The 115,343-nt window shown below is 57.8% G+C and carries 104 protein-coding genes, 1 tRNA gene, 3 pseudogenes and 1 riboswitch (1 of these 109 running past the window's edge); of the genes and pseudogenes, 58 read left to right on the top strand and 50 right to left on the bottom strand.

Going from position 1 to position 115,343, the window contains the following annotated elements; genetic code table 11:
• A partial coding sequence (locus RTE01_RS18415) for a hypothetical protein (protein ID WP_174824631.1) occupies positions 1-337 on the bottom strand: 337 nt, incomplete at its 3' end.
• A gap of 165 nt (positions 338-502) precedes the next feature.
• Here RTE01_RS18415 and RTE01_RS18420 point away from each other — a divergent pair.
• Positions 503-1,228 (top strand): response regulator transcription factor, encoded by a 726-nt coding sequence (locus RTE01_RS18420; RefSeq protein WP_115191889.1) that lies wholly within the window; start codon positions 503-505, stop codon positions 1,226-1,228.
• Between the two features lie 168 nt (positions 1,229-1,396).
• Here the strand turns inward: RTE01_RS18420 and RTE01_RS18425 are convergent, their stop codons facing one another.
• From RTE01_RS18425 to RTE01_RS18435, 3 genes are all read right to left on the bottom strand, one after another.
• A complete protein-coding gene (locus tag RTE01_RS18425; RefSeq protein WP_134528653.1) occupies positions 1,397-1,696 on the bottom strand; it encodes a hypothetical protein in 300 nt (99 codons plus the stop codon).
• A 278-nt stretch (positions 1,697-1,974) separates the two neighbouring features.
• On the bottom strand, positions 1,975-2,466 hold the full coding sequence (locus tag RTE01_RS18430) for a hypothetical protein (protein WP_134527754.1): 492 nt from the start codon (positions 2,464-2,466) through the stop codon (positions 1,975-1,977).
• 1 nt (position 2,467) lies between these two features.
• Positions 2,468-3,265, bottom strand: coding sequence for a winged helix-turn-helix domain-containing protein (locus RTE01_RS18435; protein WP_134527757.1), 798 nt, complete (start codon positions 3,263-3,265; stop codon positions 2,468-2,470).
• Positions 3,266-3,993: 728 nt separating this feature from the next.
• Between RTE01_RS18435 and RTE01_RS18440 the strand changes: the two genes are divergently transcribed.
• The 6 genes from RTE01_RS18440 to RTE01_RS18465 are packed head-to-tail and all read left to right on the top strand — an operon-like array spanning position 3,994 to position 10,038.
• Positions 3,994-4,596 (top strand): helix-turn-helix transcriptional regulator, encoded by a 603-nt coding sequence (locus RTE01_RS18440; protein ID WP_041147749.1) that lies wholly within the window; start codon positions 3,994-3,996, stop codon positions 4,594-4,596.
• 53 nt (positions 4,597-4,649) lie between these two features.
• Positions 4,650-5,234, top strand: coding sequence for a fimbrial protein (locus RTE01_RS18445; RefSeq protein WP_041147227.1), 585 nt, complete (start codon positions 4,650-4,652; stop codon positions 5,232-5,234).
• Positions 5,235-5,289: 55 nt separating this feature from the next.
• Positions 5,290-5,970 (top strand): fimbrial biogenesis chaperone, encoded by a 681-nt coding sequence (locus tag RTE01_RS18450; RefSeq protein ID WP_123551944.1) that lies wholly within the window; start codon positions 5,290-5,292, stop codon positions 5,968-5,970.
• A gap of 20 nt (positions 5,971-5,990) precedes the next feature.
• A complete protein-coding gene (locus tag RTE01_RS18455; RefSeq protein WP_123551943.1) occupies positions 5,991-8,519 on the top strand; it encodes a fimbria/pilus outer membrane usher protein in 2,529 nt (842 codons plus the stop codon).
• The gene (locus tag RTE01_RS18460) at positions 8,510-9,028 is read left to right on the top strand and encodes a fimbrial protein (RefSeq protein ID WP_115191884.1); all 519 of its coding nucleotides are present in this window, start codon (positions 8,510-8,512) and stop codon (positions 9,026-9,028) included. Before RTE01_RS18455 ends, RTE01_RS18460 begins: the two co-directional genes overlap by 10 nt.
• Positions 9,028-10,038, top strand: a complete 1,011-nt coding sequence (locus tag RTE01_RS18465) for a fimbrial protein (RefSeq protein WP_041147231.1) — start codon at positions 9,028-9,030, stop codon at positions 10,036-10,038. Before RTE01_RS18460 ends, RTE01_RS18465 begins: the two co-directional genes overlap by 1 nt.
• 15 nt (positions 10,039-10,053) lie before the next feature.
• Here the strand turns inward: RTE01_RS18465 and RTE01_RS18470 are convergent, their stop codons facing one another.
• The 3 genes from RTE01_RS18470 to RTE01_RS18480 are packed head-to-tail and all read right to left on the bottom strand — an operon-like array spanning position 10,054 to position 12,265.
• Positions 10,054-10,827, bottom strand: coding sequence for an amino acid ABC transporter substrate-binding protein (locus RTE01_RS18470; protein ID WP_115191882.1), 774 nt, complete (start codon positions 10,825-10,827; stop codon positions 10,054-10,056).
• 36 nt (positions 10,828-10,863) lie between these two features.
• On the bottom strand, positions 10,864-11,631 hold the full coding sequence (locus RTE01_RS18475) for an amino acid ABC transporter ATP-binding protein (protein ID WP_041147233.1): 768 nt from the start codon (positions 11,629-11,631) through the stop codon (positions 10,864-10,866).
• Complete coding sequence (locus RTE01_RS18480; protein WP_052474600.1) at positions 11,609-12,265, bottom strand: amino acid ABC transporter permease; 657 nt, start codon at positions 12,263-12,265, stop codon at positions 11,609-11,611. The genes RTE01_RS18475 and RTE01_RS18480 overlap by 23 nt, the downstream gene beginning before the upstream one ends.
• Positions 12,266-12,754: 489 nt before the next feature.
• Between RTE01_RS18480 and RTE01_RS18485 the strand changes: the two genes are divergently transcribed.
• The gene (locus tag RTE01_RS18485) at positions 12,755-14,131 is read left to right on the top strand and encodes a pyridoxal-phosphate dependent enzyme (RefSeq protein WP_166793791.1); all 1,377 of its coding nucleotides are present in this window, start codon (positions 12,755-12,757) and stop codon (positions 14,129-14,131) included.
• 9 nt (positions 14,132-14,140) lie between these two features.
• Entirely contained in the window at positions 14,141-15,286 is a 1,146-nt protein-coding gene (locus RTE01_RS18490; protein ID WP_076946651.1) for a trans-sulfuration enzyme family protein, read from the top strand.
• A 59-nt stretch (positions 15,287-15,345) separates the two neighbouring features.
• Here the strand turns inward: RTE01_RS18490 and RTE01_RS18495 are convergent, their stop codons facing one another.
• The 3 genes from RTE01_RS18495 to RTE01_RS18505 form a co-directional block, all read right to left on the bottom strand.
• Entirely contained in the window at positions 15,346-15,741 is a 396-nt protein-coding gene (locus RTE01_RS18495) for a YidB family protein (protein ID WP_134527760.1), read from the bottom strand.
• Between the two features lie 47 nt (positions 15,742-15,788).
• Positions 15,789-16,238 carry a peptidoglycan-binding protein LysM gene (gene lysM / locus RTE01_RS18500; protein ID WP_041147238.1) on the bottom strand — a complete coding sequence of 150 codons (450 nt, stop codon included), beginning with the start codon at positions 16,236-16,238 and terminating at the stop codon, positions 15,789-15,791.
• A 67-nt stretch (positions 16,239-16,305) separates the two neighbouring features.
• Complete coding sequence (locus tag RTE01_RS18505) at positions 16,306-17,196, bottom strand: LysR substrate-binding domain-containing protein (RefSeq protein WP_141335260.1); 891 nt, start codon at positions 17,194-17,196, stop codon at positions 16,306-16,308.
• Between the two features lie 99 nt (positions 17,197-17,295).
• On the opposite strand from RTE01_RS18505, the gene RTE01_RS18510 reads away from it, so the two are divergent.
• On the top strand, positions 17,296-17,898 hold the full coding sequence (locus RTE01_RS18510) for a short chain dehydrogenase (RefSeq protein ID WP_041147240.1): 603 nt from the start codon (positions 17,296-17,298) through the stop codon (positions 17,896-17,898).
• Between the two features lie 737 nt (positions 17,899-18,635).
• Entirely contained in the window at positions 18,636-20,039 is a 1,404-nt protein-coding gene (locus tag RTE01_RS18515) for a purine-cytosine permease family protein (RefSeq protein ID WP_123551939.1), read from the top strand.
• Positions 20,040-20,288: 249 nt separating this feature from the next.
• Here RTE01_RS18515 and argE read toward each other — a convergent pair whose 3' ends face one another.
• The 5 genes from argE to RTE01_RS18540 all read right to left on the bottom strand — a co-directional run bounded on the left by argE (position 20,289) and on the right by RTE01_RS18540 (position 25,107).
• Positions 20,289-21,440, bottom strand: a complete 1,152-nt coding sequence (gene argE / locus RTE01_RS18520; protein WP_134527764.1) for an acetylornithine deacetylase — start codon at positions 21,438-21,440, stop codon at positions 20,289-20,291.
• Complete coding sequence (locus tag RTE01_RS18525; RefSeq protein WP_076946646.1) at positions 21,433-22,107, bottom strand: DUF1028 domain-containing protein; 675 nt, start codon at positions 22,105-22,107, stop codon at positions 21,433-21,435. The genes argE and RTE01_RS18525 overlap by 8 nt, the downstream gene beginning before the upstream one ends.
• Positions 22,108-22,116: 9 nt before the next feature.
• The gene (locus RTE01_RS18530) at positions 22,117-22,539 is read right to left on the bottom strand and encodes a RidA family protein (RefSeq protein WP_041147244.1); all 423 of its coding nucleotides are present in this window, start codon (positions 22,537-22,539) and stop codon (positions 22,117-22,119) included.
• Positions 22,540-22,567: 28 nt separating this feature from the next.
• On the bottom strand, positions 22,568-23,833 hold the full coding sequence (locus tag RTE01_RS18535) for a flavin-containing monooxygenase (RefSeq protein WP_134527767.1): 1,266 nt from the start codon (positions 23,831-23,833) through the stop codon (positions 22,568-22,570).
• 344 nt (positions 23,834-24,177) lie between these two features.
• Positions 24,178-25,107: a LysR family transcriptional regulator gene (locus tag RTE01_RS18540; protein WP_133600927.1), complete on the bottom strand. Its 930-nt coding sequence runs from the start codon at positions 25,105-25,107 to the stop codon at positions 24,178-24,180.
• A 530-nt stretch (positions 25,108-25,637) separates the two neighbouring features.
• On the opposite strand from RTE01_RS18540, the gene RTE01_RS18545 reads away from it, so the two are divergent.
• From RTE01_RS18545 to RTE01_RS18575, 7 genes are all read left to right on the top strand, one after another.
• On the top strand, positions 25,638-27,128 hold the full coding sequence (locus tag RTE01_RS18545) for an aldehyde dehydrogenase (RefSeq protein ID WP_134527770.1): 1,491 nt from the start codon (positions 25,638-25,640) through the stop codon (positions 27,126-27,128).
• A 48-nt stretch (positions 27,129-27,176) separates the two neighbouring features.
• Positions 27,177-28,559, top strand: coding sequence for an aspartate aminotransferase family protein (locus tag RTE01_RS18550; protein ID WP_041147248.1), 1,383 nt, complete (start codon positions 27,177-27,179; stop codon positions 28,557-28,559).
• Between the two features lie 365 nt (positions 28,560-28,924).
• Positions 28,925-29,941, top strand: a complete 1,017-nt coding sequence (locus RTE01_RS18555) for an HlyD family secretion protein (RefSeq protein ID WP_076946643.1) — start codon at positions 28,925-28,927, stop codon at positions 29,939-29,941.
• 10 nt (positions 29,942-29,951) lie between these two features.
• Positions 29,952-31,484 carry a DHA2 family efflux MFS transporter permease subunit gene (locus RTE01_RS18560; RefSeq protein WP_134527775.1) on the top strand — a complete coding sequence of 511 codons (1,533 nt, stop codon included), beginning with the start codon at positions 29,952-29,954 and terminating at the stop codon, positions 31,482-31,484.
• A 122-nt stretch (positions 31,485-31,606) separates the two neighbouring features.
• Positions 31,607-32,407, top strand: a complete 801-nt coding sequence (locus RTE01_RS18565; protein WP_052474604.1) for a hypothetical protein — start codon at positions 31,607-31,609, stop codon at positions 32,405-32,407.
• 96 nt (positions 32,408-32,503) lie between these two features.
• Positions 32,504-32,839 (top strand): hypothetical protein, encoded by a 336-nt coding sequence (locus tag RTE01_RS18570; RefSeq protein WP_076946641.1) that lies wholly within the window; start codon positions 32,504-32,506, stop codon positions 32,837-32,839.
• Positions 32,840-33,047: 208 nt separating this feature from the next.
• Positions 33,048-33,236, top strand: coding sequence for a hypothetical protein (locus RTE01_RS18575; RefSeq protein WP_045856893.1), 189 nt, complete (start codon positions 33,048-33,050; stop codon positions 33,234-33,236).
• A gap of 294 nt (positions 33,237-33,530) precedes the next feature.
• On the opposite strand, the gene RTE01_RS18580 is transcribed toward RTE01_RS18575, so the two are convergent.
• The gene (locus tag RTE01_RS18580) at positions 33,531-34,712 is read right to left on the bottom strand and encodes an aminotransferase-like domain-containing protein (RefSeq protein WP_134527778.1); all 1,182 of its coding nucleotides are present in this window, start codon (positions 34,710-34,712) and stop codon (positions 33,531-33,533) included.
• A gap of 131 nt (positions 34,713-34,843) precedes the next feature.
• The gene (gene gss, locus RTE01_RS18585) at positions 34,844-36,715 is read right to left on the bottom strand and encodes a bifunctional glutathionylspermidine amidase/synthase (protein WP_134527781.1); all 1,872 of its coding nucleotides are present in this window, start codon (positions 36,713-36,715) and stop codon (positions 34,844-34,846) included.
• A 221-nt stretch (positions 36,716-36,936) separates the two neighbouring features.
• On the opposite strand from gss, the gene RTE01_RS18590 reads away from it, so the two are divergent.
• Positions 36,937-37,497, top strand: coding sequence for a DsbA family protein (locus RTE01_RS18590; protein WP_041147254.1), 561 nt, complete (start codon positions 36,937-36,939; stop codon positions 37,495-37,497).
• A gap of 145 nt (positions 37,498-37,642) precedes the next feature.
• Positions 37,643-38,509, top strand: coding sequence for a glutathione-dependent disulfide-bond oxidoreductase (yghU, locus tag RTE01_RS18595; protein ID WP_041147752.1), 867 nt, complete (start codon positions 37,643-37,645; stop codon positions 38,507-38,509).
• 120 nt (positions 38,510-38,629) lie between these two features.
• Here yghU and yghX read toward each other — a convergent pair whose 3' ends face one another.
• The 4 genes from yghX to exbB all read right to left on the bottom strand — a co-directional run bounded on the left by yghX (position 38,630) and on the right by exbB (position 41,584).
• Complete coding sequence (yghX, locus tag RTE01_RS18600) at positions 38,630-39,517, bottom strand: YghX family hydrolase (RefSeq protein ID WP_134527784.1); 888 nt, start codon at positions 39,515-39,517, stop codon at positions 38,630-38,632.
• A 267-nt stretch (positions 39,518-39,784) separates the two neighbouring features.
• On the bottom strand, positions 39,785-40,279 hold the full coding sequence (locus tag RTE01_RS18605; protein WP_041147753.1) for a TIGR00645 family protein: 495 nt from the start codon (positions 40,277-40,279) through the stop codon (positions 39,785-39,787).
• Positions 40,280-40,420: 141 nt separating this feature from the next.
• The gene (gene exbD / locus RTE01_RS18610) at positions 40,421-40,846 is read right to left on the bottom strand and encodes a TonB system transport protein ExbD (RefSeq protein WP_041147256.1); all 426 of its coding nucleotides are present in this window, start codon (positions 40,844-40,846) and stop codon (positions 40,421-40,423) included.
• Positions 40,847-40,852: 6 nt separating this feature from the next.
• Positions 40,853-41,584, bottom strand: a complete 732-nt coding sequence (exbB, locus tag RTE01_RS18615) for a tol-pal system-associated acyl-CoA thioesterase (RefSeq protein WP_041147257.1) — start codon at positions 41,582-41,584, stop codon at positions 40,853-40,855.
• Between the two features lie 249 nt (positions 41,585-41,833).
• On the opposite strand from exbB, the gene metC reads away from it, so the two are divergent.
• Positions 41,834-43,021 carry a cystathionine beta-lyase gene (metC, locus tag RTE01_RS18620; protein WP_115191865.1) on the top strand — a complete coding sequence of 396 codons (1,188 nt, stop codon included), beginning with the start codon at positions 41,834-41,836 and terminating at the stop codon, positions 43,019-43,021.
• A 130-nt stretch (positions 43,022-43,151) separates the two neighbouring features.
• Positions 43,152-43,811: a DedA family general envelope maintenance protein YghB gene (gene yghB, locus RTE01_RS18625; protein WP_041147259.1), complete on the top strand. Its 660-nt coding sequence runs from the start codon at positions 43,152-43,154 to the stop codon at positions 43,809-43,811.
• Between the two features lie 52 nt (positions 43,812-43,863).
• Here the strand turns inward: yghB and RTE01_RS18630 are convergent, their stop codons facing one another.
• On the bottom strand, positions 43,864-44,763 hold the full coding sequence (locus tag RTE01_RS18630; protein WP_041147260.1) for an AraC family transcriptional regulator: 900 nt from the start codon (positions 44,761-44,763) through the stop codon (positions 43,864-43,866).
• A gap of 196 nt (positions 44,764-44,959) precedes the next feature.
• Here RTE01_RS18630 and yqhD point away from each other — a divergent pair, with 196 nt between their 5' ends.
• Together yqhD and dkgA are read left to right on the top strand one after the other, a co-directional pair.
• Positions 44,960-46,123, top strand: coding sequence for an alcohol dehydrogenase (yqhD, locus tag RTE01_RS18635; protein WP_141335262.1), 1,164 nt, complete (start codon positions 44,960-44,962; stop codon positions 46,121-46,123).
• A 145-nt stretch (positions 46,124-46,268) separates the two neighbouring features.
• Positions 46,269-47,096: a 2,5-didehydrogluconate reductase DkgA gene (gene dkgA / locus RTE01_RS18640; protein ID WP_041147262.1), complete on the top strand. Its 828-nt coding sequence runs from the start codon at positions 46,269-46,271 to the stop codon at positions 47,094-47,096.
• An 82-nt stretch (positions 47,097-47,178) separates the two neighbouring features.
• On the opposite strand, the pseudogene RTE01_RS18645 reads toward dkgA, so the two are convergent.
• The 5 genes and pseudogenes from RTE01_RS18645 to RTE01_RS18665 all read right to left on the bottom strand — a co-directional run bounded on the left by RTE01_RS18645 (position 47,179) and on the right by RTE01_RS18665 (position 54,842).
• A pseudogene (locus RTE01_RS18645) lies at positions 47,179-49,491 on the bottom strand (YgiQ family radical SAM protein).
• A 33-nt stretch (positions 49,492-49,524) separates the two neighbouring features.
• On the bottom strand, positions 49,525-50,937 hold the full coding sequence (ftsP, locus tag RTE01_RS18650) for a cell division protein FtsP (RefSeq protein ID WP_134527787.1): 1,413 nt from the start codon (positions 50,935-50,937) through the stop codon (positions 49,525-49,527).
• Positions 50,938-51,020: 83 nt separating this feature from the next.
• On the bottom strand, positions 51,021-51,758 hold the full coding sequence (gene plsC, locus RTE01_RS18655; RefSeq protein ID WP_041147265.1) for a 1-acylglycerol-3-phosphate O-acyltransferase: 738 nt from the start codon (positions 51,756-51,758) through the stop codon (positions 51,021-51,023).
• 270 nt (positions 51,759-52,028) lie between these two features.
• The gene (parC, locus tag RTE01_RS18660) at positions 52,029-54,287 is read right to left on the bottom strand and encodes a DNA topoisomerase IV subunit A (RefSeq protein WP_041147266.1); all 2,259 of its coding nucleotides are present in this window, start codon (positions 54,285-54,287) and stop codon (positions 52,029-52,031) included.
• A gap of 147 nt (positions 54,288-54,434) precedes the next feature.
• On the bottom strand, positions 54,435-54,842 hold the full coding sequence (locus RTE01_RS18665; protein ID WP_041147267.1) for a YgiW/YdeI family stress tolerance OB fold protein: 408 nt from the start codon (positions 54,840-54,842) through the stop codon (positions 54,435-54,437).
• Positions 54,843-54,993: 151 nt separating this feature from the next.
• Between RTE01_RS18665 and qseB the strand changes: the two genes are divergently transcribed.
• The 4 genes from qseB to RTE01_RS18685 all read left to right on the top strand — a co-directional run bounded on the left by qseB (position 54,994) and on the right by RTE01_RS18685 (position 58,037).
• The gene (qseB, locus tag RTE01_RS18670) at positions 54,994-55,653 is read left to right on the top strand and encodes a quorum sensing response regulator transcription factor QseB (RefSeq protein ID WP_115191863.1); all 660 of its coding nucleotides are present in this window, start codon (positions 54,994-54,996) and stop codon (positions 55,651-55,653) included.
• Entirely contained in the window at positions 55,650-56,999 is a 1,350-nt protein-coding gene (gene qseC / locus RTE01_RS18675; protein ID WP_134527790.1) for a quorum sensing histidine kinase QseC, read from the top strand. Before qseB ends, qseC begins: the two co-directional genes overlap by 4 nt.
• Positions 57,000-57,105: 106 nt before the next feature.
• On the top strand, positions 57,106-57,687 hold the full coding sequence (locus RTE01_RS18680; protein WP_041147270.1) for an NAD(P)H-dependent oxidoreductase: 582 nt from the start codon (positions 57,106-57,108) through the stop codon (positions 57,685-57,687).
• 35 nt (positions 57,688-57,722) lie between these two features.
• The gene (locus RTE01_RS18685; protein WP_041147271.1) at positions 57,723-58,037 is read left to right on the top strand and encodes a putative quinol monooxygenase; all 315 of its coding nucleotides are present in this window, start codon (positions 57,723-57,725) and stop codon (positions 58,035-58,037) included.
• 93 nt (positions 58,038-58,130) lie between these two features.
• Here the strand turns inward: RTE01_RS18685 and parE are convergent, their stop codons facing one another.
• Genes parE through nudF form a run of 5 tightly spaced genes read right to left on the bottom strand, consistent with a single transcriptional unit; the run spans position 58,131 to position 62,535 of the window.
• Complete coding sequence (gene parE, locus RTE01_RS18690) at positions 58,131-60,026, bottom strand: DNA topoisomerase IV subunit B (protein ID WP_041147272.1); 1,896 nt, start codon at positions 60,024-60,026, stop codon at positions 58,131-58,133.
• Between the two features lie 30 nt (positions 60,027-60,056).
• Positions 60,057-60,632, bottom strand: coding sequence for an esterase YqiA (gene yqiA, locus RTE01_RS18695; protein ID WP_134527793.1), 576 nt, complete (start codon positions 60,630-60,632; stop codon positions 60,057-60,059).
• Complete coding sequence (gene cpdA / locus RTE01_RS18700; RefSeq protein ID WP_123708859.1) at positions 60,632-61,459, bottom strand: 3',5'-cyclic-AMP phosphodiesterase; 828 nt, start codon at positions 61,457-61,459, stop codon at positions 60,632-60,634. Before cpdA ends, yqiA begins: the two co-directional genes overlap by 1 nt.
• A gap of 24 nt (positions 61,460-61,483) precedes the next feature.
• Positions 61,484-61,906, bottom strand: coding sequence for a DUF1249 family protein (locus RTE01_RS18705; RefSeq protein WP_041147275.1), 423 nt, complete (start codon positions 61,904-61,906; stop codon positions 61,484-61,486).
• Positions 61,903-62,535 (bottom strand): ADP-ribose diphosphatase, encoded by a 633-nt coding sequence (nudF, locus tag RTE01_RS18710; protein WP_041147276.1) that lies wholly within the window; start codon positions 62,533-62,535, stop codon positions 61,903-61,905. The genes RTE01_RS18705 and nudF overlap by 4 nt, the downstream gene beginning before the upstream one ends.
• 195 nt (positions 62,536-62,730) lie before the next feature.
• Here nudF and tolC point away from each other — a divergent pair, with 195 nt between their 5' ends.
• The 3 genes from tolC to RTE01_RS18725 all read left to right on the top strand — a co-directional run bounded on the left by tolC (position 62,731) and on the right by RTE01_RS18725 (position 66,196).
• Positions 62,731-64,191 (top strand): outer membrane channel protein TolC, encoded by a 1,461-nt coding sequence (gene tolC, locus RTE01_RS18715; protein WP_134527796.1) that lies wholly within the window; start codon positions 62,731-62,733, stop codon positions 64,189-64,191.
• Positions 64,192-64,358: 167 nt separating this feature from the next.
• The gene (locus RTE01_RS18720) at positions 64,359-65,030 is read left to right on the top strand and encodes a DUF1190 family protein (RefSeq protein WP_041147278.1); all 672 of its coding nucleotides are present in this window, start codon (positions 64,359-64,361) and stop codon (positions 65,028-65,030) included.
• A gap of 5 nt (positions 65,031-65,035) precedes the next feature.
• On the top strand, positions 65,036-66,196 hold the full coding sequence (locus tag RTE01_RS18725; protein WP_134527799.1) for a glutathionylspermidine synthase family protein: 1,161 nt from the start codon (positions 65,036-65,038) through the stop codon (positions 66,194-66,196).
• Between the two features lie 49 nt (positions 66,197-66,245).
• Here RTE01_RS18725 and ygiD read toward each other — a convergent pair whose 3' ends face one another.
• Positions 66,246-67,037: a 4,5-DOPA-extradiol-dioxygenase gene (gene ygiD / locus RTE01_RS18730; RefSeq protein WP_041147280.1), complete on the bottom strand. Its 792-nt coding sequence runs from the start codon at positions 67,035-67,037 to the stop codon at positions 66,246-66,248.
• A 193-nt stretch (positions 67,038-67,230) separates the two neighbouring features.
• Between ygiD and zupT the strand changes: the two genes are divergently transcribed.
• Positions 67,231-68,001 carry a zinc transporter ZupT gene (gene zupT, locus RTE01_RS18735; RefSeq protein ID WP_041147281.1) on the top strand — a complete coding sequence of 257 codons (771 nt, stop codon included), beginning with the start codon at positions 67,231-67,233 and terminating at the stop codon, positions 67,999-68,001.
• Between the two features lie 56 nt (positions 68,002-68,057).
• On the opposite strand, the gene ribB is transcribed toward zupT, so the two are convergent.
• A complete protein-coding gene (gene ribB, locus RTE01_RS18740) occupies positions 68,058-68,711 on the bottom strand; it encodes a 3,4-dihydroxy-2-butanone-4-phosphate synthase (RefSeq protein WP_045856843.1) in 654 nt (217 codons plus the stop codon).
• Positions 68,712-68,818: 107 nt separating this feature from the next.
• Positions 68,819-68,970: riboswitch (FMN riboswitch) on the bottom strand.
• 120 nt (positions 68,971-69,090) lie between these two features.
• Here ribB and ubiK point away from each other — a divergent pair.
• Complete coding sequence (gene ubiK / locus RTE01_RS18745; RefSeq protein ID WP_041147283.1) at positions 69,091-69,360, top strand: ubiquinone biosynthesis accessory factor UbiK; 270 nt, start codon at positions 69,091-69,093, stop codon at positions 69,358-69,360.
• Between the two features lie 29 nt (positions 69,361-69,389).
• On the opposite strand, the gene glgS is transcribed toward ubiK, so the two are convergent.
• The 4 genes from glgS to RTE01_RS18765 form a co-directional block, all read right to left on the bottom strand.
• Positions 69,390-69,599, bottom strand: coding sequence for a cell surface composition regulator GlgS (glgS, locus tag RTE01_RS18750; protein ID WP_115191857.1), 210 nt, complete (start codon positions 69,597-69,599; stop codon positions 69,390-69,392).
• A gap of 263 nt (positions 69,600-69,862) precedes the next feature.
• Positions 69,863-71,296 carry a bifunctional D-glycero-beta-D-manno-heptose-7-phosphate kinase/D-glycero-beta-D-manno-heptose 1-phosphate adenylyltransferase HldE gene (gene hldE, locus RTE01_RS18755; protein WP_076946620.1) on the bottom strand — a complete coding sequence of 478 codons (1,434 nt, stop codon included), beginning with the start codon at positions 71,294-71,296 and terminating at the stop codon, positions 69,863-69,865.
• Between the two features lie 58 nt (positions 71,297-71,354).
• Complete coding sequence (gene glnE, locus RTE01_RS18760; RefSeq protein ID WP_166793792.1) at positions 71,355-74,192, bottom strand: bifunctional [glutamate--ammonia ligase]-adenylyl-L-tyrosine phosphorylase/[glutamate--ammonia-ligase] adenylyltransferase; 2,838 nt, start codon at positions 74,190-74,192, stop codon at positions 71,355-71,357.
• 21 nt (positions 74,193-74,213) lie between these two features.
• Complete coding sequence (locus tag RTE01_RS18765) at positions 74,214-75,512, bottom strand: CYTH domain-containing protein (protein WP_134527805.1); 1,299 nt, start codon at positions 75,510-75,512, stop codon at positions 74,214-74,216.
• A 214-nt stretch (positions 75,513-75,726) separates the two neighbouring features.
• Here RTE01_RS18765 and RTE01_RS18770 point away from each other — a divergent pair, with 214 nt between their 5' ends.
• Both RTE01_RS18770 and RTE01_RS18775 read left to right on the top strand, forming a co-directional pair.
• Positions 75,727-76,347 (top strand): TIGR04211 family SH3 domain-containing protein, encoded by a 621-nt coding sequence (locus RTE01_RS18770; protein ID WP_041147288.1) that lies wholly within the window; start codon positions 75,727-75,729, stop codon positions 76,345-76,347.
• 61 nt (positions 76,348-76,408) lie between these two features.
• On the top strand, positions 76,409-77,650 hold the full coding sequence (locus RTE01_RS18775) for a multifunctional CCA addition/repair protein (protein WP_041147289.1): 1,242 nt from the start codon (positions 76,409-76,411) through the stop codon (positions 77,648-77,650).
• A gap of 11 nt (positions 77,651-77,661) precedes the next feature.
• On the opposite strand, the gene bacA is transcribed toward RTE01_RS18775, so the two are convergent.
• A complete protein-coding gene (gene bacA / locus RTE01_RS18780; RefSeq protein ID WP_041147290.1) occupies positions 77,662-78,483 on the bottom strand; it encodes an undecaprenyl-diphosphate phosphatase in 822 nt (273 codons plus the stop codon).
• 208 nt (positions 78,484-78,691) lie between these two features.
• Positions 78,692-79,075, bottom strand: a complete 384-nt coding sequence (gene folB, locus RTE01_RS18785; protein ID WP_041147291.1) for a bifunctional dihydroneopterin aldolase/7,8-dihydroneopterin epimerase — start codon at positions 79,073-79,075, stop codon at positions 78,692-78,694.
• Positions 79,076-79,305: 230 nt separating this feature from the next.
• Between folB and plsY the strand changes: the two genes are divergently transcribed.
• Positions 79,306-79,926 (top strand): glycerol-3-phosphate 1-O-acyltransferase PlsY, encoded by a 621-nt coding sequence (gene plsY / locus RTE01_RS18790; RefSeq protein ID WP_041147754.1) that lies wholly within the window; start codon positions 79,306-79,308, stop codon positions 79,924-79,926.
• Between the two features lie 210 nt (positions 79,927-80,136).
• A complete protein-coding gene (locus RTE01_RS18795; RefSeq protein ID WP_134527808.1) occupies positions 80,137-81,606 on the top strand; it encodes an MFS transporter in 1,470 nt (489 codons plus the stop codon).
• A 151-nt stretch (positions 81,607-81,757) separates the two neighbouring features.
• Here the strand turns inward: RTE01_RS18795 and RTE01_RS26450 are convergent.
• Positions 81,758-81,841: pseudogene (locus RTE01_RS26450) on the bottom strand (short-chain dehydrogenase); the annotation flags it as partial.
• Here RTE01_RS26450 and RTE01_RS18800 point away from each other — a divergent pair.
• From RTE01_RS18800 to RTE01_RS18835, 8 genes are all read left to right on the top strand, one after another.
• Positions 81,831-82,655, top strand: coding sequence for an urease accessory protein UreD (locus RTE01_RS18800; RefSeq protein ID WP_134527811.1), 825 nt, complete (start codon positions 81,831-81,833; stop codon positions 82,653-82,655). The pseudogene RTE01_RS26450 and the gene RTE01_RS18800 overlap by 11 nt on opposite strands.
• Positions 82,656-82,664: 9 nt before the next feature.
• Positions 82,665-82,967, top strand: coding sequence for an urease subunit gamma (locus RTE01_RS18805; RefSeq protein WP_041147294.1), 303 nt, complete (start codon positions 82,665-82,667; stop codon positions 82,965-82,967).
• 9 nt (positions 82,968-82,976) lie between these two features.
• Positions 82,977-83,297 carry an urease subunit beta gene (locus RTE01_RS18810; protein ID WP_041147295.1) on the top strand — a complete coding sequence of 107 codons (321 nt, stop codon included), beginning with the start codon at positions 82,977-82,979 and terminating at the stop codon, positions 83,295-83,297.
• Positions 83,290-84,993 (top strand): urease subunit alpha, encoded by a 1,704-nt coding sequence (gene ureC / locus RTE01_RS18815; protein ID WP_041147296.1) that lies wholly within the window; start codon positions 83,290-83,292, stop codon positions 84,991-84,993. The genes RTE01_RS18810 and ureC overlap by 8 nt, the downstream gene beginning before the upstream one ends.
• Positions 84,994-85,002: 9 nt before the next feature.
• Positions 85,003-85,497, top strand: coding sequence for an urease accessory protein UreE (ureE, locus tag RTE01_RS18820; protein WP_041147297.1), 495 nt, complete (start codon positions 85,003-85,005; stop codon positions 85,495-85,497).
• Entirely contained in the window at positions 85,498-86,172 is a 675-nt protein-coding gene (locus tag RTE01_RS18825) for an urease accessory protein UreF (RefSeq protein ID WP_134527819.1), read from the top strand. It abuts the gene before it with no gap.
• A gap of 8 nt (positions 86,173-86,180) precedes the next feature.
• Positions 86,181-86,798, top strand: a complete 618-nt coding sequence (ureG, locus tag RTE01_RS18830) for an urease accessory protein UreG (protein ID WP_041147299.1) — start codon at positions 86,181-86,183, stop codon at positions 86,796-86,798.
• A gap of 151 nt (positions 86,799-86,949) precedes the next feature.
• A complete protein-coding gene (locus RTE01_RS18835) occupies positions 86,950-88,557 on the top strand; it encodes a purine-cytosine permease family protein (RefSeq protein WP_134527823.1) in 1,608 nt (535 codons plus the stop codon).
• Between the two features lie 57 nt (positions 88,558-88,614).
• Here the strand turns inward: RTE01_RS18835 and tsaD are convergent, their stop codons facing one another.
• Positions 88,615-89,628 carry a tRNA (adenosine(37)-N6)-threonylcarbamoyltransferase complex transferase subunit TsaD gene (tsaD, locus tag RTE01_RS18840; RefSeq protein ID WP_041147301.1) on the bottom strand — a complete coding sequence of 338 codons (1,014 nt, stop codon included), beginning with the start codon at positions 89,626-89,628 and terminating at the stop codon, positions 88,615-88,617.
• 349 nt (positions 89,629-89,977) lie between these two features.
• On the opposite strand from tsaD, the gene rpsU reads away from it, so the two are divergent.
• The 3 genes from rpsU (at position 89,978) to rpoD (ending at position 94,162) form a co-directional block, all read left to right on the top strand.
• Positions 89,978-90,193: a 30S ribosomal protein S21 gene (gene rpsU / locus RTE01_RS18845; protein ID WP_001144069.1), complete on the top strand. Its 216-nt coding sequence runs from the start codon at positions 89,978-89,980 to the stop codon at positions 90,191-90,193.
• A gap of 228 nt (positions 90,194-90,421) precedes the next feature.
• On the top strand, positions 90,422-92,167 hold the full coding sequence (dnaG, locus tag RTE01_RS18850; RefSeq protein ID WP_041147302.1) for a DNA primase: 1,746 nt from the start codon (positions 90,422-90,424) through the stop codon (positions 92,165-92,167).
• Between the two features lie 150 nt (positions 92,168-92,317).
• On the top strand, positions 92,318-94,162 hold the full coding sequence (rpoD, locus tag RTE01_RS18855) for an RNA polymerase sigma factor RpoD (protein ID WP_134527826.1): 1,845 nt from the start codon (positions 92,318-92,320) through the stop codon (positions 94,160-94,162).
• 75 nt (positions 94,163-94,237) lie between these two features.
• Here rpoD and mug read toward each other — a convergent pair whose 3' ends face one another.
• A complete protein-coding gene (mug, locus tag RTE01_RS18860) occupies positions 94,238-94,744 on the bottom strand; it encodes a G/U mismatch-specific DNA glycosylase (RefSeq protein WP_041147304.1) in 507 nt (168 codons plus the stop codon).
• Positions 94,745-94,868: 124 nt separating this feature from the next.
• Between mug and RTE01_RS18865 the strand changes: the two genes are divergently transcribed.
• A tRNA-Ile gene (locus RTE01_RS18865) sits at positions 94,869-94,944 on the top strand.
• 96 nt (positions 94,945-95,040) lie between these two features.
• On the opposite strand, the pseudogene RTE01_RS18870 reads toward RTE01_RS18865, so the two are convergent.
• A pseudogene (locus RTE01_RS18870) lies at positions 95,041-96,174 on the bottom strand (IS3 family transposase).
• 200 nt (positions 96,175-96,374) lie between these two features.
• On the opposite strand from RTE01_RS18870, the gene RTE01_RS18875 reads away from it, so the two are divergent.
• Positions 96,375-97,937 (top strand): AAA family ATPase, encoded by a 1,563-nt coding sequence (locus RTE01_RS18875; protein ID WP_134527829.1) that lies wholly within the window; start codon positions 96,375-96,377, stop codon positions 97,935-97,937.
• 536 nt (positions 97,938-98,473) lie between these two features.
• On the opposite strand, the gene RTE01_RS18880 is transcribed toward RTE01_RS18875, so the two are convergent.
• A complete protein-coding gene (locus RTE01_RS18880) occupies positions 98,474-99,166 on the bottom strand; it encodes a helix-turn-helix domain-containing protein (protein WP_041147305.1) in 693 nt (230 codons plus the stop codon).
• Between the two features lie 342 nt (positions 99,167-99,508).
• Here RTE01_RS18880 and RTE01_RS18885 point away from each other — a divergent pair, with 342 nt between their 5' ends.
• The 8 genes from RTE01_RS18885 to RTE01_RS18920 all read left to right on the top strand — a co-directional run bounded on the left by RTE01_RS18885 (position 99,509) and on the right by RTE01_RS18920 (position 108,315).
• Complete coding sequence (locus RTE01_RS18885; RefSeq protein ID WP_041147306.1) at positions 99,509-101,086, top strand: arylsulfatase; 1,578 nt, start codon at positions 99,509-99,511, stop codon at positions 101,084-101,086.
• Between the two features lie 89 nt (positions 101,087-101,175).
• Positions 101,176-102,471 (top strand): anaerobic sulfatase maturase, encoded by a 1,296-nt coding sequence (locus tag RTE01_RS18890; protein WP_115191825.1) that lies wholly within the window; start codon positions 101,176-101,178, stop codon positions 102,469-102,471.
• Positions 102,468-103,466, top strand: a complete 999-nt coding sequence (locus RTE01_RS18895; protein WP_115191824.1) for an AAA family ATPase — start codon at positions 102,468-102,470, stop codon at positions 103,464-103,466. The genes RTE01_RS18890 and RTE01_RS18895 overlap by 4 nt, the downstream gene beginning before the upstream one ends.
• Complete coding sequence (locus tag RTE01_RS18900) at positions 103,466-104,371, top strand: DUF58 domain-containing protein (protein WP_076946609.1); 906 nt, start codon at positions 103,466-103,468, stop codon at positions 104,369-104,371. The genes RTE01_RS18895 and RTE01_RS18900 overlap by 1 nt, the downstream gene beginning before the upstream one ends.
• Positions 104,372-104,812, top strand: a complete 441-nt coding sequence (locus RTE01_RS18905) for a DUF4381 family protein (RefSeq protein ID WP_134527832.1) — start codon at positions 104,372-104,374, stop codon at positions 104,810-104,812. It abuts the gene before it with no gap.
• Entirely contained in the window at positions 104,805-105,782 is a 978-nt protein-coding gene (locus RTE01_RS18910) for a VWA domain-containing protein (RefSeq protein WP_134527835.1), read from the top strand. The genes RTE01_RS18905 and RTE01_RS18910 overlap by 8 nt, the downstream gene beginning before the upstream one ends.
• Positions 105,779-107,302, top strand: coding sequence for a tetratricopeptide repeat protein (locus RTE01_RS18915; protein WP_134527838.1), 1,524 nt, complete (start codon positions 105,779-105,781; stop codon positions 107,300-107,302). Before RTE01_RS18910 ends, RTE01_RS18915 begins: the two co-directional genes overlap by 4 nt.
• Positions 107,299-108,315, top strand: a complete 1,017-nt coding sequence (locus tag RTE01_RS18920) for a BatD family protein (RefSeq protein WP_134527841.1) — start codon at positions 107,299-107,301, stop codon at positions 108,313-108,315. The genes RTE01_RS18915 and RTE01_RS18920 overlap by 4 nt, the downstream gene beginning before the upstream one ends.
• Before the next feature lie 50 nt (positions 108,316-108,365).
• Here RTE01_RS18920 and RTE01_RS18925 read toward each other — a convergent pair whose 3' ends face one another.
• The 5 genes from RTE01_RS18925 to RTE01_RS18945 form a co-directional block, all read right to left on the bottom strand.
• A complete protein-coding gene (locus RTE01_RS18925; RefSeq protein ID WP_123551913.1) occupies positions 108,366-109,361 on the bottom strand; it encodes an HAD family hydrolase in 996 nt (331 codons plus the stop codon).
• 50 nt (positions 109,362-109,411) lie between these two features.
• Positions 109,412-110,674, bottom strand: a complete 1,263-nt coding sequence (locus tag RTE01_RS18930; RefSeq protein WP_076946604.1) for an anaerobic sulfatase maturase — start codon at positions 110,672-110,674, stop codon at positions 109,412-109,414.
• A gap of 71 nt (positions 110,675-110,745) precedes the next feature.
• The gene (locus RTE01_RS18935; protein WP_041147316.1) at positions 110,746-112,434 is read right to left on the bottom strand and encodes an arylsulfatase; all 1,689 of its coding nucleotides are present in this window, start codon (positions 112,432-112,434) and stop codon (positions 110,746-110,748) included.
• Between the two features lie 523 nt (positions 112,435-112,957).
• Complete coding sequence (gene dhaR / locus RTE01_RS18940) at positions 112,958-114,871, bottom strand: dihydroxyacetone kinase operon transcriptional regulator DhaR (protein WP_141335264.1); 1,914 nt, start codon at positions 114,869-114,871, stop codon at positions 112,958-112,960.
• 118 nt (positions 114,872-114,989) lie between these two features.
• On the bottom strand, positions 114,990-115,343 hold the 3' end of the coding sequence (locus tag RTE01_RS18945) for a glycerol dehydrogenase (protein ID WP_115191819.1). 744 nt of this gene lie beyond the right edge of the window; 354 of the gene's 1,098 nt are visible here — the last part of the coding sequence; its start codon lies off the right edge, out of view — the gene reads right to left on this strand; it ends in the stop codon at positions 114,990-114,992.

Raw genomic sequence — 115,343 nt, forward strand, 5'->3', positions numbered from 1 at the left:
GCCCAAAGGCGGGTTTTTGCTTTTCTGCAGCCGGACTCTTCATCGAACTGCGTTCGGCTGCTCGCTGCCGGTTACATCGGATTTTTAACCTCTTCCTTTTTTTCATTGCCATCCCGGCGGCAGGTTTTTTCTCCTTCTTCATCATGGTGCCTGGATGTTTATCCGCTTTCATCATGGTTGCGGAATGATTATCGGTCTCCATCATCGCGCCGGACTTCTTGTCTGCTTTCATCATGGTGGTCGATGACGTTTCGCTCGTTGAATCTGCCGCATAGCTCACCGCCACGGAACCCATAGCCCAGACGGCTGACAGTGCGAGAATAGCTAATTTTTTCATCCTGTTTTCCTCAGTTATTGTCGATATACCCGCGATACCATCACCGACTATCCGCCCCATCTGTTCCCCAAAGCCTCACGTAAGTTTAAATAAAATGTGATAGTTCAATCCCAGCAGAGGGAGTTGTGTAAGCTGCAGGAGTAGACGAGAAAACGGGAGTTAAATATGACAGGCGTAAGCGCAAAAAAAGTCCTGATCGTCGAAGATGATGCCGATATTGCCGACCTTCTCGCTCTTCACCTACGTGATGAGGGCTATGACGTTACCCATGCCGACGACGGCAATAAGGGCGTCGCCCTGCTGGAAAATGGCGGCTGGGATGCGCTGATCCTCGACCTGATGCTCCCCGGTATCGATGGCCTGGAGATCTGCCGTCGGGCGCGTAATATGGCCCACTATACGCCAGTCATTATTATCAGCGCCCGCGCCAGCGAAATACACCGCGTGCTCGGCCTGGAACTGGGGGCCGATGACTATCTGGCAAAACCGTTTTCGATGCTGGAGCTGGTCGCCCGCATCAAAGCCCTGTTTCGCCGTCAGGAAGCGATGATCTGCGCCACCAGAATGGATGCAGGAATGTTGCGCTTTGCCGGCCTGGTTATCGATCCGATCGCGCGTGAAGTCCATCTGGACCGCAAACCGGTGGAACTTACGCCGCGTGAATTCGATCTGCTCTATTTTTTCGCCAAAAACCCCGGAAAAGTCTTCTCGCGCATGAGCCTGCTCAATCAGGTCTGGGGCTATCAGCATGAAGGCTATGAGCATACGGTCAATACGCACATTAACCGCCTGCGGATCAAGATTGAACGTAACCCGGCGGAGCCGGAGCGCCTGCTAACCGTCTGGGGAAGAGGGTATAAATTTTGTCCCGCAGTCGAAAGCGCAGCGTAAGAATCCGGCGATAAAAAATATCACTTCTCCCGACGCCCACCGATTCTCAGCCGACACAGATCTCGCCCCGGAGGGCGAACTGGCGTTCGCCGGCCGCAGAGGTCGAAACCGGCAGAGCGTCGACCTGAATGCCGCCGGAGAGGATCTCCCTCAGGAGGGAGCGTCAATTCATGGTATATCCGCAAGAGCGGCAGTTTGTTTTTGCCGGTTATACAGACAGAGAGATTTCACCGTTTGCACCTTGCCTTTATCGACTCTTTTACCGGAAATAATAAGCGCCGAGTAGCCGACGTCATCACTAAAATCGATCCGCTGCCCGGCCACCTTTTTATGCGGCAGGTCGCTCTGCGCCAGGCAGGCGCGCTGGATGGCCTTATCAAATTCTTTCCACGCCGCCTCTGAGGAGGCGAATGCGCCTGCCGGCAGCAGTAATAGAGGAGCCAGGGCGATGAGTTGTAAGAGTTTCATAACGATATCTCCGATATAAGGGGGCACGTATCGGTGGCGTAAAGAGCGTGCCAACAATATAGCTCATCTTTTATTTCAACGGCCGCTGAGGTCGGATGATTTCGCCGTACTGCCTTTCGTCCCCTCTGCTGAGCATCTCTTTTTCAGTCGTTAGTTCCAAACGGCGCCGCTATCGGACCGGCGATAACGCGGCAATTTGGATAACAGCGCGTGTCCCACGATGAGTTCGTGGACACGCGCTGGCGCGCTAAACAGAGGCCCGGCCTGTGGTTGGCTGCTTATCGCTGCGCGGCCGGGCTCGTGGCGCTACTGCACACATAGGTCGGCAGCGTGCCCAAAATAAAGAGATAGCTACCGTTCTGCAGTTCATGAATGTGCATATAGATGTTTTTTGCCGGATAGACGAAAAACAGGGGCTCATATTTTTCCAGCCAGCTATCCGGCACGCTATCGTCCGGAAATTTAATATTGTGCTCTGATATCAGGTAGTAAGCGCTGCCCCTGCGCGTCACCATAAACGATATTTTGCGGTTAATGATTCTGCCAGACTCCCCCTGCACGTGGCCGTTGATGCTGAGCGTACCGCTCTTCCCGTCCAGGATGTAGTTCATCCACAGAACGAGGGTCGTATCCTGATGATGCTGGACAAAACTCACCCGACAGGAAAACGGCGCAACATAATAGCGGCGCCACAAAAAATACCCCGCCAGCACGCTGCCGAGCAGCAGGCAAAAACAGGACAGGTAAAGCACCTGACGATGATGGGCCATGCTAGCGATCCTCAATAAAATAGTCAGAAATGCAGCGGTTTGGCTCCTTCATCGACCGATCGCACCGAATGACGGAGGCGCGAGGCAGCCGCGCGTATCTGCCGATATACACCCACGGATAGTTAACGCAGCCATCTTTAAATTGCCCAACGTAGGCCAGCGCCATCGCCCGCTCATCCTGCGCCTGGATGCTATTTGCCAAATAAACCCGACACGCTCCCACCGTGCTCGCAAAGTAATAATCATCAATAAAAAGATTGCTCCGGGAAAAGCTGTGATTAATCACGCCTGCACCGCTGAATAACAAAATCACCAATAACGCTTTCATCCACCAGCGCATACGCCGCGGTGAATAAACCGCTATTGTAGGCTGCGCGGTAGGTTCAGCCTGCGAAACGCTCGCTTCATCCGAACGCGCAGTATCATATTCATGGTCCTCTGACGCTTGCCGCGGAACCTCTTTAATCGTTATCGTCGTTTCGCTGGCCAGCGTTAATCCAATACGCGGAATTGTAACGATCGGATCGTTCTGGAAGCCTATTTTTCTCAACCCTTTGCGTAAAACAGAAATATTCTGGTAATAGGTATTAGGCGAAACCAGCATCCCTCGCCTTTGCCAGACGATATCCATACACTCCTGCTGAGTCACAATAGTGCCGGCCCGCTCTATTAATAATAATAAGCAGCGCCCCGCCGGTGAATTCAGTACCACCACGCGATCCGGATTGCTGAGATCGCGCAGCGTGCCGTCCACGGGATGAAACTCAACTATTTCATTGATAATATAATGCTTGTGCATACAATCGGCGAAAAGTCTCCGGTGAAAGCATGTCGGAAGTGCCCAGGTCTTATCACCATATGGATGAGAAGAGAGGGATCCATCTCCTTTCTGAGGGGGTAATATGGCCGATAAATTTAGTGCTGTATATCACAACCGCTGGCGAAACATCTTATTTTCCTGTCATTGCTCTGCAGGTTAACTGAAGTACAATAAACGCTAACCCCGCTATTCATCCCTTTCTCAGCCGCCGCCCGACGGGTGCGAACGTCCTTATCTTATCTTTTCTTAAGTCCTTCTTATCTTCACTCAACCGGCGAACAAATACCTGCCCGCAGGTCTCTCCTCACGCCCTGACCGTTCGCTCCTGCGCCTTATCTGGCGTAGAAAAAATGCCAACAACAGGCTGATGTAAAAAGAAAAACAGAAGACATCACATGGCTCAACACGCGCCTGAAGCCTTGAAAAAAAGCGATAATAAGCAGTACAAAAAACCGGCCACCTCCGGGAATTGAGGACAGTTCGTCCACAGTTAAGCCAATATCGATTGGCGAACGGCCTCACCGGACGGCCGCGCGTTCTGCAATTAATATAACTTAAGATTAATTGAGATTACCTTCTCATCTCCCGAGGTATAGTAGTTCTACAAAGTGAAAGGCTTAATTGCTTCGAAAATACAGGAATACAGGTTGATACCTGTCATACGCATACAGGCTGACCTCCTTACTATTATAAATCGAGGGAATAACATGGCGAATAAGCTTGAACTACAGCAACATTTAAATGTTGCGTTAATCGGCGGAGATCGCTTCGCACGCGGCGGCATCACCGCCTTATTGCAAGGAATGTATGCTGATATTCAAATCACAACATCGATAAATGATTACCAGCACCTTGACGATCTTTTAGCAATGACCCCAATTGACGTTATTTTTATCTCCGGGCTAGAGAAACACCATACCGGCATGGATTGTCTGGCGTATATAAAAACGATTAAAGCCAGCTACCCGCAGGTGCTTATATACATGTATTCCGCAGCGGTGAATTCATCACTGTGGGTCCACGGCGATATTGATGCCTATGTTTCACTACAGGACCCGCTTTATCGCTGGCGAAACTGTTTATTAAAAATAGCGGAAAACCGCGCTCAGCCGAAAAAGAAATCAATGGCACTTTCGCTAACACCAGGGGAATGGAGGGTATTGAAGAAACTGAGAAATGGACTGGATATACGTTATATCGCAGAAATAGAGAAGCTTTCATACCGCCGTGTCAGCGCGTTAAAAAGCTCAGCAATAAGAAAACTCGGGCTCAGGAATAAAACAGATTTACTGGTGTTTTTAACCAGCTAGAACTGCTGCCTTCAGGGCCAATCTCGTCATAATAAAACTATGGAATCAGAAAAATGAAAGCTTACTTAAACAACAAAACTCTGCTGGCGCTGGGCATTGCGGCGCTGCTGCCTGCGGGCTCCTCTCTGGCCGCCACCGCCAGCGGCGGCACGGTAAACTTCAGCGGTAGCGTCGTAACCTCGGCCTGCGCCATCAGCGCCAACAGCAGCAATATTGACGTCGACCTGGGTGAAGTTCGTACCGCCACGCTGGCCGCGGCAGGCAGCGAAGCCAACACGGCAAAAGCCTTCACCATCACCCTTGAAGATTGCGAAATCGCCGATACCTCCGCCGGCACCGAAGAAGATCCGATCCCGGCGACAACGGTTGCCGTCACCTTCACCGGCACCCCGGATAGCACCGATGCCGATGGCCTGGCCGTCGGCTCAAACGGCAGCAGCGCCTCGGCGCAAAACGTCGCAATTCGCCTGTATGACGAACAGGGCAACGTCGTAAGACTGGGCGAGTCCGCTGCCCCCGTCGAGCTGCGCAGCGGCTCGAACACCCTGAACTTCAGCGCTAAATACTACTCCCCGCAGGGCAACGCCACGGCTGGCGATGCCAGCGCTGTCGCCACCTACACCGTCACCTATTCGTAATCCTCTGGCCCGGCCGCGTTGCCGGGCCAGGCCCAACCTTCAGGAGAGAGACGCTATGCGCTCGTTTACATGGATTTGTCTGCTCGGCTCGCTGTGGTCATCCGTAGCCTGCGCCGGCGGCGTGGGGCTGGGCGCAACGCGAATGGTCTACCTCGGCAGCGCCAACCAGTCGATGCTGCAGGTCAGAAATACGCATCCCGACGCCTCATTCCTCATTCAGTCATGGGTCGAGGATGAGAACAATCGGCGCTCCAACGATTTCGTCATTACGCCGCCGCTGTATGTTTTAAAACCGGCCACCGAAAGCGTAGTGAAAATTATGTTTAGCGGTAAATCCCTGCCGCAGGACCGGGAAACGCTGTACTGGATTACGGTCAAAGCCATTCCACAGCAGCCCAAAAGCGCCGCCAGCAATTCGCTGCAGTTTGCCTCAGCCAACCGCATTAAAGTTTTTTACCGCCCGGAGGGGCTGCAAAGCGGCGCCAGCGAGGGCTGGAAAAAAATAACCGCTGACTACCGTGCGGGCAAAATTACGCTCAATAACCCAACGCCCTATTACCTCACCACCATCAATTTAAAAGTCGATGGCAAGCCGGTACAGCCGGCGATGGTCCCGCCAAAAGCAAGCGTCACCCTGGGCGGATCGTTCAGTCAGGCAAGCACTTTTAGCTATCAGACCATCAATGATTACGGCGCATGGACCCCTGCCGTCAGCCTGTCGTTGAACCGGAAATAAAAGAAGAAAGGTGCGAGTGCGTGAAAGCAAAAATCGTCTGTGCCCTGATGATCTGCCATGCCGTTCGGTATGTCTCTGCCGCAGAGAACGATTTGCAATTTAACCCTGCGTTCCTCAACGGCGAAAGTGGAAATATTGCCGACCTCTCATGGGTCAATGCCGGGAGCGCCTTACCGCCGGGCGAATACAACATTAACGTTTATATCAATAAAAATTACGCCTTCACCGGAAACGTCGAATTCAGCGTTGATAAAGATGCGGCCCAGGAGGACGCCCAGCCCTGCGTCACGCCGCAGCAGATTGCCGCCATGGGCATTGATAGCCGCCTGGCCGCGAAAGAGCTGCTGCCGCTGACCCGGCAATGCTATTTTTTGAATCACGCGTTCCCCGGCGCCAGCTTCGACTTCGACCAGAAGACGCTGACGCTCAATCTCAGCCTGCCGCAGAGCTATATGCGGAATCTTCCGCGTGGCTACGTCAGCCCTGAGAGCTGGGAGGCCGGGATCCCTGCCGCGTGGCTGAACTATGTCGTTAACGGCGCCAACAATGAGTACCGGGGCGACAAGCGCACCCGCGCCCGGCAGCTATTCGTTAGCCTGAACAGCGGCGTGAACCTGGGCGCCTGGCGCCTGCGCGATTACACGACCTGGACCAAAGATGCGAATACGCTTAACCACGTCCAGACCTGGCTGCAGCGGGATATCCCCGCCCTGGGCGCGCAGGCGTACGCAGGGGAAACCTACACCTCCGCTCAGGTTTTTGACTCCGTTGGCCTGCGCGGCCTCGCGCTGAAAACCGATGATAATATGCTGCCTGCCAGCCTGAACGGCTATGCGCCGGAGGTTCGCGGCATCGCCCGCAGCAGCGCGACCGTTACCGTCCAGCAGAACGGCAACACCATTTATCAAACCAGCGTCCCCGCCGGTGAGTTCATGCTGAAAGACCTTTATCCCACCTCCTCCGGCGGCGATTTGCAGGTGACGATTGAGGAGAGCGACGGCAGCAAAACGCAATATACCGTGCCGTTTGCCAGCGTGCCGAACCTGGTGCGCAGCGGGCAGATAAAATACGCCCTCGGCGCCGGTAAGCTTCGCGCCGTCGGCGGCCAGAACACCCCGACGTTTGCCCAGGGAGAGCTGTTTTTCGGCTGGGAATACGGCCTCACCTTTTACGGCGGCGCGCAGCTTGCAGAGCGCTACAGCGGGCTCGCGCTGGGCGTAGGACAAAATCTCGGGCGCTTTGGCGCCTACTCCGTCGATGTGACCCACGCGCGCAGCGTGCTGGCCGACGATCGGCCCTACTCCGGGGACTCCGTGCGCCTGCGATACAGCAAGCGGCTGAACGATATCGGCACGCGCTTTAACTTCTACTCCCTGCGCTACTCGACGCAGGGGTTCTATACCCTCAGCGATACCGCCTATAAGGGGATGACGGGCGGCACGGCAAAGCAGGTCACCGGGGCAGACGGCGCCGTCACCACCAGCTATGAAAACCTGTATAACCTGCATATGTCGCGCAAGGCCAAAAATCAGCTGCTGCTGTCGCAGCCAATGGGCAGATTTGGCTCGCTTTCGCTGTCGTGGGATCGGCAAACCTACTGGCGCACCGCCAACAGAACGCAGAGCATGCAGTTTGCGTGGAACGCGATGGTGCGCAACGTCTCCGTCGGCGTGAGCGTTCAGCGCAGCACCAGCCTGTACGATAGCCATAAAGATAACATCGTGGCGATGTCGCTTTCCGTGCCGTTCGGCAACCCGCAGCAGGCTACCCGGGCGCGTTTTACCACCACCCGAGCGGACTCAACGGGCGCCACCGGCAGCGCGGGCGTCAGCGGCTACGTCCCCGGACAGGAGAGCCTGTTCTATAGCGTCAATCAGCGCTACGGCGCGCAGCAGCGGTACGGCGGCGATGCCGCGCTGCAGTATGCGGGCCAGCGGGGCGATTACAGCCTCGGCTACAGCTACTCAAGCGACTCCCGCAACCTCAGCTACGGCATGAGCGGCGGCGCGGTGCTGCATGAAGATGGGCTGACCCTCAGCCAGCCGCTGGGGAACACCAACATCCTGGTCAAGGCGCCGGGGGCCGGTAGCGTGGCGGTGCTTAATCACAAAGGCATCAAAACCGATAGCCGCGGCTATGCCGTCATTCCGTACGCCACGCCGTATCGCGTCAACCAGGTCGCGCTGGACGTCACTACCGCCGGAAACGACGTTGAGCTGGAGAACGCTATCGTCAGTAAAACGCCGACCGATGGCGCGCTGGTGCGCGCAACCATCGTCACCCGCCGCGGCGCGAAGGCCCTGTTCACTATCGGCTACCGTAACGAGGCGCTGCCGTTTGGCACCGTGGTCACGCTCGCCGATGAGCAGGCCAGCGGCATCGTGGGGGACGGTGGCAGCCTTTATCTCGCCGGCCTGCCGGCGGAAGGCACACTCAGCGCCGTCTGGGGACAGGGCAGCGACAAAAAGTGCGTCATTAAATATCGCCTCAATCCGCAGGATTACAGCGCCCGCACGGGCCTTTATTCACAGGAGGCGCAATGTCAGTAGCCGTCCGCCTATCCGGCATCGCCCTGCTTACGGCCCTCGTCACCCCGGCCCTCGGCTATGACGTGCTGGTTTCCGTTACCGGCAACCTGATCGGCAATACCTGCGTGGTTGCCGCCGATTCAGTAGAGCAAACCGTCCCGCTGGGCGCCATCGGCATAAAGCAGTTTCACGCGCCGGGGGCGGTCAGCAATATCAAACAGGCCTTCACCCTAACGCTGGAAGAGTGCGGCCCAACCTTTGTCGGCGTGAAGATCCGCTTTAGCGGCACGCCGGATGAACGCAACCCGCAGCTGATTAAGACGGACGACGGCGGAGCGAGCGGCGTGGCGGTGCAAATCCTCGATAAAGACGGGGAGCTGATTCCGCTGGAGGCCCAAACGACGGCCTACGGCACCTCGGGAGATGAACGCGTGCAGATGACATTTTATGCCCGGCTGGCGGCCAACGGCGCCGCCGTCAGCGCCGGAGACGTTTCCGCCATCGCCACCTGGACTACGGAGTATCAATAATGCGTTTCTTACTGCTTGCCTGCTGGCTGTGCGTCAGCGCGAAGGTTTTGGCCCTCGACTGGATATCCGACATTACGCTCTCACCCCAGGCGATGACCTACACCGGCCCCGCGGACTCCGTTATGCCGGGAAATATTATCGGCTCAGCGTGGAGCGCCACGGCCAGCGTGCAGCAGGTGTTCTGGTGCGGATACATATTCGTCTGCACCAAAGGAACCCTCGAACCCGGCAGCAGCGCCGTGTCGGCAGGAGTATCCGTCAACGTTGATGGCGTAAACTATAGCGTTTTTGAAACCGGCATCCCCGGCATCGGCTATATCCTCGGCCTGAAGGATTTTAACGGCACAACCTACGTGCCGCTGCAAACCGGCGTGACCCAAAGCTACCCCGCCGATGGCACCAACGGCATGGCTTTTGATTTAGGCTGGTCGGCAAAATTGACGTACGTTAAAACGGATAACGCGCTGAAGTCGGGCGTATACCACCTCCCTGCCATCAGCGCCGCGATCCTGACCGCCTATAATAACGAGACCAAAACGGCACGGGTGATCATCAACCCGACGACCGTCACGGTGACGGCCAGCGGCTGTACGGTGAGCACCAAAAGCGCCAGCATCGATCTCGGCGCGCCGGATATGCGTACGCTGCCCACCGTCGGCAGCACCTCCCCGTCGGGCTCGTTTAACGTCAGCCTGACCTGCGACGAGCAGGTAGCGCTGTATGCGGTAATGACCGATCAAACCACGCCAACGAACGACTCCTCCGTGGTAACCCTGACCAGCGACTCCACCGCCTCCGGCATCGGTGTACAGTTCTTTTATAACGGCAGCGGCCCGCTGATGATGGGGCCGGACAGCTCCGCAGCGGGCACCGCAAACCAGTTCTTTATCCAGACCACCACGGCGACCCAAATCCTGTCGCTGCCGTTCCAGGCGCAGTACGTCCGCACCGGTGAGCTGGTGCCGGGCAGCGCCAACGCCCTCGCGAGCATTACCTTTTCCTATCAGTAACGCCGCCGCATCCTCTTATTTCGACACGTCGGCGGCGAAATACTCGTTGGAGATCCGCTGCCAGGTGCCGTCGGATTTAATGCCCGCCAGCGCCGTATTGATCGCCTGACGCAGATCCGGATTCCCCTTACGGATCAATACCGCCTCCTGTTCGGTATCGGCCCGTTCGGCCACAATTTTTACCGGGGCGTCGGGTTTATGTTTTTTGAAATCGAGGAATGAGAGGTTGCTGTTGATGGTCGCATCCGCCCGTCCCTGCGACACCAGCGCAATGGACTGGTCAAAACCGTCGGTGCCCACGACTTCCGCGCCATTTTCACGGGCAATCTGCGCGTAGTTACTGGTCAGGGTATGCGCCGATTTCTTGCCTTTTAGATCGGCAAAGGTATGAATATCGGTGTTTTTATCATTGACGATCAGTACGGCTTTCGGGGAAATGTAGGGATCGGAGAAATCATACTTCGCCTCCCTCTCGGGCGTGATGGACACCTGGTTTATCACCGCGTCGTAGCGCTTAGCGTCCAGGCCGGCCACCAGGCCATCCCACTTACCTTCAACGAACTCGGCCTTTACGCCAATCCGTTTGGCAATTTCACGCGCGATATCAACGTCAAAACCCACCAGCTTCCCCGCGCTATTGTGGTAGGTAAACGGGGGGAAGGTCCCTTCGGTGCCGACCTTAAACACGCCGGCCGTTTTAATCTTTGCGAGGTCGTCCTGCGCGGCCGCCGCATGCGCCACGCCCAGCTGAATAGCGGTAGCCAGTAGTGCCGTCATCAATACTTTCATCATTAACTCCTTAATCTGCTATGCCGTGTTGTTGTTTTAAATTTCCCAGGAATCGGGAAACGTTTCGGTTAAGGTGGAAATAAAAAGCTGGGTCCGGGTTTTCTTCGCGCGGGTAAAAATATCCCGCGAGCTGCCGCTCTCAATAATCTGCCCGGACTCAAGAAACACCACCTGGCTGGCGATGCTGGCGGCCAGGCGCAGATCGTGCGTGGCCATCAGCATGGTGGTCCCCTCCTGTGCCAGCTGACGCAAAACCGCAATCACCTCCAGCGACAGCTCGGGATCCAGCGCCGAAGTTGGCTCATCGCAGAGCAGAACCTTGGGTGAAGGCGCCAGCGCCCGGGCAATCGCCACCCGCTGCTGCTGGCCGCCGGACAGCATCGCCGGCCAGGCATGACGCTTATGCAGCAGCCCCACTTTCGCCAGCAGCGCTTCGGCGCGGGCCCTCGCCCGTTCGACGGGCCATTTCTGCACCACAATCAGCCCCGTCATAATGTTTTCGAGTACCGACAGGTGGGGGAACAGCTGAAAACTCTGGAAAACCATTCCGGTCTGCTGGCACATACGGCGGATATCCTTTCTCTTCGGCGCAGCATCCGCCGAGAAGGTAATATTCTCCTGACCAATGGTTAATTTCCCGGCCTGCGGCAGCTCAAGCAGGTTAATACAGCGTAATAGCGTGCTTTTGCCGCTTCCCGATGGCCCAATAAGCGCGGTAACGCTCCCTTCAGCAATATTCAAAGAAATATCCTGCAGGACCTGTTGCCCGGCAAAACTTTTCTCAAGCCCGGACAGGGTTATCATTATTATGTTCCTTGCCTGAGGTGTTTTTTTCTAACCGGGCCTCGAGCCTCGATTGCAGATACGACAGCACCGAGCTGATTAATAAATAGATTAGGGCGGCTTCGGTATAGAGTATTAAGGGTTGATAGGTCACGGCGGCAATTCTCTGAGCTGCTAAAAATAGCTCCGGTACGGTAATAACCGACGCCAGCGAGGTATCTTTCACCAGCGAAATAAAGGTATTCGATAACGGCGGCACGGCCACCCGTGCGGCCTGCGGCAAAATAATATGGCGCAGAGACTGCCACCAGTTCATGCCGATCGAGTGCGCGGCCTCCCACTGCCCCTTAGCCACGGAGAGCAGCGTCGCCCGGATAACCTCGGAAGTGAAGGCCCCGACGTTCAGCGTAAAGCCGATCACCGCCGCGGGAAAAGCGTCGAGGGTAATGCCGACGCCCGGCAGCGCGTAAAAAATCAGAAACAGCTGCACCAGCAGCGGCGTGCCGCGGATAACCCAGACGTAGAAACGCACCAGCAGCCGCAGCGGTCGCGGCCCGTACAGCCTGATAAGCGCCACGATAAACCCCAGCCCGAGGCCGAGGGCAAACGAAATTAACGTAATGGGGATAGTAAAAACCAGCCCGGCATACAGCATCGGCCAGAATGAACTTATCGCTAGTGATATAAATTCAGGCACATCTCACCTTTTCTTCCGGCGCCTCATTAATAAGCCCGGACGTAATCGCAAATCACTCTAATTGAATAAAAGGTTATCATGCGTCCGAGCCCAGACGTATCTATCAAAAACGGTATTGAATAGCCGGCTTTGTTATTTGTTTTCGGCCAACAGCTATGCATCGGCAGAGTATATCGCGCACGCTATCCTGATATTTTTGGCTATGTTTTTTTTAACCATCCTTTGCTGAAAAACGCATTTGCGTCGGCGTAAAAAGGTATTAATTGCTGGAAATTACGCCAAAAACTCTCTTTTTCAGATATCAATACACCCAGGCGGCTAACAACCTTTCCCTCCGGATGGCTAAATAGCATCTTATATTCCATTTTGCTCTTATGGACGGTTAAATATTCTTTAATTTGCCAAATTCACAGACCTACCATTCGTCATCTCGATACGAATGGGTAAATAGTCATGTCACTCTTTCATTCTGTTAGCGATCTTATCGGCCACACGCCCCTGCTCCAGCTGCACAAGCTGGAAACCGGCCCCTGTAGCCTGTTCCTCAAGCTGGAAAATCAAAACCCCGGCGGTTCTATTAAGGATCGCGTCGCGCTGTCGATGATTAACGAGGCCGAGCGCCTCGGTAAGCTGCAGCCCGGCGGCACGATTATTGAAGCCACCGCCGGCAATACCGGGCTCGGCCTGGCGCTCATTGCGGCGCAAAAGAACTACCGCCTGATCCTCGTCGTCCCCGACAAAATGAGCCGCGAGAAGATATTCCATCTGCGGGCGCTGGGGGCAACGGTGCTGCTCACCCGCTCCGACGTGAATAAAGGCCACCCGGCCTACTATCAGGATTACGCCCGTCGCCTGGCGGAGGAGACGCCGGGGGCGTTCTATATCGATCAGTTTAATAACGAGGCCAATCCGCTGGCGCATATCAGCACCACCGCGCCAGAAATCTTCGCCCAGCTCGACGGCGATATCGACGCTATCGTCGTTGGCGTCGGCTCCGGCGGAACCCTTGGCGGGCTGCAGGCGTGGTTTGCCGAACACTCGCCGAAAACGGAGTTTATTCTTGCCGATCCGGCGGGATCGATCCTCGCCGATCGGGTAGAAACCGGCCGCTCCGGCGAGGCGGGATCGTGGCTGGTCGAGGGGATTGGCGAAGATTTTGTCCCGCCGCTGGCCCATCTCGACGGCGTTCATACCGCCTATCGCGTCACCGACGGGGAGGCGTTTGCCACCGCGCGGACGCTGCTGCAGACCGAGGGCATTCTTGCCGGCTCTTCAACGGGCACGCTGCTGCACGCCGCCCTGCGCTACTGTCAGGCGCAGACGACCGCCAAACGCGTGGTGACCTTCGCCTGCGACAGCGGCAACAAGTACCTGTCGAAAATGTTCAACGACGACTGGATGCGCCAGCAGGGGCTGCTGACCCGCCCCTCACGCGGCGATTTAACCGATTTTATCGCCCTGCGTCATGACGAAGACGCCACCGTCACCGCCGCGCCGGACGACACGCTGGCCGCCATCCTGGCGCGCATGCGCCTGTACGACATCTCCCAGCTGCCGGTGCTGGAAAACGGCCGCGTCGTTGGCATCGTCGATGAGTGGGATTTGATTAGCCATGTCGAGGGCGACAGCCAGCGCTTTGCTCTGCCGGTCAGAGAGGCGATGACCCGCAACGTCGAAACCCTCGATAAACGCGCGCCGGAAAGCGCGCTAAAAGCCATTTTCGATCGCGGCCTGGTAGCCGTCATCGCCGATAACGATCGTTTTCTCGGCCTGATCACCCGCAGCGACGTGCTGACCACCTGGCGTAACCGACTCGAACACTAAGGATCGTCCATGAAAAATTTAAATACATTAAGCGTACACGGCGGCACCTTTAACGATGCGCACGGCGCCGTGATGCCGCCCATTTATGCCACCTCCACCTTCGCACAGCCGGCCCCCGGGCAGCATACCGGCTATGAATATTCGCGCAGCGGCAACCCTACCCGCCACGCGCTGGAAACGGCGATTGCCGAACTGGAGAGCGGCTCCCGCGGCTACGCCTTTGCTTCCGGGCTGGCGGCGATTTCCACGGTGCTTGAGCTGCTGGATAAAGACAGCCACCTGGTGGCCGTCGACGACGTGTACGGCGGCACCTGGCGGCTGATCGAAAACGTCCGCCGCCGCAGCGCCGGCCTGCAGGTCAGTTGGGTCAAACCCGACGACCTGGCGGCGATTGAGGCAGCCATCAGGCCGGATACGCGAATGATTTGGGTTGAAACGCCGACGAATCCGCTGCTCAAGCTGGCGGACCTCAGCGCCATCGCGGCGATCGCCCGGCGGCACAATCTGATCAGCGTCACCGATAACACCTTCGCCTCGCCGGCCATTCATCGTCCCCTCGAGCTGGGCTTTGATATCGTCGTACACTCGGCGACAAAATATCTCAACGGCCATTCCGACGTGGTGGCGGGCCTCGCGGTGGTCGGCGACAACCGCGAACTGGCGGAGCGGCTGGGGTATCTGCAAAACGCGGTGGGCGGCGTGCTCGACCCCTTCAGCAGCTTTTTGACGCTGCGCGGCATTCGCACCCTCGCGCTGCGCATGGAACGCCACAGCAGCAACGCGCTGGCGCTCGCCGAGTGGCTGGAGCAGCAGCCGCAGGTGGAAAAAGTGTGGTTCCCGTGGCTGGCGTCGCACCCGCATCATCAGCTGGCACGCAGGCAGATGGCGCTGCCCGGCGGGATGATTTCGCTGGTGGTGAAAGGCGACGATGGCTATGCAGAGCAGGTTATCGGCAGGCTGCGCCTGTTTACGCTGGCGGAGAGCCTCGGCGGCGTGGAGAGCCTGGTCAGCCAGCCGTTTAGCATGACCCACGCTTCCATTCCGCTCGAACAGCGGCTGGCAAACGGCATTACGCCCCAGCTCATTCGCCTCTCTGTTGGCATTGAGGACGCGCAGGATCTGATTGCCGACTGGCAGCAGGCGCTGCGGGCATAAACAAAAAACCCGCCTGTCGGCGGGTTTAACTTTTGGCACATCAGCCGCGCACGATGCGCTCAGCTAAACAGCTTGCCTTTAAGCAGGTTCATGCCTTCAGACAGCAGATCCTGCTGCGCAGGCGCCTCGCCCTGCGGAGATAAGCCATCGACAATTTTCGGCAGATACTCGGAGATAAGCGACGAGGCGGTCTGCGGGTCGATCCCGAGCCTGGACCCGAGATCCTGCAGCGCGGACGATCCGAACACCGAGGTGACCTGGTCACTGGAAACCGGAATATTGCCCTGCTGGCCGATCCAGGATTCAACGATCTCACCCAGGCCGCCGCTGCGGAATTTTTCGAGGATCCCCTGGACGCCACCCTGCTGCTGGATCCAGGCCATGATGGCCTGCAGCTGCTCGGCTTTACCGGCCTGGCCGCCGAGCATACCGCCAATTTGATCAAGTAGTCCCATTACCGACTCCGTATCAATAGAGCGTGCATAACGCCGATTTTCCCGCCTTACTTATTCGGGATAATCAGCACCTGTCCCGGATAGATCTTGTCGGGATGCTTTAACATCGGCTTGTTGGCTTCAAAGATCCGCTGATAGTCATTCGCCGATCCGTACACGGTTTTAGAAATAGCGCTTAGCGTGTCGCCGGATTTCACGGTGTAGTAGCGGCTCTCGGCGCCGCTCTGCGTGACGCTTACGTTGTCGCTGACCTGGGCAATGCCGGTGACGTTACCCACCGCCACCATAATTTTTTCCTTATCTTCCTGCGAGCCGACGTCGCCGGTGACCGTCGCGGTGCCGTCTTCAGCCACGGTGATGCTGACCTTATCCGCGCCAGGGAGATTAAGCCCATCGATATGCTTTTTCAGCTTATCGGCCTGGCTCTCTTTGTCTCCGCCCGAAACGGCATCCCAGATTTTCTCGCCCGCTTCTTTCACAAAACTCAATAAACTCATACCAATCTCCTTTTAGCAGAAGTGATCTATGAAGAACGTTCATCAGACCAGACCCGATAATAATAGTTCATAAATGGCGCCCGACCTCGGTCAGCACGTGCTCGACAAACCGGGTCAGCTTCGGCAACGGGCGAAGATCCTGACGCCAGAGCAGATGAACCGGGCGCGGTTCGGGGGTATAGGCCTCAAGTACGCGGACCAGTTTTCCGCTGGCAAGATCCTCCCCCAGCAGCACTTCCGGCTGCAGCAGCAGGCCGGCTCCGGCGATGGCCGCCATCCTCAGGCCGTAGCCGTCGTTGCAGCGGAGGACAGCATCGCGCCGCCAGCGCACCTCTTGCGTGACGCCCGGCAGCTTCCACTCGTTGCGCGCGGTCCACACCGTATGGGAGAGGCAGAGATGGCCGGCAAGGTCGGCCGGCGTAAGCGGCGTGCCGTGGCGACTGAGATAGGCAGGGGCGGCGCAAATCACCATCCGGTAGGCGCAGAGATATTTCGCCACCAGGTCGGTTTGGTGAATATCGCCAATGCGGACAGCCAGATCGAACCCTTCATCCACCAGATCGACCAGCCGGTTGGTCAGGTCGAGCTCCACGCGCACGTCCGGCCACTGCTGTAAGAAGGTGGCGATCAGCGGCGCCATAACGCAGGCGCCAAATGAGGTCGGCGCGCTGATGCGCAGCGTCCCTGCGGGCGCCAGCCGCAGTCGCTCCACCGAGCTTTCGGCGATTGAGACCTGCTCCAGAACGCGTTTCGCCTCTTCATAGTAGACTCGCCCGGCGTCGGTGAGGCTCTGGCGGCGGGTGTTGCGCTCCAGCAGGCGCGTCGCCAGCTGGCGTTCGATGAGGGCGATATATTTGCCCACCATCACCGCCGACATCTCCAGGTGCGATGCCGCCTCGGTAAAACTGCCGTGCTCCACCACGGCGATAAACGTTTCCATTCCGCGCAGCTTATCCATATTGCGAACCTCTGGTTAGTAATCATCTAACTTTTTGCCAGTTTATCCGATATCCATTTCATTAAAGAATAGAGGCTCACAACTTATCAGGAGTCAGCCATGAAAATCGTCGTTATTGGTGCCAGCGGTACCGTAGGCCGCGCGGTCACCGCAGAGCTCAGTCGTCAGCATGAAGTTATTCGCGTCGGTCGGTCTCAGGGCGACCATCAGGTTGATATCACCTCTCAGCAAAGCGTCCAGGCGCTGTTTGAAAAAATTGGCCGGGTTGATGCGATTGTCTCGGCGAGCGGAAGCCTGTTCTTTGGCCCGCTGGCCACCATGACCGACGACAATTTCAACCAGGGCCTTCAGGACAAGCTGCTGGGGCAAATCCGCCTGGCGCTCACCGGCCAGCACTATTTGAACGACGGCGGCTCCATCACCCTTATCAGCGGCATCGTGGCGCATGAGCCGATTGCCCAGGGCGTTAACGCCACGACGGTGAACGCCGGCCTCGAGGGCTTCGTCCGCGCCGCTGCCTGCGAGCTGCCGCGCGGGATCCGCATCAACCTGATCAGCCCCACGGTGCTGACCGAATCAGCCGCCGCCTATGACGGGTTCTTCCCGGGCTTTATCAGCGTCCCGGCCGCCACGGTGGCCCAGGCGTACCGCCGCAGCGTGGAGGGCGTCCAGAGCGGTCGGATATACACCGTCGGCTACTGATAATCCGCCCGTCGCTAATAACCCGCCACGCTGGCGGGTTATTATTTATCTCTGCAAAGGCTATTTCTTCGCCATTCATCTGCTCAGCGCCAGCGCCACGTGTTTTAAATATTGATCCATCGCACACTCTTAATAAATGAATTTTATTGTGAACAACCTCGCATATTTAATTTACGCGCCGCAGACGACCGCTGCCAGCAGCGACGGTCAATCCCATGATTTATCTCAGATTAGATTAAATATCTTTCGGACTTATCGTCATTATCTGGCGAATTAAAGCGGCTTCTATATTCCCTACAATAAATATGCCTTTGCTTTTATTGCAGACCCTCAATCATTCCACGCCGCATCCGTCTGCTCGCAGAATTATCTGGCTTAAATTAGCCGCCCAGATTGTTAAATATAAAAAAAGCAGAGTCGCAGCATAAACGTCTAAAAACAAGCGGGCGATGGCCGACCGTTAACCACAATCAGGCCCAGGGTCCCGGGTAAAGCACTTTTTTTATATCGACGTTCGACATTTTTAATAATTTCCAAAATGATACGAGATTGTGAGAATAGTAAACGAAATGTTATGATGAGTAGATTAGCTGTACTCCTCATTGAAATATCAATCTAACGCTGATTTATACCCATGATGCTTCAGGCGACTTCGCTGTTGGCTGCGTCCGCTCAGCTAGCGGCCTGCTGTTGCCTGAATTATTCACGGTATAGACCCACAGTGATGAGAGAGCACCATGACTAAACATCAACCTGTCAACGTTGAAAATCTCGAAAGCAATACCATCAGACCTATCCCTCTTAATATGCGACACGGCAAACCTGGCGATCTGTTTACCATCTGGTTTGGCTCTAACATCATGCTATTAACCGTTATCACCGGAGCGATGTCGGTCACTATTTTCCATCTCTCTTTTTTCTGGTCTGTCGTTGCGCTGTTTATCGGTAGTCTGGTCGGCGGGCTGTTCATGGCCCTGCATTCCGCACAGGGTCCAAAGCTCGGCGTGCCGCAAATGGTGCAAACCAAGGGCCAGTTTGGCTCCTATGGTTCGGTGCTGGTGGTGTCCATTGTCGTATTAATGTATATCGGCTTTACCGCCTCCAGTCTGGTATTAGGCGGGCAGTCCATGCACGCCATCTATAAGCCGATGAACTCCGACGTAGGGATTATTATCGTCGGCGCCCTGAGTCTGTTTGCCACTATTTTTGGCTATAAGATCATCCACTCCTACGCCAGAATTATGTCGTGGATATCCGGGATTGTGCTGGCCGCAACCTTTGTGTGGATCGTCTTTGTCCACGGGCTGCCGGTCGATTTTCTCGATCGCGGCGGTTTCAACAAGGTTGGGTTCCTCGGCGCGGTCTCGATTGCCGCACTGTGGCAGCTGGCCTACGCGCCCTATGTCTCTGACTACTCACGCTATATGCCTTACAGCACCAACGACAAAAGCGTCTTTTACGCCAGCTACTTTGGCTGCATATTAGGCTCTTATCTGCCGATGGTTCTCGGGGTGCTGGTGGCAACCAGCATTGGCAATGATGATATTATTCAAGGCATTATTGACCTCACCGGCGGCTTCGGCGCGGTGGTTATCGTGGTGCTGGCGCTGGGGATTGCCGCCACAAACTCGATGATGCTGTACTGCGGCGTGCTCTGTACGCTGACCCTGGGCCAGACCTTTATTGACGGCTGGTCGCCGATGGCCCGCGCAAGGATAATTACCGCGATCCTCACCATGCTCCTTGAAATAGCGCTGGCGATCTACGGTCAGGAAAACTTCCTGTTAATCTATACCAACTTTATTACCGTCCTGCTGTATGTCCTGGTGCCGTGGACGGCAATTAACCTGGTGGATTATTACCTGGTTGCGCACGGCGAATATGATGTCGACTCCTTCTTTAAGCGCGACGGCGGAATATATGGCTACTTTAATGCTACCGCCATCTTCTGCTATTTGTTGGGGATATTAGTTGAGGTGCCGTTTATGTCGACGGCGATTTATACCGGCCCGATTGCAACCGCATTTGGCGGGGCGGATTTATCATGGATTATTGGTCTGCTGGTGGTCTCACCGGTCTATTACACCCTCTCTAAAGCCAAGGCGGTGAAGAGTATCGCCCTGGTGAAAGAGAAAGTTTAGCGCTTCGCTTTCTTTCCCCTAAATAAGTCGAGCTTCAGGCAGGCGCCCGGTGAAGGCGCCGGCCATGCGGCTTGAGGGATGACGGGAATATCAGTACGCATTGCTGACTCCGGATAAACCATCCGGAGTTTTTTTATCTCTGGACGGCGACGAAGCAGGGCGCGGTGCAGCGCAGGAACAGGGGGAAGGCGGGAAAGGAACGGTCGGGGGAGAGAGAGAAAAACGCGCCTTAATGCCGGCGCGTAAAGGTTAAGCCAGCGCCATCCAGCGGCGCAGATTACCCAGCATCGTCAGGCACTTCTCCAGCTGAGCGAGGGCAATAAACTCATCAGCCTTATGGCCTTGATCCATACTTCCGGGCCCGCAGATCAGCGTGGCTACGCCGGCTTCATCGAACAGGCCACCCTCGGTACCGAAGGCCACGGTGGAAAACGCCTCGCTTTGCGCCCACTGCGCCAGCCAGCCGGCAAACTCCGACTGCGGGTCGCTGAGCAGGCCAGGATAGCGGCTGAGCGGGCTAAAGGTAATATCCGCCTGCGGCGCCACCGCCCGCATCGACGTCAGCAGCTCGCCTGCGGCGTAGCCGTGCAGCTCGGCGAGGGTCGGCTCGAGCGAGACCTCCGGCAGATGGCGAATTTCAAAATCAAACTGGCAGCTTTCCGGCACGATATTGAGCGCCGCCCCGCCGTGAATCACCCCAACCTGCAGCGTGCTGTAAGGCGGGTCAAAGCGGCTATCCCGGGTCTGCGCCAGCGTTTCGCCGAGCGTACCTAAACGGGTAATCAGCTTTGCCGCATACTCGATGGCGTTGACGCCGTGGGGCGCGTAGGCCGAGTGGCAGGCCTTGCCCTGCACCGTACAGCGCATGGCCAGCTTGCCCTTATGGCCGTAGACCGGACGCATTTCCGTAGGCTCGCCGATGATGCACAGCGCCGGTTTGTCCTTTGAGGCTTTAAGATGGTCCACCAGGCTGCGTACGCCAAGGCAGCCGACCTCCTCATCGTAGGAAAAGGCCAGATGCAGCGGCATGCGTAAAGGTTGGGAGAGAAAGTCGGGAACGGCGGCCAGCACGCAGGCGATAAAGCCTTTCATATCGGTGCTGCCGCGGCCGTAGCAGAGGTCGTCGCGCAGGGTGAGTTCAAACGGAGGCACCGTCCAGCGCTGCCCGTCAACCGGGACCACGTCGGTGTGGCCCGAGAGCATCACGCCCCCCGGCCCCTGCGGGCCAAAGCGGGCGTAGAGGTTGGCTTTTTTGCCTTCCTCATCAAAGAAAAGCCGCGTGGCAATGCCAAAACCGCAGAGATATTCATCGATATAGTTAATCAGCTGCAGATTAGATTCGCGGCTGGTGGTGTCGAATGCCAGCAGCGTCGCGAGGATCCGTTTCAGGTCACTATTCATCACCCGGTACTCCGTAACTGGGGGCCTCCCGCGGGTCGAGCGCGCGCGTAATATAGGCCTGCATCTGCGGCTCATACGCCAGCCACAGCGCGGTAAGCTCGCCAATCGGATCCTGTTCGTGCCAGTCAACCCGCAGGTCAACCAGCGGCCAGGAGTAATCATCCACGACTTTTACCGCCGCAGAGTGCACCGGCCCGGCCTCGCCGCCGAGGGCCAGCCCCGCCTGGAGAGCGGCCAGCAGGCGCATCGCCATCTCCCCTTCGGCCTGCTGGAATTCGGCAACCATCGCCTCAACCACCGCAGTGCTGGCGAGCATATTGCCGCCGGCGATACAGTTTACCCCTTCGGCAACGTGATAGATGCCGAGGGTTTTATCGCCGCTAAACGAGGCCGTTTCCCCGCTGGCGTTGATGGCGATAATCTGCCGATAGCGGCTGAAATCATCCTCCGCCAGCGCCTTACGCAGCGCCTTTTCCGGCGCCAGCCCCTGCTCCAGCTGCGAGAGCGTCAGCTGGCCGAGGGCAGGCAGGGTAATATTCTGGCTGGAGACCGCGCCGACTCCCGCCTGCAGCCACGGGCAGCGGGCGCCAACGGCAATGCTGGAGGAGCTTATGGCGATGCCAAACTGCCCGGTTTCCGGGCAGAATGCCGCGATAGAAAAGGTCATGGCGGCTCCTTATTTCACATAGCCATCGGGGATCACGGCGATCACGTCAATTTCCATCAGCCACTGCGGCTGCGCCAGGCCTGAGATAACCAGCCCGGTGGAGATGGGAAACACGCCCTTCAGCCACTTGCCAACTTCCTGATAGACCGGCTCGCGATAGCGCGGGTCGATAATATAGGTGGTGGTTTTCACAATATGCGAAAGATCGCTTCCGGCCTCCTCCAGCAGCTGCTTGACGTTTTTCATCGCCTGCTCGGCCTGAGCCTGCGGGTCGCCCAGCCCCACCAGATTGCCTTCAAAATCCGTGCCCACCTGGCCGCGCACGTAGACGGTATTACCGGCGCGTACGGCCTGGCATAAATCGTTGTCCAGGGTCTGATTGGGATAGGTCTCTTTGGTATTAAACATGCGAATACGGGTATGTGTCGGCATCATTGTTATCCTGATTAAGAGCTACAGTTCAGCGCTGACCGGCATCCCGGTACTGGCTGTATTTCCGCTGGGTCGCGATATGGTCGGCGATGTGCTTCGCGTCGTGCCAAACGCCCCAGATAAAGGTCGAACCCCGGCGTGACAGCCACGGCAGGCCGAGGAAATAGACCCCCGGCTCGCTGGAGACACCGCGCTGGTGCTGAGGGCGATTCTGCGCGTTAAAGGCGTTAACGTTGAGCCAGCCGTAGTCCACGGCGTAGCCGGTCGCCCAGATGATGCTCGTCACGCCGGCCTGCGCCAGGTCCAGAGAGAGGATCGGCGACGTCATGCACTCAGGGTCGGCTAAGAATTCACGCGCCGCGGGCTCCGGCGGCAAATCGAGGCCGTTGGCCGCAACGTAGGCGTCAGCGGCGTCCAGCAGCGAGAGGTAGTTTTCATCGCCGCGGCGGATGTTGTCGCACAGATCCGGCTGGAAGGTCGCGACGCCGGATGCAAACGCCTTCGTCAGCCCGACCAGGGTGATGCCGCGCTGCGCCAGCTCGCGAAAATCCACCGTCCGCCCGCCGTGGGCGCCGCTCACCGCGATGGTAACGTGCTCTTTCCCCGGCTCGCTGGCGGGAGCATCCCACAGGCCCAGCACCCCCAGCCACCAGCAGAAATCCCGGTTGCGGTAGGCGCGCGGCGGCCGGTCGTGGGCGCCAACGGAGAGATAGACCTGGCGACCCGCGCGCTGGAGCTCATCGGCAATCTGCACGCCGGAGGAGCCGGCGCCAACCACCAGCACCGCGCCGGCGGGCAGCTGCTCAGGGTTGTAGTATTTGGCGGAATGGATCTGATGAATGTCGCCCTCTTTCGGCGCAATCGGCGGAATAACCGGCTTCTGGAACGGCCCGGTCGCGGCAACGATGCGCTGCGCTTCGATCACCCCATCCGTGGTTTCAACGGTAAATCCGGGACGTCCGCTGTTGCGAACCGCGCTTTTTACCTCCACGCCGGTCCGCACCGGCAGGGAGAATTTCCTGACGTAATCTTCAAAGTACTGCGCCACATCGTCCTTGGGAATAAAGCTATCCGGCTGGCCGCCTTTAAACTCCATTCCCGGGAAGCGGTCGTGCCACGCCGGGCCGTTCGCCACCAGCGAATCCCAGCGCCCGGTACGCCAGGCCTCAGCAATACGGTTTTTCTCGATAACCAGATGCGAGATCCCCAACTGGGTCAGATGCTCACTCATGGCAATACCGGCCTGACCCCCGCCAACAATCAGCGTATCAATTTGTGTTTTTTCTACGGTCATAAATGTGTCCTTCGAATGGAGTTCAATCGCCAGGAATAAACCACTGCGCAGGACCGAGGTTAATAAACAGTAACAAACAGGTAAATTATTATAAATTTAGAACCTGAGAATAAAATAGTGATGCAGAGTGCAGCACCTTGAATCTACAAGGTAAAGCGGGTTTTAGCGGAAAATATTCGCCGGATAATTTTGTGCTTAGCGCTTATTTAGCAACGCGGCGGGAGGCAACCCGAGAGGATATAAAAAATATATGTAGAGTATCGTTTTTTTATATTCAGAAAATATGCCGCCAAATATAAAAAGACCCGCGCGGGCGCGGGCCACTGAGCTGAATAAAACCCCGGTCAGGCCACCCTCGCCACCTGCTCCGGCGGGCTGAGCACCGCGTTGCGGCAATATTCCATAAACAGTTTGGCGGGGTTAGTGGGCTCGCTGCTGCGCAGATGGGCCATCACCAGCGTCGAGTTGGCCATCTCATCCTGAATTTCGACGCAGCGCACCTGCTGCCCGTCGTAGGTGATATCAGAAACCGGGCGGGTCACCAGAACCGAAAAGCCCAGCCCCTGGCCGACCATGCAGCGCACCATCTCAATCGACGGCGAGCTGTAGGCCACCTGAGGGTTATAGCCTTTATCTTTGAAAATACTGATGAAATAGTTACGGCTGGGGACAACGTCCAGCAGCACCATCGGCAGGTGGCTCAGCTCCGACAGCTTGACCGACGCCCGCTGCGCCAGCGGATGATTTGCCGGCAGCAGCGCGTAGGGCTTTTGCGGCGCGTTCAGGCTCTCGGTCTGAATCGAGACGTCCAGCTCGAGATCGTACATAAACGCCAGGTCAAAGCGACCGCGGTGCAGGCCATGGGCTATTTCATGCTGCTCGCCATCGTAAATTTTAATGGTGATATCCGGATAAATGGTCTTAAACCCGGCGATGAGCGACGGCAGGTAGAGCGGCGCCGCGGTCTCGAAACAGCCGATAGAAACAATCCCCGACACCAGCTCATTATCCGCCCTCGAGTTTTGCTCGAACTGGTACGAGAGGCGGAGCAGCTCCTTCGCTTTCTCATAGAAGCGTTGCCCGCTGGAGGTCATGGAAACCCCCTGCGCATGGTGGCGAATAAAAAACTGCTGCTCAAACATATCTTCCAGGGTTTTCACCGCGATGGAGATAGAGGGCTGCGCGATATGGAGCTGTCGGGAGGCTTCGGCAATGCTCTCCGCTTCGACAACGGCAACAAAGTATTTGAGCTGTTTCAGGGTGAAATGGGGCATGAGATACCTTATTTTTTGTAGGCAAAGAGATAAGCTGAATAGGATTAAACGATGCTCCCCCTCGGGCGCAACCCCGCCGACAAATAAAGATCAACAATCCGACATCGGTCAGATTTTTACAGAAAATTAACATGAAGGCGTAAAGAAAACGGCGACGCCGTCACGGGGCAGCGGCTTTATGGCGGCGGCTAAAAAAGTCCGGTTATATTTTTTTAGTTCCTTACCGCTCCATCTGACAACATTAAAACTTGTCAGAAACGCCATCACCATCCGGCGCTAAAATCCCACCGAGAAAATAAAATCCGTTAAATTACAGATCATTAAAATCTCAGATGGCGAATTCCTTTGAGCCACATCACGCAAAGCGTCATCGGCAGGATCCGCGCGCCGGCGGCTCCCGACCAGGCTAACAAAGTTTTTTATGGAGGTTACCTAGATTTTTAGTCCTTTCTCACTTCTTCCCCCTCCGGCATCATGAATTAACGGCAACAAATAAATAACAATTACGCAACACGATAACGGAGAGGCTTATGACCGACAGAAACTTTTGGCACAGCAGGCTGCAGGCGCAGCGCTTTATCAGCCATGCCATCGTCGATGGCCAGCCCTACGTCGCCCAAAGCCGCCGCGTTTTCCCGGTTATCAATCCCGCCTCCAACGCGCTGCTCGCCGAGGTCACGGCGCTGCAGGCAGAAGATATTGCTGTCGCCGTCCAGTCCTCCCGTAAGGCCTTTGACTCAGGCATCTGGTCAGGGATCTCCGCGCAGGAGCGCAAGGCCGTTCTGCTGCGGCTGTCGGAGCTGATCCTCGCGCATCGTGAAGAGCTGGCGCTGCTGGAGAGCGTCAGCATGGGTAAACCGGTCAACGATGCGCTAAACGTCGACGTTCCCGGCGCGGCGCACGTTTTCTCGTGGTACGCCGAAAGCGTGGATAAGATTTACGACGAGGTGGCCCCCGCCAGGAAAGGCTCTCTCGCCACCATCACCCGCGAAGCGATTGGCGTCGTGGCGGCCATCGTGCCGTGGAACTTCCCGCTCGACCTCGCCTCGTGGAAGCTCGGCCCGGCGCTGGCGGCCGGTAATAGCGTGATCCTTAAACCTTCGGAGAACTCGCCGTTTTCGGCGTTGCGTCTGGCGGAGCTGGCGCTTGAGGCGGGCCTCCCGGCGGGCGTGCTGAACGTCGTCACCGGCCTGGGGACCGAAGCCGGCAGCGCCTTAGGCCTGCATAACGACGTCGATACCATCACCTTCACCGGCTCTACCGCCGTCGGCAAAGCCTTTATGGCCTACTCCGCGCAGTCCAATCTGAAGCAGGTCTGGCTGGAGTGCGGCGGCAAAAGCGCCAATATCATCTTCGCCGACTGCAAGGATCTCGATCTGGCCGCCGAAAAAGCAGCTTTCGGCATCTGCTTCAACCAGGGCGAGGTCTGCTCGGCTAACTCTCGCCTGCTGGTCGAGCGGACGATTTACGCCGAATTTATCGCTAAGCTGCAGGAGAAAATGCAGGCGTGGGCGCCCTCTCACCCCTTCGAGCCTGCAGCCAAAATGGGCGCCATGGTCAGCGCGGCGCATGCGCAAAAGGTGATAAGCGCCATCCGCGCCGCCGAGCGCGCCGGTGCCCGCGTCCTCCTCGGCGGTCATGAGATTGAGATTGACGGCGTCGCCAACTACGTGGAACCGACGCTGATTGAAGCCGCAGATACCGCCTCCTCCCTGTGGCAGGAGGAGATTTTCGGCCCGGTGCTTGCCGTCATGCCTTTTGACGACGAGCAGCAGGCCATCACCCTGGCCAATCAGCACATCTACGCCCTCGCCGCCTCGGTGTGGACCGACGATCTCCACCGCGCCCATCGCGTTGCCGGAATGCTTAACGCCGGGACAGTTTCGGTGAATACCGTCGACGCGCTGGACGTCAGCGTGCCGTTTGGCGGCAATAAGCAGTCTGGCTTTGGCCGCGACCTGTCGCTGCACGCCTTTGACAAATTTACCAACCTCAAAACGACCTGGTTCCAGTTTCGCTAGCACCCGGCAGCTTTCGCATTTTTAGATTCCGCTTACAGGAGAGAGAAGATGACTACCCCGAATAACCCGCAGCGCAGCACCCCGGACTACCAGAGCGCCGATGCCGCGCACCATATCCACGCCTTCCTCGACCAGAAGGCGCTGAACGCCGAGGGGCCTCGCGTGATGGTCCGCGGGGAAGGTCTGTACCTTTGGGATAACGACGGCAACAAATACCTCGACGGCATGTCCGGCCTGTGGTGCACCCAGCTTGGCTACAGCCGCCAGGATCTGGCGGATGCGGCGGCGGCGCAGTTCGCTAAACTGCCCTATTACAATATGTTCTTCCACACCACCCACCCGACGGTGATCGAGCTCTCCGAGCTGCTGTTCAGCCTGCTGCCGCCGCACTACAGCCACGCGATTTACACCAACTCGGGTTCTGAATCGAACGAAGTGCTGATCCGCACCGTTCGCCGCTACTGGCAGATCCTCGACAAGCCGCAGAAGAAGGTGATGATTGGCCGCTGGAACGGCTATCACGGCTCAACCCTCGCCGCCACCGCGCTGGGCGGGATGAAGGCGATGCACACCATGGGCGGCATGATCCCCGACGTGGCCCATATCGACGAACCCTACTGGTACATGCACGGCGGCAGCCTGACGCCGCACGAGTTTGGCCTGCGCTGCGCCGGCCAGCTCGAGGAGAAAATACTCGAGCTGGGCGCGGAAAACGTGGCCGGTTTTATCGCCGAGCCGTTCCAGGGCGCGGGCGGGATGATTTTCCCGCCGGAAAGCTACTGGCCTGAGATCCAGCGTATTTGCCGGAAGTACGACGTCCTGCTGTGCGCCGATGAGGTCATTGGCGGCTTTGGCCGAACCGGCGAGTGGTTCGCGCATCAGTACTTCGGCTTCGAGCCGGATACGCTGTCCATCGCCAAAGGGCTGACCTCCGGGTACGTGCCGATGGGCGGCCTGGTGCTGAGCAAGCGCATGGCGGAAGTGCTGGTTGAGAAAGGCGGCGTCTTCGCCCACGGTCTGACCTACTCCGGCCACCCCGTTGCCGCCGCGGTGGCGATCGCCAACCTCAAAGCGCTGCGTGACGAAAACCACGTCACCAACGTGCGCGACAACACCGGCCCGTATCTGCAGAAAACGCTGCGGGAGGTATTCGACAATCACCCGCTGATCGGCGAAGTTCAGGGTACCGGCCTCGTCGCGGCCCTGCAGTTCGCGGAAGATAAAAGCACCCGCCGCCGCTTCGCCAACGAGAACGAGCTGGCCTGGCGCTGCCGAACCATCGGTTTTGAGGAGGGAGTCATTATTCGCTCGACCCTGGGGCGGATGATCATGGCGCCGGCGCTGATCGCCGGACGTAGCGAGCTGGATGAGCTGGTCGAGAAGACCAAACGCGCTATCGACCGTACGGCGAAGGAAGCCGGCCTGCTGTAAATTATCCTCTTCCCCCCGCGCCGCCACAGGCGCCGGGGGCCTGCCCTTCTCTCGATAAATAAAGCGATTAACCCGCAAAAACGCGCGCCCGCTAATTTCCGCACAAACCAACACCCCGTCTGCGGTTTATTTTTAAACTGCAAATAGCACGTGCTGCTTAGTTTATAATAAGCTTGCTAACTATTATTTCACTCCATCAACCACCTCTGGCGACATTCACTCATTGCCGATCGATCTTCTCTGCAAGATATAGCGGCACGTATCGCTATTTATGCTGTGCCATGAAATATCGAATCCCCGCCCGGCGCCAAAGAGCGACGACCGGACCCGGCTATCGATATCGCCATAATAAAGAGACCCGCAATATGAATATTAAAAAGCTGCGTTTAATGCTGCTGCTCGTCGTACCCGCTCTGGGGCTGGCGGCGGGCGGCTGGTGCTATTTTGCCAACGGTCACTACGTTGAAACGGATAATGCCTACGTGAAGGCCGATAAAACCGATATCAGCGCCGAAGTCGCGGGTCGGGTGGTAAAGGTGCTGGTGAAAGAAAACCAGCACGTGAATAAAGGCGACCTTCTGTTCAGCGTCGATGCCAGGCCCTATCAGCTCGCCGTTGCCGAAGCGGAATCGGATCTCAATAGTACGATCATCGATTTGAAAACCATTAAGTCGCAGTATCAAAGCAAGCAGGCCAATATTCAGGTTTCCCAAAGCCAGCACGAGTACGCTCGCCGTGAAGAGGCGCGCCTGCATCGTCTGAACGGGCCAGGCTACGTCTCGGCCTCCGATCTGGACGGCGCGCATCAGAAAACGCTGCTTATGGCCCTTGAGGTCAACATGTTGAAGAAGCAGCTCCAGGAAGTGGCCGACAGCTTTGGCGGGGATATTAATATGCCGCTACAGCAGCACCCGCGTTATAAGAAAGCGCTGGCTGAGCTCAATACGGCCAAAAATAATCTGCGCCACGTTAATGAATACGCTCCCGCCTCCGGCACCATAACCCGGGTATTACAAACCGGCGAATACGTGCAGGACGGTACCACGGCGATGCTTTTGGTCTCCGATGCCAACCTCTATATCGAGGCCAATTTTACCGAGAAAGATCTGACCCATATTCGCAATAACCAGCAGGCGGAGATCAGCGTTGATTACGCTCCGGGCGTGACCTGGCACGGCAAGGTCAGCAGCATCAGCCCGGCCACCGGCGCGGAGTATGCGGTAATTCCCGCCGAAAATGCCACCGGTAACTGGGTGAAGGTGACCCAGCGTATTCCGGTACGTATTCACCTGCAGACCGATGCCCGGCAGCCGCAGCTGCGGGCGGGCCTGAGCGCCACCATTAAAATTGACACCCGGTCTGACGCCGGCCGTGCGTCGTAACGAGGTGACTATGTCTGATACCACCCTCGCTCCGCCGCGTAAAAGTAGCGCCGTCGATCGCCGCCTGCTCATCACCTTCTCGGTGATGCTGGCGACCATCATGCAGGCGCTGGATACCACGATTGCCAACGTTGCCCTGCCGCATATGCAGGGCGCGATGGGAGCCACTCAGGATCAAACCTCGTGGGTGCTCACCTCCTATATCGTCGCCGCGGCCATCGCCATGCCGCTGACCGGTTTTATCTCCGCCCGCATCGGCCGCAAACGTCTGTTCGTTATTTCGGTCATCGGCTTCACCGTCGCCTCGATGCTGTGCGGCGCCGCCCAGTCGCTGAATCAGATTGTGCTCTTTCGCCTGCTGCAGGGGATTTTTGGCGCCAGCCTGGTGCCGCTCTCGCAATCGGTCATGTTAGACAGCTGGCCGCCGGAGAAACAGGGCTCCGCGATGGCAATGTGGGGGATGGGGGTTATGGTTGGCCCGATCCTCGGCCCGGCCCTCGGCGGCTGGCTGACCGAATACTACAGCTGGCGCTGGGTGTTCTATATCAATATTCCCTTCGGCGTCCTCGCGTGGCTGGGCATTAGCACCTTCGTCACCGAAACGCCGATCGATAGCACCCGCCGGTTCGATCTGCTGGGATTCTTTTTCCTCAGCGTTGCCATCGGCAGCCTGCAGCTCTTCCTCGATCGCGGCGAGTCAAAGGCGTGGTTTGCCAGCGGCGAGATAATCACTGAAGCGGTGCTGGCGGCGCTGACGCTGTATCTGTTTGTGGTGCATATTTTTACGATTAAAAAACCCTTTATCGACCCGGCGATTTTCCGCGATAAGAACTTTGTCGTCGGCCTGCTGTTCAGTTTTGTGGTCGGGACGATCCTGCTGGCGACCATGGCGCTGATGCCGCCGCTGCTGCAGGGGCTGATGGGATATCCGGTCATTGATGTCGGCCTGCTGATGACGCCGCGCGGTTTTGGCACCATGTTCAGCATGATGCTGGTCGGGCGAATGGCGGGCAAAGTCGATATGCGCCACGTCATTACCGTGGGGATCGTCATTATGGCGGCTTCGCTGTGGATGATGACGCGCTACGCCATGTGGATGAGCCCGTGGGATATCGTCAGCTCCGGCGTGGTGCAGGGCGTGGGGATGGGATTAACCTTCGTGCCGCTTTCGACGCTGACCTTCTCCACGCTGCAGCCGCAGTATCGCACCGAGGGCACCGCGCTCTATTCTCTAATTCGCAATATCGGCAGCAGCATCGGTATTTCGGTGGTGACGACCTATCTGGCGCAGCAGTCCCAGCGTAACCACATGTTATTTTCCGGCTTTATTAATCCGTTCAATAAGGCTCTGCAGCACGATATGCAAGCGGGCGCTTACAATATTCATCACCTGCCCGGACTCGTGGCCATTAACGGCGAGGTCACGCGCCAGGCGATGGTGCTGGCCTATTATCAGGACTTCCGCCTGATGATGTTCCTGTGCTTTATTTTAGTGCCGCTGGTGCTGCTATTTTCAAAACCCGTGAAGCATCCCGCCAAATAAAGATCGCGGCGCAGATGAAATACAAAAATAAATAAAAAGCGCCTCCTGGCGAGGAGCGGCGGCCTGTACAGTGGCGCGTTATTTTTATTTTCACATGACAATCGTTACCCTGGATACCCTGAATGCGCATACCACTCCTGCCCCTTTTGACGCTCTGCATCGGCCTGTTTCCCGGCGCGCTGCTGGCGCAAACGGGACAAGTCAAAACCAATGCCGAAAAATCGGCTGATGACCCAACCCGGGTCACCACCAGGGTCGGCATCGCCTGGTCCGATAACTATGCAATGGATGACAGCAACCTCGCCTTCTCCGGTTCGCTGGCCTTGGACCAGGCCCGGAAAATCAACGTGCGGATCAACAGCGATGCTTCCGAATGGCGCGTTGGCGGTTCGTGGCTGTTTCCGATTGGGATCTTTAACTTCAATTTCGGCAAAAATGAGTACCCCGGCGACGCGTCGCAGACCAACTACTCCATCGGCACCTTTGTGCCGCTGAGCTTCTTTGGTATTGAGCCCGCAGGCTTCCAGATATTCCCGATGGCCGGCTATAGCTACAACACCGGCGATCGCATGGCCTGCAATGCCGATAAGCATAAGGCCTGCTCGCAGTCCGATTTTAGCGGCATGCCGTCGCCGGAAAATGGTTTTGAATCAACCAATATCTCCGGCAGCAGCGGCTATCTCGGCGCCTTTGTCCTCAAACCGCTGACGCAGAATCTGCGGATGATCGGCTTCCTGGGCGGCTCTTATGGTTCGAAAAGCGACGCGGGCGACAACTATAAAGGCTACTTCGGTGGTCTCGGCCTCGGTTATAACCTCACCGAACATAACGCGGTGAAGGTGCTGACGTACGTTCAGGATAACAACACCTACCTTGATGAGGCCGATAAGCGCATCCTGCTGGCCTGGCAATACCAGCTCTGATATCCCCATCAGCCGGAGGCGGAAGGCGCCTTCGGGATGACATCCCGCTTCTTTAGCGGGTAAACTACGCCTCCAGTACTCCCTCTCAAGTCACCCATGCTGAAGAAACTACGCTTTATTGTTCCACTCCTGGCGCTGGCAGCCCTGGTCGTCTGGTGGTTTACGCCACGCTACTCTGAAGAAGACGAAGCCTACTATCGCTCGGTTTTCTGCCTCATCGATCATCACGACAGCCGCGCATTCCTTCGCGATATGGAAAGTGTTGTCGAAGGCGGTAATTCGGATTATGCCCTGCACAAGATCCGCTACATTCCGGCTCTGGGTGAAAAAATGCGGCAAACGTGGCAGCAGCTTAGCCCGGATGAGCAACGCGCGAGCCGCGAAGACCGGCAGCGCTGCTATCAGCTGATGGGCGAGAAGAAGCAGGATTAAGCCAGCCGCAAGCTGACCATGGCGTACGCCTTTTGGCCCGCAGGGCAGGTCGTGGTTGCTGGCGACCTGCCTTCTATTCCCGTTTCGCCAGTGATTTCTTCTTTAAATTATAAAGAAACCATATATTGCTCGCGGTCATAAAAAAGTAGTTGATCTGATACGCACAAGCTTTTATTTTGCTTGTCAGTTTTTCAAACGAGATAAAACGATGCCTACTATTACAGCCGGTAGTATGAAAGAAGCCAAAGAATTAATTAACTGCGGGAAATATAAGGAAATAGTTCTTAACTTTGATATTGATGCCGATGATTTTTTCACCCTCGCGACATCCCAGCACGCCACCAAAATCACCATCTCCGACAAAAACACCCACTCACCGGTAAAATTAGAAAAATAATTAAAAACCTCTGAGGTATTTCTTATGTTGCTATTTATTGGCACAGCAGCAGTTGCTTTTCTCTCTTCATTAATGCTGATCTGGCTTGACGATCGCATCAGCGAGCAGGATTAACCTCCGGCGCGCAGCTCCTCCCTCTCTTATTCTACATGCCCGTGTGCGCTCATCGTGAAGCGCTACGGGCTGTTCCTGCTGCACCCTTTACGCCACTTCAGCCAATCTGCTCACTCGCCGCTGTGCGGGAAAGCGTGAAGGCTCCGCGCCGTCTCGCGACGCGGAGTGAAAGCGCGGTAATTACAGCGACTTTGCCAGGCGTTCGACGGCGGTCAGCAGACCCGCTTCCGACACCGTTGAGTAGGAGAGGCGCAGCGTGCGGGTATCCGGATTGTCGTTATAGAACGCTTCGCCCGGCACGTAGACCACGCCGTTTTCGAGGGTCTTTTTCATCCATTGCATGGTATCGAACGGATAGCGGAAACGGGCCCACAGGAACATGCCGCCTTTGGGACGGCTGAACTCCAGATGCTCGCCAAGCTGGCTCTCAAGGGCATCGGCCAGCGCGACGCACTTCTTGCGATAGTCTTCGCGGATCAGGGCTATCTGGTTCTCCAGGCGGTTCATCGCCAGGTATTCCGCGGTGATCACCTGCGACAGCATGTTGGTGTGGAGATCCGCCGCCTGCTTGACGATCACCGTCTGCTGCGCCAGCCAGTCCGGCATCACAATCCAGCCAATGCGCATGCCCGGGGCGAGGATCTTGGAGAACGTCGAGGTGTAGACCACCTGGTCTTCACAGCCGAGCTCCTGCGCGTACTGGTAGAGCGGGCGGCGGACTTCGTCGGTAAAGCTGATTTCGCCGTAGGGATCGTCTTCGATAATCACGAAATCATGCTGCTTCGCCAGCTCAACCACCCGACGGCGGCGATCGGCGCTGAGGGTTTTTCCGCCCGGGTTGCCGAAGGTGGGCACCAGGTACACGGCCTTGACCTTAGTCGTCTCCAGCAGATCCGCCAGCTGTTCCACCAGCATGCCGTCGTCATCGGTATCGACGCTGAGGATATTCGCCTGAGCCAGCTGGAACACCTGCAGCGCGGCCAGATAGGTCGGGCGCTCGACGACGATCGCATCGCCCGGATCGAGCAGCGTACGCGCGACGATATCCAAAGACTGCTGCGAACCGGAGGTGATATAGACATGGCTTGCCGGACAGGCAACGCCGCGCGCCTGACACAGTTCGCTGACGGCCTGACGCAGCGGCGGATAGCCTTCGGTCAATCCGTACTGGAACGCATCGTTGAAACGCCCGCTCATCACCTGCTGCACCGCCAGATTCAGACCTTCGGTATCAAACAGCTCCGGAGCCGGGATCCCACCACCCAGTGAGATAACGCCGGGGAGTTTACTGTGCTTGAGAAGTTCGCGGACGGCGGAGGGCTTGAGTTCACCCGCGCGGACGGCGAGTCGCCGATCGTGCATATTATTTTCCTTTTTTGTCTGTCTTGTTGTTGTGGTTTGTTAACTATTTAGTACCAATTTTTACCCAAAATCCCCGGCAGCGCTATGCTTACCGGGGATTTTACGGCCCCTGCGATTCGGCGCCAGCGGAACTATCGTCTATCGTTATCTTTCAGCACAATTAACGGTTCAATATCGCTCTCTTTTTTGACCACCAGCGAATCATCGCCACGCAGGCAGGTGCCGCCGTAGTTACCGCCAACGGTAAAGGTGCATACCTGAATGTATTTACCATCCACTTTCGGCAGGCACCACAGCTGCTGGTAAATATTTTTGCGATCGACAAACTGCCCGCTGGTCTTATCCAGCACCTCGTCGTCGGGGCCAATCAGGTCGATATTGTTGCCGCAGCGCCCGGAGATAGGCTTAACCGCATAGCCGGTTTTCGCCAGCTCGTCGTTGACGACAAAGTCGGTATCCAGCAAATAGCGATGGTTCGGGAACAGCGACCACAGCACCGGCAGAATCGCCTTGTTGCCGGGGATCACCGTCCACAGCGGTTCGAATACCAGCACCTCGGGGCGCAGCAGGACGTCAATCAGCCGCACCTCGTTTTGCGGATGGCCGGTGCGGATCGGCACGGCGGCGTACTCGTCGGCGCTGACCTCGCGCACCTGCTCGATGGCGGTTTCCCATGCCCAGGTTTTCCAGACGCAGTTAACCAGCCGCCCGTCGCCGTCAATCAGCTGCCCGGCGGCATCCCAGCGCAGCTCATCAAGGCCAAAGAGGATTTTGCTCTCGAAGCCGGCCTGGGTGAGCGAACGCTGGATAAACAGCGCGTGGTAGTTCTCCTCCAGATCCTTATCCTGCATGATGTGCACAAAAGGCCGCGCCCGGCTGTGCTTCCACGCGCCCGCCAGCTCATCAAGCAGATCTTCCGCCGGATTATGACCGCTGCCGTAGTAGCCCTGCTTCAGCCACTGCTCGAGGATCATCCCGCCTTCGGTATGGCAGGAGGCGGAGTCGGCGTTGTATTCATAGACCTTCAGCCCGCGCTCGTCCATGCAGAAATCCATGCGGCCGGTGATCATATGATGGCGACGTCGCTGCCATGAGAGGCGCAGACGCGGCCAGAGAATTTTGGGGATATCGAACAGCGCCAGCAGGCCGTCGTCTTTCATCACCTTATCGGTGGCGTGCAGGTACATCAAATGCAGCTCGTTGGTTGCTTTGATCAGCTCCTGCTCGGCGCTTTCGGTAATGGTGAAATACTGGTAAGGGTCGGCGTTAATAAAGTGGCCGTTGGCGTCAACGTAGGCTTTCTGCAGCGTGTCTTTCTCGTTCAGCCACCTGCCGCGAAACTGTCCGTTGTTCGGCAGGCGGGCGCCGCGAATGGCCAGCGCTTCGCCCGGCAGCACCGGCTGCGCCAGGCTGTGCTCGGTATCGGCGGTCTGGATCATCCAGCCAAGGATCTCGGTGTCGGCGAAGGTATCTTTGAGGGTATAGACGCCGTTGTGCACCTCGAGGGTGAGCTCCCGCGTCCACTGCTGGCCCTGCGGCAGCGGCGTGTGGATAACGTTTTGCTCGGCGATCCTGACCTTATTGCCCACCAGCTGCGTAATCACCGCCACGTGGCCGGTATGCTTGAACTCGCCGCCCTTCTGCCAGATCAGCAGGGAGCCGGCCATCGGCGGACGACGCGAGCCGTTGGCAAAGGCCTGCAGCGGCAGAATATTGTCGTTAACCACTTCGCGCAGAAAGCGCAGAGAGAAGATTTCATACGCCATGCCGACGTCGGTGAAGACGAAACCGTAGGTGAGAAACAGGAAGCGGCGCGCGAACTCGACGCACTGCCATTTGTGCCCCATATACTCGTTATTGATATAGCTGCGGAACGTGGCGTCATCCGGATAATCTTGCGGATTTAAGCTGCTGTAGTTCGATGAATAGATTGCCACGCCGCCCGGCGCGTAGCCTAACAATGTACCAAAAGGGGCATCACTGCTTGTCGATCCTTTGCTCATTAGCCTGACCTCAAATTAATGCAGCCCGGGCAGTTGGCGGAACAAAACTCCCTCTTCTTATCCTGCCGCAGGCACTTACCAGACAGAGGTGGAATAATGATACCACTCATTCGATTCGCTAATTGTGCCCTTACGGAAAATAACCCTGCGCCGCAGGGCAAAAGTGATATCGTTTATCTGAGATATAACAACAAATAGCGAATTAACGTCAGGAGTTGATTATGAGCACACAACCGCATCTGCAAGCGCAACCGCTGGTCTGGGGACATGGCCCGCGCACCTTCGAGGTTTTCCTGGAGCCGACCTGCCCCTATTCGGTACGCGCATTCAATAAGCTCGACGACCTGCTCGACGAGGTCGGCGCGGATAACGTGACCATTAAAATTCGCCTGCAGTCCCAGCCCTGGCATATGTTCTCGGGGGTCATCGTGCGCTGTATTCTGGCGGCCTCCACCCTGCCGCACGGCAGAGAGCAGGCGCATAAGGTGCTAAAAGCCGTGGCCGACCATCGCGAAGAGTTCGAATTTACCGATCACTGCAGCGGGCCGAATATGAACGCCACTCCGCAGCAAATCGTTGAGCGTATCGAGCGCTACAGCCACGTTCTGCTTTCCGCAGCGTTCGCCCGCCCTGAGCTGCAGGCGGAGATCAAATGGCACAGCAAATATGCGCGCCAGAACGGCATCCACGTGTCGCCAACCTTTATGGTCAACGGGCTGGTGCAGGCGGATCTCGGCAGCGGCGACGATATTAGCGTCTGGGCCGCGCGGATAATGGCCTGAGTTAGGGCGCTGCCCCGGTGAGCGTAACGCGGCCGGGGAAACCGTCCGGGAATATCGCCAGCGGGTGAATAAGCCTCACACTGTTAAATCCTTACTACGCCACCTGCTACACTCCCTGAACACCTCACTACAAAGGCAGACCAGCATGTCAGAGAATAACTACCAACCCCCGAAAGTGTGGGAATGGAAGCAGAACAACGGCGGCGCGTTCGCCAACATCAACCGTCCTGTCTCCGGCGCAACGCATGAACAAGAGCTGCCGGTCGGCTCACATCCGCTTCAGCTTTACTCCCTGGGCACGCCTAACGGCCAGAAGGTGACGATCCTGCTGGAAGAGCTGCTGGCGCTCGGCGTGAGCGATGCGGAGTATGACGCCTGGCTGATTCGGATCGGCGAGGGCGATCAGTTCTCAAGCGGCTTTGTTGCGGTGAACCCGAACTCAAAAATCCCGGCGCTGAGCGATCGCTCAACCACCCCGCCAACCCGCGTGTTTGAGTCCGGCAGCATTCTGCTTTATCTCGCGGAGAAGTTCGGTTTCTTCCTGCCAAAAGATCCGGCCGGGCGCACCGAGACACTGAACTGGTTGTTCTGGCTGCAGGGCGCCGCGCCGTTCCTCGGCGGCGGCTTTGGCCACTTCTTCAACTACGCGCCGGTGAAAATCGAGTACGCCATCGACCGCTTCACTATGGAAGCCAAGCGTCAGCTCGACGTGCTGGATAAGCGGCTCGCCGATAATCGCTTCGTCGCCGGAGAAGAGTACACCATCGCCGATATGGCTATCTGGCCGTGGTACGGCAACGTGGTACTCGGAGGCGTTTACAACGCTGCCGAATTCCTCGACGCCGGGAGCTATAAAAACGTTCTGCGCTGGGCGCAGGAGGTCGGCAGCCGTCCGGCGGTTCAGCGCGGACGGATCGTTAACCGCACCAACGGCCCGCTAAACGAGCAGCTCCACGAGCGCCATAGCGCCAGCGACTTCGACAGCCAAACCGAAGACAAGCGCCAGGCATAAGGCCATCCCAGCCGAAGGCTTCGGCCTTCGGCTATTAGCGCTCCAGGCGCTATCCCGCCATAAAGTAGCGCATCGCGGTGCCGGAACTCCCCTCTTTAAAGAAATCCATAATCGATGACGCTAGCGTAAATACTTCTCAAACCAGGCCAGGGTTCTCTGCCACGCCAGCTCCGCCGCTTCCCGGTCATAGCGCGGCGTGGAGTCATTATGAAACCCGTGATTAACGCCCTGATAAATATAGGCCTCATAGACCTTATGCTGCGCTTTCAGCGCCTCTTCATAGGCCGGCCAGCCCTGGTTGATGCCGCTATCGAGGCCGGCGTAGTGCAGCAGCAGCGGCGCCTGAATCCTGGCGACTTCGTTGAGCGGCGGCTGCCGGCCGTAGAACGGCACCGCGCAGGCCAGCTCCGGGGTCGCCACCGCGGCGGCGTTGCTGACGCCTCCGCCGTAGCAAAAGCCGGTGATGCCGACTTTTCCCGTCGCCTGCGGATGCTTCGCCATAAACGCGATCGCGGCGAAAAAATCGTTCATCAGCTTCACGGGATCGACTTTCTGCTGCAGCTCTCTCCCCTCATCATCATTGCCGGGATAGCCGCCGACGGAGCTCAGGCCGTCCGGTGCCAGGGCGATGTAGCCCGCCTTCGCCACCCGCCGGGCAACGTCTTCAATATAGGGATTGAGGCCACGGTTCTCATGCACCACCACCACCGCCGCGGCTTTGTCGGCGATCTTCGTCGGCGTCACCAGGTATGCGCGCACCTCGCCATGACCGTCGGGAGAGGGGTAGTGAATATACTCCGGGCGGATATCCGGGTCGGTAAACGCCACCTGCTCCGCCAGGGCATAGTTGGGTTTCAGTAGGTTAAACAGCGCCAGGGCGGTCATTCCGCCGACGGCATATTTCCCCGCCAGCTGGAGAAACTCACGTTTGCTGATTTTACCGTGGGCATAGTAGTCGTAGTACTCGAGCAGCTGTTGCGGGAAATCTTTGGCCGTCAGTCGCGTCATCGCGTGTTCTCCGTTAGTGAAGGCCCTTTAAGCAAAGCATAAGCTCGCCGGGACGCCAGAAATCCCGCGCAGCGCGATCCCGTGAGAGTCGGGAACGTTGTATGAAAAGAAGCGGGATCGTAGCCTGGCGCAGAGAGCGCTGGGAGAGCTGGGAGAGCTGGCGCAGAGCGACCAGCACGCGGCGGTTGGTCAGATGAATATGTGGCAGACTTCGTCAGAGAGGCAAACCGCTCGCCCGGCAGCTAAACGCTGCCGGGCAGGCAGGAACTAGTGCTTAACTTTGGTCAGGCGATCGAGATAGCCCATCACAAACGCCGACAGCACGAAGGTCAGGTGGATAATGACGTACCACATCAGCTTATTGTCCGGCACGTTTTTGGCATCCATAAACACCCGCAGCAGGTGGATCGAGGAGATCGCAACGATGGAGGCCGCAACCTTGTTTTTCAGCGAAGTGGCGTCCATTTTTCCCAGCCAGCTGAGCTTCTCTTTGCCCTCGTTGATATCCAGCTGAGAGACAAAGTTTTCATACCCCGAGAACATCACCATTACCAGCAGGCCGCCGACCAGCGTCATATCCACCAGCGACAGCAGGGTCAGGATCAGGTCCGACTCCCCTACGCTAAAGATATGCGGCAGGATGTGGAGGATCTCCTGAAAAAATTTGATCGACAGCGCCACCAGTCCCAGAGAGAGACCAAAATAAACCGGTGCCAGCAGCCAGCGTGAGGCGTACATGGCATTTTCCAGAAAGCGTTCCATAAGACCCTGTAAGTTAAAAAAAACGATCGGCATTATATCGCAACCCGCCAGCGTGATTGCAACATCCGGTCAGCGCCGCGGATCGACAGAGATAAAAAAGGCCGGCACAAGGCCAGCCTCCTGGGGAGATGTTGGTGAGGGCTACTGCGCTTTAACGGTCTCTTCGCCCACCAGACCAATCTTCAGATAGCCCGCCTGGTGCAGGGTATCCATGACTTTCATCATCGTCTCGTAGTCCACGGTTTTATCGGCGCGGAAGAAGACGGTGGTGTCTTTCTTACCTTCAGTCAGGGTATTCAGCGCGTTAATCATGCTCTCTTCGGTCACCGGATCGTTGCCGAGGAACATCGTTTTATCCGCCTTCACCGACAGATAGATCGGCTTTTCCGGACGCGGCTGCGGCTGGCTGGAGGAGGCGGGCAGGTTGACCTTCACATCAACCGTCGCCAGCGGAGCGGCCACCATAAAGATAATCAGCAGCACGAGCATGACGTCGATAAACGGCGTCACGTTAATATCGTGCATTTCGCCGTTATCATCGAGGTTTTCGTTAAAATGCATCGCCATAAAGCATCAACCTACTCGTAATTTCTGCGCGGTACGTACCGGCGAAGAGCCGCTGGCGCTCAGGTCCAGATCGCGGCTTTGCAGCAGCAATACCTGGGCGGCGACGTCGCCGAGAGTGGCTTTGTAGCTGCCGATCATACGGGCGAAGATGTTATAGATAACCACCGCCGGGATAGCGGCAAACAGGCCGATTGCCGTTGCCAGCAGCGCTTCCGCGATGCCCGGTGCGACAACCGCGAGGTTGGTGGTCTGAGTCTGGGCGATGCCGATAAAGCTGTTCATGATGCCCCAGACGGTACCAAACAGGCCGACGAACGGGGAGATGGCGCCGATGGTCGCCAGGTAGCCGTTTCCGCGGCCCATATAGCGACCCACAAACGCCACGCGGCGCTCAAGGCGGAAACCGGTACGCTCTTTAATGCCTTCGTTATCTTCGACGCCAGCCGACAGCTCGAGCTCGTTCTGCGCTTCGTTGATAAGCTGCGTGCTCAGGCTTTTAGGATCGAAAGCGTTGGCGATGTCGCTGGCCTGGTCGAGGGAGCGCGCTTCGCCGAGAAGCTGCTGTTCGCGCTTGAGGCGGCGCTTGCTGGAGAGGATTTCAGCACCCTTGCCGAAGAAGATAGCCCATGTGACTATCGACGCCAGAATCAGGCCAATCATCACGACCTTAACGACAATATCGGCATGATGATACATACCCCAAACGGAAAGATCCGCCTGCATCAAATTATTACCCACTCTGAGTCTCCAGGACGTAAATCACAAAATCTGAGCATAATAATATCAAAACGGCATCGAATTGATAGTGGTTCTCATTAGTATTTACACTGTGCAGCAAATCACGTTTATTTTCCTTGCGCTTACGCAGTAAAAAAGCGGCAGCCGGGGGATTTGGTAAAATTTTTGCCTGTATCCGTCGTTAGCCGGTACAGCTCCGGGTATTCATGCTAGTTTAGACGTCCAGACGTATAAAAACAGGCAAAAAACATGGCTGACAAACATCTTGATACCGCTCTGGTCCACGCCGGACGCAGTAAAAAATATACCCTCGGATCGGTAAACAGCGTGATACAGCGCGCTTCGTCGCTGGTGTTCGACACCGTCGAAGATAAGAAACATGCCACCCGCAACCGGGCGAAGGGCGAGCTGTTTTACGGCCGCCGCGGCACGCTGACCCACTTCTCGCTGCAGGAAGCCATGTGCGAGCTAGAAGGCGGCGCCGGCTGCGCCCTGTTCCCCTGCGGTGCGGCGGCGGTGGCCAATACGATTCTGGCGTTTGTTGAGCAGGGCGACCACGTTCTGATGACCAACACCGCCTATGAGCCGAGCCAGGACTTCAGTACCAAGGTGCTTGCCAGGCTCGGCGTGAGCACCGGTTGGTTCGATCCGCTGATTGGCGCCGATATCGCCCGTCTGGTCCAGCCGAATACCCGCGTGGTGTTTCTCGAGTCTCCGGGTTCAATCACTATGGAGGTCCACGACGTTCCGGCGATCGTCGCGGCCGTGCGCAGCGTTGCCCCGGAGGCAATCATCATGATCGACAACACCTGGGCGGCCGGCGTGCTGTTCAGGGCGCTGGATTTTGGCGTCGATATCTCGATTCAGGCCGGGACCAAATACCTGATTGGCCACTCCGATGCGATGGTCGGCACCGCGGTTGCCAACGCGCGCTGCTGGGACCAGCTGCGTGAGAACGCCTATCTGATGGGGCAGATGCTCGACGCGGATACCGCCTATATGACCAGCCGCGGCCTGCGCACCCTCGGCGTGCGCCTGCGTCAGCACCACGAGAGCAGCCTGCGCATCGCCGAATGGCTGGCGCAGCATCCACAGGTGGCGCGGGTCAACCATCCTGCGCTGCCGGGCAGCAAAGGGCATGAATTCTGGAAGCGCGACTTTACCGGCAGCAGCGGCCTGTTCTCGTTTATTCTCAATAAGCGGCTGAACGACGCCGAGCTGTCCACTTATCTGGACAACTTCAGCCTGTTCAGCATGGCCTACTCCTGGGGCGGTTTCGAATCGCTGATCCTGGCTAACCAGCCGGAGCACATCGCCGCCATCCGCCCCGAGGCGGAAGTCGATTTCAGCGGCACGCTGATTCGCGTCCATATCGGTTTAGAAAATGTTGACGATCTGCTGGCGGATTTAGCGGCGGGCTTCGCGCGTATCGTGTAAAGTGACGGCCAGTGGCAATAATTGCGGACGTTCTGTTAGAGGCGGCCGCTTTTGTTGCGCCCGGGATCAAGGTGTTCGGGGCTCTTCAGGAGTACACTAGTCAAAAATACGGTACCACTTAGGAAAGTCCATGGTTGTTATCCAAGAGATTGTCGCCGCGCTCTGGCAACATGATTTTGCCGCATTGGCGAACCCTCACGTTGTGGGCGTTGTATATCTGGTCATGTTCGCGACCCTGTTTCTCGAGAACGGTCTGCTGCCGGCCTCGTTTTTACCCGGGGACAGCCTGCTGCTGCTCGCCGGCGCGCTGATTGCGAAAGGCGTCATGGACTTTGTGCCTACCCTCGCCATTCTGACCGCGGCGGCCAGCCTCGGCTGCTGGCTGAGCTATATTCAGGGGCGCTGGCTCGGCAATACCGAGACCGTTAAGGGCTGGCTTGCCCATCTGCCGCAGAAATATCATCAGCGCGCGACCTGCATGTTCGATAAGCACGGGCTGCTGGCCCTGCTGGCCGGGCGCTTCCTGGCCTTCGTTCGCACCCTGCTGCCAACAATGGCCGGTATTTCCGGGCTCTCCAACCGCCGCTTCCAGTTCTTCAACTGGCTCAGCGCGCTGCTGTGGGTCGGCGTGGTCACCGGGCTCGGATATGCGCTCAGCATGATCCCTTTCGTCAAGCGCCACGAAGATCAGGTGATGACCTGCCTGATGATCCTGCCTATCGCTCTGCTGGTTGCCGGGCTGCTGGGTACGCTGGTGGTGGTCATTAAGAAAAAGTTCTGCAGCGCCTGATTGACCTTCCCGGGAGGGCGCCAGCGCGCCTTCCCGAAGCGTGCATTTCCCGTTAGATCCCCTGAATCGTTCTGATCCGCGCCGCGTCTTCGCCCGGCGTCATGCCAAAATAGCGCTTAAACTCCCGGCTGAACTGCGACGCACTTTCGTAGCCCACGCGCATCGCCGCCGCGCTGGCCTTCATCCCGTCGTGGATCATCAGCATCCGCGCCTTATGCAGGCGATAGCTTTTCAGATACTGCAGCGGCGAGGTGCTGGTGACCGATTTAAAATTGTGATGAAACGCCGAGACGCTCATGTTGGCCTCCGCCGCCAGCTGATCGACGCTCAGGTTCTCGGTGTACTGGCTTTCAATGCGCTTGAGAACGCGGCTAATCAGGCTGAAGTGCGTTTGCCGGCTGACCAGCGCCAGCAGCGCCCCGCCGCACGGCCCGGTCAGCACGTAGTAGAGCATCTCGCGAATAATCTGCTTGCCCAGGATGCGCGCATCCAGCGGCCGCTCCATCACGTCCAGCAGCCGTTCAGCGGCGCACAAAATCTCCTCAGAGAGTGCCGCCGAGTTAATCCCGCTCGACGCCACCGCCGGCTGGAAGCGCTCATCCTCGCCAATATCCATCAGCAGCTCCTGCAGCTGCAGAATATCAACGTTCAGCCGCAGCCCCGCCAGCGGTACCTCCGGCGTCGCGAAGGTCTCACACTCAAACGGCAGAGGTACCGTCAGCAGCAGATATTCGTTGGTGTCGTAACGAAAAGTCCGTTCATTAATGTAACCAATTTTATGACCGGAAAAGAGAAAAACGATGCCGGGCTGGTACATTACCGGCGTGCGTGTCCCCGGCTGCGTGCCGTACAATAACCGAATATCAGGCAGCAGCTCGCTGAGGTTTTCTTCGTTATCTTTCAGCTTGTTAACCTTTTCCGTTAGCAGCTGACATATCTGGGCACGCTTCATTTACGGTGACTCTCCAGTCGTTTTTCCACGTCTCTATTGTGCGCACTCCGCTGCCTTTTCTCCAGCCCCACGGAGAAATGGGCAAGACATCGGCAGGAATGTGCATTGAGGGGAACGGATGACAGGACCACAATGTTCGTCATCTGGCCGGGATATCTTCTCCGCCGGCAGTTTTCTCTTATTGAGGTCATGAGCAATGAATAATTTCGATCTGTATACCCCAACCCGTATCCTGTTTGGTAAAGGCGCCATCGAAAACCTGCGCGATCAAATCCCGGCAGGGGCCCGCATTCTGGTCACCTACGGCGGCGGCAGCGTGAAAAAAACCGGCGTCCTGGATCAGGCCCTGAGCGCGCTGAGCGATTTTGAAGTGCTGGAATTCGGCGGTATTGAACCGAACCCATCCTACGAAACGCTGATGAACGCGGTCAAAATTGCCCGTGAACAGCAGATCACCTTCCTGCTGGCCGTCGGCGGCGGTTCGGTGCTCGACGGGACGAAGTTTATCGCCGCAGCCGCGCACTATGATGAAAGCGTCGATCCGTGGGAAATTCTCGAAACCTACGGTCAAAACGTCAAAAGCGCCATCCCAATGGGCTCCGTGCTGACGCTGCCGGCGACCGGCTCCGAGTCCAATAAAGGCGCCGTCGTGTCGCGTAAAACCACCGGCGACAAGCGCGCCTTTATGTCCTCCCACGTGCAGCCGGTGTTTGCGATCCTCGATCCGGTTTATACCTACACCCTGCCGCCGCGTCAGGTTGCTAACGGCGTGGTTGACGCATTTGTCCATACCGTTGAGCAGTACGTAACCTACCCGGTTGATGGCAAAATCCAGGACCGCTTTGCCGAAGGCATTCTGCTGACCCTGATTGAAGATGGCCCGAAAGCGCTGCAAGAGCCGGAAAACTACGACGTTCGCGCCAACATTATGTGGGCGGCGACCCAGGCGTTAAACGGCCTGATCGGCGCCGGCGTGCCGCAGGACTGGGCAACGCATATGCTGGGACATGAGCTGACCGCCATGCACGGCCTTGACCATGCCCAGACCCTGGCCATTGTTCTACCGGTGCTGTGGAATGAAAAACGCGACACCAAACGCGCTAAGCTGCTGCAGTACGCCGCCCGCGTGTGGAATATTACCGAAGGTTCTGAAGACGAGCGCATCGACGCGGCCATCGCCGCAACGCGCAATTTCTTCGAGCAGCTCGGCGTGCCGACTCGCCTGAGCGGCTACGGTCTTGACGGTAGCTCTATCCCGGCGCTGTTGGCTAAACTGGAAGAACACGGCATGGCTCAGCTCGGTGAAAACCAGGATATCACTCTCGACGTCAGCCGCCGTATTTACGAGGCTGCGCGCTGATTTTCCCCTGCTGATACGCCCTCTCCTTCGCGTCATAGAATGCGAAGGAGAGGAGTTTAACTACCGTTTTTAGCTATTTCGTCCAGACTTAATGCTACCCCTTAGCGAAATGTACCCCGCTAAGTTTCATTAACAGGAGGAAGGCATGACACATCCAACCGTGATAAAACTGCACGACGGCAACCTGATGCCACAGCTGGGTCTCGGCGTGTGGAAAGCAGGCAACGAGGAGGTCGTCTCCGCCATTCACAAGGCGCTGGAAGTCGGTTATCGCTCTTTTGACACCGCCGCCGCGTACCAAAACGAAGCCGGCGTCGGCAGCGCGCTGAGCCAGGCTGGCGTCCCTCGCGATGAGCTGTTTATCACCACCAAGCTCTGGAACGACGATCAAAAACGTCCGCATGAAGCCCTGCAGGAGAGCCTGAGCAAGCTGCAGCTCGACTACGTCGATCTCTATTTAATGCACTGGCCGGTTCCGGCGATCGACCATTTTGTTGAAGCCTGGAAGGGCATGATTGAGCTCCAAAAACAGGGGCTGGCCAAAAGCATCGGCGTCTGTAATTTCCAGGTCCACCACCTGCAGCGGCTGCTTGATGAAACCGGCGTCGTGCCGGTGATTAATCAGGTAGAGCTCCATCCCCTGCTCCAGCAGCGTCAGCTACACGCCTGGAACGCGACGCATAAAATCCAGACCGAATCCTGGAGCCCGCTGGCTCAGGGGGGCGAAGGCGTATTCGATCAGAAAATCGTCCGCGAGCTGGCCGATAAATACGGCAAAACGCCGGCGCAGATTGTCATCCGCTGGCACCTCGATAACGGCCTGGTGGTGATCCCTAAATCGGTGACCCCTTCGCGTATCGTGGAGAACTTTAACGTCTGGGACTTCCGTCTTGATAAAGACGAACTGGGAGCCATGGCGAAACTCGATATCAACAAGCGCCTCGGGCCAGATCCTGACCAGTTTGGCGGCTAATCTTTCTTCCTGACCGCAGAGCGGTTTTTCGGTTATCCCGGACGGTAACGCAGCGGCCGCCCGCTCCGGGCGACCTCATCCCTTATTCCATCTCCCCGGCCAGCCTTGCGCTGCCGGGGCACTTCATTTTAGCGGGACGCAGAGCGAACGCGTTTTTTCGCTCCGCTGGCCGGCGTCTGCCGCTGATGCTCAACCGGCGTATGCTTGGTCAAGGCCGGGCGGGTATGGCGATTCTGGCGACGCGCTTCACGCATCTCGTCCAGCGTTGGCGCAGGCACCAGACAGTCGCGGCGTGAGCCGATCAGGTGTTTTTTGCCCATCGCTTCCAGCGCCTGGCGAATCAGCGCCCAGTTTGCCGGATCGTGGTAGCGCAGCAGCGCTTTATGCAGGCGGCGCTGCTTATCCCCTTTCGGTACCACCACGTCTTCACTTTTATAGCCAATCTTGCCCAGCGGGTTCTTGCCGGTGTAATACATGGTGGTTGAGTTAGCCAGCGGCGACGGATAGAAGTTCTGCACCTGATCCAGACGGAAACGGTTTTTCTTCAGCCACAGCGCCAGGTTCACCATATCTTCATCGCGGGTGCCCGGATGCGCGGAGATAAAGTACGGGATCAGATATTGCTCTTTACCCGCCTGTTTTGAGTAGCTATCGAACAGCTCTTTGAAGCGATCGTAGCTGCCCATTCCCGGCTTCATCATCTTCGACAGCGGGCCTTCCTCGGTATGCTCAGGGGCAATCTTCAGGTAGCCGCCCACGTGGTGGGTCGCCAGCTCTTTGATGTAGCGCGGGTCCTCCACGGCAATGTCGTAGCGCACGCCGGAGGCAATGAGGATTTTCTTGATACCTTTCAGATCGCGGGCGCGGCGGTAGAGATTAATCGTCGGCTCGTGGTTGGTATCCATATGCGGGCAGATATCCGGATAAACGCACGACAGGCGACGGCAGGTCTGCTCCGCGCGCGGCGACTTGCAGCGCAGCATATACATATTGGCCGTCGGGCCGCCGAGGTCGGAGATGACCCCGGTGAAGCCCGGGACCGTGTCGCGAATCGCTTCGATTTCGTTAATGATCGAGTCTTCGGAACGGCTCTGAATAATGCGCCCTTCATGCTCGGTTATCGAACAGAAGGAACAGCCGCCAAAGCAGCCGCGCATAATGTTGATAGAGAAGCGGATCATCTCATATGCCGGGATGCGGCTATCGCCGTACGCCGGGTGCGGAACGCGCTTGTACGGCAGCGCAAACACGCTGTCCATCTCCTCCGTCGACAGCGGAATGGCCGGCGGGTTAACCCAAATATAGCGTTCGCCGTGCTTTTGCATCAGCGCGCGCGCGCAGCCCGGGTTGGTTTCATGGTGGAGAATGCGCGACGCGTGGGCGTACAGTACCTTATCCCCTTTGACCTTCTCAAAGGACGGCAGCAGAACGTAGGTTTTTTCCCACGGCTTCGGGCGCGGCGGCTGAACGGTGACCTGTTTCACCTCCTGCTTTGCCGGCTCAACGGTTTTGTTATCCGCGCACGGCAGATCTTCGCCGTACGGATGCGGGATCGGATCAATTTTACCCGGCGTATCGAGGCGGGTAGAGTCGACGCCGCTCCAGCCCGGCAGCGCTTCTTTCACCATGATGGCGGTATTGCGCACGTCGCGGATCTGGGCGATCGGCTCGCCGGCGGCCAGACGGTGCGCCACTTCTACCAGCGGACGCTCACCGTTGCCGAACATCAGCATATCGGCCTTGGAATCAACCAGCACCGAGCGGCGCACGGTATCGGACCAGTAGTCATAGTGCGCGGTACGACGCAGGCTGGCCTCAATGCCGCCGAGAATAACCGGGACGTCCTTCCACGCCTCTTTGCAGCGCTGGGTATAGACCAGGGTGGCGCGATCCGGACGCTTGCCGGCGACGTTGCCTGCGGTGTAGGCGTCGTCATGGCGCAGCTTGCGGTCGGCGGTGTAGCGGTTGATCATCGAGTCCATGTTGCCGGCGGTGACGCCGAAGAACAGGTTCGGTTTACCGAGGCGCATAAAGTCATCTTTATTGTTCCAGTCCGGTTGGGAAATAATCCCGACGCGGAACCCCTGCGCCTCCAGCATGCGGCCGCAGATAGCCATGCCGAAGCTTGGGTGATCGACGTACGCATCGCCGGTTACCAGGATGATGTCGCAGCTATCCCAGCCAAGTTGATCCATCTCTTCGCGTGACATGGGTAAAAACGGCGCGGGGCCAAAACAGGCGGCCCAGTACTGCGGCCAGGAAAATAGGTCACGATCCGGTTGGATCAGGGATATTGCGCTCATATTGCTTCCGGGAAAAAAAATGATAAAAAAATAACCAAAGGGCGGCGATTATAAGCCGGATTGACGCAGGAAATGAAGGAGGATTTTCTCATACCCTAACCGTTGTCCGGTTAGGGTTGCGGGCGTTACGGCGCCGGGTTAACCAGGATCTGGCCAATCGAGCCGCGGTCGGCGAGTTCCAGGGTCTGGCTAAGGAACTGGAACGGGAAATGCGACCACGACGGCTGCGTGTAGTACACCAGCAGCTCCACCTGTCCGTCGATCCAGACGGTATCTTTCCAGCCGCGGTCCTCCGGGAACGGCGTCGAGCCGTTGACGTTGCGCACCTGGAACATCACCCCTTCGATGTGGAACGACTGCGGCCGGTCGGCACGCACCGTCCAGCGCTCCCAGGTGCCCTGCTGGGCGGTAATATCAATGCGCTGCGGATCCCATAGCTGGCCGTTAATTCCCGGATCGTCGCCGAGCGAGATATCGCGGCTGCGGATCGGCGTGCCGGTTAAAATTTCCGTCGGCAGCAGGCGTACCGGCAGGCTGTCGGTAACCAGCGGCAGCAGGCCCGTTGGGCGCAGGGTTAAAAGCAGCGTCGAAATCAGGATGCTTGAGGGCTCGAAGAAACCGCGAATGCGATCGACGATGCTCGCCGCCTCGCCGCAGGTAATCGACACCTCATCACCGTTGGTCATATCCACCAGGATCTCACGCCGCTCGCCGGGAGCCAGAGAGAGCTGCTTCAGCGAGACCGGCGCCGGCAGAAATCCCTGATCGCCGGAGATAACGTGCAGCAGTCGACCGTCGCTCATCTGCAGCTGGTAGCGGCGGGAGTTAGAGGCGTTCAGCAGGCGCAGACGCACCCAGCCGCGCGAAACCTCCACGTACGGGCCCTGTACGCCATTCACCAGCAGCGTATCGCCGACGAAGCCGCCGCTGCCCGGCTCGCTGTATTCAGGCGTGCCGAAGTTATCCAGCCGCTTGTCCTGGATGATGACCGGAAAATCATCCACGCCGTAGTGGTTAGGAATGGGAAGGTTTTTGCTGATCTCGTCCTCCACCAGCCACATCCCCGCCAGGCCGTTGTAGACCTGCTGGGCCATATGGTTTGGCGTATTCGCCTGGTACCACAGGGTGGAGGCGCTCTGGCGGATAGGCAGCACCGGCGCCCAGTCGGCGTTCGGCGACATCATGCGCGCCGCGCCGCCAATCAGCGGGCCGGGAACCTGCAGGCCGCGGATGGTCATGGCGACGTTTTCAGTCAGCCGGTTGCTGTAAATCAGCTTAACGTCATCGCCGTTCCATACGCGAATGGTCGGCCCAAGATAGCGGCCGTTCACGCCCCACACCGACGCGCGGGTACCCGGCGTAAATGACCAGTGCGCGCGCTGCAGGGTTAAAAACAGCGGCTGACCGCGGCGGGACTCGAGCAGCGGAGGAACCGGCAGTGCTGGCTGTTGGCCGGCGGCACGTGCGTTCAGCGGCGCGGCGCCCGCGCACAGCGCTACGCCTGAAACCTTAATAAACTGACGCCGACTGAGTGACATATTAACTCCATGAAATACTGACAAATCAGAAAGGGAATTCATTTCCCGCTAGCACCGGCTCGCGTTACCGCGGCGTTTCCTGTTTATTGCTTACCCGCGGCTTCACGTTCAGCCACTTCGCGATCCAGCTCTTCAATCTTCGCGGCCATCAGCTCGCGGCAGTGTTTCGCCAGCGCGCGCACGCCGTCTTTACCAAACCCGCTGGTATCAACCGGCGGCAGCATTTCAACAATCACCAGGCCGTTATTCAGGCGATTGAGCTTAATTTTATTCGATGTATTGGAAACGCATACCGGAATAATCGGCACGCCAGCGGCGATAGCCGCGTGAAAAGCGCCGGTTTTAAACGGCAGCAGGCCGCGGCCGCGGCTGCGCGTACCTTCCGGGAACATCCAAAAAGATATTTTGCGTTTTTTAAACGTATCCACCACCTGGGCGATGGTTCCGTGCGCCTTGGTCCGGTTATTACGGTCGATCAGCAGGTTTCCCGTCAGCCAGTACAGCAGGCCAAAGAACGGCACCCACAGCAGGCTCTTTTTACCCACGGTGACGGTAGGCGGCTGCACGATGTTTGCCGCCGTCACCATATCATAGTTGTTCTGGTGATTAGCGATGTATATCGCGTTGCCGTAGCTTTCCGCTCCGGCGGGCTTGCGCGTTTCCACCTTCAGGCCGAATACCGGAGAGAGTCGACCAAAAAGATGACCAAAGGTCGCCACGTGTTTCGGGTTACGCGGGCTGAACAAGCAGTAAATACAGCCAAATATGCACACAAAGATACAGTAAATAACAACGATAATTAGTCGAAAAATAAATAGCATAGCTACCTCTAAAACCCAAACCGCCGAGAATAATACCCGTTATACCGCAGGCTGCTTGTGCGCAGGCTGCCCTGTCCGGCCCTTGCGGACCGCCGCTGGTATTAATCAGGATACAGATTCGTTATTCGCCCGTTGAAGACGCCGGGAGCGACTGACTACCCCGGCATATCTTGAATGATTTTGCGTCTATTGTTAATCGCAACGGCCGAATAAACAACGATTTGGCGGCAAATGTTAACACCCGCCTCCCTGTGGAGGCGGGTGCCCGTATTACTCTTCGCTATCGCCCGCCGAGGCGCGATGAGGCGAATCAACGTCCACGCGATCGATTTTCTGCAGCCCGCGCATCAGCGAACCGCGGCGACCGCGCTCGCCGGTGACTTTTTGCAGCTCTTCCGGACGCAGCTTGATCTTCCGTTTACCGACGTGGATCGTCAGCGTACTCTGCGGCGGCAGCACGAACAGGTGCGCCAGGCCATCCTGCCCGGAAGCGGCATCCGCAGACGGAATATTGATGATTTTATTACCTTTGCCTTTCGACAGCTGCGGCAGATCGCTGACCGGGAACATCAGCATGCGTCCGGCAGAGGTGATGGCCAGCAGCATGTCGGACTCGTTTTCAATCACCAGCGGCGGCATCACCCGCGCATTTTCCGGCAGCGAGATCAGTGCCTTACCGGCGCGGTTGCGCGCGACGAGGTCGTTGAAGGTGCAGACAAAGCCGTAGCCGGCGTCAGAGGCCATCAGCAGCTTCTGGTCGTCACCTTCCATCAGCATATGTTCGACGCTGGCGCCCGGCGGCAGCGTGAGCTTGCCGGTAATCGGCTCGCCCTGGCCGCGGGCCGACGGCAGGGTAATCGGATCGATGGCGTAGCTGCGCCCGGTTGTATCGATAAATACCACCGGCTGGTTGCTCTTGCCCTTCGACGACGCCTTCCAGCTGTCTCCCGCCTTGTAGCTTAGCCCCTGAGCGTCAATGTCATGGCCTTTGGCGCTGCGCACCCAGCCCATTTGCGACAGCACGATGGTCACCGGTTCGGACGGCAGCATATCGTGCTCGCTCATCGCCTTCGCTTCTTCACGCTCGCGCAGCGGCGAACGGCGGTCGTCGCCAAACGCGTCGGCGTCGGCCTGCAGCTCTTTCTTCAGCAGGTTATTCATCTTGCGCTCGGACGCCAGAATAGCCTGCAGATGATCGCGCTCTTTTTCCAGCTCGCCCTGCTCGCCGCGAATTTTCATCTCTTCCAGTTTGGCGAGATGACGCAGCTTCAGTTCGAGGATTGCTTCCGCCTGCGTTTCGCTGATGCCAAAGCGCGACATCAGGGCCGGCTTGGGCTCATCTTCGTGGCGGATAATTTCGATAACTTCATCGATGTTGAGGAACGCAACCAGCAAACCTTCTAGGATGTGCAGGCGCTTGAGCACCTTCTCCAGACGATAGTTCAGGCGGCGACGGACGGTATCGCGACGGAAGGTGAGCCACTCCGTCAGGATCTCCAGCAGGTTTTTGACCGCCGGACGGTTGTCCAGGCCAATCATATTCAGGTTGATGCGGTAGCTTTTTTCGAGATCGGTGGTCGCGAACAGATGGTTCATGACCTGATCCATATCCACGCGATTAGAGCGCGGGACGATAACCAGGCGGGTCGGGTTTTCGTGATCCGACTCGTCGCGCAGATCGTCAACCATCGGCAGCTTTTTATTGCGCATCTGGGCGGCGATTTGCTCCAGCACGCGGGCGCCGGAAACCTGATGCGGCAGGGCGCTAATCACCACCGCGCCGTCCTCTTTTTTCCACACCGCACGCATGCGAACCGAGCCGCGACCGTTCTGATAGATTTTGCGGATCTCGGCGCGCGGGGTGATGATTTCAGCTTCGGTGGGGTAGTCCGGCCCGTGAACGATATCCAGCAGTTCGTCGAGCGAGGTCTGCGGCTTTTCAATCAGGGTGATGGCCGCTTTGGCCACTTCGCGCAGGTTGTGCGGCGGAATATCGGTGGCCATCCCCACGGCGATACCGGTGGTGCCGTTGAGCAGAATATTCGGCAAACGCGCAGGCAGCATTTTCGGCTCCTGCATCGTACCGTCAAAGTTAGGTACCCAGTCAACGGTTCCCTGACCCAGCTCGCCCAGCAGCAGCTCCGCATACTTTGACAGGCGGGATTCGGTATAACGCATCGCGGCGAAGGATTTGGGATCGTCCGGGGCGCCCCAGTTGCCCTGACCGTCCACCAGCGGGTAGCGGTAAGAGAACGGCTGCGCCATCAGCACCATCGCCTCATAGCAGGCGCTATCGCCGTGCGGGTGATATTTACCCAGCACGTCGCCGACGGTGCGCGCGGATTTTTTGAATTTAGCGGTGGCGTTCAGACCCAGTTCGGACATCGCATAAACGATGCGCCGCTGGACCGGTTTCAGGCCATCGCCAATGAACGGCAACGCCCTGTCCATGATGACGTACATGGAATAATTCAGGTAGGCGTTTTCCGTAAATTCATGCAGCGCAAGGCGCTCTGCCATATCGCTCATTAATCGTGAATCCTCAATCTGGGTACCGACCGTTCGGACGGCAAAACTACCCGCGATAATACCCTATCTAACGCCCTGAGTCACAGGGCGTTAGACCGGTTGAGGATTCTGCTACGCGGAGCGGCAGCGGCGCCCCGCTCAGAGGCTTTACGGGGCGACTTTGCTTATCTGCTTCACGTCGATTTCCACCGAGTTCCAGTCCTTATCGACCTCACCCTGAATTTCGACCGTATCCTTCGGGGTCACGGTGACGCCATTCCAGCGCTTGTGGTCAATATCGACATTCACCGTCCCGGAGGCATCCTGGAATTTGTAAAGATCGTCGGAAATGCGCTCAACGATTTTACCGCGCAGGGTCACCCAGGTGTCGTCACGCAGGGATTTGGCATTCTCCACCGTCGTCACGCTGCCGTTCGGGCCCACAAAGCCGCCTTTTTGCGCGGTTGTCTGGCTGGTTTGCGCGGCGCCAGGGCCGGAAAAACCACCCTGCTCGGCGGCCAGCACCGGCATAGAAACTAAAGCAACGATTGCGGTAATTGCGGCGATTTTCTTCATGATGTGTTCTCCCTTTATGTTGATATCGTCACTATTAAGCCTGGCAGAACTTAACAACTTCTTAAGCGGAAAAAAGAAATTTTATTGCTGTACAGAACGCGCCGCAACGCGTTTTACTGCGCATACATCCGCGAGCCACAGGAGCAGGCCAATGCGTATTTTAGTGGTGGAAGACGACAAACTCATCGGCGACGGCATCAAGGCCGGGCTGAGCAAAATGGGCTTTAGCATCGACTGGTTCACCCGCGGTGAAGAGGGAAAAGCCGCGCTCTACGCCGCTCCCTATGACGCGGTCATCCTTGATTTGACGCTGCCCGGCATCGACGGCCTCGATATCCTGCGCGAATGGCGCGATAAAGGTCACCACGAGCCGGTGCTGATCCTCACCGCGCGCGATGCGCTCAGCCAGCGGGTCGAAGGGCTTCGGCTCGGCGCCGATGACTATCTGTGTAAGCCTTTCGCCCTTATTGAGGTTGCCGCCCGCCTCGAGGCGCTGATCCGTCGCGCCCACGGCCAGAGCAGCAGCGAGCTGCGCCACGGAAACGTCACCCTCGACCCCGGACGCCTGACGGTCACCCTCGCCGGGGAGCCGCTGGCGCTAAAGCCCAAAGAGTTCGCCCTGCTCGAGCTGCTGATGCGTAACGCCGGGCGCGTGCTGCCGCGCAAGCTCATTGAAGAAAAGCTCTATAGCTGGGATGACGATGTCTCAAGCAACGCCGTGGAGGTTCACGTGCACCATCTGCGCCGCAAGCTCGGGAGCGAGTTTATTCGTACCGTTCACGGCATTGGCTACACCCTGGGGGACGCATGAAGCGGCTGGGTCGGCTAAGCCTGCGCGTTCGTCTGACGCTACTTTTCTTCCTGCTCACCAGCCTGGCATGGGGAATAGCCTCGTTTATTGCCTGGCAGCAGACCGCCCACAAGCTGGATAAGCTGTTTGATACCCAGCAGCTGCTGTTTGCCCGCCGTCTGAGCGCGATGAATTTCGATGAGCTGCATACCGCTCCCCCGCAGGTACGGGTGAAAAAGAAGGTCAGGCATGGCCACCTTGACGACGACGCGCTGGCCTTCGCCATCTTCACCACCGACGGCAACATGGTGCTGCACGATGGCGAAAACGGCGAAGATATTCCGTGGAATAGGCTGCGGGAAGGCTTCAGCGACGGCTACCTGCGTAACGATGACGATGAGTGGCGCTTCCTGCAGCTCACCACCGCCGATGGCCGCTACCGCATTGTCGTCGGCCAGGAGTGGGACTATCGCCGGGAGATGGCGCTAGATATCGTCACCTCCCAGCTTACCCCCTGGCTGGTGGCGCTGCCGCTGATGTTCCTGCTGCTGATCGTTCTGCTCAGCCGGGAGCTGGCGCCGCTGAAGCGGCTCGCCCGCACCCTGCGCCTGCGCGCGCCGGACTCGGCGGAATCGCTTAACGTCGATAGTATCCCCAGCGAAGTCCGCCCGCTGGTCGATGCGCTCAATCAGCTGTTTGCCCGAACTCACGACACCATGATCCGCGAGCGCCGCTTTACCTCCGACGCCGCCCACGAGCTGCGCAGCCCGCTGGCAGCGCTGAAGGTGCAAACCGAGGTTGCCCAGCTGTCGATGGACGACCCTCAGGGACGTGAAAAAGCGCTGGCGCAGCTGCACGTCGGGATCGATCGCGCAACCCGGCTGGTCGATCAGCTCCTGACCCTGTCGCGCCTCGACTCCCTGGCCGCGCTCGAGGACGTGGACAGCGTTACCATCAACGAGCTGCTGCAGTCGGCGGTGATGGAGATGTACCATCCGGCGCAGCAGGCGGGCATCGAGCTGCGTCTGCATCCGCATGCCGCGCAGGTGACGCACGTGGGTCAGCCGCTGCTGCTTGGCCTGCTGGTGCGTAACCTGCTGGATAACGCCGTGCGCTACAGCCCGCGCGGAAGCCGGGTGGATATTACCCTCGACGCCCGCGGATTTCGCGTTTGCGATAACGGCCCGGGTATCAGCGCCGAAGCGCTGGCGCGTCTCGGCGAGCGCTTTTATCGCCCTCCCGGCCAGGATGCGCCGGGCAGCGGACTGGGGCTGTCTATCGTCCGGCGTATTGCCGCCCTGCACGGCATGACCGTCACCTTCGGTAATGCTCCCGACGGCGGCTTTGAAGTGCGGGTCGGCTGGTAGCGTGATTATTGCGAAAAAAGCAAAAGACTTTGCACATTTTGCTCATTTTACCGCCCCGCCCTGCGGGGTAAAATAGTCGACAAAATTGAAACGCCAGGGGTAAAAAATGAGCAACATTCTGATTATCAACGGAGCGAAAAAATTCGCTCACTCTAACGGCCAGCTGAACGACACCCTGACCGAGGTCGCGGATGGGTATCTGCGCGACGCCGGGCATGATGTTAAAATCGTCCGCGCCGAAAGCGAATACGACGTTAAAGCAGAAGTACAAAATTTCCTCTGGGCCGACGTCATCATCTGGCAAATGCCGGGCTGGTGGATGGGCGCGCCCTGGACCGTGAAAAAGTATATCGATGATGTCTTCACCGAAGGCCACGGCTCGCTGTACGCCAGCGACGGCCGCACCCGCTCCGATGCCAGCAAAAAATATGGCTCAGGCGGGTTAATTCAGGGCAAGCGCTACATGCTCTCCCTGACCTGGAACGCCCCGATGGACGCCTTTACCGATGAAGAGCAGTTCTTCCACGGAGTCGGCGTCGACGGCGTTTACCTGCCGTTCCACAAAGCCAATCAGTTCCTCGGTATGACCGCCCTGCCGACGTTTATCGCCAACGACGTGATTAAAATGCCTGATGTTCCGCATTACATCGCAGAATATCGCAAGCATCTGGCGCAGATTTTTGGTTAACTAAAGATCTACATACAGAAGGAGTTGAGTACATCATGTTGACAGTGATTGCAGAAATTCGCACCCGCCCGGGCCAGCACCATCGCCAGGCGGTGCTCGATCAGTTCGCAAAAATTATTCCTGCGGTTTTGCAGGAAGAGGGCTGCCACGGCTATGCGCCGCTGGTTGACCACGCCGCTGGCGTTAGTTTTCAGACCACTTCGCCTGACTCTATCGTCATGGTTGAGCAGTGGGAAAGCGTGGCGCATCTCGAAGCGCACCTGCAAACCCCGCATATGAAAGCGTACGGCGAAGCGGTGAAGGGCGACGTGCTGGAAACCAGCATTCGCATCCTGCAGCCGGGCGTTTAAGTCAATAAGTAGATCCGCTGGCCTGCGCTATGCCGGCCAGCAAAAAGGGAGCCACTGGCTCCCTTTTTTGTATGCTTACCGCGGTCAGCCGGATCAGGCTTCAATATCCGCCATATCGCCTTTTTCCTGCAGCCAGTTGCGGCGATCTTCCGAGCGCTTCTTGGCTAACAGCATATCCATCATCGCGTTGGTCTGCTGCTCGTCCTCATCGCTGATAATCAGCTGAACCAGGCGGCGGGTATTGGGGTCAAGCGTAGTTTCACGCAGCTGCATCGGGTTCATTTCGCCCAGCCCTTTAAAGCGCTGAACGTTCGGCTTACCCTTCTTGCGCTTGAGCTGCTCAAGCACCCCGGCTTTCTCTTCTTCCGTCAGCGCGTAGTAAACCTCTTTGCCGAGGTCGATGCGGTACAGCGGCGGCAGCGCCACGTGGACGTGTCCGTGCTTGACCAGCGTGCGGAAGTGCTTAACGAACAGCGCGCAGAGCAGCGTGGCGATGTGCAGGCCGTCGGAGTCCGCATCCGCGAGGATACAGATCTTGCCGTAGCGCAGCTGGCTCAAATCATCGCTATCCGGATCGATACCGATCGCCACCGAAATATCATGCACCTCCTGCGAGGCCAGCACTTCATCGGAGGAGACCTCCCAGGTATTGAGGATCTTGCCCTTCAGCGGCATGATCGCCTGATACTCACGATCGCGCGCCTGCTTGGCAGAGCCGCCCGCCGAGTCCCCTTCCACGAGGAACAGCTCGGTACGGTTGAGATCCTGGGCGGTACAGTCCGCCAGCTTGCCCGGCAGCGCAGGGCCGCTGGTCAGCTTTTTACGCACCACCTTCTTGGCCGCGCGCATCCGGCGCTGGGCGCTGGAAATCGCCATTTCAGCCAGCAGCTCCGCGGCCTGAACGTTCTGGTTCAGCCACAGGCTAAAGGCGTCTTTTACCACGCCGGAAACGAAGGCCGCGCACTGGCGCGAGGAGAGGCGCTCTTTGGTCTGGCCGGCGAACTGCGGATCCTGCATTTTTACCGACAGCACGTAGGCGCAGCGATCCCAGATATCCTCCGCCGAGAGCTTGACGCCGCGCGGCAGAATATTGCGATATTCGCAGAACTCGCGCATCGCCTCCAGCAGGCCCTGGCGCAGGCCGTTAACGTGCGTCCCGCCCTGCATGGTCGGGATCAGGTTGACGTAGCTTTCGGTTAACAGCTCGCCGCCTTCCGGCAGCCACAGCAGCGCCCAGTCGACCGCTTCGGTTTCACCGGAGAAGTTGCCGACAAACGGCTGTTCCGGCAGCAGCGGCAGGCCGTTCACCGCTTCGCGCAGATAGTCCGTCAGGCCATCTTCATAGCACCAGCGCTGCTCGCTGTTGTTCACCAGGTCACGGAAGACGATCTCCACGCCGGGGCACAGTACGGCTTTGGCTTTGAGCAAATGGGTCAGGCGCGATACGGAGAAGCGCGGGCTGTCGAAGAAGCTTTCATCCGGCCAGAAGTGGACGCTGGTACCGGTATTACGCTTGCCGCAGGTGCCGGTGACGTGCAGCTCTTCAACCTTATCGCCGTTCTCAAACGCAATGCTGTAGACCTGGCCGTCGCGGCGTACATTAACCTCAACGCGCTTCGACAGGGCGTTGACCACCGAAATACCTACCCCATGCAGGCCGCCGGAGAACTGGTAGTTCTTGCCGGAAAACTTGCCGCCGGCGTGCAGCCGACACATGATCAGCTCAACCGCCGGAACCCCTTCTTCAGGATGGATATCAACCGGCATTCCTCGTCCGTCGTCGATAACTTCCAGCGATTGATCGGCATGAAGAATGACTTCCACGCGTTTGGCGTGGCCGCCCAGTGCTTCATCCACACTGTTATCAATAACTTCCTGACCAAGATGGTTAGGACGTGTCGTGTCGGTGTACATTCCCGGGCGGCGGCGAACCGGCTCTAGCCCGGTGAGTACCTCAATGGCATCAGCGTTGTATGAAGATTGCGTCATGGTGTGTATTCGTAGGTAGTCCAGGAATGCTTAGCGCAGGCCCAGAAAATCGATAATCTGAGTGAAATGATCTTCAAAGCCGACAAATGCATGATTGCCGCCCTCCTCTACCGTCTGCCGACATGAAGCGTAGTAGCTAACGGCCTGGCGATAATCCAGCACTTCATCGCCCGTTTGCTGTAACAGCCAGAGTAAATCAGGCGATTCCAGCGGGTCGATTTGCATGACTTTGAGATCGTAAATATGGCGAGACTCTAGCACATATTGCTGCCCCGTGTACGGATTCTCATTGAGGCCGAGGAAATTGTTCAGCAGCTCAAACGGGCGTACGGCCGGGTTTACAACCACAGTCGGCAGCATAAAACACTGCGATAGCCAGGTTGCGTAGTAGCCTCCCAGCGAAGAGCCGACAACGCCCAGCGGTTCCCCGCCGTGCTCGAGAACGATCGCTTCCAGCAGCTCCGCCGCTTCAGCGGGGAAAACCGGCAGCTCCGGTACCACCATGTTAATTTCAGGATAATTTTGCGCCAGCCACGCCTTCAGCGCCGTCGCTTTAGCCGAGCGCGGCGAGCTGTTAAATCCGTGTAGATAGAGGAGCGTAGCCATCAGTATCCTTCTGAAGCGATATCCGGGTGAAATTTCACGCCGCTAAGGCGGCAAACTTCGGTCGTCAGGGTGCCGTCGGGATGCAGATCCAGCCAGCGCCAGCCGGGAGAAACGGTATCCAGCGTGAAGTTGTCGCAGTGCGGCTTAAACTGCACGCAGGTTGACGGCGTGGCCATCATGCGTCGCCCGCCCCAGTTGAGATCCAGCTCCTGATGAATATGACCGCACAGCAGATGCCTGACGCGGGGAAAGGCGGCTAGCGCGCGATCGAGCGCCGCGGCGTTGCGCAGGCTATGCTGATCCAGCCAGCTGCAGCCCGAGGCGAGAGGATGATGATGCAGCAGCAGCAGCGTATAGCGTTCCGGTTCTGCCGCGAGCTTGTGCTCAAGCCACTCCAGCTGAAAATCGCTTAATTCACCGTGGGGAACGCCGAATACCTGGCTGTCCAGCAGCAGTATTTGCCAGCGATCGCCGAGCAAAACGCGCTTGGCGGGGGAAATGCCTGATTCCTGCAGCGTGCTGTACATTGCCGGCTGAAAGTCATGATTGCCCGGCAGCCAGACGCAGGGCGCAGCAAAACTCGCGATACCCTCAGCGAAGTGCTGATAGGCCGCGGCCGAGTGGTCCTGTGCCAGATCGCCTGTCGCGACAATCAGATCGCACTGGCGCTGCGAGGCGTGGATGGCTTCCAGCACGGCCTGATAGCTTTCCCAGGTATTGATGCCTAACAGCGTTTCATGTTTTTCAGCAAACAGGTGAGTATCAGTAATTTGTAATATCCTGACTCTGGCCTCACCAGCCAAAGGAAGGTTTAACAGGCTTTCCAAATGGTGTCCTTAGGTTTCACGACGCTAACAAACCGGAATCGCCATCGCTCCATGTGCTAAACAGTATCTCAGCCAGTCGGCTAAGAACTGGTTAATTTGATGCTTTTCGTCGCGTTGATGCAACTTTTTATTAGGATAATCATACCGCGCTTTGAAGCGAAAAATCTGCTGACTCGAACACACTTCGGCCACCATCGCGTCATGATACAGGCGTACCGTCATGGACGGTAAACTCCAGTAGCTCACCGCCGGCGCGGTTTGCTCAATCGACACCAGTGTAGTGTAGCGGGTCGACTCGACGATAGTTAGCCGGTACTGCGCACTGCCCACCTGGTAGCCCGCCATATCGCCCACTGCATCGGTTCGAGGCAGCAGGCGGCGCAACTGGGCAAAATTGGTTTCACACAGGCGCATCATTTCAGGGAAGTCAGGCGTATAACGCTTCATTTTGACCACTCATTACGTAAATTGTGATAGTGCAGCTGCAGCCATTGCAGCGCGATGACAGAAGCTGCGTTGTCGATTTTCCCTTCTTCTACCCACTGATAGGCCTGCTCCCTGCTGACCACATGAACCCGAATATCCTCATTTTCATCCGCCAGGCCGTGGATGCCTTTTGCCGTCGTCGCATCGACTTCCCCCACCAGAATCGACAGCCTCTCGCTGGTGCCGCCGGGGCTGGCCAGATAGCTCAGAACCGGTTTTGTCCGGCCGACTTCAAGGCCCGCCTCCTCCACCGCTTCACGGCGGGCGACCTCCTCGGGCGTTTCGCCTTCTTCAATCATGCCGGCAACCATTTCGAGCAGCCACGGGCTCTCGCTGGTATCATAGGCGGCAATGCGAATCTGCTCGACCAGCACAACTTCATCACGTATCGGGTCAAAGGGTAGCAAGACGGCGGCGTGCCCGCGCTCAAAAATTTCGCGCGTCACTTCGCCGCTCATCCCGCCGTTGAACAGACGGTGGCGAAAGCGGTATAAATCCAGCGAAAAAAAACCACGATAAAGCGTTTCGCGTGCAATAATTTCTACATCGTTTTTAGCGAAGGTAATTCCCTGCTTGTTGGGCTTGCTCATTGTCGGTGTCCTGCGAATTCGAAAGTAGGGATTTATAAGCCGTTTGGCTACCGTTTTACAGTCCGTATGTTAGATTGGTGCAAATTACCGCCGGATGGCACGTAACGCCAACTTTTTACGGCGACAGACTCTATACAATCAGCAGATATATTTAGCTTTTGGGCAGCGCTTTATGCTTCACAACAAGGAATGCAAATGAAGAAATTTTTCCCCATCCTTATCGGCCTGGGCCTGACTGGCTTCAGCGCCATAAGCCAGGCAGAAAACCTGATGCAGGTTTATCAGCAGGCGCGCATCAGCAACCCTGACCTGCGTAAATCAGCAGCCGATCGTGATGCTGCATTCGAAAAGATCAACGAAGCACGTAGCCCGTTACTGCCTCAGCTCGGTCTGGGTGCAGATTATACTTATACCAACGGCTATCGCGACACCAATGGCCAGGACTCCAACGTCACCAGCGGATCGCTGCAGCTCACGCAAACGCTGTTCGATATGTCAAAATGGCGCGCCCTGACGCTGCAGGAAAAAGCGGCCGGTATTCAGGACGTCACCTATCAGACCGATCAGCAGACGCTGATTCTGAACACCGCCACGGCCTACTTTAACGTGCTGAGCGCCATCGATACGCTCTCCTATACCGAAGCGCAGAAGCAGGCGATCTATCGTCAGTTGGATCAGACCACTCAGCGTTTTAACGTGGGCCTGGTTGCCATTACCGACGTGCAGAACGCCCGTTCCCAGTACGACTCCGTGCTGGCCAACGAAGTCACCGCGCGTAACAACCTCGACAACGCGGTTGAATCGCTGCGTCAGGTGACCGGCAACTACTACCCGCAGCTGTCGTCGCTGAACGTTGACGGCTTCAAAACCAACAAGCCGGAAACGGTGAACGCGCTGCTGAAGGAAGCGGAAAACCGCAACCTCTCGCTGCTGCAGGCTCGCCTGAACCAGGACCTGGCGCGTGAACAGATTCGCCAGGCGCAGGATGGCCACATGCCGACGCTGGATTTAAACGCCTCTACCGGCGTATCCAACTCCAGATATAGCGGTTCCAATAATTCGACGCCAGACAACGATGCCGGCCAGAACAAAATCGGCCTGAGCTTCTCGCTGCCGCTGTATCAGGGCGGGATGGTTAACTCGCAGGTGAAACAGGCGCAGTACAACTTCGTCGGCGCCAGCGAGCAGTTGGAAAGCTCGCACCGCACCGTGGTGCAGACCGTTCGCTCATCCTTTAATAACATCAACGCCTCTATCAGCAGCATCAATGCCTACAAACAGGCCGTGGTCTCTGCCCAGAGCTCCCTTGATGCGATGGAAGCCGGCTATTCCGTTGGTACACGTACCATCGTTGACGTGCTGGATGCGACAACTACGCTGTACAACGCCAAGCAGCAGCTCTCAAGCGCGCGTTATAACTATCTGATTAACCAGCTGAACATCAAGTCCGCGCTCGGTACGCTGAACGAGCAGGATCTGGTTGCGTTGAACAATACGCTGGGCAAACCTGTCGCGACCTCACCGGATAGCGTTGCGCCGGAAACCCCGCAGCAGGACGCCAGCGCAGACGGCTACGCCAGCAGCGCGGCGCCAGCGGCTAAACCGGCAGCCGTTCACACCACGAAAACCAACAGCGCGAATCCTTTCCGCCAATAACCTTCGTTGCGTCATAGCGCTCCGCTAAGCGGAGCGCTAAACGTAAGGCAACGTAAAGATCCCCTCCTTTCCCCTCCTTTCCGTCCCTGGTCGCTTCATTTTCCACCACTCATCCTCTATCCTGAGCGTTAACAAACCGCCATACCACTGGGTCCAGGAAGACAAAAATGAAACGGACAAAAAATATTAATCATGCCTCCTTCCGCAAAAGCTGGAGCGCTCGCCATCTGACGCCGGTCGCGCTCGCCGTGACGGCCGTCTTTATGCTCGCCGGCTGCGAAAAAACCGACGAGACGGTTTCTCTGTATCAAAATGCCGATGACTGCTCTGCGGCCAACCCTGGCAAAGGCGCAGAGTGCACCACCGCCTTTAATAACGCGACCAAAGAAGCTGAACGTACCGCGCCAAAATACGCCACCCGTGAAGATTGCGTGGCGGAGTTCGGTGAAGGCCAGTGCCAACAAACGCCGGCTCAGGCAGGCGTAGCGCCGGAAAACCAGGCTCAGGCACAAAGCAGCGGCAGCTTCTGGATGCCGCTGATGGCCGGCTACATGATGGGCCGCATGATGGGCGGCGGCATGGGCGCGCAGCAGCCGCTGTTCAGCTCGAAAAACCCGGCCAGCCCGGCCTATGGTCAGTACACCGATGCCGGTGGCAAGAGCTACGGCGCAGCGCAGCCGGGTCGTTCTATGAACGTACCTAAGACGGCGATGGCGCCAAAACCTGCGACCACCAGCACCGTTACCCGTGGCGGCTTCGGCGAGTCGGTGGCGAAACAGTCCACCATGCAGCGTAGCGCCGCAGGTACCACCTCATCCAAACGCTCAATGGGCGGCTAAAACTCATGGAAAGAATCAGCATCACGGAGCGCCCGGACTGGCGCGAAAAAGCGAGCGAATATGGCTTTAGCTTTCATACCATGTACGGCGAGCCGTACTGGAGCGAAGAGGCCTATTACAAGCTGACCCTGGCGCAGGTTGAGAAACTGGAAGACGTTACCGCCGAGCTGCATCAGATGTGCCTGCAGGCGGTAGAAACCGTGATCGGCAGCGATGATCTGATGGCTAAATTCCGCATCCCCAAACACACCTGGGGCTTCGTGCGTCAATCGTGGAAAACCAACCAGCCGTCGCTCTATTCGCGCCTCGACCTGGCGTGGGACGGCGTTGGCGAGCCCAAGCTGCTGGAGAACAACGCCGATACGCCAACCTCGCTGTATGAGGCGGCGTTCTTTCAGTGGATTTGGCTGGAAGATCAGCTCAACGCCGGCCAGCTGCCGGCAGGCAGCGACCAGTTCAACAGCCTGCAGGAAAAGCTGATTGAGCGCTTTACCGAGCTCCGGGAACAGTTTGGCTTCCAGCTGCTGCATATGGCGTGCTGCCGCGATACCGAAGAGGATCGCGGTACCGTACAGTATCTGCAGGACTGCGCGGCCGAAGCCGGCGTCGCCACCGAATTCCTCTTTGTCGAAGATATCGGCCTCGGCGAAAAGGGCCAGTTTACCGACGTTCAGGATCAGGTCATCGGCAATCTGTTCAAGCTTTATCCGTGGGAGTATATGCTGCGCGAGGTCTTCTCCACCAAGCTGGAAGACGCCGGCGTACGCTGGCTTGAACCTGCATGGAAGAGCATTATCTCCAACAAAGCGCTACTGCCGCTGCTGTGGAAGATGTTCCCGAATCACCCTAACCTGCTGGCATCCTGGTTCAGCGAAGACGCGCATCCCGAAATGGAGAAATACGTCATCAAGCCGATTTTCTCCCGCGAAGGCGCAAACGTGTCGATCGTTGAAAACGGCAAGGTGGTGGAAGCGGTCGAAGGCCCGTACGGTGAAGAAGGTACCATCGTGCAGGAGTTCTATCCGCTGCCGAAGTTTGGCGATAGCTATACGCTGATCGGCAGCTGGCTGATCAACGATAAGCCAGCCGGGATCGGCGTTCGCGAAGACCGGGCGCTGATCACCCAGGATCTTTCACGCTTCTATCCGCATATTTTTGTCGAGTAGTCTCCTGCCCCGGCAGCATTACGCCTGCCGGGGCATCTGCACTTTCCCGCTACGCGCCGACCAGCACTGACAGCATGCTTAGCGACCCCATTTCCATTCCTTCTACCGGCACGGAAATCGGCTCTTCACCGTCCCAGGCACCCAGCACGTACAGCAGCGGCAGGAAGTGTTCCGCCGTCGGGTTTGAGAGCGATCCGCCCTCGTGCGCCAGATAGTTCACCAGCGGGTGTTCCTCCGTCGGCCCTTTCCAGGCCAGGTTCGTTTTCACATACTCGTTAAACGATTCCGCCCAGGGATACGGCGTGCTTTCGCCATGCCAGCGCGCCGTGCGCAGGTTATGCACCACGTTACCGCTCGCAATCAGCATAATGCCTTCATCGCGCAACGCCGCCAGCCTGCGCCCCATCTCGAGGTGCCAGGCCGCCGGCTTGCTGCTGTCGATGCTCAGCTGCACCATCGGAATATCGGCATCCGGATACATTTTGATAAGCACGCCCCACGAGCCGTGGTCGAAGCCCCAGGCTTCTTTATCCAGCGTCACCGGCACGGGTGCCAGCAGCTCCACCAGGCGCTGCGCCAGCTCAGGAGAGCCCGGAGCCGGATAGTGCGTATCGTACAGCGCCTGCGGGAAGCCGCCAAAATCGTGGATCGTTTTCGGTGCTTCCATCGCCGTGACGCCGGTACCGCGCGTAAACCAGTGGGCGGAGACCACCACAATCGCCCGCGGACGCGGTAGCGTTTCGCCCAGATGCCGCCAGGCGCGGGTATAGATGTTATCTTCCAGCACGTTCATCGGGCTGCCGTGGCCTAAAAACAACGCTGGCATTCGGGTAAGGGACATGATGATATCCTTGAGTAGAGGAGATTTAATGTCTTCACATTACGCGTTTTTGCATCAGGATAAACTCAGATAAGCATGATGATCATCATCAGAAAATTTGAATGTAAGCCGCGGTAAAGGCGTCATTTCCCTCTCGCTGCCATCGGGTAAGATGGATATTATGAATGATAATCATTATCAAAGGAGCTGAATGATGTCATCCCCTCTCATATTGACCCTGCTGGCCGGTAGCGCCACCTTTATCGGCGCGATTTTCGGCGTACTGGGCCAGAAACCGTCCAACCGTCTGCTGGGTTTTTCTCTCGGTTTCGCCGCCGGGATCATGCTGCTTATTTCGCTTATGGAGATGCTGCCCGCCGCGCTGAACGCCGAGGGGATGTCGGCGCTGCTCGGTTACGGCATGTTTGTTATCGGCCTGCTGGGCTACTTTGCGCTGGACCGTATGCTGCCGCACGCTCATCCGCAGGATCTGATGTCGCCCGGCGTCCCGCGCCCGCGCAATCTGCGCCGCGCCGCCATTCTGCTAACCCTCGGTATCAGCCTGCATAACTTCCCGGAGGGCATCGCCACCTTTGTGACGGCCAGCAATAACCTGGAGCTGGGTATGGGCGTCGCGCTGGCGGTCGCCCTGCATAACATTCCGGAAGGGCTGGCGGTTGCCGGCCCGGTGTATGCCGCAACGGGTTCGCGCCGCAAGGCGGTTTTCTGGGCCGGACTCTCCGGAATGGCCGAGATCCTCGGCGGCCTGCTGGCCTGGCTGATCCTCGGCAGTCTGGTATCGCCGGTGGTGATGGGCGCCATTATGGCCGCCGTCGCCGGGATTATGGTGGCGCTGTCGGTGGATGAGCTCATGCCGCTGGCAAAAGAGATCGATCCGCAAAGCAACCCAAGCTATGGCGTGCTGTGCGGTATGTCGGTGATGGGATTTAGCCTCGTGGCCCTGCAGGCGATGGGCATTGGCTAGCGCCAAAAACAACAAAGCCCACGGTTAAGTGGGCTTTAGAGTACAGCGAAGCCGGCTTAGCTGGCTTTACGCTCGTGCTCGCGGCGATAGGCCACCAGATCTTCAATGGTGACCACGGCCATATTGTGCTGCTGAGCAAATTCGATGCACTGCGGCGCGCGGGCCATCGAGCCATCGTCGTTAGTCAGCTCACACAGAACCCCCGCCGGCTTGAAGCCTGCGAGAGTCACCAGATCGATAGTGGCTTCGGTGTGGCCGCCGCGGGTCAGCACGCCGCCCGCCTGGGCGCGCAGCGGGAATACGTGGCCAGGGCGATTCAGGTCAGAAGGTTTTGCGCCATCGGCAATCGCGGCGCGCACGGTGGTGACGCGGTCGGCCGCGGATACGCCGGTCGTGACGCCTTCTGCGGCTTCGATGGTCACGGTGAAGCCGGTACCGTAGGCGCTGGTGTTATTTTCCACCATCATCGGCAGGTCGAGCTGCTTGCGGCGTTCATCGGTCAGGCACAGGCAAACAATACCGCTGCCGTGGCGAATAGTTAGCGCCATCTGCTCAACGGTCATGGTTTCGGCGGCGAAAATCATATCGCCTTCATTTTCACGGTCTTCATCGTCAAGTACCATCACACCGCGGCCTTCGCGCAGTGCATTTAACGCGTGTTCTACGCGTTCAAAAGCGGTACCAAAAGAGGAAAGGAGCGTCTGATTCATGGTAAAAAAACCTCATTAAAATTATGGTTACCAGAATCAGGGCAGTCTTAGGAGTGCCGGTTAAGCGGCAAAAAAGTCAACGCAAGCGGATCGCAATCCGACTGAGCCGTTACTCTCTCCCATCCGGACTCTAACCGTCGGCCCCGGAATTACACCGGATCTGCTGACCTTTTTGCTTTCGCAAAAAGCGCTCGCGGGCTTTCAACGCTAGGGTTGATTTACCGCCGGTGGGGAATTTCGCCCCGCCCTGAGAATAAGCAAAGTAACTATAACGCTATTGATTATCCTCGGCAATGCATAAGCTTCAAACATTTCTGGTTTATAGGCGGCGCCGATCGCACTACAATGGACGGTAAATCGACCAGAGCAGGAAACCATCATGATTGACCCGAAAAAAATTGAACAAATCGCCCGCCAGGTCCATGAATCGATGCCGAAAGGCCTTCGTGACCTTGGGGAAGACGTCGAGAAAAAGATCCGTCAGGTGCTCCAGTCGCAGCTGACCCGCCTCGATCTGGTCAGCCGTGAAGAGTTTGACGTGCAGACTCAGGTGCTGCTGCGCACGCGCGAAAAGCTGGCGCTACTCGAACAGCGCATTAGCGATCTGGAAAGCCGAACGGCCGCGCCGAGCGTCGAAGAGAAGCAGTAAAAAAACGGGCCATCAGGCCCGTTGTTGTATCAGTGTTCCAGCTCTGTCGCCGGCGTCTCTGGCTGGCTAACCTGACGACAGTAGAGCGCATAGCGCTGGCAAAACCATTCACGATGATCCTCATCCATATTGCCGACAATGGCCTCGAGATCGACGACGTGGCCCTGCGCGTGCATCCTGGCAAAGCTCAGCGCCAGAAAGTCAAAATTCTTCATTGAATACAGTTCGTTATGGTTCATCCGCATACTCCTTCAGCTGTGGGTGTTCTGAGTGGTCATATGCTTTACTGACTTCAGTATTTATCCTTACGTTAACTTTTTTTGCGCGAAAAATGCGCAAAACAAGAACAATTATTGCGCTGAATCATTTCCGCCATCAATTAAATAAAAAAGGCCCGCGATCGGACGATCGCAGGCCTCTTTAAGTACGGCTTTCTCGCTACCTTTCCGGCCGCACGATGCTTACCGGGACGATGGTCGAGCCGCCGCTCGGCGGGGAAATATTACTTCCCGCTATCTTTCTGGATCTTTTTGATAATGTTGGTGGTCGAACAGCCATCTTCAAAATTGAGCACCAGCACTTCGCCGCCGTTTGCCCAGACCTCTTCGCTCCCGGCGATCTGTTCCGGCTTATAGTCCCCGCCCTTCACCAGCAGATCCGGCAGGATCCCGGCGATCAGGCGCTGCGGGGTGTCCTCTTCGAAAGAGACCACCCAGTCAACGGCCTCCAGCGCGCCCAGGACAATCATCCGCTGCTCCAGCGGGTTCACCGGACGGGACTCCCCTTTCAGACGTTTTGTCGACGCATCGCTGTTAACCGCCACAATCAGGCGATCGCCCAGCTTGCGCGCGTTTGCCAGATACGAAACGTGGCCCGCGTGCAGGATGTCAAACACGCCGTTGGTCATCACCACTTTCTCACCGCGCTTGCGCGCCGCGGCCACCGCCTGCTTGAGCTCTTCTTCATTCATCACGCCAAAACCGGTCTCAGCGCGCCCGCGCACCGCGTTTTCCAGCTCAATCGGCGAAACGGTTGAGGTCCCCAGCTTGCCGACAACCACGCCGGCCGCCGCGTTGGCGAAATAGCACGCCTCTTCCAGCGTATTGCCTGAGGCGAGGGTCGCCGCCAGTACGCCAATCACCGTATCGCCGGCACCGGTGACGTCATACACTTCCTGCGCCTGGGTTGGCATATGCAGCGGCGGTTTGCCCGGCTGCAGCAGCGTCATGCCCTGCTCGGAGCGGGTCACCAGCAGCGCAGAGAGTTCAAAATCAGCAATAATCTTCAGGCCGCGCTCAACGATTTCCGCTTCGTCCTTACATTTCCCCGCCACCGCTTCAAACTCAGAGAGGTTCGGGGTCAGCAGGGTGGCGCCGCGATAGCGCTCGAATTCGGTGCCTTTCGGATCGATCAGCACCGGTACGCCCGCATCCCGCGCCAGCTTAATCATCGTCTGCACGCTGGCCAGCGCGCCTTTCGCATAGTCAGACAGAACCAGCGCCCCGATAGAGCCCAGCGCCTGCTGAATGCGCTCGTGCATCGGCTGCGGATCGACGCCGGAAAAGCCCTCTTCAAAATCGAGGCGGATCAGCTGCTGGTTGCGCGACAGCACGCGCAGCTTGGTGATGGTGGGGTGGGTCGGCACCGAAACGAAGTCGCACTTCACGTTGACGTCGGCCAGCGCTTTACTCAGCGCGCGGGCGGCATCGTCAATCCCGGTCAGGCCCACCAGCCGCGAGGTTGCACCGAGCGACGCGATGTTCATCGCGACGTTTGCCGCGCCGCCGGGACGCTCTTCGATATTTTCCACTTTCACCACCGGCACCGGGGCTTCAGGGGAAATACGGCTGGTGGGACCATACCAGTAGCGGTCCAGCATCACATCGCCAACCACCAACACTCCTGCTCGTTCAAACTCCGGCAGCGTTACTTTCATTACTCTCTCCTGCGAGATGCAAACTTTGCGCGCGATAATAGCACACCCGGTTTTTTAGTTAAGCCATCAACCACTTCTGCCAGCTGGCGCTAACCTGCTCACGTTCACGAGCAAAGGCCTCCGGCGCGACGTTGCCCGGCAGCTCCTGCAGCGCCAGATGGTGCAGCGCATCGCGCAGCGTGGTGTAGGCATGGGTCAACGCCCGGGCCTCTTCTTCATCCATAATGTCGTTCTGTGCCAGCAGCTCCAGAATGCGCACGTTATCGGACCAGCGCGTCAGCTTCGGCTTGTCGTGGGCATAGCGTAAGACCAGATACTGGGTGATAAATTCAATATCGGTGATCCCGCCGGCATCGGCTTTAATATCAAAGCGATCGCGCTGCTTATTGCCAAGATGGGCGCGCATTTTTTCGCGCATTTCCCGCACCTCGGTCTGCAAAGTCGCCCCCTCGCGCTGGCGGGTAAGGATCGCGCGGCGGATCTCATCAAACCGGGTCTGCAGCTCGGGATCGCCGTAGACCACCCGCGCGCGGACCAGCGCCTGATGTTCCCAGGTCCAGGCTTCATTTTGCTGATAGTCGGCGAAGGAATCGGTGGTGGTGACCAGCATGCCCGCAGCGCCCGACGGACGCAGGCGGGCATCCACTTCATAGAGGATCCCTGAAGAGGTGCGGGTGCTGAAGAGATGCATAATGCGCTGCGCCAGCCGCAGATAGAACTGGCGGCCGTCAATCTCGCGTTCGCCGTCGGTCATGGCCTCCTGCGGGCAATCATGGAGGAATACCAGATCCAAATCGGAGCTGTAGCCCAGCTCCCAGCCGCCCAGCTTGCCGTAGCCGACGACGGCAAAGCCGCGCCCCTGACGGTCGCGCAGGTGCGTCGGCTGGCCATAGCGCGCCACCATCTGCATCCACGCCTGCTGGACCACCGCATCGATCATCGCCTCGGCCAGCCAGGTTAAGTGATCGCTCACTCTCATCACCGGCAGCGTGCCGGCGATATCCGCGGCGGCAATATGCAGCAGCTGCGCCTGCTTGAACTGGCGCAGCGCCTCCAGCTGCTGCTCTTCGTCCTCTTCCGGTACGCGCAGTAAATACTGGCGCAGCTCATCGCGATAGGCGTCGGTCGCCGTCGGCTGATAGAGCGTATTGGGGTCCAGCAGTTCGTCCAGCAGCAGCGGGTGGCGCGCCAGCTGGCTGGCGACCATCGGCGAGGCGGCGCACAGGGAGATCAGGTGCTTGAGCGCGCCGGGGTATTCGCTGAGCAGCTCAAGATAGGTCGTGCGGGTCACGATGCCGGTCAGCAGCGGCGTAATGCGCGCCAGCGGCACTGGCGCATCCGCGCGCGAGCACACTTCGCTGAGCAGATGCGGCATCAGCTGATCCAGCACCTGCCGCCCGCGCGGGCCAATGGTGCGCCTGTCGAGCTCTTTGCGGAAATCGGCGATCAGCGCCAGCACGCTGCGCCGATCGGTATCATCGAGGTGCGCCAGCGCCGGGCTGGTGTCATCCTCCTCCAGCGCGTCCTGCCACAGCTCGCGCCAGTACTCGGCAAGCTGTTCATCCGGCGACTGCGCTTCGTCATCGCCAATCAGATCGTTGAATACCCGCCTGACGCTGGCCATTTTCTCTTCCAGCTGCGCGCTGAGCGTCGCCCAGTCGGCAACGTGCATTCCCCACGCCAGGCGAGCGCGGTTGAGCTCATCCTGCGGCAGAGTTTGCGTCTGCTCATCGTTGATGCTTTGCAGCAGGTTTTCGAGACGACGTAAAAACAGGTAGGCCTCGCGCAGCCGGGAAGCATCGCCTTCCGTCAGCAGATGCAGCTCCTCGATAGCCGCCAGGGTTGGCAGCAGCGCCCGCAGCTGCAGCGCAGGCTCGCGGCCGCCGCGGATCAGCTGAAATACCTGGACGATAAATTCAATTTCGCGGATCCCGCCGGCGCCGAGCTTGATATTGTCCTTCAGCCCGCGGCGGCGAACCTCGCGGGCAATCATCCCTTTCATATTACGCAGCGACTGGATCACGCTGAAGTCAATGTAGCGGCGGAAGACGAACGGCCGCAGCATGGCGCGCAGCTCGCTGGCATAGATGCCTTCGTTATCGCCCATGATCCGCGCCTTAACCATCGCATAGCGCTCCCAGTCTCGCCCCTGCTCCTGGTAGTAATCCTCCAGCGCGGCGAAGCTCAGCACCAGCGGGCCGCTGTCGCCAAACGGGCGCAGGCGCATATCGACGCGGTAGACAAAGCCGTCCTGGGTGGCCTGATCGAGGGCCTTAATTAAACGCTGGCCGAGGCGGGTAAAGAACTGGGCGTTATCCAGCTCGCGGCGCCCGCCGCGGGTTGCGCCGTGCTCCGGCCAGGCAAAAATCAGGTCGATATCGGAAGAGAAGTTGAGCTCTCCTCCGCCGAGTTTACCCATCCCGAGGATCAGCAGCGGCTGCGGCTTGCCTTCGGCGCTGCAGGGCGTTCCCCACTCCCGGCAGCAGGCGGCATATAGCCAGTCCCTGGCGGCGACAATCAGCGTCTCCGCCAGCGCGCTAAGCTGCTGCAAACTACTCTCTTCGCTGACCAGCGACAGCGCCTGCGCCCAGGCGATGCGCACCATAATCCGGCGGCGGAACAGGCGCAGCTCGCGCATCAGCGCCGCTTCGTCATTCACCTCCGCCAGCGCCGCCTGCAGCCAGTCGGCATAGTGACGCCACTCATCCGCTTCCGGCGGCGAGCTCTCCAGCTCAGCCAGCCACTGCGGCTGGGCGATCAGGCTCTGCTCGACAAAATCGCTGAACGCCATAACCGACTGCGCCTGCGGACTTAACGTGGATAATGGAAAATCCGCTGGTAGTCGGTCTACAACCGTCTGCCAGTGCTGCTGTAACTGCGAAGAAAGCGGCATTATAGGGGTCTCCCTGGCCTGAAATTATCGTTTTCCACTATGCAGCCAGAACGGTTCCGCGGCCAGCGCCTGGCGACGGAAATATTCAATGACGCTGCTGTCCCGATGCTCAACGGCCCGGCGAAGCTCTTTCCAGTTTTCCAGCCACGGCGATGCGGCCTCGGCGTAAGCGCCGGCTAACAGCTGAACAGTGTCGATTTCGCGCGCCAGCCGCGGAAGCTGACCTTCATATTCGTCGCCCAGCGACTGCAGGAAGGTATTTTTTAATTCTGCCGCCGCCCGCGAAAGCTGAATATCGGCAAAGCGTTTAAAAGAACCGGCAATTTTCTTCTGCCCATTCTCGTTGAGGAACTCGCGCCAGCCGCGGCTTACCAGCCATTCCGTCAGCATCAGCTTCGCTCTCACTGCGGCAATGCTGAACAGCGCCGCCTGCGCATTTTCGGCCTCTGACAGCGCCGCTTCCGCTGCGCTCAGCTGCTCGCGCAGCGCCGCGCTGGCTTTACGCGGTACGATGCCGCCAAACAGCGCCAGCGTATGGCGCAGGCGGGCAATCGCGCGCAGAATTTCGCCTTTTGCCGCCGGGTTGCCGCGGCTCAAGACTTCATCATGATAGAGCCAGTGTGCCAGGGCATTTTCCAGCGCCGCCTCCATTCCCTGCTCGACGCTGGCCTTCGCGATGGCCGGCAGGATATCCAGCGCGATCGGCGGCCGTTCGCCGTTGCCCTGGGCCAGATGGTAGCCTCGCGCCGCCTTGCTCAGGCTTCCCTGACGCAGCCCGCCGGTATCCAGCAGACCACGGGCGAGGGCCAGGAGATCGGCGGTATTGCCGGACAACAGCTCCAGCTCCAGTTCACAAATCGCTTCCTGATGCTCACCGGCCTTTACCTCGCCGCGATCGAGGGCGATCTCAATCTGGCTATCGCCTTCGCTGACCACCCATTTTTCACGTTCAAAATCAGTGCTGAAGAGCGGCTGTACGCTGTTCTCCAGCTCGGCAGGCAGTTCGCCCTGCGGCCAGACTTCCGCCGGCAGCAGGCTCAGGGCCAGCTCCGGTTTCTCCAGCGGGATGTTGTACTCCGGGCGCTGATGCAGCCCACCCACCACTCGTCCGGCAATTTTCAGCGTCATTTCGTAACGACCGCGATCGCCGCGAATACGCAGCCCCATATCGTGACGACGCAGCCAGTTATCCGCCGTTTCATAATAAATATTGAGCAGCTGTCCTGCGGGCGTATGCTGCGCATTGAGCGTATTAAGGTGCTGACGCAGTGTTTCCACACCGCTGTCGGAGACGATAAATTTTAATTCGATTTCTTGCGCCATAACTGAATTCTTCCGCTTCTGTGCTCTGCAGGGAAAATACGGCGAACTAACGCCGATATTTCTTGTCAGTAGATAATATTTTGCGGCGAATCGCCATGCAATGCGCAATTTGCCGGGCCACCTCCTGGATGTTTCCGATTGTGGCGGAAAACTTTGCGTCGCTATGGTGATGCCACTACTATCGTTCAACTTTTTATGACCAAACGATGACCTGATGCCTAAATTACGCCTGATTACGATAACTTTGCTGGCGCTTAGCGCCGCTACGGCGGTTCATGCAGAAGAAAAACGCTATGTTTCTGATGAACTGAACACCTGGGTCCGCACCGGTCCTGGCGATAATTATCGCCTCCAGGGAACCATTAATGCCGGGGAGCAGGTCTCTCTGCTGCAGACCAACGACAGCACCAACTACGCCCAGATCCGCGACGGCAACGGCCGTACCGCCTGGATCCCGCTAAAAGAGCTGAGCAACGAGCCCAGCCTGCGCACCCGCGTACCGGATCTCGAAAATCAGGTTAAGACCCTGACCGATAAGCTTAATAACATCGACACCACCTGGAACCAGCGCACTGCAGACATGCAGAAAAAGGTCGCCGGGAGCGATAACGCCATTAACGCCCTGAAAGATGAGAACCAGAAGCTGAAAAATGAGCTGGTTGTCGCGCAGAAAAAGGTCAATGCCGCTAATCTGCAGCTTGATGATAAGCAGCGCACCATCATTATGCAGTGGTTTATGTACGGCGGCGGCGTGCTGGGCGTCGGCCTGCTGCTTGGTCTGGTGCTGCCGCACCTGATCCCGAGCCGCAAGCGTAAAGATCGGTGGATGAACTAATTCGTCTTCTCTGCCAGACTTACGTATCATCCAGCGCAAAGTGGATACGGGAGAAGCAGGCGTGAAGATTTATTTGGTCGGCGGTGCCGTCCGGGATGCATTACTCGGACTACCGGTCAAAGACAGAGATTGGGTGGTGGTGGGTGCCGCGCCCTCAGAGCTGCTTGACGCGGGCTACCAGCAGGTAGGCCGCGATTTTCCCGTGTTCCTGCACCCGCAAAGCCGGGAAGAGTACGCCCTGGCGCGAACCGAGCGTAAGTCAGGCGCCGGCTACACCGGCTTCACCTGCTACGCCGCGCCCGACGTCACCCTCGAACAGGATTTGCTCCGCCGCGACCTGACGGTTAACGCCCTGGCCCAGGACTCAGACGGCCAGATTATCGACCCCTACGGCGGCCAGTCCGATCTGCGCCAGCGCCTGCTGCGCCACGTTTCACCGGCCTTTAGCGAAGATCCGCTGCGCGTTTTGCGCGTCGCGCGCTTTGCCGCCCGCTACGCCCATCTCGGGTTCCGCATTGCGGATGACACCATGGCGCTGATGCGCGCGATGGCCGATGCCGGCGAGCTGGCGCACCTGACGCCGGAGCGGGTATGGAAAGAGACCGAGAGCGCGCTGGGCACCCGCAATCCGCAGGTCTTTTTCCAGACCCTGCGCGACTGCCGCGCGCTCGGCGTGCTGTTCCCGGAAATCGAGGCGCTGTACGGCGTCCCCGCACCGGCCAAATGGCACCCGGAAATCGACACCGGCCTGCATACCCTGATGACCCTGAGCATGGCGGCCATGCTGTCGCCGGAAATCGACGTGCGTTTCGCGACCCTGTGTCACGATCTGGGCAAAGGGCTGACGCCAAAAGAGCTCTGGCCACGTCATCACGGCCACGGGCTGGCCGGCGTCAAGCTGGTCGAGCAGCTTTGCGCCCGCCTGCGCGTCCCGAATGAGATCCGCGACCTGGCGAAGCTGGTCGCCGAATTTCACGATCTGATTCATACCCTGCCGATTCTACAGCCCAAAACCCTGGTCAAGCTGTTCGACAGCATCGACGCCTGGCGCAAGCCGCAGCGGGTGGAGAAAATTGCCCTCACCAGCGAAGCCGACGTCCGCGGCCGAACCGGCTTCGAGGCCTGCGACTATCCGCAGGGGCGCCTGCTACTTGAAGCGTGGCATGTCGCTCAGTCGGTATCGACGAAAGAGGTGGTAGCACAAGGGTTTAAAGGGCCGGAGATTCGCGAGGAGCTGACGCGTCGGCGTATTCTGGCGATCGCGCAGTGGAAGGAAGAACGCTGCCCTCAGCCAAAAGACTGAGGGCCAGGGTCTTAGAAGAAGACCACGTAAACAACTGCCGCCACGATAAAGCGGTAGATTGCGAACGGAATAAACGAAATACGTTTAATCAGCTGCAGGAAGGTTTTAATCGCAATCAGCGCCACGATAAACGCCATAATAAAGCCGACGGCAAACATCGGAATATCGCTGGCGTTCAGGAAGCCGATGCTTTTATAAACGTCCAGCACGGTGGCGCCCATCATCATCGGTACTGCCAGCAGGAACGAGAACTCAGAGGCCGCATAGCGGCTCACGCCCATCAGCATACCGCCGGAAATCGTCGCGCCGGAGCGAGAAAAGCCCGGCCACAGCGCCAGGCACTGGAAGCAGCCAATCACGAACGCCTGACGATAGGTCATATCGTCAACGGCTACCGCGCGCGGCTCCTTCGGCTTCAGCACCTCAGCGGCAATCAGCAGCACGCCGCCGACAATCAGCGCGTACATCACGTTTATCGGGTTGAACAGCGACTTAATGGTATCGTGGAATATCAGGCCCAGCACCACCGCCGGGATCATCCCCAGCAGAATATGGATAAGCGATAAGCGACCGCTGCCCTGCCCTTCATGCACAGGTGGTTTACCGAAATGAATACCGATCAGGCCAAACAAACGACGCCAGAACATCACGACAACGGCAAGAATTGAACCTAACTGAATGACCACCTCAAATGTATTTGCAGTATCACCTTCAAACCCCAGTAAATGGCCAACAATAATCATATGACCGGTACTGGAAACAGGTAAAAACTCTGTCAAACCTTCAACCACACCCAATATTGCCGCCACCAGCAGCGAGTGTATATCGCTCATCCCATAAACCCTTTAAAAGTAAAATGAAAAAACCAGGCACTACGAGCCATGCCATCAGGCGTCATTGGGGCAGCCAGTTTGGCCTCGGACAGCGCGTCAATTCCGGAGCGTACACGGAGTACGTGAGGAATTCGAGCCCCGTTCGAGGAGAAGATGGCAAATAAATAACCTGATGGCCGGCACTAAGACCTGTATAAGCCCAAATTGTTTAATCAATATGACCTGAAAAGTTTTGTTTCAGATTAAGGCCACGCTCAATGATGACGCCGACGTTGGCCGCGCGGGCAATCGCTCCCGGCTTGCTGACTTTAATCCGCACCCACGGCGAGGAAAATTTTGCCAGCAGCAGATCGGCAATCTCTTCGGCGACGCGCTCTACCAGCGCAAAGCGCCCCCCCTCAACGTGGTTGATAACCAGCTCGCTAATATCGGCATAGCTAAGGCAATCGCTCACATCATCGCTGGACGCCGCTTTACGGTTATCCCACGCCATTTCGATATCGAACACCAGCTTCTGTTCGATGGTTTGTTCCCAGTCATAAACACCGATAGTGGTGATTACCGAAAGTTGCTCTATAAATACAATATCCATCACGACCTGCCTGCTTTTTGGCTAAACCGGATACCACTTCCGGCGAATTATGCGTATTATCCACAGATGCAAAGACATCCCCTAAATAATTTGCGTTGCAGGAAGGCGGCGGCGCAGCGAGCTTCCGGGAGCATAGCATCACTATGTATCCGGGCGCGCGAGGAGAGCCAACGCACCGGCCGCGCCAAGGATGACGGGGATAAAACGACACTTTCAAAATGGAACAGCTGATGAGTGCAATCGCGCCTGGACTCGTTATCCTTGCCTACCTCTGCGGCTCAATTTCCAGCGCCATTCTGGTTTGCCGCCTCGCCGGCCTGCCCGACCCTCGCGATAGCGGCTCAGGCAACCCCGGAGCGACCAACGTCCTGCGAATTGGCGGCAAGGGAGCGGCCGTAACGGTGCTTATTTTCGACGTGCTCAAAGGCATGCTGCCGGTCTGGGGCGCATGGGCACTCGGTCTGACCCCTTTCTGGCTGGGCCTGGTGGCGATCGCCGCCTGCATTGGTCATATCTGGCCGGTGTTCTTTAATTTTCGCGGCGGCAAGGGCGTGGCGACCGCCTTCGGCGCCATTGCCCCCATCGGCTGGGATTTAACCGGCGTCATGGCCGGAACCTGGCTACTGACCATTCTGCTCAGCGGCTACTCTTCGCTCGGCGCCATCGTCAGCGCGCTTATTGCGCCATTCTACGTCTGGTGGTTCAAGCCGCAGTACACCTTTCCGGTATCGATGCTCTCCTGCCTGATCCTCCTGCGCCATCACGACAACATCCAGCGCCTGTGGCGTCGCCAGGAGACCAAAATCTGGGCCCGGCTGAAGAAGAACAGGAAAAAGCCGCAGCAGAAATAACCGCCGCGCCCGGCGCCGCCGGGCACGATTTTCCCCGACAATATCTTTTGATTCCCCGGCCTGACAGCCAATCATTCCTCCGCGCCGCCGCTTCAAAGATAAACCTTTCGTAACAATCACTTAGTTATGTCTTATAACCAAAAATGATTTATTCGCCCGCCCGGCGATGTTTACTCTGAATCTCCTGATAAGACACAACAGAACAATAATATGACAGACGTAATCAATTCGGCGCCGATTGCAGCGGCAGGGTCACCCGACGGGGAAGTTAAATGGATACGCGGCGCGGCGGACGTTTCGCGCCTGATTAACGAGGGCAGCAGCGGGCGCAACAACGCGCGCATCGTCATGGGCATCGCGCTGGGCGGCATTTTTCTCGATGCCTACGATCTTGGCTCCCTGGCCTTTGGCCTGAAGGACATTACCCGTGAATTCAACCTGACGCCCGCCGGCACCGGCATGGTGGCCTCGGCCATCACCTTCGGCGCCATCGTCGGCGCGCTGCTGGGCGGCTATCTGACGGATAAAATCGGCCGCTACCGCGTCTTTATGGCGGATATGCTGTTCTTCGTGGTTGCCGCAATCGCCTGCGCGCTGGCGCCCAACGAATACGTCCTCACCGGCGCCCGGTTTGTCATGGGGCTCGGAGTGGGTATCGACCTGCCGGTGGCGATGGCCTTCCTGAGCGAATTCTCTAAACTCAAAGGGCCGGGCAACAAAGCCGCCAGCGTCGCCATGTGGTGCCCGACCTGGTACGCCGCCATCAGCGTTTCGTACCTGCTGGTGCTGTTTTTCTACGCCGCGCTGCCGGAAAGCCACAGCGACTGGCTGTGGCGGCTGATCCTCGGCTTCGGCGCAATCCCCGCGCTGGTGATTATCGCCATTCGCAGCCGCTACATGAGCGAGTCGCCGGTTTGGGCCGCCAATCAGGGCAACCTGCGTGAAGCGGCCTCGATTCTGCGCCAGGCGTACAACATCAACGCCCACGTGGCGCAGGACGCGCTGGATAAACCGGCGCCGGTGGTGAAAAAAGCGCAGTGGAGCAACTATTTACGCCTGTTCCAGGGGGTTTACCTGCGGCGTACGACCCTGGCGACGCTGCTCTCGGTGGTCTCGTCATTCGCCTATAACGCCGTCGCCTTTGGCCTGCCGGTGATTATCTCCAGCTTCTTCGTGCAGTCGATGCTAACCACGATCCTGATCTCGCTGGTCCTGAACCTGCTCTTCGCCTTCGTCGGCGGGCTGCTGGCGGTACGGCTGGTGCCGCGCCTTGGGGCGTGGAAAATGTCGCTGGCGGGATACGGCTGCCAGCTGGCGGCGCTGCTGGGGCTGGCGCTGATTGGCCGCCCGGAAGGGGCCGCCGAAGGGATCGTCGCGGTGGCCATGCTGGCGCTGTTCCTCTTCGGCCAGGGCTTTGGCCCCGGCGCGCATACCATGACTTTTGCCTCGCTGAGCTACCCGACATCGCTGCGCGGCGTTGGCGTCGGCCTCAACCAAACCCTGATGCGCAGCAGCTCAACGCTGTCGCTGTTCCTCTTCCCGCTGCTGGTTGCGGCGCTGGATACGCGCGTCTTTTGGGTTATCGCCGCGGCGCCGCTCATTGGCCTGCTGTCGCTGTTGGCCATCCGCTGGGAACCGTCGGGCTACGATATCGACGCCGAGGATTATCAGGATAAATAGCGTTACCGCCGGGCGCTCGCGCTGAGCGCCTTTTACCCACCGCCCCTCAACCGTTCAACATGTAGCGATCCCGCCTGCGGGGGAAGGTCCAGGGATGGACCCTATCCGCAGCCGGCGGCGGTTTACGGGGATAATAAGCATAAGCTTTTCATATGATCGGGATGCTTTGCGGCCGATCAATACTCATCGCTGCTGTTTTTTCTTGAGTTTGCAGGGGCGCAACATTGCACAGCACCGTGTTACCACAGACAAAAAAAGGCTGGCAGGCTACGCTGGATCTCCGCTTTCAATCTATCGGCGATAAAACGGTCCTGACCTCTTCCCGTCACGTTGGCCCGTTAACCGTCCAGCGCCCTTTTTATCCCGAAGAAGAAACCTGCCACCTCTATTTATTGCATCCGCCGGGCGGCATCGTTGGCGGCGACGAGCTGACGATTACCGCCGCCCTCGACGACGGCAGCCACGCGCTGATGACCATGCCCGGCGCCAGCAAGTTTTACCGCAGCAGCGGCGCGCAGGCGCATCTGCACCAGTGCTTCACCGTCGCGCCGCACGCTATTCTTGAATGGCTGCCGCAGGACGCCATTTTTTTCCCCGGCGCGCGAGCTAATCTGCAGACCACCTTCCATCTTCGCGCCACCAGCACGCTTTTAGCCTGGGATCTGCTGTGCCTCGGCCGCCCGGTGATGGGCGAAACCTTTAGCCACGGCACCCTCGCGAATCGGCTGGAGGTGTGGGTTGATGAGACGCCGCTGCTGGTAGAACGCCTGCGTCTCGCCGACGGCCAGCTGGCCTGCATTGCCCAGCGGCCGTGGATAGGAACGCTGCTGTTCTATCCGGCCAACGAGACCCTGCTCGACGGCGTGCGCGAACGGCTCACCGCGCTTGCTACCTACGCCGGCGCCAGCCTCACCGACGGCCTGCTGACGGTCCGATTTTTAAGTGATGATAATTTGCTGTGCCAGCGGGCGATGCGCGATATCTGGCAGTTTATGCGCCCGCATCTGACCGGGAAACCCCCGGTTCCTCCCCGAATCTGGCTGACCTAAGAGAACGCTATGGAACTGACCCCCAGAGAGAAAGATAAGCTGCTGCTGTTTACCGCCGCGCTGGTGGCGGAGCGCCGCCTGGCCCGCGGGCTGAAGCTGAACTACCCGGAAGCGGTGGCGTTAATTAGCGCCTTTATTATGGAGGGCGCCCGCGACGGCAATAGCGTGGCGGCGCTGATGGAAGAGGGCCGCCACGTCCTGAGCCGCAGTCAGGTGATGGAGGGCGTGCCCGAAATGATCCCCGATATCCAGGTCGAAGCCACCTTCCCGGACGGCTCGAAGCTGGTCACCGTCCACAATCCGATAATCTGAGGTGTCGCGATGATCCCAGGTGAGTACCAAGTGAAGCCCGGCCAGATAGCCCTTAACGTTGGCCGCATGACCCGCAGCATAATCGTTGAAAACCACGGCGACCGGCCTATTCAGGTGGGATCGCACTATCACTTCGCAGAAGTGAATCCGGCGCTGAAGTTCGACCGCGAGCAGGCGACGGGCTATCGCCTGAATATCGCCGCCGGTACCGCGGTCCGTTTTGAACCCGGGCAAAAGCGTGAAGTAGAGCTGGTTGCCGTTGCCGGCTCCCGCGCGGTGTACGGCTTTCGCGGGGCGGTGATGGGAAAACTGGAGGCAACCGATGAGTAATATTTCACGCCAGGCCTATGCCGATATGTTTGGCCCCACCACCGGCGATAAGGTTCGCCTCGCGGATACCGAGCTGTGGATAGAGGTCGAGGACGATCTCACCACCTACGGCGAAGAGGTGAAGTTCGGCGGCGGAAAGGTGATTCGCGACGGCATGGGCCAGGGGCAAATGCTCTCAGCGGAGTGCGTCGATCTGGTGCTGACCAACGCGCTGATCGTCGATCACTGGGGGATCGTGAAAGCGGATATCGGCGTCAAAGAGGGGCGCATCTTCGCCGTTGGCAAAGCGGGCAACCCGGATATCCAGCCTGACGTCACCATCCCTATCGGCGCGGCGACGGAAATCATTGCCGCCGAAGGTAAGATAGTCACCGCCGGCGGCGTCGATACGCATATCCACTGGATCTGCCCGCAGCAGGCGGAAGAGGCGCTGGTCTCCGGCGTCACCACCATGGTCGGCGGCGGCACCGGGCCGGCGGCGGGCACCCACGCCACCACCTGCACGCCCGGGCCGTGGTATATCTCGCGGATGCTGCAGGCGGCGGATAGCCTGCCGGTTAACATCGGCCTGCTGGGTAAAGGCAACGGCTCCAACCCTGACGCGCTGCGTGAGCAGGTGGCGGCTGGCGTGATTGGCCTGAAAATCCACGAAGACTGGGGCGCGACGCCCGCGGCTATCAACTGTGCGCTGACCGTCGCCGATGAGATGGACGTTCAGGTCGCGCTGCACAGCGATACCCTCAACGAGTCCGGCTTTGTCGAAGATACCCTGGCGGCAATTGGCGGTCGCACCATCCACACCTTCCATACCGAAGGTGCCGGCGGCGGCCACGCGCCGGATATTATTACCGCCTGCGCGCACCCCAATATTCTGCCCTCTTCGACTAACCCGACGTTGCCCTACACCGTCAATACCATCGATGAGCATCTCGATATGCTGATGGTTTGCCATCACCTCGACCCGGACATCGCGGAGGACGTGGCGTTTGCCGAATCGCGCATTCGCCGCGAGACCATCGCCGCCGAGGACGTCCTGCACGATATCGGCGCCTTCTCGCTGACCTCTTCCGATTCGCAGGCCATGGGCCGCGTCGGCGAGGTGGTGCTGCGCACCTGGCAGGTCGCCCACCGCATGAAGGTCCAGCGCGGTCCGCTGGCGGAAGAGCGCGGCGACAACGATAACTTTCGCGTTAAGCGCTATATCGCGAAATACACCATAAACCCGGCGCTGACCCACGGTATCGCCCACGAGGTCGGCTCGATTGAGGCCGGCAAGATGGCGGACCTGGTGCTGTGGTCCCCGGCGTTCTTCGGCGTGAAGCCGGCGTGCGTGGTGAAGGGCGGGATGATTGCCATCGCGCCAATGGGCGATATTAACGCTTCGATTCCCACCCCGCAGCCGGTGCACTATCGGCCGATGTTCGGAGCGCTGGGCAGCGCCCGCCATCACTGCCGGCTGACCTTCCTGTCGCAGGCGGCGGTAGAGAGCGGCGTGGCGCAGCGCCTCAATCTGCACAGCGCCACGGCCACGGTGAAGGGTTGTCGAACGCTGCAGAAGGCCGACATGATCCATAACGGCCTGCAGCCCAATATTACCGTTGATGCGCAAACCTATGAGGTGCGTATTGACGGGGAGCTAATCACCAGCGAACCGGCAGAAGTGCTGCCGATGGCGCAACGTTACTTTCTGTTTTAAGGAGTCCGGATGCTGTATCTGACCCAACGCGTGGATGCGCCGGTGCAGGCAACGGCCAGCGTCACGCTGCCGATTGATGTGCGGGTAAAAAGCCGAATCAAAGTCACCCTTAACGACGGGCGCGAAGCGGGCCTGCTGCTGCCGCGCGGCCTGCTGCTGCGGGGCGGTGACGTGCTGAGCAATGAAGAGGGCAGCGAGTTCGTCGCGGTCGTTGCCGCCGATGAGGGCGTCTCCGTCGTGCGCTGCGAGGATCCGTTTACGCTGGCGAAAGCCTGCTATCACCTCGGCAACCGCCACGTTCCGCTGCAGATTATGCCCGGCGAGCTGCGCTACCACCACGACCACGTGCTGGACGATATGCTGCGCCAGTTCGGCCTGCAGGTGAGCTTCGCCCACCTGCCGTTCGAACCGGAAGCCGGCGCCTACGCCAGCGAGAGCCACGGGCACGCCCACGGTCATCATCACGATAGCGGCCACGACCACCATCACGGGCACGGTCACTAAATGCCGTCACCGGAAAAACGCCTGCGGCTGATGCAGCTGGCCAGCAGCAACCTGCCGGTCGGCGGCTATAGCTGGTCGCAGGGGCTGGAGTGGGCGGTAGAAGCGGGCTGGGTGGCCGATACTCCGGCCTTCGAGCGCTGGCAGCTGCAGCAGATGGAGCAGAGCTTTTTTACCGTCGATCTGCCGCTGTTCGCCCGCCTCTATCGCGCCTGCGAAGCTAACAACCTGGCCGAGGCTCAGCGCTGGGCGGCGTACCTGCTCGCCTGCAGAGAAACCCGCGAGCTGCGCGAAGAGGAGCGTAATCGCGGGGCGGCGTTCACCCGACTGCTTGCCGACTGGCAGCCGGAGTGTCCCAAAGAGTGGCGGACGCTGTGCCAGCAAAGCCAGCTGGCCGGCATGGCCTGGCTTGGCGTGCGCTGGCAAATTAGCCTCCCCGACCTGGCGCTGAGCCTCGGCTACAGCTGGATTGAGGGCGCGGTGATGGCCGGCGTTAAGCTGGTGCCCTTTGGGCAACAGGCGGCGCAGCAGCTGATCATCCGCCTGTGCGATCGCTATGCGGCGGATATGGCCAGCGCGCTTGCCGCCCCGGACGAGGCGATCGGCTCCTCCACGCCGCTGACCGCCATCGCCTCCGCCCGACATGAAACGCAGTATTCCCGACTATTCCGTTCTTAGGAGAAAGCATGAACAACTACAAACATCCGCTGCGCGTGGGCGTCGGCGGCCCGGTCGGCTCCGGGAAAACCGCGCTGCTGGAAGCGCTGTGTAAAGCCATGCGTAATACGTATCAGCTGGCCGTCGTCACCAACGATATCTATACCAAAGAAGATCAGCGCATCCTCACCGAAGCCGGCGCGCTGGAGCCGGAACGGATCGTCGGCGTCGAAACCGGCGGCTGTCCGCATACCGCCATCCGCGAAGACGCGTCGATGAACCTGGCGGCGGTGGAAGCGCTGAGCGAAAAATTCGGTAACCTTGAGCTTATCTTCGTCGAAAGCGGCGGCGATAACCTTAGCGCAACCTTTAGCCCCGAGCTGGCCGATCTGACCATCTACGTTATCGACGTGGCGGAAGGGGAGAAAATCCCGCGTAAAGGCGGCCCGGGGATCACCAAATCGGACTTCCTGGTGATCAACAAAACCGACCTTGCACCGTATGTGGGCGCCTCGCTGGAAGTGATGGAGCGCGACACCATGCGGATGCGCGGCGAGCGTCCGTGGGCCTTTACTAACCTGAAAAGCGGCGACGGCCTGCAGAGCATCATTGACTTCCTCGAAGACAAAGGCATGCTGCGCCGCTAGGCCGTGCACCATCCGGACGCGCCCGCGCCCGGATGGTGCATTCGACGCCCTCTTTTTATCCTCCCCTCCCCCGCGGCCCCTGCGGCGCCTGCTCTACGAAGTGGCATAAGGTTTGCTAATTACAGTCATACCTGACCATTAAGGAATGACTATGTCGTCACTGGATATAAAAACTGAGCTACCTGCGCAAACCGGCACCGCCGGCTCCCGTGAAACATTAGAAGATTACACCCTGCGCTACGCTCCGCTGAGCTTTCGCCGCTGGGGGCCAGGCGTCGTCGCCGTCACCGCGCTGGGCGGCATAGCCTACCTGGCCGACTTTTCTATCGGCGCCAGCATCGGCATGGCGTGGGGCACCACCAACGCCATTTACTCGATTCTGCTGGCCGCGCTGGTGATTTTCCTGACCGGTATTCCGCTGGCGATCACCGCCGCTCGCTATAACATCGACCTCGATTTAATCACCCGCAGCGCCGGATTCGGCTATTTTGGTTCGGTCATTACCAGCATCATTTTTGCCGGATTTACCTTTATCTTCTTCGCCCTTGAGGGCTCGATTATGGCGCAGGGGCTGCTGGTTGGCCTCGGGATCCCGCTGTGGATGGGCTACCTCATCGCCACCCTGATGGTGCTGCCGCTGGTCGTTTACGGCATGAAGGCCCTGACCCGTCTGCAGGTCTGGACCACGCCGCTGTGGCTGGTGCTGATGGTCGTGCCGGTGGCCTGGCTTATCGCCAAAGACCCGCAGCTGGTGGATGGCTTTATGAACTTTGCCGGCAAGAACGACGCCTCGCGCGTGGATTTAACCGCCATCATGCTGGGCGCCGGGGTGTGCCTGTCGCTGATCATGCAGATCGGCGAGCAGATTGACTATCTGCGCTTTATGCCGCCGAAAACGGCAGAGAACAGCAGGAGCTGGTGGCTGGCGGTCTTTTCCGCCGGTCCGGGCTGGGTGGTGCTGGGGGCGATCAAGCAGATTATTGGCGCCTTCCTCGGCTTCTACCTGCTGACCCGCTTCCCGGCGGTACATAACACCGAGCCGGTTCAGCAGTTCGTCAGCGTCTTTGATAACATGGTGCCCGGCTGGCTGGCACTGACCCTGGCCGTGGTGCTGGTGGTTATCTCGCAGATTAAAATTAACGTCACCAACGCCTACTCCGGCTCGCTGGCCTGGACCAGCGCCTGGACGCGCACCACCCGCAGCTATCCTGGGCGGATCGTCTTTGTTGTCGTCAACCTCGCCATTGCGCTGGCGCTGATGGAGGGCGATATGTTCAGCGCCCTGTCGTGGATCCTCGGCTTTTACTCCAACTTCGCCATTGCCTGGGTCGTGGTGGTGGCGACCGATATTACCGTCAATAAGGGCCTGCTGAAGCTGGCGCCGGCCCAGCCGGAGTATCGTCGGGGAATGATCTATAACGTTAACCCGGTGGGGGTGGTTTCCTTTGCTCTCGCCGCCGGGCTCTCTATCTGCGCGTTCTTCGGCCTGCTCGGCGCCACCCTCGCCCCGTTCTCGCCGCTGATTGCGCTGGTTATAGCGCTGGTGATGACGCCGCTGATGGGCATTCTGACCCGCGGGCGCTACTACATCAAACAGCACGATGATGGCATTGCCGAACCGCGCTATGACGCGCAGGGGAACGCCTCCACCACCGTGTATCGCTGCATGACCTGCCGGGAAGAGTACGAGCGTCCGGACGTGATGCACTCGGCAAAACATCAGGGGGCCATTTGCTCGCTGTGTAAGAGTATGGAATAGCGAAGAAAAGTAGAGTGCAAAAAGTCAGGCCGACGCGAGGTCGGCCTGTGAGCAGGATCAGGCCGCCGGCAGCTCGGCGAGCGGCCAGCGCGGGCGCACGGTGACGCCGAGGTCAGGCTTCGCGCCGGTCCGCAGGCGCACCATTCCGGCATAGGCGATCATCGCGCCGTTGTCGGTACAGAACTCGGGGCGGGCGTAAAACACTTCCCCGCCGCGCTTTTGCATCATCTCGGCCAGCTTCGCGCGCAGCGTGCGGTTGGCGCTCACGCCGCCCGCCATCACCAGCCGCTTAAAGCCGGTCTGATCCAGCGCCCGACGGCACTTAATCATCAGCGTATCCACCACCGCATCTTCAAACGCCCGCGCAATGTCCGCCCGGGTCTGGTCGTCATTCTCATTATTACGAATGGTGTTGGCGGCAAAGGTCTTCAGGCCAGAGAAGCTAAAATCCAGCCCCGGGCGATCGGTCATCGGCCGCGGGAAGACAAAACGGCCTTCGCTGCCCTGGGCGGCCATTTTAGAGAGCATCGGGCCGCCGGGATAATCGAGGCCCAGCAGCTTGGCGGTCTTATCAAACGCTTCCCCTGCCGCATCGTCTATCGATTCGCCCAGCAGCTCATACTGGCCAATGCCGGTCACGCTAATCAGCTGGGTATGGCCGCCGGAAACCAGCAGCGCCACAAAAGGATAGTCCGGCGGATTATCTTCCAGCATCGGCGCCAGCAGATGCCCTTCCATATGGTGTACCGGGATTGCCGGGACGTTCCAGGCGAACGCCAGCGAACGGCCCACCGTGGCGCCAACCAGCAGCGCGCCGACCAGCCCCGGCCCGGCGGTGTAGGCAACCGCATCGATATCTTTCGCCGTCAGTCCGGCCTCTTTCAGCGCCGCCTGGATCAGCGGTACCGTTTTACGCACGTGATCGCGCGAAGCCAGCTCAGGCACCACGCCGCCGTAGTCAGCGTGAAGTTTCACCTGACTATACAATTGGTTGGCCAGCAGGCCTTGCTTATCGTCGTAAATGGCGATGCCGGTTTCATCGCAGGATGTTTCAATACCCAGTACACGCATGTCTTGTTTTACCTCGCTCTAATACCGCGCAGTTTAGGACCAATGCGGGTTGATGTATACCCTAAGAATTGCAGGCAGCAGCGCGACGGGGGCCGGAGCCCACAAGGGATACGCGGCCAGGGCGGGCGGTAAAAGCCTGGTGCGGGACGCTCGCCGGCGCGGCGGACATAAAACTTTGTTCGCCCCAGCAAGAACCCTCGTGTATACTCCTCACCCTTATAAAAGTCCTTTCAAAAAGGGCGCAGGTGCTTTACAAAGCAGCAGTAGTTGCAGTAAAATTCCGCACCATTTTGAAATAAGCTGGCGCTGATGCCAGCAGCAAACCGAATTAATCAAAGGTGAGAGGCACATGCCGGTAATTAAAGTACGTGAAAACGAGCCGTTCGACGTAGCTCTGCGTCGCTTCAAGCGTTCCTGTGAAAAAGCAGGTGTTCTGGCGGAAGTTCGTCGTCGTGAGTTCTATGAAAAACCGACTACCGAACGTAAGCGCGCTAAAGCTTCTGCAGTGAAACGTCACGCGAAGAAACTGGCTCGCGAAAACGCACGCCGCACTCGTCTGTACTAATCTGTTGAGGGCTAAAGCCCTCAATTCAGGCTGAGTTGTAAGTTGTAAGGCCGTGCTTCCGGAAGGAATGCGCGGCTTATTTTCGTTTATGCATTAGCATATACACTCACCCCTTCAGGATGCATCAAAGCAGCATAAGAGCGAATCCCGGGAGCTGACTGACGTCGGCGGCAGGGGCGCATCGGCGCTGAAGCAGCTTGTTGGATCAGGTGTATAATTACGGGGCCTATGGCTGGACGAATCCCACGCGTATTTATCAATGACCTGCTGGCGCGAACCGACATCGTCGATCTTATCGACGCGCGGGTAAAGCTCAAAAAGCAGGGCAAGAACTACCACGCGTGCTGTCCATTTCATAACGAAAAAACCCCCTCTTTTACCGTCAACGGTGAAAAACAGTTTTATCACTGCTTCGGCTGCGGTGCGCACGGCAACGCCGTCGACTTCCTGATGAACTACGACAAGCTCGAGTTCGTGGAGACGGTCGAAGAGCTGGCCGCCATGCACAACCTTGAAGTGCCGTACGAAGCGGGCAATGGACCCAGTCAGATAGAGCGCCATCAACGGCAAAGTCTCTATCAGCTGATGGATGGTCTGAATGCGTTTTATCAGCAGTCTTTGCAGCAACCCGCCGCCGACCCTGCGCGCCAGTATCTGGATAAGCGTGGTTTAAGCAGCGAGGTCATTGCGCGCTTTGCGATTGGCTACGCGCCACCCGGTTGGGATAACGTTTTAAAACGTTTTGGCGGCAATCAAGAAAACCGCCAGTCGCTTATCGACGCCGGCATGCTGGTGACTAACGATAAGGGACGCAGTTACGACCGCTTCCGCGAACGGGTGATGTTCCCGATCCGCGATAAGCGAGGCCGGGTAATTGGTTTTGGTGGTCGCGTGCTGGGTGATGCCCTGCCGAAGTACCTTAACTCCCCGGAAACCGATATTTTCCATAAAGGTCGTCAGCTGTACGGCCTGTATGAAGCGCAGCAGAACAACGCCGAACCGCCGCGCCTGTTAGTTGTCGAAGGCTATATGGACGTCGTAGCGCTGGCGCAGTACGACATTAACTATGCCGTCGCGTCCCTTGGCACCTCGACGACAGCCGACCATATTCAGCTGCTGTTCCGGGCGACCAATCAGGTCATCTGCTGTTACGACGGCGACCGGGCGGGCCGCGAGGCAGCATGGCGAGCGCTGGAGACCGCGCTGCCGTATATGACCGACGGCCGCCAGCTGCGCTTTATGTTTCTACCCGACGGTGAAGACCCGGATACGCTGGTGCGTAAAGAGGGTAAGGCCGCGTTTGAAGCGCGGATGGAGCAGGCTCAGCCGCTCTCCACGTTTTTGTTTAACAGCCTGCTGCCGCAGGTTGATTTGAGCACCCCGGACGGGCGCGCGCAGCTCAGCACGCTGGCGCTGCCGCTGATAACCCAAGTTCCGGGCGAGACGCTGCGCATCTATCTGCGCCAGGAGTTGGGCAACAAGCTGGGGATTTTGGATGACGCCCAGCTTGAACGTTTAATGCCAAAGCTGACAGAAAATGGCGCACCGCGCCCTGCTCCACAGCTAAAACGCACGACCATGCGTATACTGATAGGACTGCTGGTGCAAAATCCGGATCTGGCACCGCTGGTACCGCCTTTAGCGGGCCTGGATCAGCGTAGAATGCCGGGACTGGGCTTATTCAGCGAACTGGTTAACACCTGTCTGTCTCAGCCAGGTCTGACCACCGGACAACTTTTAGAGCAGTATCGCGGCACAAATGAGGCCGCCACCCTTGAAAAACTGTCGATGTGGGACGATATAGCAGATAAAGATATCGCGGAAAAAACCTTCACCGACTCGCTCAACCATATGTTTGATTCACTGCTTGAACTGCGACAGGAAGAGTTGATAGCTCGCGATCGCACGCACGGCTTAAGCAGTGAGGAACGCCGGGAGCTCTGGACTATCAGCCAGGAGCTGGCAAAAAAATGAATTGCACGGCTTAAGTGCCGAATATCGTTCGGGAAGCCCCCGACAGCCGCGCTGAGGCGCAGCGGCAATAATATAAGTACGCCCTCGCTTTAAATGCTGGCAGTTTGTCTGCCAACACCAATCAAACGAATTAAGTGTGGATACCGTCTTATGGAGCAAAACCCGCAGTCACAGCTGAAGCTTCTTGTCCAACGTGGTAAGGAGCAAGGCTATCTGACCTATGCCGAGGTCAATGACCATCTGCCGGAAGATATCGTCGACTCCGATCAGATCGAAGACATCATCCAAATGATCAATGATATGGGCATTCAGGTGATGGAAGAAGCACCGGATGCCGACGATCTGCTGCTGGCTGAAAACAGCAACAACACCGACGAAGATGCAGAAGAAGCTGCTGCACAGGTTCTGTCCAGTGTTGAATCAGAGATCGGACGCACGACCGACCCGGTGCGCATGTATATGCGCGAAATGGGTACCGTGGAACTGCTGACCCGCGAAGGCGAAATTGACATCGCTAAGCGCATCGAAGACGGGATCAATCAGGTCCAGTGCTCCGTTGCCGAATATCCGGAAGCCATTACCTACCTGCTGGAACAGTACGATCGCGTTGAAGCTGAAGAAGCGCGTCTGTCAGACCTGATCACCGGATTCGTCGATCCGAACGCCGAAGAAGACCTGGCGCCAACCGCCACGCACGTCGGCTCCGAACTGTCTCAGGAAGAGATGGATGACGACGAAGAAGATGAAGAAGAAGAAGACGACGACAGCAGCGATGACGACAACAGCATCGACCCTGAGCTGGCGCGCGAGAAATTCGGTGAGCTGCGTACGCAGTACGAACTGACCCGCGACACCATCAAAGCAAAAGGCCGTAGCCACGCTGCAGCACAGGAAGAAATTCTCAAGCTGTCTGAAGTCTTTAAACAGTTCCGCCTGGTACCGAAACAGTTCGATTACCTGGTCGGCAGCATGCGTAGCATGATGGACCGAGTGCGTACTCAGGAACGCATCATCATGAAGCTGTGCGTCGAACAGTGCAAAATGCCGAAGAAAAACTTCATCACTCTGTTCACCGGCAACGAAACCAGCGAAACCTGGTTCAACGCGGCCGTGGCCATGAACAAACCGTGGTCTGAAAAGCTGCACGACGTCAAAGAAGACGTTCAGCGCGGCCTGATGAAGCTGCAGCAGATTGAAGAAGAAACCGGCCTGACCATCGAGCAGGTTAAGGATATCAACCGTCGTATGTCCATCGGTGAAGCGAAAGCCCGCCGTGCGAAGAAAGAGATGGTTGAAGCAAACTTGCGTCTGGTTATTTCTATCGCCAAGAAATACACCAACCGCGGCCTGCAGTTCCTCGACCTGATTCAGGAAGGTAACATCGGCCTGATGAAGGCGGTAGATAAGTTCGAATACCGTCGCGGCTACAAGTTCTCCACCTATGCAACCTGGTGGATCCGTCAGGCGATCACCCGCTCCATAGCGGATCAGGCGCGCACCATCCGTATTCCGGTGCATATGATTGAGACGATCAACAAGCTCAACCGTATCTCTCGCCAGATGCTGCAGGAAATGGGCCGCGAGCCGACGCCGGAAGAGCTGGCCGAGCGCATGCTGATGCCGGAAGATAAAATTCGTAAGGTGCTGAAAATCGCCAAAGAGCCGATCTCCATGGAAACGCCGATCGGCGACGATGAAGATTCGCATCTGGGTGATTTCATCGAGGATACCACCCTCGAGCTGCCGCTGGATTCCGCCACCACGGAAAGCCTGCGCGCTGCCACCCACGACGTTCTGGCCGGCCTGACCGCCCGTGAAGCGAAGGTCCTGCGTATGCGTTTCGGTATCGACATGAATACCGACCACACGCTGGAAGAAGTGGGTAAACAGTTCGACGTCACCCGCGAACGTATTCGTCAGATCGAAGCGAAAGCGCTGCGCAAGCTGCGCCACCCGAGCCGCTCTGAGGTTCTGCGTAGCTTCCTCGACGATTAATCGTCAGGCAATAAATGCAAAAAGCTCCCCACGGGGAGCTTTTTTTTGCCCGGCGTTTACCCCCAGGCGCGAAGGCTATAGCCCGCGCGTCGCCAGCGCATCGTCAAGCTCGCGATACGCCTCCACCAGCTTATCGAGCGTCGCCCGGTTCAGTCCGCTGGGATTCGGCAGCACCCACAGCTCGGTCGCCCCGATGGTCGCCTGCTGCCTGCCCCACTTCACGCTGCGCGCCTGAAACGCCTTCTCAAAGGCCTGCTTGCCGAGAACCGCCAGCGCCCGCGGCTGATACTCCTCTATTTTGCGTACCAGCTCTCGCCCGCCGCTGCGCAGCTCCTGCAGCGCCACTTCGCTGGCCTGCACCGTCGGACGCTCCACCAGCATGGTGATCCCGCAGCGGGTGTCGAGCAGCTGGAGCTCCTCTTCCGGCTTCAGCAGCCGGTCGGTAAAGCCGGCCTGGTGAATCACCTTCCAGAAGCGGTTTCCCGCGTGCGCGAAGTGAAAGCCGGTATGGGCGGAGGATTTTCCCGGATTGATCCCGCAGAAGACCACCCGCAGGTTCGGTGCCAGAATATCGTTAATCATCTTGTCCCCTGCTCAATAGCTAAAAGCTAATTATAAAGGATTGAAAATGCGTTGTTTATAAAAACAGCAGCCGCGCGTTTTAGGCTGGATTGCATCTGCCAGTTACTTTATAATCCCTCGCCACGGCCCCTTAGCTCAGTGGTTAGAGCAGGCGACTCATAATCGCTTGGTCGCTGGTTCAAGTCCAGCAGGGGCCACCAAATTTTAGCTTTAAGATGATATAAAAAAGCCACTCGAAAGAGTGGCTTTTTTATATCAGAAATGGACTGACCCACGACCGTAGACAAATCCAGTCCTCACAACAAGGCCTGTTCGAAGGCCTCCGCACTGATGCCGCCGAGTTGACTTTGGCACCGGGCCCGGTTGTAGAAGACTTCAATGTAATCGAAAATATCAGCCCGGGCCAGATCCCGGGTTTTATATATGCATTTTCTGATCCTTTCTTTTTTCAGTGAACTGAAGAATGATTCGGCCACAGCATTATCCCAACAGTTGCCAGGCTGGCTCATGCTCGGGGCCAGATTGTTGGCCCGGCAGAAGTGTTGCCAGTCATCGCTGCCGTACTGGCTGCCCTGGTCCGAATGCACGATAATCTCGCCGTCCGGCTTCGTCGCTACACGGCGATCATCAGTGCATCCAGCGCCAGTTCGTGTGAGAGAGTGGGTTTCATCGACCAGCCCACCACGTTACAGGCGAAGAGATCGATGACCACCGCCAGATACAGCTAGCTCTGCCAGGTACGGATATAGGTAATATCGGTCATCCAGACCTGATTGGCCCGGATGACGGTAAACTGCCACTGCACATAGTTTGGGACAACAACAGAAGGTCTGCCGGCGATACGGCGTGAGGCTTTATACCCGCGTACCGCTTTAATCCGGTTCAGTTGCATAATACGGCCCATCCGGTTTTTGCCGCAGGTTTCCCCGATGTCGTTCAGATCGCTATGAACCCGCCGGTAACCGTATACGCCTCCGCTCAGTGAATAGGAATCACGGATAAGCGTCAGCAGACGCTGGTTATCTTTATCACGCGCCGAGATCGGGTTGTGCAGCCACGCGTAGACCCCGGCCCGGGCGACATTCAGTACCCGACACATCGTCATCACACCCCATACAGTGCGGTGCTCATTGATAAAGCGGTACTTTAGCCGGGCTCCCTTGCAAAGTACCGCGCGGCCTTTTTCAGGATATCCCGTTCTTCTTCGGTGCGTTTTAGCTGTGCCCGTAGTTTCAGGATCTCGCTTTGGATTCCAGTAAATCCCGGGTATGCTGTTCGCTGTTATCGGGTTTGATAGCCCGTAGACACTTGTAGAGGCTGTGTGCAGAAACACTCAAACGGTCAGATACTTCGGCAACGGAATAACCGCGTTCCGTTATTTGACGGACTGCTTCTTCCTTAAATTCAGGTGTAAATCGTGGTGTGCCCATACGCTCCTCCTATGCTCAAACTATAGGGCAGGATCGTCTACCGGGGCGGGGTCAGTCCAACTATAGGTCAGGATCGTCTACCGGGATGGGGTCAGTCCAACTTATGGAAATCAAAAATCCAATATCACCACCTAGTTAATATGACCTTCCATAACTAATTCATTTAAAATTAGACTACAAACTAACTGGTTGAGGTAAATATGAAGTACAGAGATAGTCAAACGGATCTAAGTTTAAGAAAATGGTTTTCTCATTCATTGGAACATGCGCTTTTAAGACAAGTATCTTTAGAGCTTGGAACTCTAAGATCCTTATCCGCCTTCAAAATTAAAATAGATTATCCTTTGCTAGCAATTGCTGGAAGAAATGGTTCAGGCAAGTCCACTTTATTAGCAATGATTGCTTGTGCTTATCATTCTGTTGATGATAACCATCTACTTACAGGCAAGAGAAAACCTTATTATACGTTTGCAGATTTCTTCATACAGCATTCTGACGAAGTTCCGCATGAAGGGATATTAATTGGATATGGAATTTCCTACAATAATTGGAGACCATCAAAAAGGTTACCTGATGGAAAAGGGCTAGGTCGACAAGTACGCACGAAAAAAAAAGGAGGCAAATGGAATAACTACGACAAAAGAGTTAATCGTCAAGTAGTTTTTCTAGGGATTGAAAGAATAGTTCCTCACAGCGAGAAAAGCCAATCTAAAAGTTATGCTAAGCTTTTTATTTCCAATGGCAATGACTTGGGTTGCGAGAATGAAATTAGGGAAAGCGTCGGTTATATACTCAATAAAAAATATGACGATTTCAAATATGTTTCACACTCAAAATACCGACTTCCAATTGTTACTTATGAAGGTAAAATAATTTCTGGTTTTAACATGGGTGCTGGAGAAAATGCACTTTTCGAAATATTTTCCATGTTGTATTCGGCCACTTCAGGAGCGTTGATAATTGTTGATGAGATAGAATTAGGCCTTCACGCTGAAGCACAGGTTAAGCTCATCGAAAAATTAAAATTGGTCTCTCTTAAAAGAAAACTACAAATCATATTTACTACCCATTCAGATATAATTTTCGGATGCATACCTGATGATGCAAGAATTTATATTGAAAATATAAACTCAAAAACGATCATTCATACTGAGATATCTCCTGAATATGCATTTGGTAAATTGAGTTCAGAGAACTCTCAAGAACTTGATATAATGGTCGAAGATACTGTAGCTTCAAAACTTTTATCAAACATATTACCCAGTGATATTCGCTCAAGAGTAAACATAGAAGTAATAGGCTCAGCAAGTTCATTATGCCGTCAAATGGCTGCTATCTTCCAAAGGGGAGTAAAGAAAAAAATAGTAACTATTTTTGATGGCGATCAAAAGAAATTTTTTAAAGACAATTTGAAATATGCTTGTTCTATGCTCGAGAGAGATCAAGAAAAATTCACAGAGTGGTTTTCAAAAAATATAGAGTTTTTACCTGGAGATGAGTGGCCAGAGAAATGGATTATTCACAAAAACTTAGAACATGTAAATAGCCTTGCTGCTCTGGTCAATGGAGATCCGGATAATACCATGGCTGCACTAATTCGAGCTGCAGGTTCAGAAAAACATAAAGAACTATATGATGCATCGCTTATTCTTGGCGTTAATGAATCTGAAATGCTTGACAGATGTTGTATTAACATAGCAATGAGGTGCCAAGAAAACCTGACATATCTCGTTGAATTTATAAAAAATAAATTATCAGAGTAAATAAACGAATTGATAACAGAATTCATCTTTTGTATTTACAGCAGATGCGTACCATACAAGATTCTTAAGTACGCATTTGGTGAAAAACCATTTTGATCTCGTTACCAATTTTTCATTTCTGGAAAATAACGTACCTTGTGTAAATGTCAATAATGGCAGCAGAGCGCAACACTATACGGCACCTTTCATCACTATCCTGCCCGAGGAAGACCTAAAAATCAGTAAGTAACTGATGTAATTAACTTCTAATTGGAACTCATAATCGCTTGGTCGCTGGTTCAAGTCCAGCAGGGGCCACCAAACACAGCAAGGGCTGGCGAGCAATCGTCGGCCCTTACTCTTTTCAGAACACCCACAGCAGGCCGGCAGAGAGCTCGTACGATACCCGCGGAGCCACACCGCTGCCTTCGATACCATGCGCCATCCCCATTGTTGCCCCGGCTAACATCTCCGCGCCGCCGCATCAAGTCCAGCCGCCGGCCATATTTAAACTTTGGCGCCGGCCGAATAGCCTCATGCTTATTAAGCAGCGCACCCTAATATTTATCGGGAAGCTCGTTAACAATCTCGACCAGCACGCCATTCTCGATTTTTATATACCCCCCGGTTTTTAATTCAGCCAGCACTCTAAAAAGATGACTACGGGACATTTTGGTACGCTTAAGGATAAAGCTCGCCAGGCTTTTATCATGTAAAACCCCTTCATCCTTTTGCTTTTTATAGCGATAAATCATCGACTTTATCGTGTCATATCGCGAGGGAAGATTTTTTTCATGATGGGCATCAATAATTAATGCCAGCTGAAATGCCATGATCTCCATCAGATAGGCAAAGCGGTCGCGCTGAATAAAATAACGCTCGAACAGCTCCTTATCGCAGGTCACGATCTTAACATTTTTTTTGGCAGTATATTTTAGGGCGATTGCTGGACCGTAATTTTCAATAATTCCAAAGATCATCCCCCGCAGCCCTTTTCCGATCTGCAGCATCTCCTTTTTTTTACGCCCCTGCCCGCCCTTGTCTTCGGCGCCAAAGCCAACGTTGTACTCAATCTCCACAGAGACAATACCGTCAACCACAATAACGATTTCACCTTGATTCACTTTAAAGACGCCGTTATCTCTGATGATTCTCGGCTGCCGGGCAGAAATTAACGGTTGGATAATTTCTATATCGTTGGCCACCGTATCATTATAGTTATCAATGAACCCGGAATAGGCAGTTTTCATATCACCTCACAATTCCTTTTAAAAACAGTTAAAAATACGTATCTAAGATTAAATTCGTCAATTAACTATAGCATCTTTTGTTCATATTGTTGCGCCGCGAAATAGTGACCGGCTAAAATTTTGAGTCCCTTAAGAGACTCCCCTCTCGTATACCACCATCTATCTTCGTAGAATGCGAAAACCGACGAAAACATGAACACCTGGTTTTCACGATCGCTGAAGCAGATTATTTATTTTTAAATAAATCTCACATTGATATTTTAAAAATAAACAAAGCACTTCACCAACAACCTATTTTACGCCGTGTAACCCTGCGCAAAGTAAAATAAAAGGAACTCAATAATGTTTAAACATATTCCGTTCAAGAGAACAATGTTAGCCAGTATGCTGACGTTAGTCTCAGGCGCCGCCACCGTGGCACATGCCGCGACGAATGCCGCCCCCACAAAGCAAAATGCATCTAAGCCGAACATCGTCGTTATTTTCGGTGATGATATCGGTTACTGGAACCTGAGTACCTATAACCAGGGCATGATGGGTTATAAAACGCCGAACATCGATAGCATCGCCGCGCAGGGGGCGAAGTTTACCTCCTATTACGCCGAGCAAAGCTCGACGGCCGGTCGTTCGGCTTTCATTACCGGCCAGATGCCGTTCCGTACCGGGATGAGTAAAGTCGGTATGCCGGGCGCTCCGCAGGGTCTGCAGAAAGAAGACCCGACTATCGCCAATATCCTCAAGCAGCTGGGCTATGCCACCGGTCAGTTTGGTAAAAACCATCTCGGCGACCGCGATGAGTTCCTACCGACCGCGCACGGCTTCGACGAGTTCCTCGGCAACCTGTACCACCTGAACGCTGAAGAAGAGCCGGAAAACCCGGACTATCCGAAAGATCCGGCATTCCGCAAGCAGTTTGGCCCACGCGGCGTCATCAAGAGCAGCGCTGACGGCAAAATTGAAGATACCGGTCCGTTAACCGTGAAGCGCATGGGTACCGTGGATGATGAAACCCTGGCGGCGAATAACGACTTTATGGAACGCCAGGTAAAAGCCGGGAAGCCGTTCTTCACCTGGTATAACACCACCCGTATGCACAACAAAACGCACCTCAAAGACGCCAGCATTGGTGCAACCGGCCTCGGAACCTATGCCGACGGTATGGTTGAGCACGATAAGACCGTTGGTGAAGTGCTTAAGAAAATCAAAGATCTGGGCATCGAAGATAATACGATCGTTATCTACACCACCGATAACGGCCCGATGACCGCAACCTGGCCAGACGGCGGCGAAACGCCGTTCCGCGGCGAGAAAAACACCGGCTGGGAAGGCGGCTTCCGCGTACCGGCAATGATCAAATGGCCGAACCACATCAAGCCGGGCACCGTTATTAACGATATGTTCGCCAGCTACGACTGGTTCCCGACGCTGGCTGCCGCCGCGGGCGACGCCGGTATCAAGCAGGAGCTGCTGAAAGGCTATAAGACGCCGTCGATCACCTACAAAGTTCACCTGGACGGCTACAACCAGCTCGACTTCCTGCAGGGTAAAGCGAAGGACCAGCGTAACGAGTTCTTCTACTGGAGCGATGACGGCGATCTGCTGGCTATGCGCCAGGGACGCTGGAAAATCCACTTTATGATTCAGGAACATACCGGTCTTGATCTGTGGCGCTATCCGTTCACCAAGCTGCGCACGCCGCTGATCTTCGATCTTGAAGCCGATCCGTTAGAAAAAGGTACCGACGGTATGGGTTACGACAGCTGGTTCTACGACCGTCTGTTCCTGCTGGGCGGCGCGCAGAAGTCAGCGAAAGATATGCTGGCAACCTTCAAAGAGTTCCCCCCGCGTCAGAAACCAGGCTCATTCACCGTTTCCGATGTGGGCGCGATGCTCGAGCAGGGCGCTAACGCCAACAAATAACGGCACCTCTACTTCAGGGGCGGTTCGCCGCCCCCGTTGCCGCCTCCCCTCTCCGCTTTACCCTCGACCTATCGATCCAGGAGTTATTGATGAAACACAGCACTACTGTGCCCGTTAAAGCGCTACCCTCGGCAGAAAAGTACGCGGGTAACGGACCACAATATCAACGCCGCTTTCACGTGATGGCCAAACCTACCGGCTCAGCATGCAACCTCGACTGCACCTACTGCTTCTACCTGCACAAAGAAGAGCTGCTGCAGCAGGAGGCCCACTGCAATATGAGCGATGAGGTACTGGAGAATTTTATTCGCCAGTATATCGACGGTCAGGACGGCGAACAGATAGTCTTCTCCTGGCAGGGTGGCGAACCCACGCTGATGGGGCTGGAGTTTTTCCACAAGGTGGTGAAATTCCAAAAAATGTATCAAAAGCCCGGCCAGAAAATTGAAAATGACCTGCAAACCAACGGAATTTTGCTCAACGACAGGTGGGCTGAATTTCTCAAAGAGCACCGCTTCCTGGTGGGACTGTCGATTGACGGCCCCCGCGAGCTCCACGACCGCTACCGCCTGACCCGCAGCGGCAAGCCCACCTTCGACAAGGTGATGGCCGGAGCCGATGCCCTGAAACGCCACGGCGTCCCCTTTAACGCTCTGGTCACCGTAAACCGCACCAACGCCCGCTTTCCGCTAGAGGTGTATCGCTTTGTCACTCGCGAGCTGGGCGCGACCTACGTGCAGTATAACCCCTGCGTTGAACCGGTGGACTTTACCCGTACCGCCCCCCACTTCTGGCACGACGATACCATTCCCGTCGTCGGCAGCCGCCGGGCTCGCCCGGGAGATCTCGACGCCATCGTCACCGACTGGTCGGTTGACCCTGAGGAGTGGGGAAGCTTCCTGACCGCGACCTTCGAAGAGTGGGTTAACAACGACCTCGGGCGCGTACAGGTCAATTTATTCGAAACCGCCGTCGCCCAGATGATGGGCATGCCGGCGCAAATCTGCACCACCTCTGAATTCTGTGGGAAAGGACTCGCCATCGAGAAAAACGGCGACGTTTTTTCCTGCGACCACTACGTCTACCCCCAGTATCAGATGGGCAATATCGCCGATAACACCCTGGCCCGCATGGCCTTTTCCGAGCGCCAGCAGGCGTTCGGTATGGGTAAATGCGCGACCTTGCCAAAACAGTGTAAAGAGTGCCCGTACCTGAAGCTGTGTCACGGTGAATGCCCGAAAAATCGCCTGGTTCGCGCGGCGGACGGCGAGCTCGGCCTGAACTATCTCTGCCCGGGTATTAAAGCCTTCTTCAACTACGCCGAACCCATTCTGGCGGGCATCGTCACCCTGGCGACGCGTGATTTTAACGGAGTAGCACGATGAATATCCGCGATAACATCCTCCAGCTGGAGCAGCGCATGAACGCTCAGGTTCTCGGCCAGGAGACGCTGGTACGCATGCTGATCATCGCCCTGCTCTGCGACGGCCACATTCTTCTCGAAGGCCTGCCGGGCCTCGCGAAAACGCGCGCCGTGCGCGAACTGGCGGGCCACATTAGCGGCGAATTCCGCCGCATTCAGTTTACGCCGGACCTGCTGCCCTCCGACATCACCGGCAGCGAGATCTATCAGCAAAACGCGACTCGTGAAGAGGATCAGTTCCGTTTCCGCCCGGGGCCCGTTTTTGGCAACATCATCCTGGCAGATGAAATTAATCGCGCCTCTGCCCGCGTGCAGTCCGCGCTGCTGGAAGCAATGGAAGAGCGGCACGTCACCGTCGCCGGTAAAAGCTGGCCGCTGCCCGGCGTCTTTATGGTGCTGGCCACGCAAAACCCCGTCGATCAGGAGGGAACCTGGCCGCTACCGGAAGCTCAGCTTGACCGCTTCCTGATGAAAGTGCAGGTCGGCTATCCGTCTAAAGAGCACGAGCAGCGCGTCATGCAGCTCGTGCGCGCGGAGCAGCAGGAGAAATATCGCGGCCTGACGCCTGAAAAAACGCCGCCCCAGCCGGAAGCGCTGATGCTTTCGCAACAGGAGATTGCCTCCTGCTGGCGGGAGATTGCGGATATCCACGTCTCATCGATCATCGAAACCTATATTGTCGATCTGGTCAACGCTTCCCGCGCGCCGCAAAGCGTAAGCGAGCAGCTGGCGAGCTATCTCACCTTTGGCCTTAGCCCGCGCGGCACCCTGGCCCTGGAGCGCTGCGCCCGCGCGCAGGCCTGGCTTGAAGGCCGCGACGCCGTGCTCCCCGACGATGTGCAGTATATTGCCCCGCCGGTGATGCGCCATCGCCTGATGCTCAGCTATCAGGCCAATGCCGACGGCTGCAGCGCCGACGATGTTGTCGCCATGCTGCTTAACGCCGTGGTGGTTTGATGGCCGCCGAGCTGAGCATCGATCGCCAGGCGCTACTCGACCTCGCCCCGCTGGCGCGGTTGATAGCCAACCCGCCCGGGCAGATCCCGCCGGGCGCGCTGTCAGGCGAACGCGTTTCTCGCCAGCGGGGACGCGGCCTTAACTTCGACAGCCTGCGCCGCTATCAGCCCGGCGACGATGTGCGCATGATTGACTGGCAGGCCACGGCGCGCCTGCGTTCGCCGTGGATCCGGCTCTATAACGAAGAGCGCGAGCGCCCGGTCTTTTTGCTGGTCGATCAGCGCCTGGATATGTATTTTGCGACGCGCGGACAAACTAAATCGGTCGCCGCCGCGAAAGCCGCCGCGCTGCTGGCCTGGCGCTGTCATCACGACGGCGATCGAGTAGGAAGCCTCATCTTTAACGATACGACGCTGGCGCTGCAAAAATGCCGCTCCCCGCGCAGCGGTCTGCCCGCCATCCTTGACGATCTGCAGCGCTACAACCGGCTGCTGCCCGCACAGTATCCCGCGGAGCCTGACGGCTCGCTATCGCTGGCGCACATCCTGCAGCGCGCCGCCCACGCCGTTCCGCATGGCGCATGGGTGGCGATTGTGAGCGACTTTCACGATCTCGACGCCCGCGCGCAGGCCCTGCTGGCCCACCTTCGTCGCCGCTGTGAAATCAGCGCCTTTATTATTTTTGACGATCTCCATCTGCGCCTGCCGCGTAGCGGATCCCTGGCTGCCCGCTACGCCGGACGCGAGGCCAACGTCTCCCTTTCACCCGCGCTCAGCCACGAAATACGACAGCAGATTACCGTCAGGCTGGCGCAACAGCAGCGTGACCTGAGCCGATTGGGTATCAAGGTGAATCACCTGACGGTTGCTCAGGATCTGCTGCGCCAGTTACAAAAGGGTATTTAAATGTTTGAGAAAGGCTATGTGGTTCCTGCCCTGCGGGACCCCGTGCTCCCTCCGGCGGCGTCATGGTTCCCGCTCCCTCTCGGCTGGGATCTGCTGATCTGCGGCCTGCTGCTGCTCGCCATCGCGCTGTGTATCACCCGCTACGCCCGCTGGCGCCGCAACCGCTGGCGGCGAGAAGCCCTGGGCGCGCTAGCCCAGGCGCAGACCATCGATAGCTGGCTACAGCTGATTAAGCGGATCCAGCTGGTTCACCGGCCTCGTCAGGAGATGAGCCGGGCCCTGGCACCGAAAGCAGTCCTGGCGCCAATAGCCATCGACGATGACCTGCGTCGGCAAATGATTGCCCGCTACTGCCGGGCCGATAACGCGCTGAGCGATGAACAGTCGGCGCGCCTTCGCCGCCAGCTTGCCCGCTGGCTAAAGGAGCTACCGAATGTCTGAATGGCTCACGCGGATTGATTTTGCCTGGCCCTGGGCCGGGCTTCTGCTCCTTCTGCCTCTGGTCACCCGTTATCTGCCGCAGCCGGGCAAAACGGTGCCGGAGCAGGTGCGGGTCCCCTTTCTACCCTCGCTTATCGATGCGCTTAAGCTCGATGCCCGTCCCGAGCGCGGCAGCAGGCGCGGAGCGCTCCTGTTCTGGTTAATCTGGTCGCTGCTTATCTGCGCGCTGGCGCGCCCGGAATACCTGACGCCGCCGCAGTACATCACCAGGCCAATGCGCGACATCGTGCTCATCATCGATGTCTCTGGCTCAATGGGCAAAACCGACGTCGAGGGCGGCATCACGCGCCAGCAGGCGGTACAGGACTCCCTGCGCAAGTTCGTCGCCAGCCGCCGTTCGGACCGTATTGGCATGGTTATTTTTGCCACTAAGGCCTGGCCGTTTGCCCCCATCAGCGAGGATAAACAGGCGCTGCAAACGCGGATTAATCAGCTGGCGCCGGGAATGATTGGCCAACAGACCGCCATTGGCGATGCCCTTGGCGTGGCGGTAAAAGTGCTGGATGCAGGCCCCGATAGCCGGGCCGATAAGCTGGCGATTCTCCTGACCGACGGCAACGACACCGCCTCGCAGCTTCCCCCTATGCTGGCGGCGAAGCTCGCCGCAGAGCACCACGTACAGGTGCATACCATCGCCTTCGGCGATCCTAACAGCCGCGACAACGACAAGGTCGACCTGGCCCTACTGCAGCGCATCGCCAAAACCACCGGCGGCCACGCCTGGACCGCCGCGCGCTCCGGCAGCGCGCTGGACGAGGTGTGGCAAAAAATCGATGCCATCACTCCGGTGCAGGTAAAAAGCCTCGGCTGGTCGTGGCACAAAGCGCTCTATCCGTGGCCGCTTTCCATGGCGCTATTGCTGCTATTGACGCTCGCTGTGGGCCGCTATGTCCGGGAGAAAATGGCATGAGCAACGTTCACTTTATCTACCCCTGGCGCTTAACGGCCCTGCTGCTCTGCGCGGCGCTGGCGTGGCTCCCGCATAGCGGACGCTCCGCCTGGCATAGGCTGCTGGATAAACCCTTTCGCTCGTTAATTATCCATCGCCGCAGGCGCCTCGCCAACCTGCTGCCCTGGCTGCTCGCCCTCGGCGTTATCGCGCTCGCGGGCCCCACCTGGCAACGCGAGCTGCCGGCGGCGCTGACGCCGCAAAGCAATGTGATGGTTATTCTGCAACAGGATCCGGCCATGTACGCCGGGGATCTGGCGCCTTCTCGCCACCAGCGGATGCAAAGCAAAATCGCCGCCCTGATGCAGCGCCTGCCCGGCGCGCATTTTGGCCTCGTGGTCTACAGCTCGCAGGCATTTCTGACCACGCCGCTTACCCAGGACCCGCAGTTTTATAGCCTTTTCCTCAACGCGCAAACGCCGTCGCTCCTGCCGCAAGGCGAGGGCTCATCGCTGCCGCAGGCGGTGGCGCTGGCGCTGAAGAACCTTCCCGCCGGGCGGGACGCACCGCGCAGCCTGATCCTCGTGGCCGATACCCTGTCGCCGGCGGACGCTGCCTGGCTGAAAGGCCAGCGCCTGCCGCTGCAAATTTGGATACCCGGCACCGCGGCGGGCGGCGCGCTGCCTGAGCGCTATGCCAGCCGCGGCGTGGATACCCGGCTCAACGTCGAACGGTTTAGCCAGGTACGCGACGGCGGCATTCCCGTCACCCTGGTCACCGACGATAACGACGATATGCAGGCGATCCTCAGCCATATCCAGCAATCGGTGACGCAGCAAAATAACGCCCGTCAGGATTTGCGCTGGCAGAATAGCGGCTACCTGTTGGTCATCCCGATGCTGATCCTGCTGCTGTTCTGGCGACGCCAGCTCATCTACGTCACCCTTCTGCTGCCGACCCTGCTCTGGTCGCCGCACGGGGAAGCGGCCTGGCTGGACGCGTGGATACCGCCGGACGTCCAGGGGCAGCATGCCTTTGCACAGGGCGATTACGCCGAAGCGGCGGCACATTTTCACGACCCGCTGTGGCAGGGTATCGCCTGGTATCGGGCCGGCCGCTTCACCCTCGCCGCGCGCTCATTTCGCGAGGCCCCGCAAACGGCGGAAGCCCTGCTATGGACCGGCAATAGCCTGGCTCAGCAAAAGCAGTGGCAGCAGGCGCTCGACAGCTACGATCGCGCCCTTAGCCTGCGTCCGGACTGGACGCTGGCCCTGCAAAATCGCGAGCAAGTCGCACAAATTGTGATGCGCATTCGCCAGCAGGAACGTGAACGCCAGCAGGCGCAGGGCGATGTGATGGACGATGGTCCGGATAAGATCGTCCACGATCTGCAGAAGCATCAGGGGGTCGATCAGAAACAGATGGGCGCCGTCGCCGGCAGCACTCCGCAGGTCAACCAATGGTTCGAGGCTCTGGACGTCTCGCCGACGGGGCTTTTACAGAGCCTGTATCGCAACGGCGCAGAGGAGAAGGCCCCATGAAAAAAGCGCTTCTGTGGCTACTGATCGCCACGCTCCCGGCCCATGCGGCGATGGATATCACCCGCGAGCTCGACGCCCCGGCGCTGCTCGTACCCGGCCAGCCGGTGCGCGTGGCGGTGACCTACTGGACCGACAGCTGGTTTAACCCTCCGCCGGAATGGCCGGATTTCGCGGTGAAAAACGGCGAGCTGCTGAGCACCCCGCTCCCTTCTCAGCTGGTCACGCGTAAAAAGAACGGTATTACCTGGAGCGGGATCCGTCTCGAACGCCTGGCCGCGGCCTGGGAGCAGGGAACGCTGCGTCTGCCGGCGGTTGATGTCACCGTGGCGTCCGCCAGCCAGGGGCCGGTAACCGTGCACCTTCCGGCGCTGGAAAGGCGCGTAAAATGGCCGGCGGGCATCACCCAGGCAGACCATTTTTTACCCGCCAGTCGGCTAACGATAACGCAGGATATTCGCCAGTACCACGCCGGTAAGGCGTCGGCGCTGCGCGTCGGGGATGTCATCGATCGTATTGTTACCGTCGATGCCCTGGATGCCCTGCCCGCGCAGATACCGCCGCTGCTCTACGCGATTGCGGGCAGAGAAACCCAGCGCCTCACGCCGATTAACACGCCGCTGCAGGGCGATCGCGGCGACGTTACCGGTACGCGTCGGGTGGAGCGGCTGCGCTATCTTCCCACCCAGAGCGGAACCCTCGTGCTGCCGCCGGTTAAGCTGCGCTGGTGGAATACCGCGAGCCAGCAGTGGCAGGTCGCCGAGCTCGCCGGAGAAACCCTCAGGGTCGCACCGGCTCGTGCGGCCGGCGCCGAAGCGTCGCTGCGCGGCACGACGGCAGGGGAAAGATGGTGGGATCTGCTGTGGGGATCGCTGGCCGTCCTTTTCATTGGCGGCATGTGGTTTACCCGCCGTGGGCTTGAGCGGAGCCTTCGCCGGCTGTACGGGCTGTGGCAAAACTTCTGGCAACCGCAGCCTTTACCGCCGCTGATGCCGAGCGGGAGAAAGCCGCGCTAATCGAGACAACAAGGGGCGCATCGGCGCCCCTGCTTTTTGCCCCTGTCCGGCTATTGCGCTTTACACAGCGCCGGGTCAAACACGGTGTTCCAGTCCTGCTTCATATCAACAACCGTCCAGCCTTTTTGCGTCGCCTGCTTTAGCCCTTCCACCAGCTTTCCGCTGGCGGGCGGATGGCTGTCGTAGGCGTATTCCCGCGCCGCATCGGTATGGTGGACCAGCAGCTCAAAGGTTTTGTAGTGCGGATTCGCCGCGGTGTACTGCAGCATCGCCAGATCGCCGTCGCTATTGCCGAAGGCGGCAACCGGGCGCTGACCCATGAAGAGATGAATAGCGACCGGCTTCGCCGCGGCATCATCATTGAAGGCCCCTTTCATCGTCTTGCGCAGCTGGGTGCCATTATCCGTGAGGCTAAATTCGCTTAATGCGAAGGAGCCAATCACCTGCTCCGGCGGGATCGCGTACATTTTTTCCGAGACCACGCGCATAAAATCGATGCCGCCGCCGGAGACTATCCAGGTCTTAAAGCCGTTGGCGCGCAGATAATCCAGCAGTTGGCGCATCGGCTGATAGCCGAGCTGGTCGTAGCGGCATCCGCTACGCTTATCCTGATGATGATCGAACCAGTCGCTGACGCGCTGGCTAAACTCCTCCGTCGTCATCCCGCTGTGGGTTAGGGCAAGAAGCTGCAGCAGCCCCTTTTCGCCGGATGCCGCCAGCGTCTTCAGATCATTCTTCATGACCGCGGCGACGAGCGGATCGTTTTTCCACTCCGGATGCTGCGGCTGCAGGCGTTTGACTTCGTCCACCGCGAACTGGAGCTGGAAGGTCAGCGGCGCTTCCGGCCAGAGGGTGCCATCGTTATCGAACACCACGTAGCGTTTATTCAGCGGAATAAAGTCCGGGCTCCCTTCGCGCGTCGAGTTTTGCACCCACTGTTCAATTGCCCGCTTCGCCGACGTGTCTTTCCACGCCGAGAGCATGTCGGTACTCGCGGCGCTACCAAAGCTCGCCAGCAGCAGGCTGATTAAGATTGTTTTTTTCATTTTGTTCCTTTGTCATTTACGCGCAGCAAACCGAAGCGATAGCCGCGTGGCTACTTCAACATCGCGGCAATTTTCTCCAGCGTGGGCTTCACCGTAGAGTAAAAATGCCGGAAGCCAGGGCACAGATAGTTCAACCCCTCTTCACCGTCCGGCGCGCGCACGATGCGATTTTTCGGACACTCTCCCCAGCATAGGTTCAGATGCGGGCAGCTTTTACAGTAGGCGGGCAGCGTCTCTTTCTTGCCCATACCAAATACTTTCTGTCGTTCAGAGAACACCATATCCGTCAGCTTGTGGCCGCGAATGTTGCCTAATTTATATTCAGGGTAAACGTAGTGATCGCAGGAATAGACGTCGCCATTTTTCTCAATGGCCAGTGCCTTGCCGCAAAATGGCGCGGTGATGCACAGCTGGGAAGGCAGCCCCATGGTTTGCACCACGGCGGTTTCAAACAAGTTGACCTGCACCCGGCCCAAATCGTAGGTCACCCACTCATCGAAGGCTTCGGTCAGAAAATGCCCCCAGTCGTCGGGGTCAACCGACCAGTCGGTGACGATAGAGTCGAGATCTCCCGGCCTGGCGCGGCGGGAGCCGGTGAGCGGGATGGTCTCTTCCCGCCAGAACTGAGGGGCGGTGGTTTTAAAATCGCTCGCCTCGACGCACGGAGTGAACTGAATATAGGTCGCCCCCAGCTCGCGGGTCAGAAAGCGGTACACCTCGCGGGGAAAGCGGGCGTTGACCCGATTGACGACCGCCAGCGCGTTAAAGGGCACCTGATGCCGCTTCAGGGCATCGATCCCCGCCATGACCTTATCGAAGGTGGGCTTACCGCTGCGCGTGACGCGAAAGCGGTCATGGATCTCGCGAGGCCCGTCAATCGAGACGCCGACAAGAAAGCGGTGCGCCTTAAGGAAAGCGGCCCACCTGTCGTTTATCAGCACGCCGTTGGTCTGCAGATCGTTTTCAATACGCTGGTGCTTCGGCTGATACTTCTTTTGCAGGGCCACCACTTTTTCAAAAAACTCCAGCCCCATCAGGGTCGGCTCGCCGCCCTGCCAGGAGAAAATGATCTCTTCGCCGTCCTGGCTCTGAATATACTGGCGAATAAAGTTTTCCAGCACCTCATCGCTCATTCCTTTGTCGTGCTGCTGCTGCAAAAGCTGCTCTTTATGCAGATAAAAGCAGTAGTTACAGTCGAGGTTGCAGGTTGAACCGCTGGGTTTGGCCATCATGTGATAGCGGCGTTTGTAGGCGGGCAGGTATCGCCCGTGGTTCTGCAGCGGCGTCAGGGGGATCGTGGTACTTTTTTTCATCAACCAGGACCTGCGTAATGGGGCTCACAAAAATAAAAAGCCCGGCAGAGTCGCACCGGGCTGGAGAGAGTTTAGTTCCCGTTTGGCATCGCCAGCTGGAAACCTTCTTTCTGTAATTGTTCACGAACGCTGCTAAAACGCTGGTATTGCGACAGGGTGATGGGGCCGCTGTAGGCTTCACTCTGCGGCTTACGCGGCGGATACTGAATATAGGTCTTCATCAACCCGTTAATCGCCTCGTTGAAGGTCACCAGCGTCCAGGTCCGCTCGGTATAGTTGTTCATGAAGATGTCGTAACGCTCCTGCGGATCCTGCCAGAGGTCAAAAATCTGCGGGACGGTCGCGACGTAGGATTCAGGCCCCTTCCAGCCGAGGTTAGAATCGACGGCCAGGCCGCCGGTCTTCGCGCCGTTATCCCCGCGCAGGTTAAATACCGCCTTGTAGTTGCCAACGCGGGCGGCGCCTGGGGTGAGCTCATTTTCGGTAAAGTAGAACCACGAGGTGCGCGGATCTTTACCGGTCCCGAACAGCACCGGAGAGATATCATAGCTATCGAAGATGATAGGCTGGCCGGCGCGGTCTTTCGTCGGTAGCTGAATGCCGGCCACCGAAGCGAAGGTTGCCATCAGGTCCAGGCCGCCCACGATGTCATGGTTGCGGCTGTGCTCTTTAATTTTGCCCGGCCACCAGGCGATGGCAGGAACCCGGCTACCGCCTTCACGGTCGGTGCCCTTGGTGCCGCGGAACGGGGTATAGCCGGCGTCAGGATAGACGTCCTGCCAGGCACCGTTGTCGGTGGTCCAGACTACCAGGGTGTTTTTATCGAGGCCAAGCTGGCGCAGCTTATCCATGATATGGCCAACGCGCGCATCCATTTCCACCATCGAGTCGGCATATTTGCTCTTCGACATGGACTTACCGATAAAGTCCGGGTCAGGCATATTCGGCTGGTGGTTCTTCATGAAGTTGATGCTCATAAAGAACGGTTCAGAGGATTTAGCGTTGGCGTCGAGATAATCGAGGGAGGCCTTTTCAACGTAGCGGTCAAAGAACGGGATGCCCACCACGCCCTCTTTGCCGTCAACCACCGGCGTATTCACGTACTGACCGTTGATTTTGAACTCTTCCTTCGCCGCCTCACCGGCATTACCCGACAGGGCGCCGCGGGTCACGCGAACAAACATCTCGCGAAGTTTTGGATCCATATCCGGGAACCAGGTTGGGTCGGCGTAGGTATAGGCATTCAGGTGATACAGGCCGGCATACTTCATTTCGTCATAGCCCTGGGCGTTTGGCAGCGCATAATCTGCCTCGCCGAGGTGCCACTTACCGGTAAAGAACGTTTTGTATCCCCCGGTTTTAAGCACGGAGGCCAGCGTCCACTCCTCTTTCGGCAGGCCGCCGCCCTGGCCCTGGAAGGCCACGGTGGTCATACCGCTGCGGTTGGGGATACGTCCGGTTTGCATCGCGGCCCGGCCCGGGGTGCTACTCGGCTGGCCGTAGAAATCAAAGAAAGTCATCCCCTCATCGGCCATACGATCGAGGTTTGGCGTTGGCATACCGCGCCCTTCCCCTCCGCCGTAAACCCCAAGGTCGCCATAACCGGTGTCATCAGAAACAATCAAAATGATATTCGGCTTCCTGGCCGTCTCTTCATTTGACACTGCCGCATTCTGGTCAGCGGCCTGGGCGGTGGCGCCCGGTAAAAAAGAACCCGCGGCGAAGGCCAGCACGCCAATGCCCTTGTACTTTCGTTTCATTGCTAAACCTCATGACTCAGAATGGGTCTGATTTATCTCAATATTTGAATAATACCGGGTGAATTGGAGAGAATAATTTAAATCTTTGCATCAAAAATGAGATAGATGAATAAAGCTTATTACCGTAACGAAGAAGATGCCGTTTAAGTGAAGTTTATCAGCCTATAAAAATCCAGTATCGCGGGCTTTATTTTTGCCATTTTCACACAACAAACAGAGCGGTAAGGCCGGCGCTAAACGCAGCCGTTTTAATCACTTCGGTAATTCCGAGTCATGCAGGTCCATACGGTGAAAACAGTCTAAGATGATGTTTTTAAAAGAACCATAGCACAGTCCCTTAACGGACTGAGGAAAGCTGAGAGGCGCATAAAATTTAGCATTTGTTTTTACAGCCGGATTTAATCTATTCGACGCAGAATACAACCGGGAAGTAATACATAAGTATTACACCGGTACATTAACGCGGCGCCGCCGTATTGCGGAAAAAGAAAAATAAAATAGAGTCGCCTTCCGCTATTTCCGCTTACTCCAGATGTTTACGCTTAAACTGGCCGGCGTCGATATCATATTGCTTCATTTTTCGCCACAGCGTGGTACGCCCGATATTCAGCAGCTGCGACATCTCCTGGATGCGGCCGCTGGTCACTCGGGCGGCGTGGATAATCGCCTCTTTTTCAATGGCGCTAAACGTCAGGCTGGCGGGGAGCAGCGAAGAGGAGGTATCGCTGCCGGTACGCTCGGTAAACAGGTACTCCGGCAGGTTGCTCAGGCGCACGTGCCCGTTATCGCTGCTGATCGCGACGTTTTCAATAATGCTGTTCAGCTCAAAATCATTTCCGGGCCACGAGTAGTTCACCAGCTGCGCCAGGGCGTCGTCGTCCACCTTCAGGCGCGACGAGAAGCGCTTTTCCAGGCTGCGCAGGCGGTTATGCACCAGCGAGGTGATGCTGTTGCGCCGCGCCCGCAGCGGGGGAATAACGATCTCAAACGAGTGCAGCGCGTAGTACAGCTGGCGGCTAAAGCGGTTCTGCTCCACCAGGTTGGCGAGGTCGACGGTGGTGGTGGCGATCACCTTGACGTCCACCGGGATCAGGCGGCGGGCATCGAGGCGGGTTAGTACGCCCTGCTTAATAACCTGCAGCAGCGCGGACTGCAGCTCCGGCGCCAGGTACTCGATTTTTTCCAGAAACAGGGTGCCGCCGTTGGCCAGCTCCAGCCGGCTCAGGCGGCCATTTTCGTCGTCGGTCGGCGCGCTGCCCATAAAGTCCTGCCCGAGCGCGCCGTCGGCGTACAGCTGGCAGTTCACCGCAATATAGGGCCCGCCCGCCCGCTCGCTTTCATTATGAATCGCCTGGCCGAGCAGCTCTTTGCCGACGCCCTCCTCCCCGCACAGCAGCACCGGAAAGGCGCCCCTCGCCGCCTGGCGACCAAAATGAATCAGGCGCCGGGTCTCCGGATCGTCCGCCGACATCTGCTCGAAGGTGTGGCTCACCTTGCCCAGCTGGCTGGTCATCAGCTGGCGCATCTGCTCTACCGGGTGCAGCAGCAGAATAAAGCTGTTGCCCTGCTCTTCGACAATCGGCTTCAGCGTGATCACCGCATCGACAAACTGGTGCTGGCTTTCGAAGGTCACTTCCGCATGATTCAGCCCGCGCGCGTGCTTAATCGCCCGACGCAGCAGCGCCGGCAGCGTCACCAGCTCATTGATATTGCGCCCCTGGCTGGCCTGCACGTCGAGATGCAGCAGCGTCGCGGCCCGCGCGTTGATAAACTGCAGGACGCCCTGCTCGTTCCACGCCATCACCCCGTCATCCATGCTTTCCAGCAGGCCGTACATCTGATTCAGATGGCGATTGGACTCGGCCAGCAGGCTGTCGGTGAGCAGGGAGTTGCCCACCTCGCGGGCGATCGCGAGGGTCAGCGACAGGTCCGACGTCGCCTGCTGCTCCGTGAGGCAGCACAGCGAGATCGAGCCAAACAGCCGGCCGTGGTTATCAAACACCGGCGTCGAGCTGAACGACCACGGGCGCAGCGCCTGCTTGAAGTGGCTGTCGCCGGCGGTTTTCACCGGCTGCCCGAGCATGGAGGCCAGGGAGAGCGCGCAGCTGCCGATAATGCTTTCCGCGCAGTAGCTGCCGTCGCGAAAGCCCAGCTCGGCAAGCTGGTCAAGGGTCTGCGGATCGCCGCAGCGGCTGAGAATACAGGCGGACTCATCGAGGATAAACAGCCCGCAGGGACGGCTATCCATAAACTCCCAGGCGTCCTCGAGCGCGGCCTGACCAATCGTCAGCAGCGCGGTTTTGCGCCGACAGATCGATTCAAACGTCAGCCCCTGCGCCTGGTGCGGCGCCTGCCAGGTCTCACGCTGCATAAACTTGCTGCAGCGATGCCATGACTGGGTTATCACCGAAGAAAAGCTCTGAGTCTGCGCAGTCATATCCGTTTCCGCTGTGTTAAAAACGACCGTATTAAAAACGACAACCCCTCCGGCAGACGCTGCCGAAGGGGAGAAAAGGCCTCTTTACTCTCCAGAGAAGAGACTTACCGCCATGCTATCACCGCGCCAGCCACTGCTGCCCCAGCAGGTCGGCGGTGAGGATCGCGGCGTAGACGCTGCTGGCGGTCACCGGGAACGGCATATTGTGGATGGTTTCGCCCGGCGCGCAGGTTGCCTGCGCCACCGCTTCAATTTTCCCTTCAATGCCCTCCTTGACGCCCATTTGCGCAAGGGTCACCGGCAGGCCCACCTTCTGGCAGAAGTTCAGCACCGTTTCGATCTCTTCCAGCGGGCTGTTTTGCAGCACCAGCTGGGTCAGGGTACCAAACGCCACTTTTTCGCCGTGGTACAGATGGTGGCACTCTTCCAGAATGGTAAAGCCGTTATGGATAGCATGCGCCCCGGCAAGGCC

The sequence above is a fragment of the Klebsiella terrigena genome, assembly GCF_006539725.1.
In the GTDB taxonomy this organism is placed as follows: domain Bacteria; phylum Pseudomonadota; class Gammaproteobacteria; order Enterobacterales; family Enterobacteriaceae; genus Klebsiella; species Klebsiella terrigena.

Coding starts and splice junctions, on each gene's coding strand:
- RTE01_RS18420 (WP_115191889.1), top strand. CDS start 503: ATGACAGGCGTAAGCGCAAAAAAAGTCCTGATCGTCGAAGATGATGCC.
- RTE01_RS18425 (WP_134528653.1), bottom strand. CDS start 1,696: ATGAAACTCTTACAACTCATCGCCCTGGCTCCTCTATTACTGCTGCCG.
- RTE01_RS18430 (WP_134527754.1), bottom strand. CDS start 2,466: ATGGCCCATCATCGTCAGGTGCTTTACCTGTCCTGTTTTTGCCTGCTG.
- RTE01_RS18435 (WP_134527757.1), bottom strand. CDS start 3,265: ATGCACAAGCATTATATTATCAATGAAATAGTTGAGTTTCATCCCGTG.
- RTE01_RS18440 (WP_041147749.1), top strand. CDS start 3,994: ATGGCGAATAAGCTTGAACTACAGCAACATTTAAATGTTGCGTTAATC.
- RTE01_RS18445 (WP_041147227.1), top strand. CDS start 4,650: ATGAAAGCTTACTTAAACAACAAAACTCTGCTGGCGCTGGGCATTGCG.
- RTE01_RS18450 (WP_123551944.1), top strand. CDS start 5,290: ATGCGCTCGTTTACATGGATTTGTCTGCTCGGCTCGCTGTGGTCATCC.
- RTE01_RS18460 (WP_115191884.1), top strand. CDS start 8,510: ATGTCAGTAGCCGTCCGCCTATCCGGCATCGCCCTGCTTACGGCCCTC.
- RTE01_RS18465 (WP_041147231.1), top strand. CDS start 9,028: ATGCGTTTCTTACTGCTTGCCTGCTGGCTGTGCGTCAGCGCGAAGGTT.
- RTE01_RS18470 (WP_115191882.1), bottom strand. CDS start 10,827: ATGAAAGTATTGATGACGGCACTACTGGCTACCGCTATTCAGCTGGGC.
- RTE01_RS18475 (WP_041147233.1), bottom strand. CDS start 11,631: ATGATAACCCTGTCCGGGCTTGAGAAAAGTTTTGCCGGGCAACAGGTC.
- RTE01_RS18480 (WP_052474600.1), bottom strand. CDS start 12,265: ATGCTGTATGCCGGGCTGGTTTTTACTATCCCCATTACGTTAATTTCG.
- RTE01_RS18490 (WP_076946651.1), top strand. CDS start 14,141: ATGAAAAATTTAAATACATTAAGCGTACACGGCGGCACCTTTAACGAT.
- RTE01_RS18495 (WP_134527760.1), bottom strand. CDS start 15,741: ATGGGACTACTTGATCAAATTGGCGGTATGCTCGGCGGCCAGGCCGGT.
- lysM (WP_041147238.1), bottom strand. CDS start 16,238: ATGAGTTTATTGAGTTTTGTGAAAGAAGCGGGCGAGAAAATCTGGGAT.
- RTE01_RS18505 (WP_141335260.1), bottom strand. CDS start 17,196: ATGGATAAGCTGCGCGGAATGGAAACGTTTATCGCCGTGGTGGAGCAC.
- RTE01_RS18510 (WP_041147240.1), top strand. CDS start 17,296: ATGAAAATCGTCGTTATTGGTGCCAGCGGTACCGTAGGCCGCGCGGTC.
- RTE01_RS18515 (WP_123551939.1), top strand. CDS start 18,636: ATGACTAAACATCAACCTGTCAACGTTGAAAATCTCGAAAGCAATACC.
- argE (WP_134527764.1), bottom strand. CDS start 21,440: ATGAATAGTGACCTGAAACGGATCCTCGCGACGCTGCTGGCATTCGAC.
- RTE01_RS18525 (WP_076946646.1), bottom strand. CDS start 22,107: ATGACCTTTTCTATCGCGGCATTCTGCCCGGAAACCGGGCAGTTTGGC.
- RTE01_RS18530 (WP_041147244.1), bottom strand. CDS start 22,539: ATGCCGACACATACCCGTATTCGCATGTTTAATACCAAAGAGACCTAT.
- RTE01_RS18535 (WP_134527767.1), bottom strand. CDS start 23,833: ATGACCGTAGAAAAAACACAAATTGATACGCTGATTGTTGGCGGGGGT.
- RTE01_RS18540 (WP_133600927.1), bottom strand. CDS start 25,107: ATGCCCCATTTCACCCTGAAACAGCTCAAATACTTTGTTGCCGTTGTC.
- RTE01_RS18545 (WP_134527770.1), top strand. CDS start 25,638: ATGACCGACAGAAACTTTTGGCACAGCAGGCTGCAGGCGCAGCGCTTT.
- RTE01_RS18550 (WP_041147248.1), top strand. CDS start 27,177: ATGACTACCCCGAATAACCCGCAGCGCAGCACCCCGGACTACCAGAGC.
- RTE01_RS18555 (WP_076946643.1), top strand. CDS start 28,925: ATGAATATTAAAAAGCTGCGTTTAATGCTGCTGCTCGTCGTACCCGCT.
- RTE01_RS18560 (WP_134527775.1), top strand. CDS start 29,952: ATGTCTGATACCACCCTCGCTCCGCCGCGTAAAAGTAGCGCCGTCGAT.
- RTE01_RS18565 (WP_052474604.1), top strand. CDS start 31,607: ATGCGCATACCACTCCTGCCCCTTTTGACGCTCTGCATCGGCCTGTTT.
- RTE01_RS18570 (WP_076946641.1), top strand. CDS start 32,504: ATGCTGAAGAAACTACGCTTTATTGTTCCACTCCTGGCGCTGGCAGCC.
- RTE01_RS18575 (WP_045856893.1), top strand. CDS start 33,048: ATGCCTACTATTACAGCCGGTAGTATGAAAGAAGCCAAAGAATTAATT.
- RTE01_RS18580 (WP_134527778.1), bottom strand. CDS start 34,712: ATGCACGATCGGCGACTCGCCGTCCGCGCGGGTGAACTCAAGCCCTCC.
- gss (WP_134527781.1), bottom strand. CDS start 36,715: ATGAGCAAAGGATCGACAAGCAGTGATGCCCCTTTTGGTACATTGTTA.
- RTE01_RS18590 (WP_041147254.1), top strand. CDS start 36,937: ATGAGCACACAACCGCATCTGCAAGCGCAACCGCTGGTCTGGGGACAT.
- yghU (WP_041147752.1), top strand. CDS start 37,643: ATGTCAGAGAATAACTACCAACCCCCGAAAGTGTGGGAATGGAAGCAG.
- yghX (WP_134527784.1), bottom strand. CDS start 39,517: ATGACGCGACTGACGGCCAAAGATTTCCCGCAACAGCTGCTCGAGTAC.
- RTE01_RS18605 (WP_041147753.1), bottom strand. CDS start 40,279: ATGGAACGCTTTCTGGAAAATGCCATGTACGCCTCACGCTGGCTGCTG.
- exbD (WP_041147256.1), bottom strand. CDS start 40,846: ATGGCGATGCATTTTAACGAAAACCTCGATGATAACGGCGAAATGCAC.
- metC (WP_115191865.1), top strand. CDS start 41,834: ATGGCTGACAAACATCTTGATACCGCTCTGGTCCACGCCGGACGCAGT.
- yghB (WP_041147259.1), top strand. CDS start 43,152: ATGGTTGTTATCCAAGAGATTGTCGCCGCGCTCTGGCAACATGATTTT.
- RTE01_RS18630 (WP_041147260.1), bottom strand. CDS start 44,763: ATGAAGCGTGCCCAGATATGTCAGCTGCTAACGGAAAAGGTTAACAAG.
- yqhD (WP_141335262.1), top strand. CDS start 44,960: ATGAATAATTTCGATCTGTATACCCCAACCCGTATCCTGTTTGGTAAA.
- dkgA (WP_041147262.1), top strand. CDS start 46,269: ATGACACATCCAACCGTGATAAAACTGCACGACGGCAACCTGATGCCA.
- ftsP (WP_134527787.1), bottom strand. CDS start 50,937: ATGTCACTCAGTCGGCGTCAGTTTATTAAGGTTTCAGGCGTAGCGCTG.
- plsC (WP_041147265.1), bottom strand. CDS start 51,758: ATGCTATTTATTTTTCGACTAATTATCGTTGTTATTTACTGTATCTTT.
- parC (WP_041147266.1), bottom strand. CDS start 54,287: ATGAGCGATATGGCAGAGCGCCTTGCGCTGCATGAATTTACGGAAAAC.
- RTE01_RS18665 (WP_041147267.1), bottom strand. CDS start 54,842: ATGAAGAAAATCGCCGCAATTACCGCAATCGTTGCTTTAGTTTCTATG.
- qseB (WP_115191863.1), top strand. CDS start 54,994: ATGCGTATTTTAGTGGTGGAAGACGACAAACTCATCGGCGACGGCATC.
- qseC (WP_134527790.1), top strand. CDS start 55,650: ATGAAGCGGCTGGGTCGGCTAAGCCTGCGCGTTCGTCTGACGCTACTT.
- RTE01_RS18680 (WP_041147270.1), top strand. CDS start 57,106: ATGAGCAACATTCTGATTATCAACGGAGCGAAAAAATTCGCTCACTCT.
- RTE01_RS18685 (WP_041147271.1), top strand. CDS start 57,723: ATGTTGACAGTGATTGCAGAAATTCGCACCCGCCCGGGCCAGCACCAT.
- parE (WP_041147272.1), bottom strand. CDS start 60,026: ATGACGCAATCTTCATACAACGCTGATGCCATTGAGGTACTCACCGGG.
- yqiA (WP_134527793.1), bottom strand. CDS start 60,632: ATGGCTACGCTCCTCTATCTACACGGATTTAACAGCTCGCCGCGCTCG.
- RTE01_RS18705 (WP_041147275.1), bottom strand. CDS start 61,906: ATGAAGCGTTATACGCCTGACTTCCCTGAAATGATGCGCCTGTGTGAA.
- nudF (WP_041147276.1), bottom strand. CDS start 62,535: ATGAGCAAGCCCAACAAGCAGGGAATTACCTTCGCTAAAAACGATGTA.
- tolC (WP_134527796.1), top strand. CDS start 62,731: ATGAAGAAATTTTTCCCCATCCTTATCGGCCTGGGCCTGACTGGCTTC.
- RTE01_RS18720 (WP_041147278.1), top strand. CDS start 64,359: ATGAAACGGACAAAAAATATTAATCATGCCTCCTTCCGCAAAAGCTGG.
- RTE01_RS18725 (WP_134527799.1), top strand. CDS start 65,036: ATGGAAAGAATCAGCATCACGGAGCGCCCGGACTGGCGCGAAAAAGCG.
- ygiD (WP_041147280.1), bottom strand. CDS start 67,037: ATGTCCCTTACCCGAATGCCAGCGTTGTTTTTAGGCCACGGCAGCCCG.
- zupT (WP_041147281.1), top strand. CDS start 67,231: ATGTCATCCCCTCTCATATTGACCCTGCTGGCCGGTAGCGCCACCTTT.
- ribB (WP_045856843.1), bottom strand. CDS start 68,711: ATGAATCAGACGCTCCTTTCCTCTTTTGGTACCGCTTTTGAACGCGTA.
- ubiK (WP_041147283.1), top strand. CDS start 69,091: ATGATTGACCCGAAAAAAATTGAACAAATCGCCCGCCAGGTCCATGAA.
- glgS (WP_115191857.1), bottom strand. CDS start 69,599: ATGAACCATAACGAACTGTATTCAATGAAGAATTTTGACTTTCTGGCG.
- hldE (WP_076946620.1), bottom strand. CDS start 71,296: ATGAAAGTAACGCTGCCGGAGTTTGAACGAGCAGGAGTGTTGGTGGTT.
- RTE01_RS18765 (WP_134527805.1), bottom strand. CDS start 75,512: ATGGCGCAAGAAATCGAATTAAAATTTATCGTCTCCGACAGCGGTGTG.
- RTE01_RS18770 (WP_041147288.1), top strand. CDS start 75,727: ATGCCTAAATTACGCCTGATTACGATAACTTTGCTGGCGCTTAGCGCC.
- bacA (WP_041147290.1), bottom strand. CDS start 78,483: ATGAGCGATATACACTCGCTGCTGGTGGCGGCAATATTGGGTGTGGTT.
- folB (WP_041147291.1), bottom strand. CDS start 79,075: ATGGATATTGTATTTATAGAGCAACTTTCGGTAATCACCACTATCGGT.
- plsY (WP_041147754.1), top strand. CDS start 79,306: ATGAGTGCAATCGCGCCTGGACTCGTTATCCTTGCCTACCTCTGCGGC.
- RTE01_RS18795 (WP_134527808.1), top strand. CDS start 80,137: ATGACAGACGTAATCAATTCGGCGCCGATTGCAGCGGCAGGGTCACCC.
- RTE01_RS18805 (WP_041147294.1), top strand. CDS start 82,665: ATGGAACTGACCCCCAGAGAGAAAGATAAGCTGCTGCTGTTTACCGCC.
- RTE01_RS18810 (WP_041147295.1), top strand. CDS start 82,977: ATGATCCCAGGTGAGTACCAAGTGAAGCCCGGCCAGATAGCCCTTAAC.
- ureC (WP_041147296.1), top strand. CDS start 83,290: ATGAGTAATATTTCACGCCAGGCCTATGCCGATATGTTTGGCCCCACC.
- ureE (WP_041147297.1), top strand. CDS start 85,003: ATGCTGTATCTGACCCAACGCGTGGATGCGCCGGTGCAGGCAACGGCC.
- RTE01_RS18825 (WP_134527819.1), top strand. CDS start 85,498: ATGCCGTCACCGGAAAAACGCCTGCGGCTGATGCAGCTGGCCAGCAGC.
- ureG (WP_041147299.1), top strand. CDS start 86,181: ATGAACAACTACAAACATCCGCTGCGCGTGGGCGTCGGCGGCCCGGTC.
- RTE01_RS18835 (WP_134527823.1), top strand. CDS start 86,950: ATGTCGTCACTGGATATAAAAACTGAGCTACCTGCGCAAACCGGCACC.
- tsaD (WP_041147301.1), bottom strand. CDS start 89,628: ATGCGTGTACTGGGTATTGAAACATCCTGCGATGAAACCGGCATCGCC.
- rpsU (WP_001144069.1), top strand. CDS start 89,978: ATGCCGGTAATTAAAGTACGTGAAAACGAGCCGTTCGACGTAGCTCTG.
- dnaG (WP_041147302.1), top strand. CDS start 90,422: ATGGCTGGACGAATCCCACGCGTATTTATCAATGACCTGCTGGCGCGA.
- rpoD (WP_134527826.1), top strand. CDS start 92,318: ATGGAGCAAAACCCGCAGTCACAGCTGAAGCTTCTTGTCCAACGTGGT.
- mug (WP_041147304.1), bottom strand. CDS start 94,744: ATGATTAACGATATTCTGGCACCGAACCTGCGGGTGGTCTTCTGCGGG.
- RTE01_RS18875 (WP_134527829.1), top strand. CDS start 96,375: ATGAAGTACAGAGATAGTCAAACGGATCTAAGTTTAAGAAAATGGTTT.
- RTE01_RS18880 (WP_041147305.1), bottom strand. CDS start 99,166: ATGAAAACTGCCTATTCCGGGTTCATTGATAACTATAATGATACGGTG.
- RTE01_RS18885 (WP_041147306.1), top strand. CDS start 99,509: ATGTTTAAACATATTCCGTTCAAGAGAACAATGTTAGCCAGTATGCTG.
- RTE01_RS18890 (WP_115191825.1), top strand. CDS start 101,176: ATGAAACACAGCACTACTGTGCCCGTTAAAGCGCTACCCTCGGCAGAA.
- RTE01_RS18895 (WP_115191824.1), top strand. CDS start 102,468: ATGAATATCCGCGATAACATCCTCCAGCTGGAGCAGCGCATGAACGCT.
- RTE01_RS18900 (WP_076946609.1), top strand. CDS start 103,466: ATGGCCGCCGAGCTGAGCATCGATCGCCAGGCGCTACTCGACCTCGCC.
- RTE01_RS18905 (WP_134527832.1), top strand. CDS start 104,372: ATGTTTGAGAAAGGCTATGTGGTTCCTGCCCTGCGGGACCCCGTGCTC.
- RTE01_RS18910 (WP_134527835.1), top strand. CDS start 104,805: ATGTCTGAATGGCTCACGCGGATTGATTTTGCCTGGCCCTGGGCCGGG.
- RTE01_RS18915 (WP_134527838.1), top strand. CDS start 105,779: ATGAGCAACGTTCACTTTATCTACCCCTGGCGCTTAACGGCCCTGCTG.
- RTE01_RS18920 (WP_134527841.1), top strand. CDS start 107,299: ATGAAAAAAGCGCTTCTGTGGCTACTGATCGCCACGCTCCCGGCCCAT.
- RTE01_RS18925 (WP_123551913.1), bottom strand. CDS start 109,361: ATGAAAAAAACAATCTTAATCAGCCTGCTGCTGGCGAGCTTTGGTAGC.
- RTE01_RS18930 (WP_076946604.1), bottom strand. CDS start 110,674: ATGAAAAAAAGTACCACGATCCCCCTGACGCCGCTGCAGAACCACGGG.
- RTE01_RS18935 (WP_041147316.1), bottom strand. CDS start 112,434: ATGAAACGAAAGTACAAGGGCATTGGCGTGCTGGCCTTCGCCGCGGGT.
- dhaR (WP_141335264.1), bottom strand. CDS start 114,871: ATGACTGCGCAGACTCAGAGCTTTTCTTCGGTGATAACCCAGTCATGG.